The following is a 114,848-nucleotide window of genomic DNA, read 5'->3' as shown; positions in this document are numbered from 1 at the left end:
CGATCCAACGGCCACTGTCTCATGAATCCAGGCTGAGCCGCCGCGCCCAGCCTGCTCACGCTTCACCGCGATGGTGTAGCGGCTCAGATCCATCGGGTCGCCGCAAAGCGAATACTGGCGCACTTTCCCATCGGGCAAATGAACATCGACGTGGGAGCCCGGTTCGAAGGGTGGCAGCAGAGATTTGCGCGGGTGCTTCACATCGATGACCAGAACGTCGCCTGGCTCCTTGCGAGCGGCGACTACAGTCAGTTTCATGATGATACGGGGCGATGCCATGCCGGTTCACTCGTCAATTGGAAGAATCGGATCACCGGGGCGGATCGTGCCGCCGACCTCGATCGCGCAGTTCAGCCCAGAGCGGTTCAAAAGCCCTTCGTAGAGACCTGGAATGCCGAGCAATTGCTCGATGTACTTGCAGGGATAATTCATCCGCGCCGCCCGCAGAATGGTCTCCCCGACCCGGAAACGTTTGCCGACGAGATGGCCGAGCGGAGCCCCTCGCGTGGTCAGGTTGCGTCGGTGATCCTCCGGTTCGAGCTTTGCCTTGAGGCCCGGAATCCTAGGTTCGCCACGCGCGATAGCCTCCAGGACCTCGACTTCGATCAGCGTCACCTCGCGAACGTCTGGTTTGGGAGAATATGTCCCCGTTCCCAGATAGTACCGGTCCCCGATGATGCCGCTTCCGGCAATGAGCTGGGCCTCCGCCAGTTCCTCCATTTCGTAGGATGCGGCGGGCGCGACGTGAATGTGCAATAGCCTTCCCTGCCAGATCATGTATCGCTCTCGAAAATTGTGGCTTCACCATCAAGTGAGCACTGGAATCTCGCCGAAGGAACGGCTTCGCGTTTTCCATCCGCCTTTCAGCGAAGCCACACCTCGATCCTGTGAAGAACCTGCCATGAGACTGGTGTGATCAACAGCACCAGTTGCGTTACGTTCAGCCAGTCCAGTGCTGCTTTGTCGTGCTGGCGGCGCACGCCTCAATCATCGACCGATCTCCGGGCCGAACGATATTGCTGCCCCGGCAGCGATCGGAAAGCTCACTGTTGTAGCTGTTTTACGGCCTTCCGCAGTATCCGAACACCATTGTCGATCTGCCGTGTGCTCAAGGCCGAATAGCCCATGACCAACCCGACTCGATCGGCGCGCCTTTGGTTTTCTTGCCGATTGTAAAGCGGCGAAACCGGATGCAACCCCAAGCCTGCGAGTCGCCCTGCTGCGATCAGTGGCGCTTCCAGGGTTTGCGGAAGGTCGTTGAACCACACGACAACATGTAATCCGGCGTCGACGCCTTCGATTGCGATTCGGTTCCCGAAGTTTCGCTGCAATGCGCTCAGCAGTGTCTTGCGGCGCTCGCCGTTCAGCCTGCGCACACGGCGCACATGGCTTTCATACGAACCGCTCTCGATCAGAGAGGCCAGGGCCTCCTGCTCGGCTACAGGAGAGTGCCGGTCCACCAATTGTTTGGCCGTAGCGAAGGCCTCCCGCAGATCGAGGGGGACCACGAGATACCCGATGCGTAGCATCGGCGAGAGCGTCTTGGAAATCGTCCCGAGGTAGATGACGTTGCTGCCGCCATCCAACCGGTGCAGCGGAGGTGCCGGATTGATGTCGTAGCGATACTCGCTGTCATAGTCGTCCTCGATCACATAGGCGTCCTCGTGACGCGCCCACTCCAGAAGCTGATGCCGGCGCGCGATTGGCATGACACCGCCCAGGGGAAACTGATGCGAGGGCGTGACGTATGCCAGCCGTGCGTCGACTTCTGCCAGCAACGCCGTCTTCATCCCATCTGCGTCGACATCGACCGGCACGGGCGTCGCACCTGTGCTGGCAAAGACCTGACGCGCCATTCTGTAGCATGGGTCCTCTATTACGAAGCGATCGGCGGGATCGAGCAGCAGGCGCGCAGCTAGATCCAGGCCCTGCTGCGAACCATTGACGACAATGATCTGCTCAATGTTGCAGCTGACGGTTCGGGCGCGCCAGAGATAGCCCTGCAGGGCCTGGCGCAAGCGGCGTGATCCGCGAGGATCGTCATAGGCAAGCCGCGCAGGGCGTTGCGCCATCGCGGCGTTCATGGCGCGTTTCCAGATCAGTGTCGGAAAATCGGACGGCGCCAGGTCACCATATCGGAAATCAACCTTCAACGCGTTCGGCAAATAATCCGGCCAGGGTGTGCTGGTTCGCAGCCGTTCGCCATAGGCGGACAGGCGAACCGAGACGACCCGTTTCGGCGAGGCGCTGCTGGAGTTGTGGTCGAGCACGGATGATGCAACGCGGGGACGTGCGCCTTGCTGAACTTCGATGAAGCCTTCCGCGGCCAGTTGCTCATAGGCAATAGTCACTGTCGTTCGCGAAACGCCAACTTCGTTTGCAAGACCTCGTGAGGACGGCAACTGACTGCCGGTCTCATAGACACCACCAAGGATCTGGTCTCGAAGCTCTTCGTAGATCTGGCGCGAGCCCATGCCGTGCGAACGACCCGCTGAGCCGGAATTGGGGGACTGGACCATTTCTTTCATCGCCAACTGGACATTCCATATACGCCACTTTGAGCACATTCTGCCTGAAATCCAAGAGGACCTTCAAGGCCGATGACCCGCACCACAGAACAAGCAAAAATGGATGCTGGCGGGCAGTCGTCGCACAATGCCGGTCTCGGTTTCGCCACCAGGTCGATCCATCACGGCTATGACCCAGCCTGTTTCTCCAATGCTGTTCAGACGCCGGTCTTCCTGAACTCCACCTACGGCTTCGAGAGTGTGGCGGCGAACGAGGCGGCCGCAGCACTTGGCGGCAGGCTTTACGCCCGCGAATACAATCCGACGACGGAAATTCTCGAGACAAGGCTCGCCAATCTGGAAGGGGCCCAGGCGGGCCTGGTCGTGGCCTCCGGGATGGCGGCTTTTAGCGCGTTGACCCTGTCGCTCCTGTCGCAAGGCGATGAGCTTGTCGTCCATAAGACCCTCTATGCAAACACGCTTGCCATGGTCGAGCAGGCGTTCCCCCGGTTCGGCATCAAGGTTGTTGCGGTCGATCTGGCTGATCCCAGCGGCATGGATGAAGCAATCACTGACAGGACCCGTCTTGTCTTCTTTGAGACCCCGGTGAACCCGCTGAGCCGCATCCTCGACATCGGTTCAATCGCCGAGCGCGCCCATGCGCGTGGCGTGAAGGTCGCGGTCGACAGCACCTTCGCCTCGCCCGCGCTCCAACGACCGCTTGAACACGGAGCCGACATCGTGCTCCACTCGCTGACCAAGTACATCAATGGTCATGGGGATGCCCTCGGTGGCGCGATCCTTGGTGATACGGAGACACTTCATACGCTGCACGAAACCGGCCTGCGCTACATCACGGGGGCTGCGCTGTCACCAATGTCGGCGTTCCTGATCCTGCGTGGTCTCAAGACGCTCACGCTCAGAATGGAGCGGCACAGCGCTACCGCGCTTGCGGTCGCGCAGGCGCTTCAGGCGCATCCCGCGGTGGCCTGGGTGAGCTACCCCTTTCTCGACTCGCACCCTGATCAGGCGATTGCTCGAAGGCAAATGTCACAGGGATCAGGTATGATGGCTTTTGGCCTCCATGCGGGGTTCGAAGGCGCGCGCCTGATGATGGACGGGCTTGGCCTGATCACCCGGGCTGTGAGTCTCGGTGATGCTGACAGCCTCATCTATCACCCGGCAAGCCTGACACGTGCTCGCAAGAGACTACGCAAGGACGCGCATCTTGCCGATGGCGTTGGAGAGGACCTCATGCGCCTTTCGGTCGGCCTGGAAGATGCCAACGACTTGATTGCCGATCTGAGGCAGGCGCTGGACGTGCTCTGACGAGCCCAGTTCCGCATCGATTTCAACACTGACACGGTCATGCAGAAATCTGGAGCAATGCAAATGGCAATCCTGAGCGGGCTTTCCGCTTTCCCTATCACGCCAACTGACCGGGACGGTCGTGTCGATGCCACGGCGCTGCGCAAGTTGGTTGCCAGGCTTTGCGCAGCGCAAGTCGATTCCATCGGCCTTCTCGGCAGCACCGGCAGCTACATGTTCCTGACGCGCGAGGAACGACGTCGGGCCATCACCGAGACGCTCGGCGAAACCGGAGGGCAAACGCCCGTCGTCGTCGGCGTGGGCGCGCTGCGCACCGATGAGGCAGTGAAGTTCGCGCAGGACGCCAAGGCTATCGGCGCTACAGCGGGATTGCTTGCGGCCGTCTCTTACGCGCCACTCACCGACGACGAGGTGTTCGAACATTTCTCGATCGTGGCGCGCGAAAGCGGACTGCCGATTGTCATTTACGACAATCCAGGCACCACGCATTTCCACTTCACCCCGGCACTTGTCGGTCGTCTCGCGGAGGTGCCGGGGATCGTCGCGATCAAGAATCCAACCGATGGCACCGACACGATCAACAGTCATCTGGCTGAGCACAGACGCATCGTTCCGGAGGAATTCTCGATCGGCTACAGTGGCGACCGGAACTGTTGCGAGGCCATGATCGCCGGAGCCGACACATGGTACAGCGTCCTCGGTGGCATCTTGCCGGAACCCTGTCTGAAAATCGTCAGGGCAGCGCAGCGCGGGGACGCCGAGGAAGCACGCAGACTGGACCGCAAACTGATGCCTCTGTGGGATCTCTTCAAGAAATTCTCCAGCCTTCGCGTCGTCTATGCGCTCGCCGAATTGCTGGACATTTGTTCCACCGAACCCCCACGCCCAATCCTGCCGGTCTCTGCTGCGGCAAAGCGCGAGATCGCCGAGGTATTGCAAAATCTACCCTCAGGCTCTGGTTGGTGAACCGTGTGACGCTTGATCAACGAAAGGATCAGTCATGTATATCCCTGCGCATTTCAATGAGCCAAACCGAGACGTTCTTTACGATCTGATCGAGAACAACGCGCTTGGCGTTTTGATCACTCACGGAGCAAGCGGCCTCGACGCCAATCACATCCCTTTCGAATTCGACCGATCGCAGGGAGAGTGCGGGACGCTTCGTTGCCACGTCGCACGTAACAATCCAGTCTGGCAGGATGTGGCGACAGGCGATGACGTGCTCGTGGTGTTCCGCGCGGCCGACGCCTACATCTCGCCGCAGTGGTATCCGAGCAAGCAGGAGTTCCACAAGCAGGTGCCGACCTGGAACTACCTGGTGGCGCATGCACACGGGCGGATCACAATCCACGATGACGAGCGTTATGTCCGTCGCAATGTCGCCAAGCTGACCCATAGACACGAGGGGAGGCAGCCTGTCCCATGGAAGATGGGTGATGCGCCCCGGGAATTCATTGATGCGATGGTCAAGGCGATCGTTGGGCTGGAGATCGAAGTGACCCGCCTTGTCGGCAAGGTCAAGCTCAGCCAGAACAAGGAACTCCGCGACATCCGAAACGCTGGCGAAATTCTGAACGCCCAAGGCGACCACCAGATCGGTGAGGCGATGCTTGCAGCCGCCGCCCGAAAGTCGGAACAAGGCTGAAGGCCACGCCCAGTTCACAACGAATATTGACGAGGCATACCAATTCCAAACCCGGTCGACGCCGACGGGACACTGAACTCGCAATCCAGCCTCCGCAAAGGTGACGCGCCATGCCTCGCAAAGCTTACAACGTAAACGGTGCCGCCACTGTCGGCCCGTATTCCCATGCTGTTGAAGCCAACGGTTTCATCCATCTTTCCGGGCAGACGCCGCTTGACACTACAACTGGAAAATTGATCGAAGGTGATATTAGCGCGCAGACCGCCCAGTGTTTCGGTAATCTATTTGCTGTGCTGGCTGAAACCGGACTCACTGCTGATGATGTCGTTACATGCTCGGTCTATTTGACCGACATGAAGGATTTCCCGGCGATGAATGCAGTCTACGAACGCCAATTCTCGAAGCCTTTTCCGGCTCGGACAACCATCGGAGTGGCTTCCCTTCCACTTGGAGCCAAGGTCGAAATCGGCTTGATTGCTGCCCGCCGCTAAGAGCACGGCCCGGCTGTCGTTGGCAGGTCGTAGCCAGCCTGCGATCGTCATTGCACGCGAGGTGGTTGGTCACTCCTCTTCAGACCGAGGCCCTCGGGATCCAGCCGGATTTTATTACCGCACCACGGGCACGGAGTTGACCTAAGTCGATTTGGGGCGAAGGTGATCGGAAATCGGCGGTTCGATCATCTTCTTCGGCTCATTGCCGCCGGGCAGGCCGCTGTCGTCGACGATCCAGCGGCCCCTACGGCCACGACCTCGACAAGCAGCAAAATCGAATCGAACGCTTCTTCAGCAGGCGCGAAACCGAAGAAGCCTGCCATCGATTGCTGACGCCTCAGCGCTTGCTCCGTTTCTGCCGATGCTGGTCGGGTCATAGCTATCCATCTGCAGTCAGAATGCGCGTCGGAGCGCTTCCACGTGCCAATGGCGATGAGGCGCTGCGTCCCCCCAGAGTTTTTCGGATGGGTTGGAACCGGTTCCGCAGACAGCGCGAACCGGGAAGGGCGGAGCGCGGCCGGGAGGGAGAGGGGGGAGGAACGTTTGCAGCGGGTTTGGAGGTTGGGAGAGAGGCTCCGGCCGGCCCGCCACGGAGAAACGACATGCCAAAGGCCATTCAGAAGATCCCCCTCGACCGATCGGAGGACATTTTCTTCGACAAGCTCGAACTCTCGCAGAAGAACGTTCGCAACATCAAGGCGGGCGTCTCGATTGAGGATCTCGCCAACCACATCGCCCGTCGGGGACTTCTCATGAGCCTGAATGCAGGCCGATCCTTGGCGAGAACGCCCGGCAGCGAGGAACCACCGATGCGACGAGCCACATCAAGTGTCTGTTGGCGCCGTTGTCGCGGGACTGCGGGATCGTCTCGGTGATTGACTTGCAACACTCGCCTGGATCGGTGGCGTCTATGAGCACCGCGTCAAAGGCGTTGGGGTTGAGCATTTCGGGCAGAGGGGGACGATCGCGGACCTGTAACGGCATCCTGAACTTGATACCAATGCGATCATCCATGCAGCTCAAGCTGTCAGCATAGGGCGCGATATTCGCTATTTGAGAGCGCTTGCTTAGAGCAGGACAACCACTCGCCGGATCGCCGCATTTTCCAAAAAACATGGCGATCCGGCCAGTACACATCCTTGCCCTGCTGCAAACAGCCTGTCTCCGTTGCTCAAGGTTTACTGGCCAACTCCCATTGAGCGACACATTCCTTCACCAGCCACTGTCCGGCTGGACCGAGCGCCTTTTCCTTCCTGTAGGCAATGACCAGTGGGAACGATGGCATCCAATCCGACCCTTCCCAACTTTCCGGTTTCAGTTCGACGAGGCGCCCGATCGAAAGATCTTTCTCCACGCGCGAGCGGGGCATTGAACCCCAGCCGACACCAGCAAGAATGAGGTCGTATTTGGTCTGGAGATCGTTGACGCGCCATCGGTTGGCGGCAAGCACACCATAGTCCCGCCCACTGTCCATAGAGGGAGCGGGGCTGATAACCAATTGGGTGTGGTCCCGCAGTCGTGCAGCGCTGAATGGTCCTTCGATCCGGCCGAGCGCATGCGTGGGGGCTGCGACAGGTACGAGATCGATCCGTCCGCACACGCGGCGCTCGAACTCCTCCGGCTGACGTTCGGCAAGCAGTGCGAGATCGACCGTTCCATCACGCAGCACTTTCGCCGCGGCATCGAAGGTTTCGGTCAGAAGACGGATTTCGACAAAGGGAAACTCCGCATTGAACGCGCCTAGGACGCGGCTTAAGAGATCCGGCGGCGCGTAGCTTACGACAGCCAGAGTAAGTTCTGCCTCCAGCCCCTTTGAAATCCCCTGGGCCTGGTGCCGCCAGTCCGCAACGTCGTCAAGGATGCGTCGCGCCCGCGGCAGCAGCGCCTTTCCCGCCTCGGTAGGCATCGGACGATAGGCGGAGCGGTCGAAGAGGGGGAGCCCGCTCTGCTCCTCCAGTTTCTGAATAGTGTAGGTGATCGCCGATTGCGCTCTGTTCATACGCCGCGCAGCCGCAGCAAAACTGCCTTCCTCAACCGTAGTGACGAATACCAGAAACTGGTCAAGGGTCAGCGCATCCATAGCAATTCCAAGCGATTGAGCGGTTCCGCGACCCGCGACATCAGCTCCAAATGACGACAACAATATCAGTTTTCTTGAACGAGATAAGCGAAATTATATCACTTTCTTTGGTCATCTCCGTTTGTAAGATCAACAGCAAGCCACCTCATCGATGGCATGCCGCTTCCTGCCGGGCATCCGAAGGGGCTCTGGCTGCGCATACCTACGGGTGCTCGTTCACGACCTCTTCCGGAGACATCAGATGTCACACAGCTCAACTCTTCTTTCAGCACCACCGGCCGCAAAATCTCTGCAGATCGGGCTTTGGATCGCTCAAGTGCTTATTTTTGTCGCCTTTACCGTATTCGGCTACATGAAGTTCTTCATGCCGATCGATCAGTTGGCGGCTATGTGGGTCTGGCCCGGAGAGGTCCCGCCCTGGTTCCTGCGGCTGATGGGTCTTATCGATATTGCGGGCGGCATCGGCATTCTCCTGCCTGCCCTCACCCGCGTCCTGCCCCGACTCACGGTTCTGGCCGCCCTGGGGTGCGTACTGCTGCAGATCGCGGCCGTCATTTTCCATACCTCACGTGGTGAACTGTCGGCCTTGCCGCTGAACGCCGTCCTGCTCCCCATCTGCCTGTTCATTCTATGGGGACGCGGAAAAAGGGCTCCCATCGCGCCGCGCGGATGACGACGACAGCCGGGCGGGCACTGTGGTCCGGCCGGGCAAGGTGCTAGTTTCGTCCACACTTAGGGCAGGAGTATTCACGGCATGATGTCAGTCCTCGGCATGTCACCCTCGGCGCTTGCGGTTAATGATTTTTCCGGGCGCGACAAGTTGACGGCCCATTCGGATGAGTTTCGGAAGCGCGTCGTCGAAGTCATCGATGGGGTCTATGCGGCTATCGGATATTCGGCCAGCAACGTTACCCTGATCAAAGGCGACGGCGGCTCCATCATCGTTGACACGTCCGCCAACCCCGTCGACGCAAAGGCAATCATGGATGCGTTCGGTGACCGACTGAACCATCCAGTGAAGGCCATTATCTATACTCATAACCACCCCGACCATACGGGTGGGGCGACGGTGTTCGCAGGCAACGATGAGCCTGAAATCTATAGCCACAAGCTTCTTATGACAGCGAAGCCTGATACAGGTCGCGGCCGACGCGATGGGGGAGACGCCTTCGGTACTCTCTTGCCCGACGAGGACTTCATCAACGCAGGCACGCAGTTGGAGTACGGCCGGGTAACGCCTCATACGCGCGAGGGCTTCATCCCCCCGACCAAGACGTTTGACGGCGATGAAGAAGACCTGACGATTGCGGGCGTGCCGCTCAAGTTGATCTTCACGCCGGGCGAAGCTGACGAGAACATCTCGGTCTGGCTACCTGATCGCAAGGTGCTCATCGCTGGTGATGTCTTCTTGAAGACCTTCCCCAACATCGCTCCGCTGCGGGGCTTGCCAACTCGCCCGGTGGAGAAGTGGATTTCGAGCCTGAACAAGCTGATCGCCCTTAATCCGGATTTCGTGGTTCCCGGACATATGGGCACTATCCAGAATGCCGCTGAAGCGAAAGACGCACTTATGGCTTCTCGCGACAGCATCAAATTCGTCTATGACAGGACGATGGAGGGCATTGCCAAAGGGAAGACACCCGACGAGCTGGTCCAGGAAATTAAACTGCCGGAAAAGCTCGCGAAGCATCCTTATCTGCAAGAATTCTACGGTACTGTCGCATGGTCGGTGCGCGGTATCTACTCTCAGAATGCGGGCTGGTTTGACGGTAACCCAACCAAAATCTTTCCGATGACCGATAAGGATCGGGCGGAAAAGCTGGTCGCTATGATCGGTGGTCGAGAGAAAATGTTGGAGAGTGCGGAAGCAGCGCTTGAGGTCGAAGAGTTCCAGTGGGCCGCAGAACAGTCTGATTACCTGCTCGCGCTCGATCCGAACGATAGTCTGGCGACCGAGGTAAAGGTACGGGCCCTCCGAGAGTTGGGTGAGCGCCAGATGAATGCGACGGCCCGAAACTACTATCTCACCGTGGCCAACAGCTTGAAAGAGTCCCAAAAGCGCAAAGCCAGGTAAGCAAGTGCCGCGGTAATCGATCAGACGCGTATCAGGTTCACGGCTTGGTTGAGCAAGTAGATGCCACGCTCGATCCGTCGGGTGTCTAACGCAGCGTAGCCCATGACCAGACCGACGCGGTCGGGCCGACAGGCAGGCAGTGTGAGATCGTAGAGCGATGAAACCGCGTAGACTCCAACACCCAGGGCGAGCGCTCCCTCGACCAATTCCATTTCCACGCGAGCCGGCAAGTCACGGAACCACACCAAGATGTGCAGGCCCGCGTCAGCACCCTTTATTGCACTGACCCGGTAACACAGGATATTTCCATCGAGAATTGACCCATGTTTGAACCTTGCCCCGCGTGTTTCGCTCCTGATTGAGCTTGGCGAGATCATAGGCATTGTCAATTTTTGCGCGTGGGCCGTCGGTCGTGCATGCCCGATGGTGCAGACACATTTCAGCGCTGGCCTGGTTAGGCCCAGCCTAAGCAGAATTATCGAAAATCATTATTTGTGCATCGCACACAGCGTGCTTTGCTCCATCCACCGGCTGAAAGAGAACAAAAAGAACGTCAGGCGGCAGCCTTAGGCGATGCGTCCGATGCGGGTTGTTTTGGCGCGGACAGCGCCTGACCTCAGAAAAAGACAGGGGAACGTGATGACGACAATAATCTCGAAGTTTCGCCGCGCCGCACTGGCGGCCGGCATCGCCCTGAGCGCCCTTTCGGTGAGCCTCCACGCCGAAGCCGGTAGCTTGAAGCTGGGCATGACGACCTGGGTCGGATACGGCCCGCTCTTCATTGCGCGTGACATGGGCTACTTCAAGGAAGGGGGCCTTGATGTCTCGCTTGAAATCATCGAGGAAGCATCGATTACTAAATGGCAGCTACAATCTAAAGTTGCATAATTGGCAGTCTGGAGCTGCTTGCATATCGGTAACGGCACCTTGTCCCACCTAAACCACCAAGAGCGGTCCGACTGCTTTCATCCGAAGCCGGGAACTCAAATGGCTTTTTTTCGTGAAGAGGGCGGGAAGTCGGCTCTGCAACGGGTGTCACCTAAACACCTCTGAGAGCGGAAGCACTTGTCTCGAGGTTGGCTTCAGGCTTGGACCGCAGCTCGAAGCTGTGCGTTCGGCGCCGCTATTGCTGTTTGGCCAAGCGCACGCCAGCGCCACGGCCGTTCTCCGGAATGAATTCTATACCGGCAGCTTCGAGTGCTTCCCGAATGGCACCGAGGTTGTTGCGATGTGGGATGCGCAATCCTCGTTCGAAATCCACAACGGTAGCGCGCGAAACACTTGCGGCTTCTGCCAGTTCAGCTTGGCTCCAGCCGAGCATCGCTCTGGCGCCTCTGCATTGCTCCACGGAAATTTGGCTCATCAGTTAAAATCAGTCTTTTTGGTTGACTTTGAAACGAGAGTCAGCTTAAATGACTGACGTTAGACAAATTGCGATCTAGTTGACGGGCGGATGGCGCAGTATCTGCACAGGCTTGACCACAACCAAGTTTCGGCGAACTCGGATCATGGCTGATTCCGACAATACCACGACTTTGCGTCGCGTCACCCGCAGGAGGGTACTTTGGGCAATCGCAATTGCGAGAACCTATCTTTCAGCCAAAGGGACATTCAAATCAGAGGATCCAAGAGCCGGACACCTTCCCCCTTTTGACCAGCGGACAGGAATTCGACACCCGCTTTTATCAGAGCCGCCTCGATGGCCTGCAGAGTGCTGATCCGGGAATCTACCTTGCCGTTTTCCAACCGGGCCAGCGCATTCAGCGACACAATTGCCTTGTCAGCAAGCTCCTGCTGCGACCAACCAAGCAAAGCCCGTGCGGCTCGAATCTGTCGTGGACTGACCATGAGTCCACAATCGGCAGGCCGATATTGTTTGCCACCTATAGGGTTATTTTGCACCCTATAAGGTATATTAAATGGCGATTCGACTGCAGATAACGTCGACGCGAAGGACCCGGCGCGTAGCGACAGACTCTCTATCCGGCTGATTAGTGGAGGATCGAAAGGCCTTGTTGAAACCGCAACGCATCGTCCTCCTTCGGACGGGGCCGAAGCCAAAGATAGAGAGTGAACCGCATCTTGCCGATCGGCATGTCGGCAGACAGATCGCGGCCGTTCGTGTCCAGTCGGACGTGTCCCAAGCCCAGCTTGCTCGATCCATCGGCATCAGTTTCCAGCAGCTTCAGAAATACGAGAACGCGCGGAATCGCGTGAGCGCGTCGATGCTCTACGAGATCGCCAGCTCGCTCGGTGTTCCTGTCGGCCGCTTCTTCGAAGGTCTGCCGGGAAACGATGAAGCCAGCGTCGAGGCGCGGCCCCTCCCGGTCGATGAGCGCCTGGATTTCATTGCCAGCGCGGAGGGTCGGCGCCTGATTGAGGGGCTAGTGAAACTTCCGCCGCGTGTGCGCGGTCGCGTCTCGTCCCTGATCGCAGCATTAGGAGAAGAACTGGCCCTGCCAGACACAAAGGCGGATAGCGAGGCGGCCGGCGAACCCGCGCCGGCCGAATGCAAGACCGACTGACGGCAGGTCGGGCCCGTCAGCCGAATTTTCGTGCAGCGGGCACGGCGATGCGGCCGCAAGCCGAGGACACTTCGATTTCGACGCCGAACGCCCGAGAGCGGGTCGCGAAGCCCTCGAGTATCTCTCTCGCCGCGCTTCCGGTCGCGGCAACGGGCACCAATCTTCCCGTTGCTGATCCGAGAGACTGGGCTTCCGCCCCGATCACGACGGGCAGGAGATCTATTTCTGCGAGTTTTCCGCCCGCATCATAGCGGCAGGCGGCGACGATGCTTTGCCAGACTTCCGGTGGATCCCATTCGTTTTCGTCGGGATGGACGTGGAAGAGGAAGTTTCCGAGGCCGTAGAAGATCGGCGAGCCATTGTGGATTTCCACCGCCTGCAGCACCGGAGCGCCGTGGCTGACGAAGAGGTTCGCACCGGCTTCGATGCAGGTCCGGGCGAAGGTCTGCACCCAGCGCGGTACGTCCTGCCAACCTGGTTCCCAATGATGGTGGTGCAGATAGGCGATGACGAAATCGCCTTGTGCCGCCGCGTGCCGGATGGCGGACAGATGGATGGCTGCGCTTCGCTGATCGACTTCGATCAGACGGCCGAAATCGGCGGCTTGCGTGAACACGGTGCCGTAGAAATTGATCTCCTTGCCGGCCGACACCTCTACCGGATCCTCCGGTTGCGCATAATTGGCCAGCTCAAATGGGGAGCTTTGCAAATGGGCGCCAAGCTTTGCCAGTCTGCGGAAATGTCCGTCCGGCACCCCCATCTTGCGAACGGTGTTCAGACGATTAACGCCGGGCCGGGCCGGCCGGAAGGCCGTGCGGTCTTGGGCATACATGTTGGTCGGGCCGGGGCCCGCATCCATGGCAAGAAGCGCGACCTCGCGCGTGCCCAGCCGGTGGCGGCCCGGTTTCCTCGCGTCAATCTCGTTGGCCCCGATGCCTGCATGGAGGAAGCCGCGCGCTTCCACCTCCTCCAGTGTCGAGAGGATGCCGCCAGCTCCGAGATCGAAGGCGTGGTTGTTCGCGAGCGCAAGCGCGTTGAAACCGATGGCCTGCAATGCGTCGAGCACTTCAGCCCTGGAATATCCGAAGTATTTGCCCTTGGTCGGCCACCCGCCGTGCTGGCCCAGGATTGTCGACTCGAAGTTGGTGAAGACGACGTCGCCTTGGCGAAGGAAGTCCGTAACCGCGATGAAGCGTTCGTCTTTGATGTCACGGATGTCGTGCTTGATCAGGGATTGGCCGGTAATGACCGCGCAGAACTGGTCTTTCATGGGGCTCGCCTTGAAGGAGGGGAGGGCGCCAGCGTTCCGGCTGGCGCCACGTCAATGTCGAAGTCGGTTGCCGCCTATTGCGAGATGGCCGGTGAGATATCGCTCTTGAACCATTTCAGGCTCAGCGCCTTGATCGTCCCATCCTTGGTGGCGGCGTCGATGGCCGCGTTGAACTTGGTGAGCAACTCGGCATCGTCCTTGCGCATGCCGGCGCCGACGCCCGGGCCCCAGAGCCCGCCCTTCAATTCTGGCCCGAAAAACACCACATCCGAGCCGGAAGGCGTCTCCAGAAAATCCCGCCAGGTGAAATAGTCGGCGAGGCCGCCGTCGATGCGACCCGCGGCAAGATCGAGCTTCATGTTGTCCTGGCTGTCATAACTGCGGATGGTCACGACATCCCCCAGGATTTCCTTCACGACCGCTTCCGAATTTGACGAGCGCAGGGCCCCGATCGCCTTGCCGGCGAGTGTCGATCTGAGGCGTTCAATGGTCGCCTTCTCCTTGTCCCCGATGGTCGAGAGGTTGACCTTCTCCTTGGTGTCGCCGGCGTCGAGACCAAGGTCCTTGCGCACAACGAACTGGTTGAAGCCGGTGGCGTAGGGAACGGAGAACGCGATCTTCTGCTTGCGCTTTTCCGTGATCGCCATGCCGGACATGATCACGTCGAACTTGCCGACAAGCAGTGCCGGAATGATCCCGTCCCAATCCTGCGGGACGAAGGTACATTTGATCTGGATGCGGCGGCACAACTCCTGTCCGACATCGATATCGTAGCCGTAGAGTTGACCGTTCGCGTCGGTGCTGTCCCAGGGCGGCGAGGCGCCTTCGGAGGCGATCGAAATGACGCGCACGCTTTGCGCGCTCGCCGGGAATGCCGAGATCAGGGATGCGATAGAAACGGCAATAGCTAGGGGTATGCGCATGATGCACCTCTTCGTTGGTTTGGATGGATAGGGGAGCCGAAAAGTCCGCGGTCAGGGCAGGGGCGTCGTGATCTCGGGGTCAGGCAAGGGCGGACGCAATCGGGCTTTGCGTCGATGCACACGATTGCCGTCGGTCGAAAGCCATCGCTCCAACAACTGGATCGCTTTTACGGCAATCGACGTCAGCGATAGATAGATCGCTCCGGCGACGATGAATATCTCGTAGGGCGCGAACGTCGTCGACACCATCTGCCTCGCCATGCCGGTGATCTCGAGCAGCGTCACGGTGCTCGCCAGGGACGACCCCTTGATCATCCCCACGACCTCGTTCCCGTAGGCCGGAAGCGATATCCTGAAAGCGATCGGGAAGGTGACCAGGCGAGCGATCTGGAAGCGTTTCAAGCCGAGAGACGTGGCCGCCTCGGTGACACCCTTCGGCACCGACTGGAGACCGCGGCACAGGATCTCGGTGGTGTGTGCCGCGCTGTTCAGCGAAAATGTCAGAAGGGCGCACCAGAAAGGATCTCGCAGGATGACCCAGAAGATGCTGGCTCGCACCGCCTGGATCTGGCCGAGGCCATAATAGAGCAGGAAGAGCTGAACAAGCATCGGCGTTCCGCGAATGACGTAGGTGTATGAAAGCACCGCGAGCGAGAGGCCAGGACGTCCAAACGCGCGCATGAAGGCCAGCGGCACGGACACAAGAAATCCGGCCGTCAGCGACAAGACCGTCAGGGTCAATGTGAGACCAACGCCCGAAGGCAGGACAACCATTGCGTCAAGCATCAAGCCGAGGTTCATGGGTCGCTCCCTCCTACCGGCCGAGTGCCGGATAGCGCCGCTCAGCCAGCCGGATCGACAGCAGCGTGACGGTGGTCAGCGAGAGATAGAGAGCGGAGGCCGCAAGGTAGAAGGTCAACGGTGCGCGCAAGGATCCGGCCCCCACATACGCAACGCGCATGATGTCGGTCAGGCCGACGATCGAGACCAGCGCGGTATCCTTGAAGAGCGAAATCCAGAGATTGCCATAGGCAGGCAGCGCCAACCGCAGCATCTGCGGTCCGATGACGAACATCCAGCGCTGCCAGGCGTTTAGCCCAAGCGACTTTGCCGCCTCGGTTTGACCGGCTGGCACTGCCGCAATCGCGCCGCGAAACACTTCGGTAGCATAACCGCTGAAAACGACCGAGAGCGCGATAACCCCTGCGGTGAACGCGTTCACCTCCACATAGCGGCCGGCGATCGTGCTGGCGAGCGTCGTTCCGCCGAAGTAGATGAGCAGGATAATGAGAAGTTCTGGTACACCACGGACAACCGTGGTGTAGGCCGTCACGACACGGTTGAGGCGCGGTTGTGCCGTGCCCTTCGAAATAGCCAAGAACAACCCAAATGCCGTACCCAGGCAGCCGCTGACAAGGGCCAGGCTTATGGTCACGGTGAGGGCGACAACAAACTGAGTAGTAAAACCACCCATGGGGCGCTTTCCTCGACTCGCAATGCCGCAAGATACGTCGGCCTTTTCCACTCAGACCAAGTCGTATGACCCAAGGTTGCGAATTGTTGTATTTGGAATTTGGGGTTAATTTGAGATATAGGCCAATTCTAGCGCTTGAAATTACACACTCAATCTATAATTTTTATTATTTTATCTATAACGCACCGTTATATACTGAGGCGGTTCGTTGCTCCCCAGGTTGGCGGTATCTGCTTCCCGGGTGGGCGTTATCAGGCAAAGGAGCGCGGGGAATGGAGTTGCTGCAGAGCGACCTGAAGCTCCGTCAACTGAAGGTCTTCCGAGAAGTGTTGCGGGCCGGTTCGACAAGGCGAGCGGCGGCAGCACTCGGGATAAGCCAGCCGGCCGTCAGTCAACATGTGAAGCAACTCGAGACCACGCTCGGCATCACTCTCTTCAAGAGATCAGCCAACCGCATCGTCCCCTTGCAGGAAGCCTGGGAACTTCTGCGAAACGTAGAACTTGCCCTGACGTCTCTGGATCGCCTGGAGGCGTCGATCTTCGCGATGAAGAATGACGAAAAGCAGCGGGTTGCGATTGCCGCGCCTTCTGTTTTCGGTTTCGTGACCTTGCCCAAGGTCGTGGCGATCATCCACTCAAAGACCGCTTCGAATGTCCGGTCGATTTCTGGAAGCTACGAGCAGATCGGCGAGCACATCCTGGCTGGGCGGGCGGATCTTGGAATATCGAGATTGCCCCTGGACCCAAGTCTGTTTGGATGGGCGCCCCTTGGGTCAGCCCGTAACGTATGCATCTTTCATCCCGACCACCGCTTTTCAAAACAGACCTGTATCGAGGCGCAAGACCTGGCAGGCGAAACGATCGTCGATATCGATCCCCAGTTCGCCGCCCACCAAATGAACTTCAATGCTTTGCGCTTCGCCGGCGTTGAGCCAGACATACTGGTGGAATTCGATTGTAACGGTCACGAAGCCGGATACGTTTCGGCTGGCCTAGGCATTTCGATAACCAATGAGATCATTGCGCGTGAATACGCGGCGTTTCACTTGGGAATAAGGCCAGTGGAGCCGTCCGCGCTCTACCACTACGTTGCGATCTGGCAGAAGGGCAGGACCTTTTCCAACGCGTTGAACGTCTCGCTCGAGGCGATCATCGCCTCGTTTTCGCAGATGCCATCTGCGAGAGGGTGATCATCCCTTTTGGGATGGTGCCCTCGACAGCGGCTCCTTTGAACAGGAGGTAAGGGTTCATCCTATCAGAAAACGATCAGCCCGCGCCCCATGCAACAGAAGGCGGGCCGTTCGAGCAGAATAGCCTCGATGTCAAGTCGTCTTGATGCCGATCTTGCGGCGTCTCAATGGCGTTGACGTCGGACGGATCGGAGTTTTCCGCCTTAGAGCGAAGCGGATGAGGTCACCTGTTCACGCTGCGTCAGTGATCGGGTGGCCTCGAGGACCTTCTGGCGGAGCCAGATCAGCCCCAGGTCCTTGTCATTCTTCTGGTGCCAAATGATGCGATAGACCAGTTCCGGTACGGGAAACGGAACCGGAAAGAAGACCAGCCCCTCGTCACCAAAAGCGTTGGCCAGCCTCGATGGCACCGTCATGATCAGAGTCGAGCTCCTGATGATGGAAAGCGTTGCTGCGATGTAGGGCGTCTCGAACGCGATTGAGCGTCGTTCGGCGATGGATGCCAATGCGTTGTCGATCAAGCTCGGCGCCGTGGTCGTGAAGTTCACCCTGAGATGCGGAAAGGCAAGATAGTCCTCAAGACTGATCGTCCGACGGTCCTTGTCCGCCGCCAGCGGGTGTTGCGCTCCTACAAGGACCAGATGGCTTTCCCGAAACAGCTCGGCGCTGAGGATAAGGTCGCCAGGTGGCTCGGTGGCCCAGAAAACCAGATCGAGCTGGTCCTCGGTCAGAAGATCGAGCACGGCGCTGTCAATCATGCGAAGTCTGAGGGCCGCATGCGGGGCATCCCTGTGCAATGCCAGACCAAGCAGGGGAAGCAGCGTAATCGATGTGAACTCGCTTCCGCCAAGCGTGAAGGTCCGTGTCGTCTTTTGAGGATCGAAGCGGGGAGGCCCGACCGCTTTCTCCACCGCGCGAAGAACATCTTTAACGGCCGCGGCCAGCTCGACAGCTCGCGCGGTCGGCATCAACTCTCCCTGTCCTCGGATGAAAAGAGGATCACCAAGAAGTACCCGCAGACGGCCGAGTGCATGGCTGACCGCAGGTTGCGTCAAATGGAGCCGGACGCCGGCCTTGGTGACCGAGCGCACGTCCCAGACAGCGTCGAAGACGACCAGCAGGTTGATGTCGAACTTGTTCAAGTCAAAGTCGCTCATGAGGCTGCCCGGCTCGATGTGAATGACGTCAGCAGAAGCTACTTGCGTAAAAAGGATACATGAATTGGCGCTCGCCTTTCGTCGGCGAGAGCCGGATAGCGCCCAGCCGCCAGCTTGAGCCACCACAGATAGCGTCGATGCTCATCATATGGAATGCAGGAAATTCATGTTTCGGATAAAAATATATCATTTTCTTATTTGCGATTGAACAGATATCTCAACGAGCGGGAACAGGGTTGGACGCAAAATATCTGGCCAACCTCTGAGTATTTTTTGTTATCTCTGGGAGGAGAAGCGATGAATATACGTTCGGGAAGCGACTACAAGGTCATAATTCTTCTTAGTCTTGGCTTCGGACTCGTTGGTCTGGATCGCTTCATGATCCTTCCAATGTTCCCAGTTTTGAGGGAGAGCCTTGGAATAGGCTACCAGGATATTGGGCTGATCACAGGAATACTTTCGATCGCCTGGGGGATCTCGTCCGTCCTGATGGGCAATGCTGCCGACTGGCTCGGGCGCCGCGTCATCGTGGTCGCGTCCCTCATCGCCTTTTCGCTCGCTGTCGGCCTGAGCGGCTTCGCGGTCGGGCTGCTTTCGCTTCTCTTCCTGCGAGCCTTGATCGGACTTCTGGAAGGCGCCTTCGCCCCAGCCGCGCTTATGCTCAACTTCGAGCACTCGGAGCCTGAGCATGTCGGTCGAAACATCGGTATGATGCAGGCGGCTCTTCCTTTCTTCGGTCTCGCTCTTGCACCCATCATCGTCACGCAGCTTCTCACGGTGGTGGCGTGGCACTACGTCTTCGCATTCCTGGCGATACCGGGCTTCCTCACTGCGCTTCTCCTCTGGCGCTCGCTGAAGCGGGGTGGGGCGGACCCGGCGGAACTGCAGGCGTTCCGCGATGAGACGACGGTCGCGAGATGGCGCGAGGCCCTTTCCTATCGCAACGTCAAGGTCAACCTCTTCTGCATCTGCTGCTGGATGGCTTGCCTGATCGTCACGAGCGCCCTTATGCCGAGCTACCTTATGGACTACCTCCACCTCGATCTCGCCAGGATGGGATACGTATTGTCCGCCACCGGCTTTGGCGCCACCTTGGGTGGATTCGTAATGCCCTGGCTGTCGGACCGGATCGGCCGGAAGACGGTGGCATCGATCAATGCCTTGGGCACCGCCACCTTCATCATCCTTCTGTCCGTGCTGGGTCCTGAGCCATTTCCGCTGTTCTGCGCGCTCTTCGGCATAGCCTTCTTCCTCTACAACCTCATGGGAATGACACTCGGAACGATGACCGCAGAGTCGGTTCCGGCTCATATCGGCGCCACGGCCTCCGGACTGGTGATCGGGGTCGGCGAGATTTTCGGAAGCGGCGTTATCCCGATCGTCGCGGGCTTCGCGGCACAGCACTACGGCATACGTTCTATCCTCTTCATCGGCCTTGGCGCGACGCTGATCGGACTGGTCGCCCTTCTCGGGTATCGGTCCAACACGGTCGGGCAATATTCGGCCGAAGGCCGGTCCGCCACGGTAGCAGGATAGGTGGAATGATGTCGCTTCAGCTGGACTACGACGTCGTCATCGTCGGCTACGGGCCTTGCGGACAGATCCTGGCAGCGCTCCTCGGCGCCAAAGGCTGGAAGGTCGGCGTCTTCGAGCGGCATGAGGGCCCTTACGGACTTCCTCGGGCGGCGCATATCGATCATGAGATCATGCGCCTTCTGCAATCATTCGGTACGGCGGATGCCTTCCTCGCCAGCGCCGTGCCTTTCACGAAATACGTCCTCCGCAACCGTGGCGGAGAGATACTCCTTTCCCTTGATTGGGATGGCGAGGGAATTTCAGGCTGGGGAACGGACTACCTGTTCTACCAACCCGACCTTGAAGCACTGCTTGACAAGGTCGTCGTCAGTCATCCCACTGTGTCGGTCCACCAGGGCTGGGAGGCTGCTGTCGTCTCCAGCGAGGCGTCGTCTGTGCGACTGACGGTCAAGCGCAGCCGACCCGATAAAGCCGAGGCGGAGGCTCCCGAGACGAAGACGGTTCGGGCCCGCTACCTGATCGGTGCAGACGGTGCCAACAGCTTCGTGCGCGAGACGATGGGAGTGCACTACGAGGATCTGGGATTCAACGCGAGCTGGCTCGTCGTCGATCTGAAGATGAAGAAACCGGTCGCCCTCGCGTTCGACAATGGCAGCGTGTGCGATCCGGCACGGCCCAGCTCTATGTTCCAACTCGGGAGGCAGCATCGCAGGTTCGAGTTCATGCTGCTTCCCGGCGACATCAAGGCATCGATGGAGACGCGCGAGGCGGCATGGAACCTCATCGGACCTCTCATAGGCCCCGATGATGCCGAGATCGTCAGAAGCGTGGTCTATACATTCCGCTCAGCGCTTGTCTCCTCCTGGGGCGCCGATCGTATTTTCCTGATCGGCGACGCGGCCCATCTCATGCCACCCTTCATGGGACAAGGTATGTGCTCCGGCTTCCGAGATGCGACGAACCTTGCCTGGAAGCTCGATCTCGTGCTTCGCGGCGAGAGCGATCGCACACTGCTCGACACCTATGCCGAGGAGCGCGCGCCACATGTGCGGACCGTCATCGACCTCTCCGTCGAGATCGGCCGGCTTACCTGCACGACCGATCCGCGGGAGGCGGAAGATCGCGACGCGCATTTCCGGGAGGGTCACGCCGAGCCGCCTGCGCCGTTCCCGTGGTTGACGACTGGCGTCGTGTCCGACGAAGAAAGCGGGAGGCGTGTTGCCGGGCGGCTCGGTCCCCAGGGTCGCATCGCGTCCGGGACCGGGACCGGGACCGGGACGGCTCTTGCCGACGACGTGGTCGGCGGCCGCCGATGGCAGCTCATTTGTCGAACCGATCCGTCGGCCATCCTGTCCTACGAGTCGATAGCGTTTTTAGATCAGCTCGATACCGCCGTTCTGACGATGGCGGAAAGCGGTGAATGTGGGTCCGGCGTTTGCGACGCTGACGGCACATATGAGCGTTACTTTGTCGAAAACAGCATCGAGGCGATCATCGTCCGACCGGACTTCTACGTCTTCGGGGCGGCGATGACGATCGAGGGGCTGGAAGATCTCGTCTCGGAACTCCGCTACAAGCTTCGATGGCGATGTCCGTCGACGATGACGCGGCAGGTCGCAGGCGCTGGCCGATAGGCCGAGCCCTCATCAATTCTCACCACAAGAACGAACCAACGGCCGGACGATCGCCGCGCCGCAAGGTCATGCATTGCCAATCGGCAGTCCAATGGGACGAAACCATGCTCGACGCCTTCAACCACTACCTGCCGCGTCCGGTCCTCGATCGGATTGAGTCGCTCGCCCCAACCTTTCCGATCCTCCCCTTCTTCGAGCGGCTCCCTGCGCTTTGGAACCTCGACGTTCGCCTGCCTATGATGGACGAGGTCGAAGGATACCGGCAGATCATCTGCCTTTCGAACCCGCCGCTGGAGCTCATCGGCAGCCGGCAGGACGGGATTGACCTGGCCAGTTTCGTCAATGACGAACTTGCGGAAACCTGCCGGCGCAATCCGCATCATTTCCCGGCCTTCGTCGCCTCGGTGTCGATGGCCGACCCCGAGGCCGCGGTGGCGGAGGCCGGACGCGCCGTCCGCGATCTCGGTGCCGTCGGCATCCAGGTCTTCACCAATGTCGCAGGACGCCCGTTGAGCGATGCCGCATACCTGCCGCTCTTCGAAGCCATGGCGGCGCACGACCTGCCGATCCTGATACACCCGATGCGCAGCGCCGCCTTTTCCGACTACGCCTCGGAGGATGCTTCGCAGAATGAAGTCTGGTTCACGTTCGGTTGGCCCTACGAGACCAGTGCTTGCGTCACTCGACTGATCTACTCCGGCCTGTTCGACAAGCTTCCTGGCCTCAAGATTGTCACCCATCACATGGGCGGCATGATCCCGTACTTCGCGGAAAAGATCGCACTCGGCTTTTCGCAGATCTTCCTCGGGACGCTGGAACGCAATCCAGTGGGTGAGCGGGCCGGCCTCAAGCGGCCGCCCATCGACTATTTCCGCATGCTGTATGCCGACACCGCCGTGAACGGCTCTGCGGCTGCGGCAGCCTGCGGTCATGCGTTTTTCGGCACGGACCGATGCCTCTTCGCGACCGACGCCCCGTTTGATCCCGTCGACGGCCGGCATCTCCTGTCGGGTACGATTGCCGCGATCCGGGGGCTCGATCTCGACGAGGCCGCCAGGGCCAAGATCTTCGAGGGCAATGCTCGAGCGCTGTTCCGCCTGGAGGTCGGACGATGACCGCCGACAAGCGGACGGAGTCCGCTCCGCGCTCGCTCGAAGGTATCCGGGTGCTCGATATGTCGCGGATACTTGCCGGCCCTTGGGTCGGGCAGACCCTCGGCGATCTTGGTGCCGAGGTGGTCAAAATCGAACGTCCCCAAGCAGGCGACGACACGAGAGGATGGGGCCCTCCGTTTCTTCAGGACGAGCAGGGCCAGGATACGGACGTCGCGTCCTACTTCCTCTGCGCGAACCGCAACAAGAAGTCGGTGACGATCGATATCGCGAAGCCGCGAGGGCAGGCACTCGTGCGCGCGCTCGCCGAGCATGCGGACGTCTTGATAGAGAACTTCAAGGTCGGCGGCCTGGCCCAGTATGGGCTCGACTACGCCTCGCTGCGCGCGGTCAATTCCCGTCTCATCTACTGCTCCATCACGGGGTTCGGGCAAACCGGTCCCTATGCGGATCGCGCCGGCTACGACTTCCTGATCCAGGCCATGGGTGGTCTCATGAGCATCACCGGCGAACCGAACGGCGAACCGCAAAAGACCGGCGTCGCCATCACCGATATCGTGACCGGGCTTTACGCGACCGTTGGGGTGCTTGCGGCACTAACGGCTCGCACCCGAACGGGCGAGGGCCAGCATCTCGACATCGCGCTCCTCGATGCGCAGGTGGCGAGCCTGGCCAACCAGTCGATGAATTTTCTCACAACTGGAAAACCACCGATCAGGCTTGGCAATTCGCACCCTAACATCGTTCCCTACCAGGACTTTCCGACCTCGGATGGTGCAGTGATCGTCGCGGTCGGAAACGACGCGCAGTTCTCCCGGCTTTGCGAGATCATGGGATCGCCGGAATGGGCGACCGATCCGCTGTACTCGACGAATCGCGGCCGTGTGGAGAACCGAGCGCGTCTGGTTCCAATGTTGGCGCAGGCGACAAGAGCGCGGGCGACGGCCGACTGGATCGTTGCACTTGAAGCGGTCGACGTCCCCTGCGGACCCGTCAACACCATCGCCGAGGTCTTCGCTGATCCGCATGTCCAGGCTCGCGGTATCAAAGTGGAACTGCCGCACCCAAAGGCCGGTCGCGTCCCGCTCGTCGCCAGTCCCGTGCGACTGTCGCAGACGCCGGTCGTCTACGACACGCCGCCGCCGGCGCTCGGAGAGCATACCGCCGAGGTTCTGGCGGGTTGGCTGAGTCTTGGGCCAGTCGACATCGAGACCCTTCAAACGGAAAGAATCATCTGATGGCCGAAGCAAAGATCTTCATCGATGTATCTATCGAGGACGGCGTCGCGCTAGCGACGCTCAACTCACCTGAAACCCGTAACGCCCTCGGCGACGCCTCTCATTTCCAAGAGATGGACGCACTCTGCGCCCATATCGCCGCTGACCGCTCGATCCGCGTGCTGGTGCTGACCGGGGCCGGCAAGGCGTTCTGCGCAGGCGGCGATATCAAGCAGATGTACAGCCGCATCACGGCACCCGGCGCGCAGGTGATCGACGAGCGCTACGGATACAAGTCGGGCTTCCACCGTCTGCCGAAAGCGCTTTACGAACTCGAGGTGCCGACGATCGCCGCGGTGAACGGACCGGCAATCGGCGCCGGGCTTGATCTCGCCTGCATGTGTGATCTGCGCATCGCCTCGGAGGAGGCCGTCTTCGCGGAGAGCTTTGTCAAACTCGGCATCGTCCCTGGAGATGGCGGCGCGTGGCTCCTGCAGCGCATCATCGGCCCCCAGAAAGCAGCCGAAATGACCTTCACCGGCGATTTGATCGGTGCCGCGGAAGCCCTGGCCTGCGGGCTTGTTCTGAAGGTCGTACCGCATGCCGAGGTCGTCGGCGAGGCCATGGCCATGGCAAGGCGCATCGCCGCCAATCCGGGCGATGCCTTGCGCATGACCAAGCGGCTGATGCGCGAGGCGCTCCACACTCGGCTGGATACGCTGCTGGAGCTTTCTGCTGCCTTCCAGGCGCTGGCTCACTTCACCCCAGATCACCGGACGCGTCTCGACGCCGCCGTCGGCCGCATTTCTCACAACACCAAGACCAAGGGTTGAGATCATGATCGAACACGACATCGAGATTCCGATGAGGGACGGCACAATGGGCGCGTTTCTGGCGCTGCCGGAGGGCAAGCCTGCCGGCGCGATCATAGCGATCATGGAAATCTGGGGCGTCAATCAAACGATGCGCTATCACGCGCGCGAATTCGCCGCCGCCGGTTATGTCTGCCTCGTCCCGGATCTTTTCTGGCGTCAGGAAGCCGGCGTTCAACTTTCCGACGGCAATTCTGACGACATCGCGAAGGCTTTCGACCTCTACTACGATTTCGACTACGACCGGGCCGTCGCCGACATGGAAGAGGTCGGCGCCTATCTGAAGACCCTGCCCGAGTGCAACGGGCAAGTCGGCGCAGTTGGCTACTGCCTCGGCGGCAAGCTCTGCTATCTCATGTGCTGCAATTGCGAGATCGACTGTGCTGTCGCTTACTACGGGACTTACATCGAGCACCGTATACGCGAAGTGGAAAAGCTGCATCGGCCCTTTATGCTGCATATGGCCATGAAGGACCGATGGGTGCAGGCAGAGGTCAACGACCTTCTGATGCGTCGCCTCTCGCCCAATCCGCTCGTCACCATCCACCAGTATCCCAATGCCGACCACGCCTTCGCGCGCCATGGCGGCCGCACCTACAGCCGTCCCGAAGCGGAACGGGCGCTGGCGCTTTCGCTCGCTTTTTTCGGTCAGCATCTTGAGACAGCAGGCGCCTAAAGCGCGTCACCACCTGAGGACACCATCCATGATCCGAATCAACCGCCTCGCTTATGCAACCATCGAAACGCCCGACCTCGATCGGCAGAGCGACTACTATCGAGAGGTCCTCGGCTTGACCGCGGGATACAGCGATCGCAAGACAATCTTCCTGCACGCGGCCCTCGACCGGCATTCAGTCATCCTGCGCAGCGGCGATCGTGCGGCCTGCACAGAGCTCGGCCTGCACATAGCCCATCACGAGAATCTTTCGGCCCTGCAGACACAGCTCGCAAGCAATGGCGTCGTCGTCGAGCGACGGAGCGACTCGCAGCCAGGTGTCGCGGACAGCCTCGTCTTCACCGATCCGAAGGGCACGATGATCACGGTTTTCAACGAGCCGGAGCAGCCGGTGCCTACCACCGGGGGCGTCGGAGCCGCACCGACGACGATCGGTCATGTCGCCTTCAACGTCGAGGACGTGGCTGCGACCGTCGACTTCTACTGCAACGTTCTCGGCTTTCGCTTCTCGGACGCGATAGAGGACTTCTTCGTCTGGCTTCGCTGCAATCCGAACCATCACAGCGTAAACTTTGTGCGCGGCAAGCGCATCAAGATGCATCATCTCGCCTTCGAGGTGCGGGACTGGAACCATCTGCAGACCTCGTGCGACTTCCTCAGCAAGGCAGGCTATCCGACGATCTGGGGCCCGGGGCGCCACGGCTGCGGCCACAACATATTCACTTATCACCGGGATCCTGACGGCAACATCATCGAACTCTTCGCAGAGCTCGACCAGATGCGCGAGGAACTCGGCTATTTCGAGCCAAGGCCCTGGCATCGGCAGCGCCCGCAGCAGCCAAAGGTCTGGCCGTCAAATCCCGCCGCCTCGAACCTCTGGGGTCCGATGCCGCCTCCGGACTTCCTCGACTGAGCCATTCGCGACTGGCGTCCTAAACAATCAGCGGAAAGACCAATGACCGACATCACATTCAAGATCGGAACGTTTTCCACCGGCGGCAGACGACCCTTCGCAGGCCTCGTTATCGGCGACCTTGTTGTCGACGTCGCTGAGGCCCTCGCTTCCGCCCGCCGGCATACAGGCTGGGAGCCGCCTGCAACACCAGACCTCGGTAGCATGGACGCGATCCTTGGCGACTGGGAGCGCCATTTCGAGATACTGCAGACACTGGCGGGCAAGATCGCCGCCGAAGGTCGTGGTGGCTTTCAGGACGCGGCCCACGCGTGGGCAGACCTGCGCGTTCTGCCGCCCGTGCCGCACCCTTCGAAGATCCTCAACTCGGCGGCCAACTACAGCGGGCATGTCAAGGAGATGCGCAGCTACACGACGACCAACAATCTCGATCCGGCCAAGGCCTTCAGCGGCAAGAAAGATGGTGCGGAACCCTATCTGTTTCTTAAGGCGCCTAGCGCGCTCTGCGGGGCTTTCGACGACATCGTGCTGCCCAGCGAAGACGACCAGATCGACTGGGAGGCCGAACTCGCTGTTGTAATCGGGACGACTGGCAAAGGCATTCGAGCAGACCGAGCCATGAACCATGTCGCCGGGTTCATGGTTTTCAACGACGTCTCCTGCCGCAATCGCCTGTTCCGGAAGGACCGTGAGAATTTCCGGACGGACTGGCTGTCTTCCAAGTCCTTCGACACATTCGCGCCGACCGGCCCCTACCTCGTGCCGAAGGCGTTCCTGCCCGATCACAGCGCGCTTCGGATCACGCTCAAGGTCAACGGCGAGTTGAAGCAAGACGGGCTCGCCGGAGAGATGATCTTTGGGACGGAGGAGCAGATCGAGTTCGCATCGGCCAGGATGACTCTTCACCCCGGCGACATTTTCGCAACCGGCACGATCGGCGGTGTCGGCCAGGGCAGTTCAACATACCTGAAGGTTGGAGACGTGATCGAGACGGAGATCGACGGGCTTGGGTGCCAGCGCAATCCAGTTGTCGGGCCACGGTCCTGAACGATCCAATGCACTCGGCGATCCTGCAGCAGGCGGGACTGCCCTTTGGGAGGGAAAATCAATGACACATGTGGCACCGAAGCTGGACATTGAGCTCTATGACGAAACGTTGCTAATCGACCCCTTCGAGGCCTTTCGCCGGATCCGGGACGCTGGGCCAGCAGTGCACCTGACGCGCTATGGGGACGTCTACGCGATCGGCCGTTATCAGGACGTACGCGCCGCCCTCGCCAATCCCACCGTCTTCTCGTCGGCTCGCGGCGTTTCGCTGAACCCCGGGACCAACGAACGCCTGGCCGGTACGACACTCGGCAGCGACGATCCGGGTCACGCGCGCCTGCGCAGCATCGTTTCGCGACCGCTGGCTCCCGACAGGCTAGCCGAACTCCGGTCGTCGATGGCGGCCTCGGCAGAGGCATTGGTCGTTCGGCTCGTCGAGCAGGGAACGTTCGACGCGGTGGCCGACATGGCGACCCACCTGCCTCTGACCGTGGTGGCCGAACTTGTCGGCATGCCGGTGGAAGGCAGAGACCGCATGCTCGACTGGGCTGCTGCCGCCTTCAACTCGATGGGTCCGGCCGATTCAAGACTGACGATCGACGCGCTGCCGATTGCCGCGGAGATGGCCCACTACGCCTTCGACCCGGCGCTAGCGGCCAAGGTGGCGCCCGGAAGCTGGGCGGACCAGCTTTTCGCGGCGGAAGCCAGGGGCGAGATCACCCGTGCCGAATGCGGGTCCCTCCTGACGGACTATATGGCTCCGGCGCTGGATACGACGATCTTTGCCGGATCGAGTGCGATCTGGCTTTTCGCCAACCATCCCGACCAGTGGGCCTGGCTGCGGCAGAACCCGGAAAAACTGCCTCAGGCGCTGAACGAGATCCTGCGTCTGGAAGGGCCGGTTCAGCAGTTCTCCCGATATGTCACCCGTGAAGTGGATGTCGGGGGTGTCACGATCCCGGAGGGCGCACGTGCCTTGATGATGTTCGCTTCCGCCAATCGCGACGAACGCAAATGGGAGACCCCGGAGAAGTTCGACCTGCAGCGTCGCGCTGGCGATCACCTCGCCTTCGGCCATGCCGTCCATACCTGCATGGGGATGAACCTTGCCAAGCTGGAGGTCACGGCGCTGCTTACCGCGCTGCTGCCGCGGGTCGAGCGGTTCGAACTCGCCGGCGAGCCCCGCCGCGTTCCAAACAACAGCCTGCGCGGCTTCGCCCACCTTCCGGTGCGTGTCCAGTGACGGACGGCCGGGTAGGACAGATCAAAAGGAACAGCCATGGGCACGATGATCCTGAAGGTGCTCAGCCTTCGTGACGAGGCCGACGGAATTCGCGCCTTCGAACTGGCAGATCCGGCCGGCGGAGAGCTGCCGGCCTTTACGGCCGGCGACCACATCGACGTGCACACCGGCACGGGGCTCGTACGCCAGTACTCGCTCTGCAACGGCCCGCTCGACCGCAGGGCATACGTCATCGCCGTCAAGCGGGAGCCCATGTCGCGCGGCGGATCGCACTGGATGCACGATCATCTGCGCCAGGGTGACCTCGTGACAATCGGTGGCCCGCGCAACAGCTTCCCCTTGGAGGGCGATGCCGAGTCGGCGCTTCTGATCGGTGCCGGCATCGGACTGACGCCCGTCCTGAGCATGGCACGCACACTTGCCCACACCGGACGAACCTACACGCTTCACTGCTTCAGTCGATCCGCCGCGCACACACCGTTTCGAGAGGAACTCAGCGCCGCGGACAAGGGTGGCCAGATCTTTCTCCACGAGGGCCTGGAGATCGACCGGCAAAAATCGCTGCTCCGCGACATCCTCGCGGAGCCGGGCAAGCGCGCCCTTTACATGTGCGGACCGATGCCTTTCATGGAACAGGTCGAACAGATTGCAGCCTTGGCCGGCTGGCCTACCGGTTCCATCCGGAGCGAAAACTTCGGGGCAGCTGAGACGGCAAAATGCGGCGATCGACATATCGAAGTGGTCCTCGCTTCATCCGGCCGAACGATTATCGTTCCCGCCGACAGCAGTATTGCACGGACCCTGATAGAGGCAGGCGTAAACATCGAGGTGTCCTGCGAGCAAGGACTCTGCGGGAGCTGCCTGACCAGGGTACTCGAAGGCACACCGGAACATCGCGACACTTTCCTTACCGAGGCTGAGAAGGCGGACGGCACCTTGATCCTCCCTTGCGTCTCGCGTGCCCGAACAGAGAGCCTGGTCCTCGACCGCTAGGCATGGCGCTGAGTGTCCGTCGTCAGCGTTTTGAGACAAGTGGCGGAAGAAGTCGCCGAGGATGGTGGAAGGGTAGAACTAGCCCCGACGCGGGCGTCTTGTCCTTGAACTCATCGGCCGGCCTTGATTGCTCGACGATTCGGATGATCTCAAGCGTCGCCGACGCAGGGTATCCCATTCTTCACCGCCCCCATCCGCGATCATCAGGCGAGGAGCATCGGCAATTGCCTGCCGCTCGCGCCACGGGGCCTCGTAGGTCGGCCTCCGATAGTATCGGCCACGATGTCGAGGTCGCGCCTCTCGGCCGGCGAACCGCCTCGATAGTGCGTTGGATGTCCATGAGCGGGGGTAGGGAAGTCATGAGAGACACGCCGGCGCGCTCGTAATGCTGCTGCAATGGTACTCCTGCAGGTTCCGTCGGATGGTTTCGTCCAGGTGCCTTCAGAGACTTTCGGAATATTTCTGGGTTCCGCGATGAAATTGGATCGTAAGCAGGAGATATCAGTGAAAACGACAAGCAAAAATACCATCGTAGCAGGCATCATTATTGCATTTCTCAGCACGCCTGCGCTTGCATTCGACCATCAATATTATCGCGAGCGCGCTCGCGCCGATGCAGAAAAGCAAGTATCGCAGGATATTGCCAGAGCAAAAGGCGATCTTACACAAGCTCGAGATCGTGCGAGGAATGACGCTTCGCGGGCCAGAGATCGTGCAAGAAGCGATGCTTCGCAGGCTGGTGATCGTGCGAGGAATGAAGCTTCGCAGGCCAGAGATCGTGCAAGAAGCGATGCTTCGCAGGCTGGAGGTCGAGCAAGGAGTGGTGTTTCAGGCGGCAACGGTCACAGCAGCACTGGATCGCGAGGGGGATCTCGTCGATAGGAACTTATCGAGAGGGCCGATGGATATAGTTCACGGTCGATCGATGTAGTCGTTCCAGCTGCGATGGTTTTTAAGAGCAGTGACGTGCGCATGTTCCGTGGCCTATACGGCAGCTCCAAGTTCACCGAAATTTTTCGGTGAACTTGGAGTTTGTATACGATGAACCGATTGGGCTGCTTGCAATCACTACGCGCAATCCTTTCAAGATTCCATATTGGCTGAAGACTGGCGTGATGGCTGTGCGCTCGTGCGACAAAATTGACGGGCACCGTTCGCCGCCATGCAATGACCATACCTTGTCGCCTCAGCATGCAAGTCGATTTGCTTGCCTTTCGCCGCCACCCAAGAACTTTGTAATGCTGCTGCAATTCTTCACTCACACCGCAAGCGGCGGCGATGGGCACCAACGTTAATGCCGGCAAGCTGAAAATCGCTTTCTGAGCCTGTAGAAAAGTAGCCGACACCCAAGTGAACCTCATCCGCCGCGCTTTAAGAAGCCGGATTTCGCGAGCGGCGCGGTCACGTGCCCCATGGTCGCCCTCATGTCTTTGGATTCAGCCTCAACCTTGCCCGAGCAATGGACGCCTTCTTGTCGTGCCATTTCGCGCTAAAGGATAGGCAGCGACCATTGCGACAGCATTACCGGCAGACCGGCGTGGCTTCGGCAATGCTGCTGCAATTGTTCTCGTTGAGAACGAGAACATGAAAGGGCAGAGACCATGAGAATCTTGCTGATAGAAGACGAAAAAGAGATGGCTGAGGCGCTTTCAGCAGCGCTGAGCAAACAGGGTATCGTCATCGACCACATCATGTTCCTGGATGACGCGCTCGAGCTGGTACGTCAGCACACATACGATGCAATCCTGCTCGATCGTCGCTTGCCCGACGGTGAGGGACTGAAATTCATTCCAAGGCTGAGAAGAGCAGGCGTAGACACGCCGATCATCGTTCTAACAGCACGCAATGAGCCGATGGAACGGATTGAAGGTCTCGATATCGGGGCTGATGACTATCTGGGAAAACCCTTTTTGGTTGAGGAATTGATGGCTCGGGTCCGCGCTGTTCTGCGACGACCCGCAAATCTGGCGGAACCGCAGATCACGGTGGGCCAAATGATCATCGATCCACTGCATTTGAGCGTAAACATCGCTTCGAATCCGATCGATGTGCCCAGGAGAGAACTCTCGATCCTCGTGGCCCTAGCAAAGCGGCAAGGCAAAACCGTTCTTCGCTCTATCCTGGAAGCGGCTGTCTACAACTACGAAGAAGAAATCCAGTCGAATGCGATCGATGCGCATATTTCACGATTGCGGAAGCGACTGCAGGATGCCAGCGCTGGTGTATTGATTCATAACATCAGAGGCGTCGGCTATCTTCTGAGGGAAGAATGATGAACAAAAAAAGAGCGTCACTCAGATGGCGTCTTACTCGGCAATTTAGTTTCATCTTCGCAGCTGTCGTCGCCACGGTTATCATTGGTCTTTGCATCTATGGTGCGATGACCTTATCTCCGAACGTCGCAATGGCTAGAACTATTGGCCCGATAATGGCGGAGGCAGTCGCCCAGGATGCTCATGGCCGGCTTGAGATAACAGAGACGCCGAGGCTCATGGCCCTGAAACAGAAGAACCCGAACCTTTGGTATGTGGTCGCGACCACCGACGGCACGTACCGAACCTACGGTGGCGTGCCTGTATCCTATGTCCAGCTTGTGCCGCTCGTGCATCTTTTCCGAGAGGCGGACATTCGCGGGTCTGCTGATACGGCCGAGATTGCATCAATCTACACCGCTCAGACCACGGCCGGTGAGGTGAGGATCCTATTTGGCGGGGGTTCAGGCGAGTACTGGCCCTTCCTCACCATTCTCCTGGCCACCAATCCGATCTACGTGCCGCTGCTCGCTCTTGCGCTGCCCGCGATCTTCTTTGCCGTTCCCCGAATTGTTCGGAGTGCTCTTGCCGGGGTGAGCGAGGTCGCCCGCAAGGCGTCCGAGATTGAACCGCGCCGACATGGGGCACGTCTTCCCACCGAAGGAATCCCGAGCGAGGTCGCTCCGCTGGTGGTAGCGTTCAACGGGGTGCTCGATCGGCTCGAGCACGAATTCCAGAAACGCCAGCGATTCCTGATCGACGCAGCGCATGAACTCAGAACGCCCATCGCCATCATGCAGACCCGAATTGAGGGCATGTCTGGCGGGCAGGACCGCAGGCGGCTGTTGGACGACGTCGCGCGTCTGGGTGAGACAGCCGAACAACTTCTCGATTTCGAGCGCAACGACCAGGCCTCTGACCTCCATGAGACGGTAGACCTGGTCGACATTGCAAGAACCGTGGTGGCCGACTTGGCACCGCTCGCGATCGCCGAAGGCTACGAGATATCGTTTGAGAGCGAGGTGGACAAGTTCGAGCGGCTGGGCAGTCCTTCAGCTTTGCCGAGAGCGGTCAGCAATCTGGTGCGAAATGCAATCGATCATGGCGAAAATGCTGGCATGATCTCGGTCTCGGTCTCGGAGAGCGGGCAGGTCGTCGTTGCGGATCAGGGGCACGGGATACCTCATGATCAACAAGAACTCGTGTTCGAGCCGTTCTACCGTGTGACGCCCCGAAGCAAGGGTGCGGGCCTCGGTTTGAGTCTGGTCAAGCAGATCGTCACAAATCACCGCGGTCAGGTCACAATCGAGAGCAACTCGACCGGGACCAGAGTTACAATCCAGATCTAACCGACACTTGGTGGCCTCGGAAAACGCTCGTGAGAGCCGTTACGAGACGAGCAAATTGGCCTGTCGTCGCGATGTCTCTATTGTTCTGAATTGAGCTCCACCTTCGGTGGCACCGCGGGCATGACGAGGCTCTCGGCCGCTGCGTCGCAAATGCCTCCTCCGGAGGCGCTGACGAATGCTCCCGGGGGCCAACCCCTCGGGAGCGAGCTGCTCACATATCTGTCGGCTGAGGTCCGTCATATCCTTCAACAACGACGATATCGGCCGTTGATACATTCTCGCGCAAAGCTATTGCCGCGATATACTCGGGCGAATTCCAGCAATCGAGGGCGGTTTGGTAGTTGCTAAACTCTATAACTACGGTGCGAGCCCTGGGTTTTCCTTCAACCTTATTCGCTTGACCGCCGCGAATCAAAAACCGTGCACCATACTTATTAAACGCCAAAGCGTTTTCACGGACGTACGCTTTGTATGCTTCGGGGTCGTCGACGTCGACGAGACCGACCCAGTATCCTTTTGCCATTTCTTTCTCCTCTGAATACACGGTTGACTACGACTGCACTCTACGTGGGATAGACAAAAGACCGCATCACGGCACAAGCACGAGGCAGCCGGTGCTGCGCCGGCTCTCCAGGTGTTGATGTGCGTCTGAGGCGTCTTGCAGTGCGAACTGCTGGATCGGTGGGGCTTTCACGCTGCCGTTCTGCAGAGTTGCGAAGAATTCATCTGCCATCGCGATGCGTTTAGCTCGGGTCGATGCGTAGTGAGGCATCATCGGCCGGGTCGCAAACAAGGAGCCGCGTTTCGCCAGTTCGAGCATACTGAAACTATCGACGGGACCAGAAGCGTTTCCGTAGCTGACAAACATGCCGCGCGGCCGCAGGCAATCCAGCGAGCCCATCGCAGTCACCTTACCGACTCCATCGAAGACGACGTCGCAGAGCTCGCCTTTTGTCAGTTCCTTTACCCGCTCGGCAAAATTCTCGCGGGAGTAGACAATGACCTCGTGGCAACCATTTTCCCGTGCAGTTGAGGCTTTTTCATCCGAGCCCACCGTGCCGATAACAGTAGCGCCAAGATGTGCGCCCCACTGGGACAGAATTGTTCCGACGCCGCCGGCAGCGGCGTGAACCAGCATGATGGTGCCCGGTCGAACGTTGAAGGTCTGGCGGAGCAGCATCTGCGCCGTAAGCCCCTTCATGGTCAAAGCCGCGGCCATTTCCTCGCTGACCCCATCCGGGATCTTGAACGCCAGTTCAGCGTCGACAAGACGCTCGGAGGAATAGCCACCGCCAGCCATTGTGGAATAGGCAACACGATCGCCAACCACGAAATCGGTAACGCCCGATCCGATCGCGGTGATCTTGCCGGTTCCTTCTTGTCCCAAGACAAAGGGCAACTGGACTGGATAAAGTCCGGAGCGAAAATATGTGTCGATAAAGTTCACGCCACAGTGCGACTGGCGAATACGGACTTCATTGGCCTTTGGGGCGCCGACGTCCTGCTCCTCATACTTCAGAACCTCTGGGCCACCATGTCTGTGGATGCTGACAACTTGGGCCATCTCTTTTGCTCCGTTCTCTGCTCAAAGGGGTGTAGATGCGCGGCCGCCAGGGTCTCGCCGGGAATAGGTGTGCCTATGCAAAACCGGGACACGATGTTTGAGCTTCGACTTGCGCAGGTCATGCCGACATTGCTTCGGTGGCTCTGCCTTGAGAGTCAGTTTGGACAGACGGCTCCTGAAAGTTTTTCAAAAGCTTGGGCCATTCGTTCGCAAACGCTTCAAGACTTTGCTCTTTGATCGGTCCGAATCCGCGTATCTTTCCCACGGACTCCGCCAGCTTCACCGCCGGTTCATGGTTTGCGGTCCGCAGGCCGGCCGCGATGACGTCGATCATGTCCTCGTAGCGGGTAATCAGTCCGCGCTCATGCTTTCGTTCAAGCGTGTATCCGAAGATATCCAATGGCGTTCCACGAAGAGGCTTGCCCATCGCCAACAATCTGAACAATGAAAGCGCCCATTTCCCGAAGGCCATCTTTCTGGGCCGCCCGGTGCTGTGGTCCATGCGGGCGAGGATCGGCGGCGAGAGATGGAACTTCAGCGATGGATTGCCGTCAAAGGACTGCTCCAACTCGCGACGGAATTCCGGGGCCGAATAGAGACGCGCCACCTCGTACTCATCCTTGTAGGCGAGGACGTTCGCGTAGTTGACGGCTACCGCCTTCGTGAGGCTGTCTGAGCCCGAGACGGCTTGCTCAGCTTTGCGTATCCGCTCGACCCTTTCCTGATATCGGGCCGCAAGCTTCGCGTTCTGATAGCTTGTCAGATGTCGTACGCGGTGCCCCACGATCTCATCCAGGCCCATGTCGCTCAAGGGCTTGCGTCGATCCTGGTTGATCGTCTGCTCTACGCGCTCAGGGTATGCGGCGGCGAAACGTCCCCATTCGAACGCGGCCAGGTTGAAGTCAACCGATACGCCGTTCAGCGTGATCGCATTGCGCAACGACCCCTCGGTAATCGGTATGAGCCCCTTTTGCCAGGCATACCCAACCATCATCATGTTGACCGCGATCGCATTGCCGAGGGTCTTCAGGGCAAGGCGCTGGAAATCGAGAAAGGCGGGTGATCGGAGCCGCTCGATGAGGCGCTTCTTCATCGACGACTGTCGAAAATCGAAATCGCGATTCCCGATGAAGCCGGCAACCGGCGTGATATGCGAGTTCACCACACCGCTCGACCGGTCTGCGTCGAAGAGATCGACGGAGGTCGATGAGACCGCGACAACGAGATCGGGTGCAATCAGCAGATCCGCCTCGCCGGTCGCGACGCGAGGCGAACGAACAGCCTCGACATCCGACGAAATCCGCACGTGGTTCGTGACCGCCCCGCCCTTTTGCGCCAGCCCTGCCATATCCAGAACCATTGAGGCGGAGCCGTCGATGTGAGCGGCCATGCCTAGAATGTGACCTACCGTGAGAACGCCGGTGCCACCCACACCAGTCACCACGATGTTGTAGGGCTCGCGCGCAACCGCCTTGAGCGTAGGGTCCGGCAAGATCGCGTCAGGACGCTTGACCTCGGTCTGCTTCTTCGGACGTGCCCCCGCAACGGTAACGAAGGACGGGCAGAATCCCTTGAGGCAGGAAAGATCGACATTGCAGACCGACTGGTTGATCTCGCGCTTGCGGCCCATTTCAGTTTCGAGTGGTTCGATCGCAACGCAATTGCTTTGCACTGAACAATCGCCGCATCCCTCGCATACCGCGGAGTTGATGAAGGCGAGTTCCTTGGGCTTGGGCAGCTTGCCGCGCGCGCGCTTGCGACGCACTTCCGTTGCGCAACCCTGATCGTAGATGATTACGCTGCAACCCTCGACTTCGCGCAGGTGCTTCATCACCTCGTCGAGTTTGTCGCGATGTTTGACGACTGTGCCGGGCGCGAGGGTATTTCGGTCAAAGGCTTCCGGCGCATTCGACACGAGATAGATGTGCTTCACGCCTTCCGCCGCCACTTGGTGCGATAGCGTCGGCACGTTCAGGGTGCCGTCGAAAGACTGTCCACCCGTCATTGCAACGGCGTCGTTGAAGAGGATCTTGTAGGTAATGTTTGCGTTCGCGGATACGGCCTGGCGAATTGCCAAGATGCCACTGTGGAAATAGGTGCCATCCCCAAGATTGACGAAGATGTGTCTTTCGTCGGTGAACGGTGACGTACCGACCCACGTCACGCCTTCCGAACCCATATGGGTGAAGGTCTCGGTCTTGCGGTCCATCCACTGGACCATGAAGTGGCAACCAATACCCGCCAGGGCACGGCTTCCTTCCGGAACCTTGGTCGAGGTGTTGTGAGGACAGCCGGCACAAAAGTAGGGAGTTCGCGTAACGGGCGTCTCGTATTGAGCGAGATTCTTCCGGCGGCCCGCAAGCATCTCCGCCCTGTTGCGGATCCGCCCGATGACGTCTTCCGGCAGGTCCATCCTTTCCAAACGTCCCGCGATCGTCCTGGCGATGAGTTCGACCGACAGGTCGCCGTATCGCGGCAGCAGCAGCTGGCCGTCCTCATCGGTCTTGCCCACGATCCGTGGCCAGGAATCACGCCGCTGGTTAAAGAGCTGCTGCTTGATCTGGTGTTCGATAATCTCGCGCCGCTCTTCAACCACAAGGACTTCATCCAACCCTGCCGTGAACCTTTGCATGGGGACGGGATCGATAGGCCACGCCATGCCGATCTTCAGGACGGATATGCCGATCTCTTGAGCGAGCTTGCGGTCAATGCCGAGGAGCGATAGTGCGTCCAGAGCCTCTTCATGGGCCTTCCCAGACGCGACGATCCCGAACCGGCTGCGCGGCGAAGCCAGGGTCACACGGTCGACGCCATTGGCCCGCCCATACGCGATCGCTGCATCCATCTTGTAGAGGTGCAGTCGCTGGTCCTGGCTGAAGCGATCGTCCGGCCAGCGAAGGTTCAGGCCGTCGTGCGGCATGTCAAAATCCGAGGGCAGCACCAGCTGGCGCCGCTCTGCGGATAGATCGACGACCGCGTTCGCTTCGACTGTGTCGGCGATCACCTTCATGCTGACCCACGCGCCCGAGTACCGCGACATGGCAATACCCAGGAGACCCATGCTGACGATCTCATGGGGGCCGGAAGGAACCAGCACCGGCATCATGGCCGCAATGAATGCCTGGTCGCTTTGATGCGGAAGAGGCGAGGACTTTCCGCCGTGGTCATCGCCGGCCAGGCAAAGAATGCCGCCATGTTTGGCAGTCCCGGCCGCATTGCCGTGTTTGAATGCGTCGGCGCAGCGATCCACCCCAGGACCCTTCCCGTACCAGATGCCGAACACGCCATCCTTTCTTGCGCCAGGTGATAAATGCAGTTGTTGCGTGCCCCAAACGGCGGTCGCACCAAGTTCCTCGTTAACCGCCGGGCGTACGACGATCTCGTAGGGGTCAAGGAATTTTTTGGCCTTCATCAGCGCGGAGTCATAAGATCCGAGCGGTGACCCGCGATATCCCGAAATAAAGCCCGTGGTATTCAGCCCCTTCGCGCGGTCGTTCTGAACCTGGATGATCGGCAAACGAACCAGAGCCTGAATGCCGCCCAGAAAGATGCGCCCCTCTGTGCGGGTATAGACATCATCCAGCGACCGTTCGATCTTCTGTTTCACGACGTTCTCGCCTGACGTTGAAGTCTGCGCCATGGGTCCTCCATTTAGCTGGTTTGGCACTTTGACGCTGGTCTGAGATTTTCAACGCCACGACGTGACGGAGCACGAGGCATTCATTCTTCTTCGTTTGATCGACGAGTTTAGAAAAGCCGGTCGAGCCAGCTGTGCTGATCGGGTGCGCGGCCGAACTGGATGTCGGTCAGCGCCGCCTTGAGGCGGCCAGCGATCAGACCGGCATTGCCATCGCCGATGGTGAAGCTATGTTGGCGTCCCTTCACCTTGCCGATCGGGGCCACTACCGCCGCCGTGCCACAGGCAAAGGCCTCGCGCAGGCGACCGCTCTCCGCATCTTTTTGCCACTGATCCATCCCGTAAGGTTCCTCCCGGACGGTCAGCCCCATGTCCCGTCCGAGCGTGATAAGGGAATCGCGCGTAATGCCCGGAAGGATAGTGCCAGTGAGCGGTGGCGTCTGAAGCGAGCCGTCATCGAAGACGAAGAAGATGTTCATGCCACCCAGCTCTTCCACCCAACGGCGCTCGACGGCATCAAGGAAGACCACCTGGTCGCAGCCCTCCCGCAGGCCCTCAGCCTGTGCCGCCAGGCTTGCGGCGTAGTTGCCGCCGCACTTTGCGGCGCCCGTGCCGCCAGGCGCGGCCCGCGTGAAATTTTCTGAAGCCCACAGCGTCAAAGCCGATGCGCCGCCTTTGAAGTAGGAGGCGACGGGTGAGGCAATGGCGCAGAAGATAAATTCGGATGAAGGTTTCATTCCGAGCGCCACCTCCGATCCGATCATGAAGGGGCGAAGATAAAGCGATGCACCTTCGCTCGATGGGATCCAGTCGCGATCGAATCTCACAAGTGCCCTGCAGGATTCGACAAAGAGATCTTCAGGCATTTGCGCCATTCCGAGGCGCTCAGCGGAGTTACGGAATCGACGTGCATTGGCATCTGGTCGAAAAAGCGTGGCGCCACCGTCGGGGAGCCGATAGGCCTTCATCCCCTCGAAGATTTCCAGAGCGTAGTGGAAGACCAGGGTCGCCGGATCGAGGGCGAGTGGCCGCCTCGGCTCAATTTTCCAGCCGTGCCAACCCGTGTTTTCGGAATACCGGATGGTCACCATATGATCGGTGAACACCTTCCCAAACCCGGGGTTTTGAAGCAGCGCCTCTCTTTCAGTCGCAGGGACGGCATTTGGATTTTTTTCTACATCAAACGTCAACGCACCATTGCTGCCCACGACGGATCCCTTCCTGCTGCACGCATCGCCTTTGATGATATTGCTACGTCAGTTCGCTTGGCATTTGGCGGCGAATATGCTCGATTGAGAACACAATTTGGCATCGCCACCGCAGAAATTCGAAAATTGCGCAATTCTATGCTGCTCTCAAATAGGAGACTTTCGCATTGAGCAAGCTGGACGACATAGACCGTCGGATTCTCAGGGCCTTGCAAAAGGACGGACGTGTCCAGAACACCGAGCTGGCGGAGCAGGTCGGGCTATCGCCGTCGCCCTGTCTGCGCCGGGTGAAACTGCTTGAGGAGGCCGGCGTCATCGAACGCTACGTTGCCCTGGTCGATGCGAGCAAGATCGGTATGGGCCTCACAGTATTCGCGCGAATATGGCTGACCGGGCAGGACGTGGAGACGGTTGACCACTTCACCGAACAAGTGAAGCGCCTTCCACAAATCGTCGAGTGCCATCTGATGGCCGGCGATTGCGATTTCCTGCTCCGCATCGTTGCCGCGGATCTCGACGACTATCGCCGGTTCCAGATCAATCACCTGACTAGAATAAAGGGCGTCCAGAACGTAAAGACGGATATTCCGATGCAGAGGATAAAGTTGACGTCGGAGCTGCCTGTATGAACTCCAAGTTGCCATCGTTTGCTTTTCGGTCGGCAGAGGGCGGCATGGCGGCGCCGGTCGCCCTTGACAGCGTGGATCGCGGTATCCTCAAGGTTCTTCAGCTTGAAAGCCGTATCGCTTACAGCGATCTGGCAAAGCAGGTCGGATTGTCGACCTCGCCATGCCATCGGCGAGTTCAACTCCTCGAGAATGCCGGGGTGATCGAACGCTATGCGGCGCTGCTAGACCCTGAAAAAGTAGATCTTGGCCTGACCGTGTTCGTCCGTGTCTGGCTAGAAAATCAGTCCGCCGCAATGGTCGACCGCTTTGCCAACGATATTCAGGGCTTTCCGCAAGTCGTAGAATGCCATCTGATGGCCGGGGACGCCGATTTTCTCGTCCGGGTCGTTGTCGCTGACTTGAAGGCTTATCGTAAGTTCCAAACAGAGGATTTGGCCCGGATGGCGGGCGTCCTGCGGGTGAAGGCTGACATCCCTCTGCAGGAGATCAAACGCACCTGGGAACTGCCTGTTTGACGGGACCGGGGGTCATTCTTGCCCCCAATGCCGCTGAACCGCCTTGCCGCTCCGACGGTCCGCCGCGTTTTCGACTTCCCGACAAACCCCGCGATCGCTCTATTTAGGATCGTGGGAGATGTTCCGCGCGGAAAGAAACATGCGATAAGCCGGGTTGTCAGTCTCATCCCAATAGGGATAGCCGAGCGAGTCGAGGGCGCTCACGAAGCGGGATCGCGCGTCGGGGCTTACTTCCACTCCAGCAAGGATACGACCGTAGTCCGCCCCATGGTTACGATAGTGGAACAGCGATATGTTCCACTCAGGAGCGAGACTCTCCAGAAACCGCAACAACGCACCGGGACGTTCGGGAAACTCGAAACGGTAGATGAGCTCGTTCTCCAGATGTGGTGCGCGACCCCCAACCATATAGCGCACATGCGCCTTGGCCAATTCGTTGTCGCTCAGATCCAGGATCGGATAGCCCTCTCCCTCGAGATAATCGATCACTTCCTTCTTCTCGGCCTCTCCGCCTGAAAGCGCGATGCCGACGAAAAGCTGCGCGGGCATTGAGCCATCCGCGAATCGATAGTTGAACTCCGTGACAGCCCTCGAACCAAGAATGCGGATGAAGCGACGATAGCTGCCGGGCTTCTCTGGAACGGTCACCGCGAGGAGCGCTTCGCGATGCTCTCCGACCTCGGCCCGATCGGCGATAGTGCGTAGCCGGTCGAAGTTCAGATTTGCCCCGCTGTTGACCGCGATCAGACTGCCGACGCGCGTTGTCTGCCGCTCCGCATAGACCTTCAGTCCGGCCAGAGCCAACGCTCCAGAGGGTTCCGCGATCGATCGCGTATCATCATAGATGTCCTTGATGGACGCACACATGGCATCGACGTCGACTGTAATGATCTCGTCGAGCAAGTCCCGGCATAGACGAAAAGTCTCCAAGCCCACTTTTCGCACCGCAACGCCATCTGCAAAAAGCCCCACCTGGTCGAGCGCCACGACCTCCCCGTGGGCGATCGCGGCTGCCATTGAGGCAGCGTCGGAAGGCTCTACTCCGATGATTTTGATGGACGGACGGAGAAACTTGACGAACGCCGCCACGCCGGCAGCAAGGCCGCCACCGCCGATGGGAACGAATACCGCTTCGATCGGATCGGGATGTTGCCGCAGAATCTCCAGGCCGATCGTTCCCTGACCGGCAATAACATCTGGATCATCGAAAGGATGAACGAAGGTCAGATGGTGCTCGTTTTCGAGCTCGCGAGCTCTGGACTGCGCGTCATCGAACGTATCACCATCAAGGATGACGTTGCCGCCAAGCCGTTTTACAGCACCGATCTTGATGGCAGGCGTTGTTCGCGGCATCACGATGGTTGCCTGAATACCAAGCTTTTGTGCCGCCAACGCGACCCCTTGAGCGTGATTGCCCGCGGAAGCGCAAATGACGCCTCGCGCACGAGAGGCCGGTTCGAGACTGACGATTTTGTTGTAGGCGCCGCGCAGCTTGAAGGAAAATACAGACTGCAAATCCTCACGCTTCAGGAAAACAGGCCTGCCGATTCGGTTCGAAAGGCTAGACATGGGGTCAAGAGGCGACTCGATCGCGACATCGTAGACCCGCGCGGTAAGGATACGTTGAGCGTAGTCACTTAGCGATAGCAAACTGGCGGTCATGGTCTCTCGTTTCTTCCTGGTCCCATTGCATCCGACTTACCTGCTTGTTGGAACGACCTTCTTCGCCGGGCACCAAGCGTCGGGGGGCTATACCACTATTCGAAAGATTGGCACTGGAAACTACAAAGTTCCATGTTCACGCATTTCGACGCCAAAAATCGTCGAATGTCAGCGAAGTTCGCAGCCGCGTTTCACGACCTTCGCAATAAGATCGTGGCAATGGGAGCGAGGCCGTCTTTTTCGGCGTAGTGAAACAGATCAGCGTCCGGAGTCGATTGCCGCCCAGGCGAGCTTCCCGCTCTTTCTGAGACGGCAAATGCGGCTCATTTCCCGAGAAGTTAAAAGCTTTCCGCCAAGGGCGGGCCTTCGCGCACGAGAGAATTATGGCCAAAGACTATCGATCGACCGTTTTCCTTCCCACCACAGAATTTCCAATGAAGGCGGGGTTGCCTGCCAGGGAGCCTGAAATACTGCGCCGCTGGGAGGAGATCGGTCTCTACGAAAAGCTGCGAGCGGACTCCAAGGGCCGCGAACAGTTCATACTCCACGATGGACCGCCTTATGCAAACGGCCAAATCCACATCGGGCATGCGCTGAACAAAATTCTCAAAGATGTCAGCAACCGCTCAAAGCAGATGATGGGTTATGATGCCAACTTCGTCCCCGGCTGGGACTGCCATGGCCTTCCGATTGAGTGGAAGATCGAGGAAAGGTATCGGGCCGCGGGAAAGAGCAAGGACGACCTGCCGGTCGCAGAATTTCGCAACGAATGCAGGCAGTTTGCGCAGCACTGGATCGACGTCCAGCGTGAGGAGTTCAAACGCCTGGGGGTGATTGGAGATTGGGCCAATCCCTATCTGACCATGGCGTTTGCGGCCGAGGCGCAGATTGCCGGCGAGCTTCACAAATTCCTGATGAATGGTGGGCTGTACAAGGGATCAAAGCCGGTGCTCTGGTCGACCGTCGAACGAACGGCGTTAGCCGAAGCGGAGGTCGAGTATCAAGAACACACATCCCACGCGCTGTTCGTGAAATTTCCAGTTGTCAAACCCTCGGTGCCGTTACTCGACGGCGCGACGATCCTGATCTGGACGACCACGGCCTGGACCCTTCCCGCCAATCGCGCGCTCGCGCTGTCCCAGCGCGAGGAATATTGCCGCCTGCGTGTGGAAGCCATTGGCGAGAACAGCCTGGCAAGGGTCGGCGAGGAGATCGTCGTTGCCTCTGTCTTGGCTGAAAGCGTCGCGCGATCGTGCGGCATTGAAGCATTCTCGACGCTCGGCACGGTCAAGGGCGCGGATGTTCTCGGGACGATCTGCGCTCATCCGTTGCGCGGTAAAGGCTACGACTACGACGTGCCGGTGCTCCATGCTGATTTTGTCGACATGGAGACGGGATCCGGATTCGTCCATACGGCGCCGGGGCATGGGGCTGATGACTATATCCTGCTGACCGCGCATGGCTTTGACGTCCCGCAGACGATTGACGAGGATGGCCGCTACTTCAGCCACATACCGATCTTCGGTGGCGACAATCCCGCGCGGATCTTCGATGATAACGGGAAAGAAGCAGACGCCAATCTTCGCGTCATCGAGGTGATGACGGAGGCGGGGGCTTTGCTCGGCCGTAGCCGGCTGCGTCACCAATACCCCCACTCATGGCGCTCGAAGGCCCCGCTGATCTTCCGCAACACGCCACAATGGTTCATTTCGATGGCAAGCAACGCGCTGCGTGAGAAAGCGCTCGCTGCCATCGATGCAACTTCTTTCTATCCGCCGCGCGGCCGCAATCGCTTGCGTGCCATGATCGAGCAAAGGCCGGACTGGGTCGTCAGCCGGCAGAGAGCATGGGGTGTTCCCATCGCCATTTTCGAGCATCGCGAAACCGGCGAATTGCTCCGCGACGATTCTGTCAACCAACGCATCCTCACGGCTTTCAGAGAGAAGGGCGCTGATGCCTGGTTTACAGCAGCGCCCGACGATTTTCTCGGAGACGCGTACAACAAGGCCGATTGGACGATGGTCACCGACATCCTCGATGTCTGGTTCGACTCCGGTTCGAGCCACGCCTTTGTGCTCGAACAGCGGCCTGACCTGAAATGGCCCGCTTCGCTCTATCTGGAAGGCTCGGATCAGCACCGAGGCTGGTTCCACTCCTCGCTGCTGGAGAGCGCTGGCACGCGGGGAACAGCACCCTACGAGGCCGTGCTGACACACGGGTTCACCCTCGACGAGAAGGGCCGCAAGATGTCCAAATCGCTGGGGAATACCATCGAGCCGCAGGAGGTCATCAAGCAAACGGGAGCCGACATCCTTCGCCTCTGGGTGGTTTCCTCCGATTACTCGGAAGATTTGACCGTCGGGAAGACCGTTATCCAGTCCCAATCGGATGCCTACCGGCGCCTGCGCAACACACTACGATACCTCCTGGGAAATCTCGCCGGCTTCACGGAGGCAGAGAAACTTCCCTATGACCAGATGCCCGAACTCGAACGCTGGATCTTGCACCGGCTGGCCGAGCTTGGACGTATCGTAACGGAGAGTTGCGAGAGATATGACTTTCACCGCCTCTACGTGGCGCTTCACAATTTCTGCGCCATCGAGCTTTCCAGCTTCTATTTCGACATTCGCAAGGACGCACTCTATTGCGATGCGCCAGAAAGCTTGCGCCGGCGGGCTACCCGCACGGTTCTGGACCACCTGTTCGGATGCCTCGTCAAATGGCTGGCGCCAGTTATCTGCTTTACGGCCGAAGAGGCCTGGCTGACCCGCTTTCCGAGCAGCGACGGATCAGTTCATAGGCAGCAGTTCCCCGCTATCCCAGAAGAGTGGCTTGATCTGGAACTTGCTGCGAAATGGGAAAAGATTAGGCGAATCCGTCGAGCCGTGACCGCTGGGCTGGAGCGCGAACGGGTCGAGAAGCGCATCGGTTCGAGCCTTCAGGCCCATCCGACGGTCCATGCCGCCGCTGACGACCTCGCAGTCTTGGAGACGATCGATTTCGCGGAAATCTGCATTACCTCGGCGGTAACGCTACAGCCCGGCGATAGTCCCAGCGATGCGTTTCGAATTGAAGATGTTCCGAATGTTGCTGTCACCACGCGACTGGCGGACGGATCGAAATGCGAGCGTTGCTGGAAGATTGCACCCGAAGTCGGACAACTCGCCGGAAGCGAGGAACTTTGCCAACGCTGCGCAGGCGCTATCGTTTGCGTTGCAGCCTGAGGAGGTCGAGGTGAGTAAGCCCACTAGCCACAACAGAATAAGCGCTCCAGAAATCCGGGCACGCAAAGGCACGGACCCGATCGTTGCGCTCACCGCCTACAGTGCGCTAACCGCGCGCTTGGTGGATGCACATGCAGACATCATCCTCGTGGGTGACAGTCTCGCCATGGTGGAACACGGCATGAGCTCGACACTCGGCGCCACACTCGACCTGATGATCCTTCACGGCAAGAGCGTGATGCGAGCCTCGACCCGTGCGCTCGTGGTCGTTGACCTGCCGTTCGGTTCCTATGAGGCCGGCCCGAAAGAGGCTTTCGAAAGCGCAGCGCGTGTCCTTCAGGAGACTGGCTGTTCGGCCGTCAAGATCGAAGGCGGCGCCAGGATGGCGGAAACCATCGATTTTCTGACGGGGCGAGGCATTCCCGTCATGGCCCATGTCGGGCTCACGCCCCAGGCGGTCATGACGCTGGGAGGTTTCAAGATTCAGGGGCGGAACGAAAGTGACTGGCCACGGATAGAAGCCGATGCGGCTGCCGTAGCCGACGCCGGCGCCTTCGCCGTTGTCCTGGAGGGCACGCTGGAGCCGCTCGCGGAGCGGATCACCAACGTGCTGTCCGTTCCCACAATCGGGATTGGTGCTTCTTCGAAATGCGACGGCCAGGTCCTGGTGCTGGAAGACATGCTGGGGTTTTCGGAGCGTGTCCCGCGCTTTGTGCGTCGTTTCGGTGACTTAGGCCAGGCCGCCGACGAGGCGATCAGATCCTACGCCGCTGCGGTGAAGGACCGCAGCTTTCCGGGCGAGGCGGAGGTCTATCGGTCAAAAGTCAAGAACGCGGCGGGCTGAAGTTCTCAGCCCCCGTTTCTTTTCGGCAAGCCGGATTTGGGGAGTTCGACCGTCGCGAGGTCCTTTTGCAGCGCATTGAGGTAGTGGACGAGGGCGACGCGGTCGTCGAATGAGAAGTGGCAGGTGGCCTGGTCATAGAATTGATAAATGCGCTCAAGCGTTTCTTTCCAGTACGTCCGTCCACGCGGCGTCAACTGAACGACACGGGAACGCTTGTCGCCATCGCCGGTCACCCGCTGCACGAGGCCGTCGCGCTCAAGGCGCTTGAGTACCCCATCCAGGTTCTGCCGCGTGACCACAAGATAGTCGCCAAGGTTGCCCAGCGGGATACCGGACGAAAAACGTTCCTGTGAAAGCGCACCGAGCACTGCCCATTGCACGGTGGTGATGCCCAATTGCTGGACAGCCTGCCTTTGCAACTCGTTGCCAAGCTGGAAAAGACGGAAGAACATTCGGTTGTTGAGCTGATCGGTGCCGGCATTGCGCGCCGGCGGCGGCAGTTCGGTGGAGAGATCATGGCTGGCATCGTCATTACCGCGTGACGAATGGCGATGATGGGAAGATGTGCGACGCAGCCCAGCCATTTCGCTATTCGAACCCCCGTCAATATCTCGCCGATGAAGGGCGGCTGCAGTTTCGATTTCCTTATCGGCCTTCATCTATCACCAATTACACTCCGCCATTTCAAATTTGTACCAAATACCCGACCCGCCTGCGCGCTTGGCGACAAAACGCGAAGCCTGCAATGTTCCGCACGGATAGGCAGAACCTTGCATAAAAGCGCACAAACCGACGTTTGTTACCGGAATTTGGGAGGGCGCTTCTCGAGAAAAGCCTTCACGCCCTCTTTCGATTCCTCGGTCTGATAAAACAGGCTGAGCGCCTGCATGCCGATGCCGGAAATCCCTCGGATCGATTCGGAGTCGAGATTGAAGGACTTCTTCGCGATCGCGATCGCGGTCGGGCTGAGGGCAGCGATTTCCGCGCACCAGCGATCGACTTCGCTATCGAGATCTTCCGGTGAAACGACCGTGTTGATCAGACCCATCTGCAAAGCTTGCTCGGCCGAGTAACGTCGGCAGAGCATCCAGATTTCACGCGCCTTCTTTTCACCGACCACACGGGCAAGCAAGGCAGTTCCAAAACCGGGATCGACGGAGCCAACCTTCGGGCCGACCTGACCGAAGACCGCAGTCGACGAGGCGATTGCCAGGTCGCAGCATGTCACCAGCACATTGCCGCCGCCGATGGCGAAACCGTTGACACGGGCGATGACCGGCTTCGGCACATCGCGGATGAGGCTCTGTAGTTCCTCGACTGGAAGACCAATCGTGCCGCGTCCGTCATAGGCGCCGTCATGCGCCGACTGGTCTCCGCCGGTACAGAACGCCTTCGGGCCGGCGCCTGTCAAAACGATCGCGGCGATGGCCTTGTCCCATCCCGCCTTGTTGATGGCGTGGATGAGCTCTTCGCAGGTCTGCCCGCGGAACGCGTTGTATTTTTCCGGCCGGTTGATGGTGATCCAGGCGGCGGCCTCGCGAACTTCGTATGTGATGTCTTGGTAGTCCATCTCTTGATCCTTATCCGTGCATCGTCAGGCCGCCGGAGACGCTGATAACCTGGCCAGTGATGAAATCGGCGTCATTGCTGGCAAAGAAGGCGATCATGCCGGGCAGGTCGTCTGGCTGTCCCAAGCGTTTCAGCGGGATCGCCTTTTGAAGCTTATCGTAGATCTTCTGGCCGTACTCGCCTTCGCCGACGAAGGAGCGCAGCAGGGCAGTGTCGGTCGGGCCGGGGCAGACGACGTTGACCCGGACATTGTCGCGCGCGCATTCCCGCGCCAGGGTCTTGGAGAACGCGATCAGCCCGCCCTTGCACGCCGAATAGACGGATTCGCCTGAGGAGCCGACTCGACCAGCATCCGACGCGATGTTGATGACCTTGCCCCCGCCACCAGAGACAAGGTGAGGCAGGACGGCCTTGTGCAGGTTGAGAGGCCCATGCAGGTTGATCGCGATGATCTTTTCCCAAAGGTCCGGGTCGGTATCCAGAAACGGCTTGGCGATATCCCAACCCGCGTTATTGACGAGGATGTCTATTTTTCCGAAATGCGCCACGGCACGGGCGACTGCTGCCGCGACGTCGTCGAAGCGGGTGATGTCGAAGGCCAGCGGGAGTACGTCGCCGCCGCGGCCGCGAAGCCGGTCGGCGAGCTCGGTCAACCCTTTCTCATCGATGTCGGCGGCGACGAGCCTAACGCCCTCGTCCACGAACCGCTCGCAGATCGCTCGACCGATGCCGCCCGCGGCGCCGGTGACAATGGCGACGCGCTCATTGAGTCCTCGCATAGACTTCTCCATTTCCGCGCGTCATGCGCCCTGTACGCTTTCCTGAATGAGATGGCGCAGCCTGAATTTCTGCACCTTCCCTGTGGCCGTTCGTTCGATCGGCCCCAAAACCACACGATCGGGGACTTTGTACTTGGCCAGCCGCGCGCGACAAAAATCGAGCAGCTCCTGCTCTGCGAATTCACTTGAGGAGCCTGGTTTGAGCTCAACAAAGGCGCACGGCCGTTCGCCCCATCGATCGCTCTTCATGGCGACAACAGCCGCGTACGAAACAGCCGGGTGCTTGAAGAGGACGTCCTCGATTTCGATAGAGGAGATGTTTTCGCCCCCCGAGATGATGATGTCCTTCGTCCTGTCCTTGATCTCGACGTAGCCGTCCTCGTGAACCACCGCGAGATCGCCGGTGTGGTACCAACCACCCTTGAAGGCCTCTTCCGTGGCCTCCGGGTTTTTCAGATAACCCTTCATGCCGATGCTGCCGCGAAACAAAATCTCGCCCATGGCCGAGCCGTTGTGTGGAACCGGCTCCAGCGTCACTGGATCCGCGACCAGCATGGCGTCGGTCACGGCGGTCCGAACACCCTGGCGCGCCATCTTCCTTGATCGCTCGTCGGGGTCGAGATTGTCCCATTCTCGGTGCCAGTCACAAAGCGTCGTCACGCTGTGGAGCTCTGTCGAGCCGTAGACATGACGGACAACGAAGCCAAGCGCTTCCGTCTCCTTCAGCACCGCCGCGGGAGGAGCCGCACCAGCGGTCATCACGGCCACGGGCCGCTCCAGCTTTCGGCCGGCGGCTTTGCCGCTGTCAATCGCATTCCGGCCTGTTCCGTCGCGGGAATTGCGGCGCGAGGGTTGGTTTCCAAGGGGTGCGGGGAGCGAGGGCAAGATAAAGGGCCGCGATGTGCGGCTCGGTCGGGTTACGGGATTTCAAGGGCTTACACTTCACATCCGCGATGTGCGTGGCAAATCCGCGATGTGCGCGGTCAGCAATTTGTCAAATTTTTCAAGGAAAGCGGCACCTCGCAGAATCTGCGCCCATGAAAAGTGATGACGATTTCCGGGTCCGTCCTGGCCGCATCCGTTCCCGGGCCGGCCAGCGTGCGCGCCCCTTCATCTTCCAGGCGCTGGCCGCGGCACAACGGGCAGGGGGACGTATCTCACGCGAGGGAAAGATCGTTTCTCCACGCGCCTCGACGTTTGGCCGCGGCCGGTCGGCGAGCGTCCGCGCCAACCGCCTTATCACCAGCCGCTCGCGTGGCGCGGTCGTCAAGGCACGCGTCGTCCGGCAGTTCAGGGGATCGACGCCGCTTGCCGCGCATCTCAGCTATCTTCGTCGCGAGGGTGTGACGCGAGACGGCAAGAACGCGAAGATGTTTGGGCCGGATAGGAATGAGGCTGATCATGATGCCTTCTCCGTCCGCTGCAAGGACGATCGGCATCATTTCCGTTTCATCGTCTCACCGGAGGACGCCCACGAACTGGGCGACCTCAAAAGCTTCACGCGCGACCTGTTGGTCGAGATGGAGCGCGATCTCGGCACGAAACTCGATTGGATTGGCATCGACCATTGGAACACCGAACATCCTCACGTCCATATTCTCGTGCGCGGTGTAGCCGATGACGGCGAGAACCTTGTCATCTCGCGCGACTACATCCGTCAGGGGATGCGCGATCGAGCAAGCGATATCCTTACCCAGTCGCTAGGGCCACGGACCGATCACGACATCCGCCGAACGATCGAACGACAGATCGACACCGAGCGCTGGACACAGCTCGACCGCCAGCTTGTTCGCGATGCCGATCGCCTTGGCGTCATCGATCTCGCGCCGCCTAGCAGCCACCAGCCCGACGAGTTCCTGACGGTGAAGATCGGGCGGCTGCGTAAGTTGGAACGTCTTGGCCTCGCCAACGAGATTCGTCCTGGCCAGTGGATGCTGGGCGAAGAGGTTGAGCCGACCTTGCGCGCACTCGGCGAGCGCGGCGACATTATCAAGCGCATGCATCGCAGTCTCGCCGGGAAAGGCATCGACAAAGGCGCGGCCGACTATGTGCTCGCGGCTGAACAGATCGACAAACCAGTCATTGGTCGGCTGCTCGAGCGTGGCCTGGATGACGAACTGCGCGGCTCGGCCTATGCCATCGTCGATGGTGTCGACGGACGGGTCCATCACATTCGCTGCAATGATCTCGACGCCACCGGAGATTCCGCGCCCGGCTCGATCGTTGAACTGCGCCGCTACGAGGATGCAAGGGGCCGTGGTCGTGTCGCGCTCGCCGTCCGTTCAGACCTTTCTGTCGAAGAGCAGGTCCGCGCCGATGGCGCGACTTGGCTCGACCGGCAGCTTTTGGCGCGCGAGTCCGCCGAACTCGGTGAAACTGGCTTCGGTAGGGAGATCAGGCAGGCCTTGGAGGATCGCGCCGGTTATCTGATCGAGCAGGGGCTCGCCCGGCGCGAGGGTCAGCGTGTCATCCTTGCGCGCAACCTTATCGATACGCCGCGTAGCCGGGAGATCGCCACTGTCGGCGCGCAGGTGGCAACAGAGACCGGACTTCCTTTCACAACCGCTGCGGACGGCGACAATGTAACCGGTATCTACCGGCGACGCTTCTCGCTGGCCTCTGGCCGCTTTGCCATGATCGACGATGGGGTCGGGTTCACCCTGGTGCCGTGGTCGCCGTCGCTCGACAAGAAAATTGGCAGTCACCTCTCCGGCGTCACTCGCGCGGACGGTGGCATCGATTGGAGTTTCGGAAGGAAGCGAGGACTGGGGCTTTGAACGGCCTCGACCGTCGCCTAAGCTTGACTGGACGCGAAGTCACGGTCATTCGGCTACGTTCCTTTGAAGCTTCTCGAACACAAAGAGCTTGCCCTGGCGCACGGCATCCTCGATCGATCGCGCATTCGCCAGTTGCCCAGCGATCGCACTGGCCAGCATGCAGCCCGTCCCGCGCATCGATGCGGCAAGGCGTGGCGTGTCGAAGCGGATTGGCTCTTGATCGGAGCGCAACAGAATATCGGTCGATCGGGGTCCCGATGCATGGCCGCCTTTGATCAGAATGGCCTGCGTATCCGCGGCCAGCAGTTCCTGGCCCTGCCCGACTGCGCCATCCTCGTCGACGCAGAGTTCTGTGTCGACAAGGAGCGCCAGCTCGATGAGATTGGGTGTGACGAGACGGCAAAGTGGCATCAGATCACGTTTCATGGCGGCGATGGCGCCTGCTTCCAGAAGCGGCCGGCCTGAGGTCGAGGCCAGCACCGGGTCGAGTACTGCCAGCACTTGCAGATTTTCGCGCAGCACGCCTGCAACGGCAACGATGATCTCTGCGGTTGCGAGCATGCCGATCTTGATGGCCGCCACCTTATTGGCCTGCAGCGCTGCGCGCATCTGATCGGCTACCAGACCTGGTTGAACAGGGTGGATTTCCAGGACAGCTTCGTGTGTCTGCACCGTCAGCGCGGTGACGGCAAGGCAGGTGCGCACGCCAATGGAAGAGATCGTCTCGATGTCGCGCGCGATACCGGCGCCCCCGCTGGAGTCCGATCCGCCGACGACAAGCACATGCGGTTCTCGCCTCAGCGCCATCGGTCTATCTTTTCGATCCATTCTCGCGTGCGCGCTTCGGGGTCGTCGTTCAGCGTGATGTCGGTGACCACTGCCGCGCAGTCCGCGCCAGCCGCAAAGACACCGTCGAGCCGGTCGGGGTTGAGGCCACCAATGGCGACCAATGGAACCGGTGCGACCCGGCGCTTCCACTCGCTGATCCGCTCCAGCCCTTGCGGCGCCCATTTCATCTTCTTCAGAATGGTGGGGTAAATGGGGCCGAGCGCGATGTAGTCGGGCGCGGCAGCCATCGCCGTTTCCAGCTCGATATCATCATGTGTGCTCAGTCCGAGTCTCACGCCGGCTACCCGAATCCGCGAACGGTCGGCGGTCTGCAAATCCTCCTGGCCAAGGTGGACGAAGTCGCAGCCTTCCTCGATTGCCAGGCGCCAATGGTCGTTGACGATGAGCTGGCAGTGGTGCTGGGCGCATAAAGCCTTCGCCTTGCGGATCTCCGCGCGCAACCCGGCCTCATCCATGGTCTTTATGCGAAGCTGAACCAGCTTGACGCCAAGCGGCACCAACCGTTCGATCCAGGCAGCGCTGTCGACGATCAGGTAGAAGGCATCGAGCTTCATGAAAAAACTGCCCTGCCGATCGTCGGTGTCGATGGCACGGCGACGTCGCGCGGTTCGAGCATTCCCGAACTGAAAGCTTCACGACCGGCCTCGACCGCCTTGCCGAAAGCACGCGCCATGCTGACCGGATCAGCCGCCTTGGCGACCGCCGTGTTCAGGAGCACGGCGTCAAAGCCGAGTTCCATGACGGTGGCCGCGTGCGACGGCCGTCCGAGCCCTGCATCCACAATCAGCGGGACGCCAGGGAAATGTCCGCGCATCGAGCGAAGTGCCATGATGTTGACCGGGCCGAGGGCGGAACCGATCGGCGCGCACCACGGCATCAGGACCTTGCAGCCCGCCTCCAGCAGCCGCTCAGCGACGACAAGGTCGTCGGTGGTATAGGGGAAGACCGAAAAGCCGTCCTCGCACAGGATGCGGGCGGCTTCGACCAGGCCGAACACATCCGGCTGCAGCGTGTCGTGGTTGCCAATGACTTCGAGCTTGATCCAGGTCGTATCGAAGACATCGCGCGCCATTTTCGCGGTCGTAACCGCTTCCTTGACGGAGTGGCAGCCGGCGGTATTGGGCAGGATTCTTGTGCCGAGCGCGCGGATCAGCGACCAGAATTTTTCGCCAGCCCTGCCGCCTGCCATCTCACGCCGCAACGAGACCGTCACCACCGACGTGCCCGACGCCTCGACCGCATCGGCAAGGATGGCAGGCGAAGGATATTGAGCCGTGCCGAGAAGCAGGCGGGAGGGAAGCTTCGTTCCGAGCAGATCGAACATGCTAACCTCCCTGCATGGGCGAGAGGATTTCGATCCGGTCGCCGTCGCTCAACTGGAATTCCGCCCGGTTGGCTTTGTGCACGAGGTCGCTGTTGACGGCCGTTGCCAGCCAATCGCCCTCGTAGTCGAGCGCGGCAAGCAGCTCGGCCAGCGTGGTGGCGGCAACCTCATGCGCTTCGCCGTTGACCATCAGTTTCATGCCACCTCCTTGGTTTCGTCTTGATTGAAAGCCAGGTCGGCCGCCTGGCGCGCCATGGCGGGGGCGAGAAGAAAGCCATGGCGATAGAGTCCATTGATCGCGACGGTAGTTCCACGTGCCTCGACACGCGGCAGATTGTCAGAAAAGGCCGGACGAACACCGGCGCCGGTCTCAATGATGCCAGCCTCGCTGAAGGCCGGATGGAGAGCATAAGCCGCGCCCAAAAGCTCCATCATCGAACGCGCCGTGACCGGTCCTGTGGACTGGCTTTCGATCATCGTCGCGCCAACCATGAAACGGTGATCGGTACGCGGCACCACGTAGAGCGGGAGGCGCGGATGAAGCAGCCGGACCGGGCGTGACAGCGAAATGTCCGGCATGCGCAGGATCAGCATCTCGCCGCGAACGCCGCGCAGCCCGCAGTCTTCTGCCGCCATCCCCGTGCAATCGATCTGACGATCGAAACCGGAAATGTGCTGGGCATCGGCGCCGAAGCGGAATTCGACACCCATGGCAGCGAGCTTGTCATGAAGTGCCGCCATCGCCTGGCGCGGGTCGAGATGAGCCTCATCGGGAAACAGCAGTCCGCGACGGAAGCGGCCGGCGAGGTCGGGTTCCAGGAGCGCAATTTCGTCTTCATCGACACGCCGATGGCCCGACGTACGGCTGGCAAACCGGTCGAGCTCGCCCGCATCGCGCGGCGCAGCCACGACCAGTGTTCCGGCCCGCGTCGCCTGGCCGGGTGTTACCGTGTCCCACCAGTCGGCGGCATCGCGTCCGAGATCCAACACTAGCTGCTCGGCGCTTTCACGCTCGCACCATGGCGCCAGCATGCCGCCGGCGAACCACGACGCATTGCCACCAAGGCCATACCGGATCTCGGCGACTGTGACCGTCGCGCCGCGGGCGGCGAGTTCGAAGGCCGCTGTGAGGCCGGCGACGCCGGCCCCTTTGACCAGGACCTTCATGATCGCTCACGCGCCCGTGGCATGAGTGGTGCGCCGGTCTCGCCCGCCGGCACGTAGAGATCGCCGCCCTCGCGGTATTTCGCCGCCATCGCCGCCATGCCTTCTTTCTGGGCCTCCGCCCGGATGTCGTGGGAAATACGCATGGAGCAGAATTTCGGCCCGCACATCGAGCAGAAATGCGCCAGCTTGTGCGCTTCCTTGGGCAAGGTCTGATCGTGGAAGGACCGCGCGGTTTCGGGGTCGAGCGAAAGGTTGAACTGGTCTTCCCAGCGGAACTCGAAGCGCGCGCGGGAAAGGGCATTATCCCTGACTTTCGCCGCCGGATGGCCCTTCGCCAGATCGGCGGCATGGGCGGCGATCTTGTAGGTGATCACGCCGATCTTGACGTCGTCGCGATCGGGAAGGCCGAGATGTTCCTTCGGCGTGACGTAGCAGAGCATGGCGGTGCCGAACCAGCCGATCATCGCGGCGCCGATGCCGGAGGTGATGTGGTCGTAGCCCGGCGCGATGTCGGTCGTCAGCGGTCCAAGCGTATAGAACGGTGCCTCGCTGCAGACGGCGAGTTGCTTGTCCATGTTCTCCTTGATCTTGTGCATCGGCACGTGGCCGGGCCCCTCGATCATCACCTGGCAATCCCTGGCCCAGGCAATCTGCGTCAGTTCGCCGAGCGTTTCCAACTCGGCGAATTGCGCCGCGTCGTTGGCATCGGCGATCGAGCCGGGACGAAGGCCGTCGCCGAGCGAAAAGGACACATCATAGGCGCGGCAGATGTCGCAGATCTCCGCGAAATGCTCGTAGAGGAAGCTCTCCCGGTGATGATGCAGGCACCATTTGGCCATGATCGAGCCGCCGCGAGAAACGATACCCGTGACCCGGTCAACGGTCAGCGGGATGTAGTGCAGCCGCACGCCGGCATGGATGGTGAAATAGTCGACGCCCTGTTCGGCCTGTTCGATCAGCGTGTCGCGGTAGACCTCCCAGGTCAGGTCCTCGGCGATGCCGCCGACCTTCTCGAGCGCCTGGTAAAGCGGCACCGTGCCGATCGGCACTGGCGCATTGCGCACGATCCATTCGCGGATGTTGTGGATGTTGCGTCCCGTCGACAGATCCATCACCGTGTCGGCGCCCCAGCGGATCGCCCACACCATCTTTTCCACTTCCTCGGCCATCGAAGAGGTGACTGCCGAATTGCCGATATTGGCGTTGATCTTCACCAGGAAATTGCGGCCGATGATCATCGGCTCGCTCTCGGGATGATTGATGTTGGCGGGAATGATCGCCCGCCCGCGTGCCACCTCGTCGCGCACGAATTCGGGTGTGACGAAATCGGGGATCGCCGCGCCGAAGGCTTCGCCATCGCGCTCGAGCTTGCCATGCAGAATCGCCCGTCCAAGGTTCTCGCGGATGGCGACGAACTCCATTTCGGGCGTGATGATGCCGGCGCGCGCATAGGCAAGCTGGGTCACCGCCTTGCCGGCCTTGGCTCTGAGCGGGCGGTTGCGAACGGGAAACTCCGGCGTCAGGCGCTCGCCCGCCGCGAATCCGTTGTCTTCCGGCCGGACATGGCGGCCGTCATAGGCTTCGACGTCGCCGCGCGCCGTAATCCATTCGTGCCGACGCCGTGCGAGACCCTTTTCGATGCTGGTTTCGACAGTCGGGTCTGTATAGGGCCCCGACGGATCGTAGACGGTGACGGGCGGTTCGCCAGCCGTCGGATGGACGGCGATTTCGCGCATTGGCACCTTGATGTGCGGGTGGAGGACGCCGGACTTGTGGATTTTCCGTGAGGCGGGCAGCGGTCCCGTCGAGACGGCGGGGGTGAGGGCATTCATCTTGAGGCTCCTTGCTCATGCATTGGAGACCCAGTTCTGTGCCGGAAGGATGAAAAGACGCTTTGGCCGCCCTGCTTTAACAGGACCTCGGGCGTAAACTCCCGCAAAGCGCTTGCACCGTCCCTACGCCAGTATGAACTGGATCAGGTTCAACGGGTCACTGCGCCGCGAAAGCCAGCAGTATCTCAGCCCCTTGCCGGGACTCCCCTGGTGAATGCCTAGAATTGAGCGGGCCGTCGCCGCTTTGTCAAGCGGGTTCGGGCGCCTTGGGCCGGTGGTTAGTCAAACCGGGTGGGAGTTCGCGCATGCGTCGGGACAAAATCACGCCCCGGATACCAGGGCAGGAATGGCCAAAGCCGCATTCGCCTCGTCAAGGATGGAGAAACTGTATCGCCCGTGCGCGTCAAGTCCGACCGAGTAGCTCAGGCGGTCGCGTATGTGGTTGTCCTGGTCGAAGGTGACAATCCGCGGCTTCAGCGAGGTGACTTGCGCTTCTTCCAGATAGATGGAGCTGCAGACAATGATCTGGTCGCCGGGCTGGCAGGTGCGGGCCGCAGCTCCGTTGAGGATGCAGCACCGTGAGCCGCGCTCGCCAAAAATGACATAGGTCGAAATCCGCGCACCGGAATTCTTGTTCCATATTTCCACGAATTCCATGGGCAGGATTCCTGCTGCCTCGCAGTGGTCAGGGTCCAGCGTTATCGAACCATGGTAATTGAGGTTCGCTTCGGTGACGTGGATGCCGTGCAGCTTGCCGGCGACTATTTTTCGCATGGTGCCCTTGTCCTATTGCCATTCATGTCCTGCGCGCATGCGTCGCCCGGCTAGATCCCGACGACAAGCGCCCCGCCGCTGAGTCCCGCCCCCGCGGCTGCCAGCAGGATTTTCTCGTCCTGCCGGAATGGCTGCGTCTGATGGGCCAGCGACAGGGAAAGCGGGATCGTCGCTGCGGAAGAGTTGCCGTATTCGGCGATCGTCTTGACGATCGCATGATCCGCAATGCCGAGGTTCCTCCCAACCGCGTCGAAAATGCGAGCATTGGCCTGGTGCGGCACGAACCGATCGATGTCTTGGGGCTGCATCTGGGCTGCTGCGAGCGCGTCCTGCGAGCAGGCAGTCATCATCTCGACGGCCTTGGCGAACACTTCGCGGCCATCGGTGATCGTCATTCGAGTTTGCGCGAGGTCGAGGTCGCCGTGGAACGGCGTGTTGCCTCCTCCAGCAGGGATCTGGATCAACCCGTAGCGCGAGCCGTCCGAATCCACCGAGGCGCCGAGAATGCCTCGGTCCGGATCATCGCATGGACCGATCACCATGGCGCCGGCGGCATCGGCAAACAGCACGGCGCTGGCGCGCTCGGCCGGATTGATGCGGCGGCTGAGGATATTGGCGGCTACGACGAGGCTCGCTTTGCCGTGAAGTCGGGTGAATCCGTCGGCGAACATCAGCGCATAGATGAAGCCGGCGCAGGCGCCGGTCAGATCGACCGCGCCGGCGCGGACGAGCCCCAGCCGATGCGCGACCAGCGGCGCGCTGGGCGGCAGGAGGTGATCGGGCGTCGAGGTGGCAAGCAACAAAAGACCGATGTCGCTGCGGTCAATGCCGGCATTCGTCAGCGCCATGTCGCCGGCATGCGCGGCAAGGCCGGACAGCGTGTCTTCGTCGGTTGCCCAGAAGCGTGACCGTATCCCGGTGCGCCGCTCGATCCAGCCGGGCTCGAGCCCGAGACGGTTTTCGACTTCCGGGTTCTCCACCTTGCGCGACGGCGCATGATGACCAAACCCAAGAATGCGCGACGATCGGCTCATGGCCTCGGACCGAAGCGTTCGCCGGCCTCCTCAATGGCATCATAGAGCCCGTCCAGTTCGTCGCCGGTGATGCAATAGGGCGGCAGAAGATAGAGGACATTGCCGAGCGGGCGCACGAGCAGGCCGCGCTCAAGGAAAAAAGCGCGCAGTTTTGGCCCGATCTCGGCCAGATAGCCGGCTGAGCCTGTGCGCAGATCGATGGCCGCGATCGTGCCGGTCACCCGGCTGTCGGTGAAGCAGGAATTGTCGCGAAAGCGTTGAAGCCCGGCGGCCTGCCTCGCGCTCAAGGCCGCGATCCGGTCAGTCACCGGCTCGTCCTGCCAGATCTCGACATTGGCGAGTGCGGCCGCGCAGGCAATCGGATTGGCGGTGTAGGAGCTCGAATGAAAAAAGGTCTTCTTCCGGTCCTCGGAATAGTGAGCCTGGAATATGGCGTCGGTGGCAAGCGTTGCCGCCAGCGGGATGGCACCGCCTGTCAAGCCTTTCGAGGTGCACAGGATATCCGGTGAGATGGACGCCTGCTCGCAGGCGAACATGGTCCCGGTGCGCCCCCAGCCGGTCATCACCTCGTCGGCGATCAGGAGCGTGCCGGAGGCTTCGGCAATCTTCTTCAATTCGGCCAGAACCCAGGCCGGATACATCAGCATGCCGCCGGCGCCAAGCACCAGCGGCTCGACAATCAGCGCGGCGGCGCGCCGGTCGCGGCTGACAGCCTCAAACCGATCGAGCGTCTCCTGCTCGCGTCCCGTGGCCGGGAAGGGGATGGTGTCGACCTCGAACAGCAGGGGCTCGTAGGCGGCGTTGAACACACCGCGGGCACCGACGCTCATCGTGCCGATCGTGTCGCCATGATAGCTGTGCTCCATGACGACGATGCGCGAGCGCGGCGGGCCGGTGTTGCGGAAATAGCCGAGCGCCATCTTCAGCGCGACTTCGACGCAGGTCGAGCCGCTGTCGGAATAGAACACCCAGTCGAGTCCAGAGGGAGCGAGGCCGACAAGCGCCTTGGCCAGGCTTTCGGCCGGCTCGTGCGTGAAGCCCGCGAAGATGATCTGGTCGAGGTTCGCCGTGGTCGTCTCGATGGCCTTCATTATGCGGGGATGGCGGTGGCCATGGGTGACGACCCACCAGGAAGAGATGGCGTCCAGGATGCGCGTGCCGTCGGCCTTATTGAGGTAGGCGCCTTCCGTCCGGACGATTTCGGGGATCGCCGGCTCGAGCGCATGCTGTGTGAACGGATGCCAGACTTGAGACTGCGACATCATCCGCCTCCGGCAATCGAGGCAAGGTCAAAGCCGGCAACCATCGCGTCCCTCAGCGTTTCGTTCGTCAGCGGATCGAGGAGTGGGAGCCTGCCGAGCTGCGGCACGCCGCTGAATTCCACGATTGTCCTTTGCGTATCGGCCACCTCGTCGCCAATGAAGGCGAGGCCGATGAGCGGAATTGAGCGGGCCCGCAGGGCCTCGATCGACAGCAGGGTGTGGTTGATCGTGCCGAGCGCGGTGCGAGCGCACAGGATGACCGGCAGCTGCCATTGCGCGAATATGTCGATGAACTTTGTCTGCCGGTTGAGCGGCACCATCAGGCCGCCGGCGCCTTCGATGACGAGCGGACCCGGCAAGACTGGAAGCGAGAGCCTTGCCTCGTCTATCGCAACGCCATCGAGTTCGGCCGAACGATGCGGCGACAGCGGCTCGTTCAAGCGGTAGACTTCCGGCAGCACGCGCCCCGGCGGTAGGCCGGCAAGCCGCTCAACGACCTCGCTGTCGGTCTCGCCATCGAGGCCCGACTGCACCGGCTTCCAGTAGAAGCCGTCGAGGAGGCCGGCGAGCCCGGCTGAAAACACCGTCTTGCCGATGCCGGTGTCCGTTCCGGTGATGACGATGCGCTTGGTCATGCCGTGCCCAACACTTCGACGAGGGCCTCGACCATGGCCGAAATGTCAGCTTCGTCGACGTTGAGCGTCAGCGAAATGCGCAGGCGCGATGTGCCCTCGGGCACGGTCGGCGGGCGAATGCCGCGAATGTCGAAGCCGCGCGCCTGCAGCGCTGCCGCCAGCGTCATGGTGCGCCTGTTATCGCCGATGACGAAGGGCTGGATCTGCGAGCCGCTCGGCGTCACGCCGCAGCGCTCGGCCAATTGGCGACCCGCGAAGGCAACGCGTTCATGCAGCTGAACGCGGCGCAGCGGCTCGTCGGACAGCATGGCAATCGCCTCGCGCGCCGCGACGGCCATCAGCGGCGATGGCGCGGTTGCGTAGATGAATGGCCGGCAGCGGTTGACGAGATAGTCGCACACCGTTCGTGGAGCGGTGATCAGCGCGCCCGACGCGCCGAGCGCCTTGCCGCATGTGTGAAGCGCGACAATGTTGTCGCGACCCTCGAAAGCAGCTGCAAGGCCGCGGCCGTCCGGTCCCCAGACGCCGGTGGCATGCGCCTCGTCGACGACGATGAATGCCTCGTGCCGATCGGCAAGCGCGACCAGGCTCTCCATCGGCGCGCGGTCGCCATCCATGCTGTAGAGGCTTTCGACCACGATCCAGACGCGCCCGGTGCCGCCTTCGGCGCGCCAGCGCGTGATCGCATCCTCGAAAGCATCGGCGTCGTTGTGCGCTACCAGCTTGAACTCGGCTCGTCCTGCCCGCGCACCCTCATGCATGCTGGCATGGGCGAGTTCGTCGAGGATCAATAGGTCGCCCTTCTGCGGCAGCGCGGTCAGAAGGGCGAAGTTGGCGATGTAGCCGCTACCGAAGAACAGTGCGCATTCCGCTCCGAAGAACGTCGCCGCGTCTGCCTCCAGTTGCTCATGCTCCGGTGCGTTGCCGCGCAACAGCCTCGACCCGGTGGCGCCGACCGGTGTGCCGCGCGCAATCGCCGCCGCAACCGCGTCGCCAAGTCTTTTGGAGGCGGCAAGCCCGAGATAATCGTTCGACGAGAAGTCGAGCCCGGCGCGCGGTGACAGCGTCCGTAGCCGGTCCCTGCGCGCCAGCCCCTGCAAGGTCGCGTCATAGCGGGCAAGCGGTGCCCCGTTCATTGCACCTCGAGTTCCATCGGCTCGATGCCGAGACGCCGGAACAGCAGAGTATCCTTGTCCTCGCCGGGATTATCCGCCGTCAGCAGCGTATCGCCGACGAAGATCGAATTGGCGCCGGCAAAGAAGCACAGCGCCTGCATCTCGTCGGTCATGGCGGTGCGGCCGGCGGATAGACGGACATGTGATTTCGGCATCATGATCCGCGCCAACGCGATCACGCGCACGAATTCGATCGGCTCGATCGGCTTGGCGTCGGCAAGCGGGGTGCCGGCGATCGGGATAAGCATGTTGATTGGAACGCTTTCAGGATGCTCCGGCAGATTGGCTAATGTCACCAGCATGTCGATCCGGTCCACCGGCTCTTCGCTCATGCCGACAATGCCGCCGCAGCAGACCTTGATGCCGCTGTCGCGGACATTGGCCAGCGTATCCAGCCGGTCGGCAAACGTCCGGGTCGAGATGATCTCGTTGTAGTAGCGCTCCGAGGTGTCGATGTTGTGGTTGTAGTAGTCGAGGCCTGCCTGCTTCAGAAGAGCGGCCTGCTCGAGATCGAGCATGCCGAGTGTCATGCAGGTCTCCATGCCCAGCGCCTTGACGCCTTCGACCATCGCCACCACCGCATCCATGTCGCGCGCCTTTGGGTTCTTCCAGGCCGCGCCCATGCAATAGCGGGTCGCGCCCGCATCACGCGCCTTGGTCGCCTCGGCAATGACGCGCCGGACCTCCATCAGCTTCGACGCCTTCAGGTCCGTGTCGTGATGCGCCGACTGGCTGCAATAGCCGCAATCCTCCGGGCAACCACCTGTCTTGATGCTGAGAAGGCGGCTGAGCTGGACCTTGTTGGGATCGAAATTCTGGCGGTGAATGGTTTGCGCCTGAAACAGCAGGTCGTTGAACGGCGCGTCGTGGAGCGCCTGGGCTTCTTCCAATGTCCACACCCGATGGTGGTCGAAGGATTGAGCTTCAGGCGGGGTTTTTTCCGAAATCGCTGTGTGCATTTCCATCCTGTTCCTTGCGTTGCGGCGACACAGGCGCCTTGAAATGGCGGATCACGGTCGAGAGAAGCTGGGTAGGCTAGATGGTCAGCCTCGACGATCAAGGCTCACGATAATCGAGGCCGATATCGAGGATCGGCGCGCTGTGAGTCAACCAGCCGATGGAAATCAGATCGATACCGGTTGCGGCAACGGCTGGCGCAATCGCGGCGGTGATCCTGCCAGACGCCTCGGTTGTGGCTCGGCCGGCAACCATGGCTACCGCCTGGCGAAGCTCGTCGACCGACATATTGTCAAGCAGGACAGCGTCGGGGGCCAGAGCAAGCACCTCTTCCAGTTGGGCCAGCGTATCGACCTCGACCTCGATCTTGACGAGATGGCCGATGCTGCTTCGCGCTCGCTCGATGGCCGGGCGAACCCCGCCGGCGATGGCGATATGGTTGTCCTTGATCAGGATGGCGTCATCGAGGCCGAAGCGGTGATTGGAACCGCCACCGGCGCGTACGGCGTATTTTTCGACTGCTCGCAATCCGGGTGTCGTCTTGCGCGTACAGACGACCTTCGCACCATGGCCGCGCACCGCCGCGACGACCGATGCCGTCGCCGTGGCAATGCCGCTCAGATGACAGAGAAAATTGAGCGCCGTCCGTTCCGCCGTGAGTATGGCCCGGGCCGGGCCGCTCACCGACGCAATGATCTCTCCTTGCGCGACGTCGCTGCCGTCCGCTCGCTCCACCGTCATCTCGACGTCCTGGTCGACGAGCCGGAAGGCGAGCATCGCCAGGTCGAGCCCGGCGACAATTCCGGCCTGGCGCGCCGCCAACACGGTTGTCGCGTGATGGTCCTTCGGCACGATGGCATCGGTGGTCAAGTCGCCGGCTCTGCCCAGGTCTTCGAGAAGCGCTGCCCGTACCAGAGGCTCGAGCATGATTGCAGGAAGTGGCGAGAGGTTCATCACAGGACGCTTTCCAGCACTGGCGAGTGTGCGAGGTCCCGACCTGCGGCAATGGCCGCATCGAGCGTAGTCTGGGAACGGCGGGCGACGGCCGCCTGATGGGGAAAGTCCGTCCGGAAATGAGCACCGCGGCTTTCCCGGCGAAGCAAGGCGGCAACTGCGATCATCAGCCCGACGACGGCGGGATCGGATGCCGCGTCGTGCTGCTGCAACAAGGGCAGCAAGGCCCGAGCAGCCTCTTTCAACCCTTCGCCATCCCGCGTGACGCCGAGGGCAAGTGACAGGAGAGGCCGCACAGGCCTTGGATCCGGCGCGGGCAGGTCAGGTGCCATCGCTCGCTTTCCACCGCCCTCGGACGACCCGGCGACGCTTTCGGCAACCCCGCGCGCACAAACGACGGCCTCGGTCAGCGAGTTGCTGGCAAGCCGGTTGGCGCCGTGCAGTCCGGTCGAGGCGACTTCGCCGCACGCCCAAAGCCCGGGAATCGATGTGCGCCCGGCCAGATCCACGGCGACACCACCCATGTGGTAATGCTGCGCCGGGCGGATGGGAATGAGATCACGCGCCGGATTAATGCCGGCCTTGCTGCAGGCTGAGGCGATCGTCGGAAACTGCAGTGCGAATGTCGCGCCTGGCTTTTCGCGTACGTCGAGGAAAACGCGGTGGCCGTCCGCAAGATGTCGCCAGACGGCGCGCGCGACGACGTCGCGCGGTGCGAGTTCCGCACCTCGCACGCCGTCGAGGAAACGTCGACCCGTCTCGTCGACGATCACAGCGCCTTCACCACGAACAGCCTCGCTGATGAGCGGCATCGGACGGCCCGGCCCGTCAAGCGCGGTCGGATGGAACTGGATGAACTCCAGGTCGGCAAGCACAGCACCCGCGCGCGCTGCGAGCGCCAGGCCCTGTCCGCAGCTTCCGAGTGGATTTGTCGTGTCGTGGAACAGGCCGCCGATCCCGCCAGTGGCGAGGACGACCCGTCCGGTGGCGAAAAACACAGGACCTGTCGAACTGCTCGCCAGCACGCCGGTGACCCTGCCGTCCTCCACGGTCAGCCGCCGCGCTTCGATGCCCTCGACGACCTCTATCGTCGGCATAGAGCGAACGGCTGCGACAAGGGCGCGCATGACCTCCCGTCCGCTCCCGTCGCCCCCGGCATGAACGATGCGCCGCCGGCTGTGCGCTGCTTCCAGCCCGAGACGAAGAGCGCCTGCCGGCGTCCGATCGAAGCGGACCCCAAGGCGCGCCAGATCGGCGATCGCGGCGGGCGCGGCGTACACGATGCGCCTTGCTGCTTGCGCATCGCAAAGACCGTCACCCGCGGCGAGCGTGTCGGCAAGATGGAGCGCCGGTTCATCATCGCCGCCCAGGCTGGCGGCAAGCCCGCCCTGTGCCCACGCACTCGATGCGTCCGCGCCGAGCTGCGATCTCGACAGGAGAAGCACCGGCTCAGGCGCCAGCTGCAGCGCGGTCATCAGTCCGGCTATGCCGCCGCCGATGATGACCGGCCGGCCGCCGAGATCGCGGACGTCCACGCTCACTGGTGCACCTTTGGGCTGGCGGGTGCGAAGCGATCAAGTGGCGTAGCATCTGCCAGCCCGAGCATCCGCTCGACGGCCAGCCGCGCGCGCCCGGCGATCTGCGGATCGATGGTGACGACATGGCGGTTCTGTTCAAGTGCTGCGCGGATGTTGGCGAGCGTTATCCGCTTCATATGCGGGCACAGATTGCAGGGCCGGATGAACTCGACCTCGGGGTGCTCGACCGCGACATTGTCGCTCATCGAGCACTCCGTCATCAGCACGACCCGCGCCGGCTTTTGCCTTCCGACATAGTCGGACATGGCAGCGGTCGAACCAGAAAAGTCCGCTTCCGCGACCACTTCCGGCGGACATTCGGGATGGGCAAGCACGGTCACACCCGGATGGTTTTCACGCAGTTGGCGGATGTCGGTGGGCGTGAACCGCTCGTGCACCTCGCAGTGACCCTTCCAGGCAATGATCTGCACATCGGTCTGGGCGGCGATGTTCTGGGCCAGATATTCGTCCGGCAGCATGATCACACGGGGAACACCCAGCGACTCCACGACGGCCTTGGCATTGCCGGAGGTACAGCAAATATCGGACTCTGCCTTCACCTCGGCCGATGTGTTGACATAGGTGACGATAGGCACGCCCGGATAGCGTTGCCGCAGCAGCCGGATGTCCTCGGCGGTAATCGAGTCGGCCAGCGAACAGCCTGCGCGCAAATCAGGAATGAGCACCGTCTTTTGCGGATTGAGCAGCTTTGCCGTCTCGGCCATAAAATGCACGCCTGCCAGCACAATGACATCGGCTTCGGCCGTCATCGCCTTGCGCGCAAGCGCCAGGCTGTCGCCGACGATGTCGGCGACACAATGGAAGATCTCCGGCGTCTGATAGTTGTGCGCCAGGATGACGGCATTTCGCTGCCGCTTCAGATCGAGGATGGCCTCGATATCATCGGCGAACGCTGGCCACTCGATGGACGGGATGACCCGCCGCACGCGGTCGTAGAGCGCGGCTGTGCGCGTGGAGGCGTTGAGCATGCCTTGCCCTCATTATGCTCTTGTTGAGTATAATTGAGGTATATGCTTAACTTGAGCATATTGAATGTCAAGCGCGTGAAAGTGGCAATTTCGTCCCTGCGACAGTTCGTTCCGCCAGAACCGTCTGGCGGAAGCGGAAACGTTTGGCCGGAGGTCCTCGTGTTTCCGAAACCGTCTCGCCTGTTTCCTCGACCAGGTCCTGCTGTTCGATGAGACGGCGGAAATTCTGCTTGTGCACGAGTTGGCCGGCGAGCGCTTCGACGGTGCGCTGCAACTGCAGCAGCGTGAATGCCGGCGGCATCAGTTCGAAGACGACGGGGCGGTATTTGATCTTGGTTCGAAGCCTGGCAATTCCGGTCGCCAGAATTCGGCGGTGGTCGCCAATCATCGGCCGACCGGGAATAGCCGGTGTATGCCCGTTGTGCTGGCCTCGCATGGCCTCCGCTACCAGCGCGGCCTCGTAAAGCAGTTCGTATCGCTGGAGGACGAGTTCCTCGTTCCAGCCGCGATCATCCAGGCCAAAGGCAAATTCTACGCGTTGCCGGCGATCGCCGCGCATGTTTGGAGCCCCTGCTTCATCAGCCCAGGCCTGAAGTCTGGGCACGAGGATGTCAGGCAGGATGGGAGGCACGCCCGCACGGTGATCCTCCCACGGAAAATAGTCGTACCAGCCATGCCAACCATGGGTTGGCGAACGTTCTGGTTGCTCTTCCCTCGTCAGGCCGAGATAGCTGATCGAAATCACGCGCCGCACGTGCTCGTCATCGATCCGGTCGGCATCGGCGAAGGTATAGAGTTGCTCGATATAGCCCAGCGGATGATTGGTCTGTCGCTCTACCCAGGCTCTTAGCCCCGATTGCAAGGAGCGATGGTCGAGTTCAAAGGGACCCGACGGCAAAGCGCCGGCGGCCTGTCCGATGGTCAGCACGCGTGGCTCACCATTTGTCACGGCGATCACAACGGCGATCAGATCCGCGCTGACGGCCTGGCCCCGGTTGGATGTCGCGGCGCGCTTTGTCGCCAGAGTTGTCTTGTCTTGCATAGGGATCTGATGGAATTCCAATTATAAAGTCACCCCGAAGGGACCAATGTGAGCGAAAGGTGAACTGCTGTCTGCTGGCCGTCAACGTCGTCCAGGACAGCGCATTTCGACCACGTCTTGGTCTTTGCCCCTCGCGTCGGCGCATTTCTACACCAAATGCGACAGCCAGATCTCTCACACGTAGAGGTTGCTGCCTGTTCAAAGGCAAACGCACCTCTGAATGCGTGAGCCTCGCACCGTAGCCAGCAAGTTTTTCCACGTCGGTCCGCGCCATGTTGTCCTGGCCGGCCCTTTGTTCTTGCGCGTCCGAAACCTCGACACTTTCTATCTGCTCACGCTTGTTCATCCCGAGGAGAGAGAAGTGCCGGCGACCAAGATATTGTGGGGCCAGGTTCTCACCGTGCTCCTGATCGTGCTCGGCACCACCTGGTGCGCGACACAGTGGACGGCATGGCGACTGGGCTTCCAACCACAGCTCGGTTCGCCCTGGTTCGATTTCGCGGGTCAGTCCGTCTACCCACCTCCTGCATTTTTCTGGTGGTGGTTCTTCTATGACGCCTATGCGCCGGCGGTTTTTCTCGAAGGGGCACTGATCGCGGCGAGCGGAAGCTTCGTTGCAATCGCGGTCGCCATCGGCATGTCGGTGTGGCGTGCGCGCGAGGCGAAGACCGCGGCCACCTACGGGTCGGCGCGCTGGGCGACGCAGGAGGAAGTCTTGGCCGAAGGCATGATCGGCCCCGATGGTGTCGTGCTAGGTAAGCTCGATGAGGATTATCTGCGCCACGATGGCCCGGAGCATATTCTGTGCTTCGCGCCGACACGAAGTGGCAAGGGCGTCGGCCTCGTGGTACCGTCGCTGCTGACCTGGCCCGGTTCGGCGATCGTCCATGACATCAAGGGAGAGAACTGGGAACTGACGGCCGGGTGGCGGTCGCGTTTTGGCCACGTCCTTCTGTTCGATCCGACCAATGCGGCCTCGGCCGCCTACAATCCACTACTCGAGGTGCGGCGCGGCGAATGGGAAGTCCGCGACGTCCAGAACGTCGCCGATGTGCTGGTCGATCCGGAAGGATCGTTGGAACGCAGGAACCATTGGGAGAAAACCAGCCACGGGTTGCTGGTCGGCGCTATCCTGCATGTTCTCTATGCCGAGAACGACAAGACGCTCGCCGGCGTCGCCAACTTCCTATCCGACCCGCAACGGCCCATCGAAACGACATTGCGCACCATGATGCTGACGCGCCATCTGGGTGAGGGCGGCGCGCATCCGGTCGTCGCAAGACCGGTGACTTGCTCGACTACCCCTGGATCGCGCCACCGCCCGGCAGTCCGCTGCTCGAGGATCTGCGTAGCCTGCTTTTGTCGCTTGGCGCCACCGAAATAAAGATACGCTATTCCGGGGGATCGCTGACCAGCGCCATCAACTACATGAAAGAAACCGACGCGCTAACCGTGCTGCCGCACAGCGTCGTCTTCACCTTCCGCAAAGAGAAGTTCATTACAGCGCTTCCGGTGGCCATTCCACATCCCGAGCGAGCACTCGGTCTGCTCAGGCTTGCCGATACCCCGCGCGCGCCGGCCGTCGACGCTTTCGCTCAGCACATCCGCCAGAGCTTCGACAACCTCAAGCACCTGATCAAGCGCCATGAGCAAGCGGTGGTCTGGGGCATGTGATCGCATGCCAGCCTCTGGTGGGAGTGCGCACGGCGGGCCGAACGACCAGACGCCTTTCTCCCGTTGTGACGTTAGGCCTGACAACTATGCGGTGCGGCTAGAGGCGAAACGCATCGCCAGATTCTGCTGGGGGTTCGGCGACCCCATGAACTGCGGAAATTTCCCCCGGCCAACGATAGTCGAAAGAGGTAGATGGGGTATTCGGCTTGCGCCCCTTCTTCAACGGTGATGCAGGAAGGTGCTGCGCTTCGAGCTGATGATAGAACGTGGTCTGTCCAAACAGCCACAGGCATCAGGAAAGGAAGCGCAGAACGGGTCGGTCTCGAGGCCGGGCCCTTGTCGCAATGGCTTTTCGAGGGGCTGGCGTGCGCCGGGTTGCCGGTCATCTGCATCGAGACGCGTCATGTGAAAGCGTTCCTGAAGGCGCAGCCGAACAAGACGGATCGCAATGACGCGCGCGGCATCGCGCAGATGATGCGGGTCAACCTGTACCGCCCGGTGCATGTGAAGACGCTCACGAGCCAGAAGCGGCGGGCACTCTTGACGGCCCGCAAGCTGCTGCAGGGAAAGGCGATCGCCATCGAGAACGACATCCGCGGTCTTCTGCGCAACTTCGGCCTCAAGGTCGGTGTTGTGGGAACGGTGAAGTTCGAGGAGCGGATTTGCGAGCTCGTCGAAGGCATACCCGATCTCGAAGAGATCATGGAGCCGCTGCTGGCCGCCCGGCGGAAGCTGCGTGCCGAATTTGCTCGCCTGCACAAAAAAGTGCTCACGATCGCCAGGAGTGATGCGACCTGCCGGCGCTTGATGACGGTTCCCGGTGTCGGCCCCGTGGTGGCGCTCGCCTATGCCGCGACAATCGACATTCCGCAGCGGTTCAGAAGCTCCAAGGCGGTGGGACCCATCCTGGGACTGACGCCGAAGCTCAACGAGTCCGGGGAAAGCAAGCGCGTTGGATGCATATCCCTGTGCGGGGACGGCATGATGCGGACGTTGCTCTATGAGGCAGCACAAACGCTGATGACTCGCGTGACGAAATGGTCGTGGCTCAAGGCCTGGGCGATGAACGTCGCCAAGCGGCAAAGCAATTGTCGCGCTCGCACGTCGCCTGGCAGTCGTCATGCATCGCATGTGGCTGGACGGCACCGAGTTCCGCTGGATGAGGGAAACCATGGCGTCAGCCATCTGATCCAGAAGGCCGGAAAGGAGAGAGACAGAGTTCCGCTCGCTGGCGGACGGACGTCCTTCGCAGGACGATGGATGAGGCGAGTTCGCTGAGACACTCGTACCGATTGCAACACGCGATCAAGACGCTTGGTAGATTGTGCCGCCTCATTCTCCTGACCCCATACTGGGAGGGCGAAACGCCGATCCCGAAGAGAAGCAAGGCCCTGCGAAAGACGTCAAAACGCCGGAGACACGCAAAAGCTCGATAGCGATTGACCTCAACACGCCGAATAGAGAAGTGTCTCAGTTTGAAATTTGCGGAATGATCAGCACGACGACGACTTCGATGAGGGGGATTACCACGTAGATGACAAGGAAGCTGGCAATCCACATCCCGATTTTGACCAGCCAGGACGAATGAGGGGTCGCCCTCCAAGCGAAAAATGCGCTCGCGACGCCCAAACCCAATGCGACAATGCCAATGACCGGAGACCGCGTCATTGGCAGCATTAGATCATCAAAAACTAGAAAGATCGCGCTAATGAAGATTAGCTGGGCCGCGAGCCCAAATAGAAACGCGCGTTTCACGCGGCCCTCCCGGTGCTATCTTTTATCGGCATCAGGCGACGGCTTTCGTTTTGTACGGCCCGCGCTTGCCCGGCTTCGGGGCAACAGCATCCATCTTGTCGCAAAGGTCGCACATTGACTATAGCGTTTGCGAAACGCCAGCGGCCATCGCCAGGGACATTTTCAGCGTCTTGTGAATGCGAATTAAGTTGTACCAGACGGTGTAGATGGCGATCATATGCACGTGGGTTTCGAACTTCTTTGAGAACGCATTGGTGAGGCGCGTGAAACGGCGGTTTGCCATGCGCATGGTGAGATTGGCGCGTTCGATTTCAAACTGAGACACTATCCGAAAGAGTCGTCGATCGCTCCGACAATCCGAAGACCACAATCTGAGGCTTGCCGACGGTTGCACCGGCAAATTCACCGCAAGGCGCTCTGCTAGTCATCACGGCCACGCAGGAGTCGAGCAAAGGCAGTCCGCAGGCGCTCGATGTCTGGACAGGCTGCCGGGCGACGCCCACGCCAATCAGAACGGATAGTGCTGGTTCGGGTCTTCGATCGTCAACCAGCGCAAATCGGTGAACTCGGCGATCGAGGCCTTGCCGCCGAAACGGCCATAGCCTGAGCCCTTGACGCCGCCGAACGGCATCTGCGCCTCGTCGCCGACGGTCGGCCCGTTGATGTGGCAGATGCCGGCCTGGATGCGCGCCGCGACCGCCATGGCGCGTTTGATGTCGCGGCTGAACACGGCCGACGACAGACCGTATTCGGTGTCGTTGGCGACGCGCACGGCCTCGTCCTCGCCCTTGACGCGGATCACCGGCTTTACCGGCCCGAAGGATTCTTCGGCATAGACGCGCATTTCTGGCGTGACGTGGTCGAGGAGCGTCGCCTCCACCACCGTGCCCGTCCGCTTGCCGCCGGCGACAAGCTTGGCGCCCTTGGCGAGCGCATCCGCAACAAGTTCCTCCATCTTGTCGGCGGCCTGGCTGCTGATCAGCGAACCCAGCACGACATGGCCACGTGGGTCGCCGGCCGGCAGTTTCGAGGCGCGGGCCGCAAGTTTCGAGACGAACTCGTCGGCAACTTTTTCATCGACGATCAGGCGCTCGGTCGACATGCAGATCTGTCCCTGGTGCATGAAGGCGCCGAAGGTCGCGGCATTCACTGCCGCATCGATGTCGGCATCGTCCAGCACCAGCAGCGGCGCCTTGCCGCCGAGCTCGAGCAGCGCCGGCTTGAGATGGCGTCCGGAGAGTTCGGCGATGATCCGGCCGACCTTAGTCGAGCCGGTGAAGTTGACGCGCTTGACCGACGGATGGGCGACCAGCGCCTCGACAATTTCTGCCGCGTCCTTCGGGTCGTTGGTGACGACATTGATGACGCCCTTCGGCAGGCCGGCCTCGACCAGCACCTGGCCGATCAGCCGATGCGTGCCTGGGCACATTTCGGAGGCCTTCAGCACCACCGTGTTGCCGCAGGCGAGCGGCATCGCCACGGCGCGGGTGCCAAGGATGACCGGCGCATTCCACGGCGCGATGCCGAGGCAGACGCCGGCCGGCTGGCGGATCGCCATGGCAAGCGTGCCCGGCTTGTCCGACGGGATGATCTCGCCGGAGATCTGCGTTGTGATGGCGGCGGCTTCGCGCAGCATGTTGGCCGCCAGCATGACGTTGAAGCCGGCCCACGGGCCGGTCGCGCCGGTTTCCTCCATCATCAGCTTCGTAAATTCGTCGACCTTCGAAGCCATGACGTCGGCCGCCTTCGACAGCAAAGCGCGGCGTTCGCCGGGGCCGGTCTTCGACCACGCCGGAAAGGCAGTGGCTGCAGCTTCTACCGCAGCATTGGCATCGGGGACGCTGGCCGCGGCGGCGCGCGTCGCCAGCTTGCCGGTGAACGGGTCCATGCGCTCGTAGGAGGCCGCACCCGTTGCCGCCCGTTCATCGCCGTCGATCAGAAGTCCGATGTCCATTGTTCTCTCTCCCTCGCTCCCGATGGAACGTCGCAAAAATCAGAAGCCGAGCACTTCGGCATTGATCGAGGCCTCGAGGCAGCCGTTGACACGCGTTGTCGCCGGTGATCCATGCAAACCTTAGGCCGAGACGCCAAATTGCATTAAGCGTTTGGTTCGGTAAAATGATATTTTGCCATGTTTCATTAACCTGAGGGTTATCGAAATTTGCCATTGACTCCGGGCCTGACATGCTGCCCCCCTCAGGACATCGGTGTGCAGCTAGTTGGCGTCAGCAACTGAATGCCTGGCCGATCCGTCAGGTCGCTTGGGGAATGGCATGCCGGCGCTGTGGGCGACCGCGCCGCCATCGACAGGGATGACGGCGCCGGAGACATAGGAGGCCTCGGGCGAGACCAGGAAGGCGATGAGGTTCGCCGCCCGCTCTTGGCCCCCTAAGCGCCCGACGAGCGGTGCCCGGTTTTGTGAAGCGCCGCTAACCGACCGAGCTCTGCTTGGCGAGCGGAACGATCGCGATGTTGCGATCGATCGCGTCGATGACGTCGCGCCCCCGCTTCTACCGGGGTAGGTGCTCTCTCTTTCCGGGGCTTTGACGCATCGTGTCGATCCTGCCCGGCGTGCGCGTGCTCGGAGGCAGTCATCAGCCCTCGCGAAATCGCGCACTTGCGTGACATCCCCGTTACCGTGGGGCACTCTACAACTGACATCGGGTCGGTCTAGGCAGGGAGCCGCTCATTGTACAAACCTGAAATGCGCGAGCTTATTGCCTTCGTAGAGGTCGCACGCCAGCTCAACTTCACCCGAGCCGCCGCCAATGTCGGCGTCTCGGTTCCAACGTTCAGCCAGACCCTTCGCGGCTTGGAGGAGAAGCTCGGTGTGCGCCTTTTAACGCGTACGACCCGCAGCGTCTCCCTTACTGACGCAGGGACGGATTTCCTAGCTTCCTTGGAGCCGCTGCTGGCGGGCCTTGATGTAGCGCTTGACGGACTAAACAGATTTCGCAGTGAGACCGGTGGTCGCCTACGGATTCTTGGCTCCAGGACCGCTTCGACGCTCATTGTCGGCCCCTTGATTGGACGCTTTCTTTCTACTCATCCCGACATCGAGCTGGAGATGTTGGTCGACGATCTTCACCTTGACTTGGTCGAAAGTCGGATCGACGCCGGTATCCAGGTCGGTGAGCGGATCGAGAAGGATATGGTCGCTGTGCGCCTCGTCGATCCATTCGAAGAAGTGCTTATGGCTTCGTCTGAGTACCTGCAGAAGCAAGGAGAACCAGATACCCCTGCTAGCCTCAGCGAACATTGGTGCATCCGATTGCGGTCCTCTTGGAACGGCACTGTCCGTCCGTGGGTGCTCACAAAAGGTGAGGAAAAGATCGAACCTTCGAAAAGTGCGCGCTTTGTCGCCAACGATTTGCGGGTTCTAGCTTCGGTCGTTCGGGGCGGAGGGGGGATCGGATTGCTTCCCAAAGTCCTTGTCAAAGATGCGTTGGCGTCGGGAGAACTTGTCCAGGTCCTCGACGGCTGGAGTTCCTGGGTATCAGGCATCTATCTTTTTTATCCGAGCAGACGGCAGATGCCTGCCGCCCTTGGCGCGTTCATTAAGTTCATGCGAGAGAACAAGCCCGGTCCAGGTTGGCTATCGGCCCTGTGAAGGATTGAGGGCAAGGTGCTTCTCCATGCTCAATGCGACAAAGAAGATGACCAGTGCGAGTGCCGCCATCACAACGCCGACCAGTCCCGTTGATGCCGGACTGAGGTGAGCCGCGATAACGGCTCCGCCAAGGGCAGCACCAAGCGCATTGGCAACATTGATCGCGCAACCGTTTAGCATGGCGCCCAACGCCTGTGCGTGTCCAGCGACGTCCATAAGACGGGCCTGCAACGGCGGCACGAGAGCGAGCGCCGCCAATCCAGCAAGGAAGACGCTGACGGAGATCGCAATCGTGTTGTGAACACTAAAGAAGAAGATCGCGAAGGCCACGAGGTTCAAGACCAGCAGTATGCCTGTCGCCCGCATTATGCCTCGATCCGCGAGCCAACCACCTAAGAAGTTTCCAACGAACATACCAAGCCCGATCACGACCAAAACGAGCGGGGCGTCACTTTCGGATATTCCAGTGACGGAGATCAGGGTTGGCACCAAATAGGTATATACCGCGAAGAGGCCGCCGAGGCCGACTGAACCTATCCCGAAAGCCAGCCAAACCTGTGGTTTTGCCAAAGCGCTCAATTCTTTGAGAGGACCGGAGCCGTGCGCAGCCTGCATTGCCGGAACGCTGGCCCGACAGATGATAGCCGCAAGGGCCGCCAGCACTGCCAACAGGAAGTACGTTAGACGCCACGTCGTATGCTCTCCGATAAAAGTCCCGAGCGGAGCCCCTATAAGGTTGGCAAGGCCTAGCCCCATCATAACTCGGGCAACGGCTTGCGCTCGCCTACCCGGATGAGCCAACGTTGCTGCAATGAGGGATGCGATCCCGAAATATGCTCCATGAGGAAGGCCGGACATGAAACGTGCTGCGATCAGTGTCGAAAAGCTACCACTAAGTGCCGACAATGCATTTCCGGCCGCGCAGAAGAGAAGGAGAAAGACCAGCAGCATGTGACGTGACGTTTTAGCCGCCATTGTTGCGATCAACGGAGCGCCGATGACGACGCCAAGAGCGTAGGCAGTGACAGAGGTTCCGGCAACATCAATCGTGACGTGGCTATCGCGGGCCATTTCGGGTAGCAGGCCCATGGCGGCGAATTCGGACGTGCCGAGGAGAAATGCTCCCAGGATCATCGCCGATTCCGCCGCGAGCGTTTGCAAGCGTGTGTGTGGTTGGTGTGTCATGAGATACTCGGATTGAAACCGTAGCGGAACCGTTGAGGGACAAAGCAATCGCAGGCCGAAGCCAAGAGAGGCTGCGGCCTGCGACACTCGTGGTAACAACCGGCCTGTGGCGGGAATTGGCTGTCCCGCTGATTGCCACCACGGCGGGGGGATTACGGCGCGGGCACGAAGATGTCGCGGGAGTAAACCGGCAGCGAGACAACGGAAACGAGGCTTTGCGAGCCGTCGAAGACAGCGGCAAGTTTTCCGCCTTCTGCCTTGAGCGAAAACGAGCGGAGACGTTCCGACTTCGCACCTTCAGCCCGAACGACGTCAGCTGCTTCGTTGTACCGGTAGATGCGGGAGAAGCTTGGCTTCAACTGCGAATATACATGGCTCTCAGCCTTCTCTGTTTTGAGAGGACCGCGCTCAAACTCTGCTTGCAGAGAAACCTTCTCTCCGCCTCCTTCGAATGTCCACGATTCAGTGACCACCGATGGATTCAAGCTGTACTTCACCGAACGTGTAACGTCGTCAGTAGCTTTTTCCGCGATTTCGTATGGGCCTGCGCCGCCCCGCGACAAGCCGTCGAACAGCATCAGGACATCTTCGCTACTGCCCTTTTTGTGGACGGGAATCCCAAACAGCACATATCGGTATGGCGCACCGACTTTCCCGTCAGTCCCAACTGCAAACAGCTGATCTACGAACTCGACCTGCAGATTCGCACCCGCAGAGGGTCCTTCCGTGATCGGGCTAAGCTCCCAGCCCTCAGGCAGAAACTTCTCCAAAGCAGCGGTGGAAGCTTTGTAAGCCAGAACGGTGCGAACGTCAGTGTTGCTGCCACTGAAGTTTTCAGCGGCCTCAGCGGGGGTTGGCATTGGGGTCATTGCCATGATCGGAGTCGCGATCAGTGCGACGGTCAACGCAATATCGACAGGATTGAATTTGAACATGATCCTATTCCCTTGAAAGCGGAGCGCATTCTCGCGCCCTATGACCGTTAGAGAGCGGCTAGGCCAGCTTTGGCGCAAACGTCGTCTTGATCTCCTGAACCACCGCTGGCTGCGAGAGCGCCGATGATCTTACCGTCCTTGATCACCGGCCACGCGCCAGGAGCAGCAAGGACGCCAGGCATGGTCAGCATGAACGGACCGGCTTTCGCAGTTACGTCGTAGAATGCGCGTGTCGGGCGCTTGTAGAGGGCTGCTGCGGCTGCCTTTTCAACGGCGGCCTGAGCGCTGCCGAGTTCGGTGTCATCCATCTTTTCGTAGTATACAAGGGCACCGTGTGTGTCGGTTACTGCAACAGCCATTGGCCAGCTGTGAGCAGCGCATTCCTTGATTGCTGCAGCGGCTATGACCTTGGCGGTACCCACGGGGATGTCCGCGCCGTATTTAGGCTCATCGTCGGCGTGCGCCAGCGACGTCATGCACAGAAGGCTGACGGCGGCCATTGTGCTCCATTTGGAAATAGACATAGGCATTTCCTTTCGTTCACCATTCTGATCGGCTCGCTTTGCACTCGCTATCGATCCGGCTTTTGAGAAGGCCGGACGGTTGACGAGGTTCTCACGTCATCCGCCGGTCTTGATGAATGAATATGCCCCGCGACCTCAGTACTGAATGACGGAGTTCGAAATGGACTATTAGGCTTCGCCAAATAATATTGACGAATTCGATGCAGCCAACTCGAAACATGCAAGCACTTCGGGATGGGGCAGCGATAGTGAGCGGATTGGTTGAAACGCCTCCGCTCTGGCGCCGCAATAGACCATCAGCGGCTTCGAGGCGTCATCCCAACGCCGATAACAATCGCAACATCAGACTGCTGCGCCGTCACCTCTACGCGGCGACCCGCGCGAAGGCTGACGCCGATTTTGCGGCGCATCAGGCGTGCTGGGATGCCGCCGACGGGGAGATTGGCTATCCCGCGACGTTGCGGACCGACGTGAGTTTGCCGACCGATCAGAGGACCTGCTCACGGTACTGTCCGAAACCCCCGCTGCTTCTCTTCTCCGTCGAAGGGGCCTCCGGAGATTTCCGTGACCGATTCTCTCTCAAACATCTAAATCGGCGGCAACCCGTTGAAGTACTTTGCGCGGTTCATCGGCAATGACATCGCCGTGGCTGACAACGATTCGCTTGAGGTCTTGTTCATCTGCCCATTTTCGGAACGCCGTGGCCAACGCCTTTTTGTCTTTGACAAACATCCATTTGCCGACGCGCGGTATCTGGGGATGCGACACGCCAAAGCCAAGCAGGCGCGCCATTATGTGAGCGCCGATCCCATGAGGGTGGCGTACGTTTGCGATAAGGTCGTTGATCACAAGGGTCGTACCACCCTCGCGCCGGATGAGAAGGGCAGCTTCCTTGCCGGCTATGCCCGGCACGGTCTCTAGCTGGACGGACGGATCCGCCCAGATATCGCTCGTTGCATCGACTTTAACAGCTTTCTCCACCGCACCCCGCGCACCTGGCGCACAGATAACCTTCGCCATTGGATAGCGAGCCGTCCATGGCCTTATATCGAGGCGGTAACCGGGACCAGGGACTATGAGGAAGCTGGGGACGCCGAGGGCCTCGATTTCTCGCATTTGAGGCTCCGCCAACGGGATGGAACTCCAGATCGCCGTTCGTTGAGCGGTCAATCCGACCACGGTCATTCGCCGAGGAAAGTTGCCGAGCGGCATACGGATTTCGCCCTCGACAGTCAGCAGACCCTCGTCCAACTTTTCTAGCTGACCGTGGGGCCCAACCTTCCATTTATCATTGAACTTTGGCATGCGACCGTCCTCGGCTAGCTCGCATCCATCAATTGTTTAGCGACAAATTCGTTCCTAACCACGGACCACCGTGCCCCTTGACGGCTTTTTTGACCCGAAGCAGACCGTGGCCCCCGAACTGCATCAGCGTCGTCAGACGGGTGGCAACTGGACATTCGAAGTCGCGCGGTGCCAAGGAATCCCCGGTTCCGTGGTCATGCCGTCGCTGAGCCTATTTGCGCAGCACTCGGCGCAGCCCGCGCGCAAATTCATGTCAGTTTCATAAATCCGTTGCGACGGTTTCGTACATGAAGGAGACGGCTTTGTTATGCCGCCGCCCCTGGAAAAAAGGATGCAAAAATGTCCAAGATCACCGGCAAGACCGAAACGATCGAAAACGTCGAATTCCCTACCTTCGACCCGTCCAAGGCTGCCGAGCAAGTCCGCGCTGTCGCCGATCAGAGCATTGAGCAGTCGAAGGAAGTCTTTTCCAAATTGAGCTCGGGCGCCGAAACGACTCAAAAGGCTTTCGAGTCGACCTTTGAAATGGCCAAGACCACCGGCAATGAGGTGTCCCTGAAGACGATTGCCGCTCTGCGAGCCAATGCCGAAGCCGGCTTCACGCACCTCGAAGCACTGGTTGCCGTGAAGTCATTGTCCGAGTTCTTCGAACTGCAGACGGCTTTCCTGAGCAAACAGATCGAGAATTCCGCCGAGCAGGCCAAGACCTTACAGGCCGTGATGATGAGAGCTACTGAGGACGTGTCCAAGCCGATCAAGGATGCCCTTGAGAAGGCTTTGAAGGAACGCAAGGCCGCCTGATTGCCTAGGCAATCGGGACTGAAGGTGGTCAGTCCCTCGTCCACTGTGTCACCTGGCGCCGGTCTTCCATTGGTCGGACGGCTTAGTCTGCCCGACCGCTTCGGAGTAACATCGTCCTCACGGTTTCTAGGAAGCACTCAGCGAGCAGGCGGATGAGCAGCCGGATCCGCTGGCGGAAGAGTTCGCGGCGATCGGTGCGGTGCTCGAATACGCCGCCCAGATGCTAGACGGTGGAGCAGGGCCCAAGGACGTCACGCACCGCCGGCTCCTGCTCGGCTTCGAGCATCTCGAAAAGGACCCGCATCGCATCCCGCACGGCATTGGGCGGTAGAGGCGCATGCATGGAATTGCGGATGAACACACGCTCGCTGCGGTAGCCGCGAGGTCGCCGGGCTTGACGATACTGGCGGTGACGCTGGTGCGATAGTTCGTGGCACCTCCCTCCATGACGATTCGGTAACTGCTCAAGTTTCAATTTCCCGACCGGTGCAGCGTCGCAGGCCGAGCCTTGTGCCAAGGGCGCTTCGGAATAGCTAGGTTGAGCATAGCATTGTTTGGTGGGTCCAAAGGGTCCATTCCGTAATCGATAATTCTCATTGCTCATATGGTCAGTTACCTCCCGTTGCGAGCTCCGGCGACTCCAGGTCGGCGCCTAACCGCAACCAAGGAGCTTCCGATGAAGTCGAAATTGCTGGTTTCCGCTGCGATGATCAGTCTGGCACTCAATCTCGCACCAGCGTTCGCCCAGGAGGGCACGTGGCAGATGGGAACGCCGATGCCAGAGCCTCAGAGCGAGAATTCCAGCGCTGTGGTGGGCAATCAGTGGTTCGTCATTGGCGGCATCGACGTGCCGGAGGTTATGCCCGTTGGCACGGTCGTGATGTATGACGAAAATACGAAGACCTGGTCGAAGAGAGCGGCAATGCCTGAGCCGGCCCATCATACTGCAACTGTGGCTTACGACGGCAAAGTGTACGTGTTCGGTGGTTTCGTCGGAAAGCCGGGCACCAAAGAATGGCAACCGACCGCTGATGCTTTTGTCTACGATCCGAAGACCGACGGCTGGTCCAAGCTTCTACCTATGCCAACTGCCCGCGGAGCGGCAGCGGCTGTGGTGCTCGACGGAAAAATCTACGTCGTCGGCGGCGCGCATGCCCATGAGCATGGCCGCGACATGAAGGAGCCCCTTTGGGCCGACGTTCCCAACATCGTCGGCAGGACTGTTGAGGTCTACGACCCCGCATCCAACACTTGGACAATGCGGGCTCCCATGCAGACCGGCCGCAATCACTTTCTCGCCGCTGCTGTTGGTGGAAAGATCTATGCGATTGACGGTCGAATTGGTCTGCCCTTCGTGACCAAGAGCGACGTCACCGATCTGGTCGAGGAATACGATCCCAAATCCGATTCCTGGACCTACAAGGGCCGTTCCCCCACACCGCGGGGTGGGGTGTCGGGCAGTGCCTATGGTGGAAAGATCTATGTGACGGGTGGCGAGTACCAGGACCCGGCGGGCAAGCGCACATTCTGGGCCCTTGAGGCCTACGATCCCGCTGCTGACACCTGGCAGACCCTACCGCATATGCAGATTGCCCGGCACGGCTTCGTAGCCGGTTTCATTGGCAGCGAGTTCCATGTCGCCGGTGGCTCCTTCCAGTCCGACGGCATGCCGGGGATCAATGCTCAGATGAACACCCACGAGTTCTACACCGTACCCAGGTAGTTCAATTTAATGCCGATCCCGATCGTGTTCGGGACTGGTTTACGCTTTTGGTACCGGCAGGCAGGAGGTCAGCGATGGCACTTGTTTTTGTGGCTACCTGGCCTTCCGCTTCAAGGAGCCCGAGCAGGCCGAAGCGATGGCGGCTGAGTTCGGCAGCGAGACGTACTATGCGCTCGACCGTGGGCCGGTAGCGGCTGGGAGAAGCGGCGAAAGAAGGCTACCAGGAAGGCTCCCTAGCAGGAGAATTGCTTTGGCACCGGCACCTGAGAATTTCCGCGACCGCCTTGACCGCGTGACTACCTTGCTCCACCTGGAAGACGAACGAGGGCTGGTGCTCGCTGCCTCGGCGTTTGCTGAAGATCTGCTGGGCCGTCTCATCCGGGCCTTTCTCGTGGATGTGAAGGCATCGGGCGAGCTGCTGGATGGGTTCACGCTCCATTGGGAACATTATCATCCCGCATCAAGGCCGCACATGCGCTGGGCCTGCTGACGAACGAGCAATTTGCGGACCTGGAACACCTCAGGAACGGCGCCGCAGCGAGGACTGCCTGACGCTAAATGTCTAGACACCGGCATGCGATGAAAAGCGAAGGCCGGTGTTCATATGGATACACGGCGGCGCGAACTATCTCGAAAGCAGCCGGCTGCCTGACTATCATGGTGACGAGCTTGCCGGCAAAGGCGACATCGTCGTCGCTTCACTGAACTACAGGCTGGGCCTGTTTGGGTTCCTTGACGTCAGCGTGCTCGGCGGCGAGACCTATGCCGGAGAGGCTGCCGTGAAGGGAGCGATAACGAAGAGCTGGACGCGCGAGGTGTCGGCGAGCAGCCCGCTGGCACGCGCCCCCGCGAGAGCCTTGTTCATTCTCCAACTTGTACCGATCTAGACTTAAGGCCTTTGTGTCATTGATCAGTCCCCCCTACTGCCAGCGAGCGGGTGAGTGCGCAACGCCGCTGTCAACCGCCAAGGCCGTCGCGGATGGCCGAGAAATAGCGGTCGGTTCCGACCTGTCCGCCCTTCAGCGCGACCTCCAACCCATCGATCGTCGTGATGCTCGAATGAGCAACGCAGAGCGGCGAGCCTGGCGAGGCTGGCAGCGGCATCCGTACCGTCAGCGCATCGACGCTCATCTGGCCGAGCGCATGGCTCGACGTGTCGCCGCCGGCGATGGCAACACGTTTCAATTTCTGTTCGATTGTCAGTTCGCGAAGCAGCGCGCCGAGGCCGCGGCCGAGCTTGTGGCGGGCGCCTTCCTGGCGGTCGATCTCGGCGCCCCGGTCGGCGGTGGGGCCAAGCGCGGTGTAGAAGATGACGCTTCGCCCGGCCTGCAGGCTGGCGCGGCCGATTGCCGTCGCACGCGCGATCGCCTGTTCGAAACTCTCCGAAACCAGCTCAACCGGGTCGACCTCGATCCCGTCGAAGCCATCGGTCATTGCATGCCGGATTTGCCGTTCCGTCGTCGGCGAGCAACTGCCGGACACCACAGCGATGCGGTCGGCCACGCCCGGCGGCGAAAAGCTGGGCTCGGCGTGCACAATCGCGGTCTCCGCCCATGCAGCGAGCAGCGCATATTCGATACCCGAGGAGCCGACGACGAAGTAACCGCCCGGCTTGCGTGTGCGCCATAGCTCCTTGCCGGCAAGCGCCTGGGTTTCTCTGCTGTCAACATCGACGAGCACGATAGCCGCACCATTTTCCACAAGGCGGTCGAACGCTTCCGACCGCGCGGCGGACTGCAGCGTCGCCAGGTCAAGCAGTCCCGAGGCAAGCCCGGTCTGCCGCGACAGATGGATCAGAAGGTCCGCTTCATCCATCGGGGTGATGGGGTGGCGGCTCATCACCGGATGACGGTCGATGCGGTGATATTGGTCGCGATAGGCGGCGAACAGATGGCCGAAGGCGGTGTAGCGCTTGAGCTGCGGCGCGCCGACCACCAGCGGCACGCTGTCCTGCCCGAACACCGAGCGGCCGATCTCGATCGCCCGGCCGATGCTGCCGATCGTCGGGCTGGAATCGAAGGTCGAGCAGACTTTGTAGTGACAGATCTCGGCCTCAAGCGTCTTCAGCCAGGCGAAGGCGTCCTTGAGATGCGTGTCCATCCACTGCGACGTCTCGCTGCGACTGGTGCCGGCGAGGCCGACGGCGCGGCAATGGGCGAAGCGCGCGAGCTGCGCATCGTCCGGCTGGCGCATGAATAGCACGGTCGGCACGCCGCCGAGCTCAAGCGCCTCCATCACATCGGTCGAGCCGGTGAGGTCGTCGCCATAGTAGCTGAGGAGAAGGTCCTGCATGGTTCAGGCCGCCTTGCCGTCGCCGAATTTCTCGATCGACCGCGCCAGTTCGTGGTGGGCGCGGGCGAATTCCGCCAGCGGAATGCCATCGACCGCGGCTTGCCAGGCCTGCTGCACGGCGCGCACGCCGGCGCCCGGCCCATCCGGATGGCTGACGATGCCGCCACCGCAGAGATAGAGGAGATCGACCGTGCGGCCGGTACGCGCGTAGGTTTCCGGCGCCTGCCCGCCCCACTGGCCGGAGCCCGCCACCGGCAGCGCGCAATCATCAGGCGAAAACAGCGGCGTCGTCACCGCCTCGAAGGAGCGAATGAAGGACCAGTCCGGCTCCCAGTATTTCGAGGCGATGCCGTTGATCTGGAACTGGTCGACGCCGAGCAGCCGCCAGAACTGCTGCCAGACCTTGAAATCCATGCCGAGGCCGGGATGGCGAGTGAGGATGTCCCAGCCGTTGCGGTGGGCGTGCAGCACCAGCCCGGAGCGCTTCCTCAGGAAAGCCATGCCGCCGAAGCCGATGGAGTTGATGTTGACCACCGCGCAATTGCCGCCGGCTTCGAGCACCAGATCGTGATTGCGCATCATCTCGTCGGGGTCGGCATGCGAGATGCCAAAGGCATACATCACCTTCTTGCCGGTCTTCTGCTCATGGCCGAGGATCAACGGCATGATCGCCTTCACCCGCTCCGCCAGCGGCGAATAGGCGGGGCTCATGAGCTTCTCGTCGTCCTTGATGAAATCGACACCGGCCCCGATCAATTCACCCACCATCGCGGCGGTCTCATGCGGCCTTAGCCCCAGCGCCGGCTTGACGATGGTGCCGATGATCGGACGGCCCTCGACGCCAGTCAACCTGCGGCTGCCGGCGACGCCGAATTGCGGACCCGGATGGGCGCCGCGATATTGCTCCGGTAGCTTCATATCGACGATGCGGATGCCGGTGAGACCCCGGATCGAATAGGTGCCACCGATGGCGATGGTCATCAGTGCCGCAAGGTCGGTGCCGATGGCATCGAAGGGAAAGGCGATGTCGATATCGGCGCGCCTGAACGGCCCGTCGCCCACTTCAGGAATGGATGGCCGCTCCGCATCGGGCAGGGGACGGATCGCCAGCACGCGCGCCGCGACGCGCGCCTTCAACTCCGCGGTCTCGCCGGGCAGCGCAACGAAGGTGCCGGTCGACTGATCGCTGGCGATCTTGGCCGCCAGCGCTTCGATGCTGCCTGATGTCTCGATACGATAGGTGAGGGTGATCATGGTCCGCTGTCTCAGGCCGAAGCGTTCGAAAAAAGTTCACCGGCCCTCGAAATCTGGTATAATGAGTACATAAGTATTGCAAGCAATATCCGGCTGGACGTTTCAGCTCGGGTCGAGCGACAGCAATTCCGGGAATTGCGTCGGCAGTGTTAGATAGGGCCGGGTCAAGGGAGTGATTCGCGACGATGAACCGTTCGGAACCGATCGTCCGGCGCAAGCTTTCCGACGAAGTCTTCTTGCGGCTGAAGCGGCTGATCACCAGCGGCGAGCTGATGCCGGGTGACGACATGCCCTCGGAGCGCGAACTGATGGAGCGCTTCGAGGTCGGCCGTCCCGCGATCCGCGAGGCGATGCAGGCGCTGAGCAATATGGGGCTGGTGGCGATCTCGCATGGCGAGCGCGCCAAGGTGCTGCAGTTGACCGCCAAGTCGATCATCAAGCAGGTCGACGGCGCAGCCAAGATCATCCTGTCGTCGTCGAAGGACACGCTGGAGCATCTGAAGAGCGCGCGCATCTTCTTTGAGCGCGGCATGGTCAAGGAGGCCGCAGAGAAGGCCACGGCCGAGGACGTGCAGCGTCTGAAGGCAACCGTCGCCGAGCAGCGCGCCGCGCGTGGCGATTCCGAAGCCTTCATCACCGCCGACATGAAGTTCCACACCCAGATCGCGGCGATCTCCGGCAACCCGATCTATGTCGCCGTCAGCGAGGCGATGCTGGGCTGGCTGAAGGAATATCACACCGAGATGCTGATCTGGACCGGCAAGGAAAAGTTCACGCTGACCGAGCATGAAGAGATCATCGGCCGCATCGAGAAGAAGGATGCCGAAGGCGCGGAGAAGGCGATGATCAAGCATCTCGAGCGCTCACGCGCGCTTTACGTGATGAACACCGACAAGTGACTTCGCCGCCTCAGATCCGGGCGATGGCGTAAGGCGTCATCACAAGCTGGCTTCGGCCAAGTGCTGAAATGTCGACCGGCACGTCGTCCGCCGTCAGGTTGGCCAGCCATAGAATGGTCTCGCCCGAAGCGGTGCGCCCGGCCAGCGCCAGCACCTTGGTCTCATCGCTTGTCCTTGCCACAACATGTGCAAGGCCAGCCAGTTCACAGAGCCCCTCGATGGCCTGGAAGATCGGCCGCGGCGATCCTTCTGCGACCGGTTCTCCGGATGCCGCCAGCAGACCAAACGGCCCGGCGAAACTGGAAAGCGTCAGCATCTCCAACCCGGCTGATGCCACTCGCGCGGCATAGCTGATCGTCCATGCCGCCGCGAACTGGCCGGCATGGCGCGGGTCGCGATTGGCCATGGCGATGCGCTGACCATCAAAATTATCCTTGGTCGCGCCGCCATAAGGGTTTTGGCGCATGGCGATCGTCGACGGCCCGATCCGGTAGGGTCTTTCTCCGAAGATCGCCCGCGCCGATTGGGTAATGAAGGGCAGCGCCTCCAGCGACTGCATGACGCTGAGATCGTCCGCCGCATGCACGATCGGACAGGTGCAGTGGGTGATGAAATCGAGCAGGCTGGCGGGAACGCGCTTGCGGTTCAGCTCGGTGAAATAGCTGAACATGCCGCCGCCAAGGCGAATGTCCGGGAAGGCACGGCGCGTCGCCGCATAGACGTCCCCGAGCGGCGGGCAGGGCGGCCACGCGCTGCCCGGCGGCGTCGACTGCCGGTCGACCGAAGGCGAGACGGCAATGGCATCGAGCCGCAGACCTGCCCGGCGCACCATCTGGGCAACACCGGAGAGTTCGGCGTCGAGATCGCCCGCGCAGGCGACCACGCATTCGAGCGTTGCCCGGGCCGGATAGGCAGCAGTGAGCCGCGCATGGGCACGCAAGGCTTCCAGGCCATGGCCGCGTGTCGGGTCGTAATGGAGGAGGAGTTGCTGCGGGCCGAGCCTTAACAGCATCGGCAGATGCGCCAGCGCCGATTCGACATCCTCCGGATAGATGACCACGCCGACATCAGGGAGCCTTGGTCCGGCCTCGCCAAGTTCGATTCGGACCGGTCCGGCGTTCGCTGTCGCGGCAGCCACCTTGGTGTCGTCGGTGATGCGCAGGCTGATCGACTGGCGCATCGGCTCGCCAGCGGGCAGCACATAGGGCCATGGCAATGCCAGCGGCCGCATAGGTCTTGTAGGAAGCATCCGACCAGTTGCGCTGGTCCTCCATCTCGAAGGTGTCGCCTTCCATCCGGCATTCGGCCCTGACGCCGGGCCGAACCTGGTGGGTGATGGCGCGTATGTCCTTGAAGGGCTGCCAGGGATCGATCAGCAACGGCAGCTTGGTATCCACCACGCTGCCGTCCGTATGTTCGACCGTCACAGGGCTGCCAGCGAGGTCGGCAATCGGATGCAGGATGCAGAAACCGCAGCGATTGGTCTCGAAGTCGCTTTCGGGGAGCGCGTCAACGTCGAACACCAGCTTGCCGTTGGCTGAGCCCTTGATGGTGGCGCGGAAGCCGAGCCGGCTTGCGCCCGGTCCAACGCAGCTTGCCGAATAGCTGACGGAGAAAGCGTCGGGGCCCTGGTCGATGACAAGATCGGTCAGTTCGGGCTCGTAGGTACCCCAGTCGCGGTCGCGCACGATATAGGCGATTGCGCGTAGCACTTCGGTGCCGCCATGGCGGATCGTGCGCAAATTGCCGTTGACGAAGTCGGCAGTGAGCGCGCCCGCACTCAGCCTGACCGGCTCGGCCTCGACCGCATGCGTGCCATAGAGGAGGAAGGCGTCGGCAGTCATTTCAGCAAGGCGTCGATCTGCACTGGTTGTCGGCTTGCAGCACCAGCATAGGCTGCCTCGACCAGAGCGAATGTCTTCAGATTGTCGGCGCCCGAGGTCGCCGGCTCTGTCCCCTTCGCGAGGCACTCGACCCAGTGCTTCTGGATCGCGACGACGCTTTCCTGGATGTTATGCCATGGCCGCGATGCCCATGGCAGCAGCGGCGGCGACACGTCGCTGACCGCCGTGCCGCTCTTGCCGGTGACGGTGAGCCGGTAGCCTTGCGCCAGCCGCACCGTGCCGGCGTCGCCGTCGATCTCGATCAGTGTTTCCGGAAACGGCTCGGTAGCAAGCTTCGTCGCGTAACTGCAGTCGACAACAGAAGTGGCGCCGCTGTCGTGATCCATCAGCATGGTCGCGACATCCTCGCCGGCAATGGCAGGATTGATCCGCGCGGTTCGCGTGGTGATCGTCGAAACATCGCCCAGGAGGAAGCGGGCGATGTCGAGGACGTGGATGCCGAGATCCTCGATGATGAAGCGCTTTCCGGTCGCCAGATATGGCTGCCCGGAAAACACGTCATAGGCCGAGCGGAAGGAAATCCGTCCAAAGAACGGCGTGCCGATCTCGCCGCTGTCGAGCACAGCACGCACCGCCTGGATCGGCGACTGCCAGCGGAAATTCTCATGCACCATCAGCGGCACGCCGGCCTCAATGCAGGCCTCCACCATGGCTTTGGCGTCGGCGAGCGTCGGCGCAAACGGCTTTTGGCAGATCGCCGGAACGCGGTTGGCGGTGGCCAACTCAACCAGCGGCCGGTGGCTGACGACGGTGGTGGCGATGTCGACGAAGTCGAGTTTTTCGCTGGCGAACATCTCCGCCGCGTCGGTGTAGCGTTTCGCAATGCCGAACTGGTCACCGACGATCTTCAGCCGCTCCGGATCGCGGTCGCAGATGGCGACGATCGACGCGCCCACGATGTCGCGCCAGCCATGCATCTGGTTGACGGCGAAGAAGCCGCAACCAATCAGCGCTCCGCTCAAGGTCGCCATGCTCAGCCCACCTTTGCCATCTGCATGAGCGTCACGCGGCTTTGCAGCCGGCGCTGCGCCTGGTCGACGACCACGGCGACGATGATGACGAGACCCTTGATCACCATCTGCCAGAACGAGCTGACCCCCATCATCACCAGCCCGTCGGACAGGATGCCGATGACGAAGGCGCCGACGATGGTGCCGCCGATCGTGCCGCGTCCGCCTGACATCGAAGTGCCGCCGAGTACCGCCGCCGCGATGGCATTGAGCTCGAAGCTCTCTCCTGTCGCCGGATGCGATGCCATCAGCTCGGATGAGATGATCAGGCCGACGATCGCCGCGCAGAAGCCGGAGAACATGTAGACGAACATCTTCACCATGTTGACGCGCACGCCCGAGATCCGCGCCGCCCGCTCATTGCCGCCGACGGCGAAGATGTGGCGGCCGAGCGGCGTGTACTTGGCGAGATATGCCGCGCCCAGCGCCACGACGATCAGGATCCAGATCGAGACCGGCAGGCCAAGCAGCTTGCCGGCGCCGAGATAGCCGAAGCCGGTGGTGCCGAGCTCCGGTTTGCCGACCAGATTGGGAAAGGTGCGGCCGTCGGACGACAGCAGCGCCAGGCCGCGCGAGACATAGAGCACGCCGAGCGTGGCGATGAACGGCGCGACGTTGAGCCTTGTGATCAGCAGCCCGTTGACGGCTCCGATCAGTATGCCGACGGCAAGCGTGATCAAGGCGATCTCGACGACGTTGAAATAGATCGTGTAGCCGATTTGCAGGTCGATGCCGTTCAGTACCAGGTAGCCGGCAACCATGCCGCACAGGCCGACGATCGAGCCGACCGAGAGGTCGATGCCGCCGGTGATGATGACGAAGGTCATGCCCATCGCCAGGAAGGCATTGAGCGCCACATGCTTCGCCATCAGGATTAAATTGGCGGCCGACAGGAAGTTCGGCGCCGCGATCGAGAAGAACACCAGAACCGCGATCAACGCGATGAAGGTCCTGAGCTTCATCAGCGTCAGCAGCACAGAGCCGTTGGACGCGGAAGGGGCAGCCGCCTTGGCTGGAATGTCAGTCATGGACGTTTGTCTCCGTATGCCCTGCGGGTCCGTGGCCAAGCGCCGATGCGGCGACGATCGCCGCTTCCGTCGCCTCGGCGCGATCGAACATGCCGGTCAGTTTTCCGTTGCTCATCACCGCGATGCGGTCGGACAGCGCCATAACCTCGTCGAGGTCGGAGGTGGCGAAGAGGATGCCGAGCCCGTCGCGTGACAATTTGCGCATGGTGCGGAAGACGTCGGCCTTGGCGCCGACGTCGATGCCGCGGCTGGGCTCGTCCATCAAAAGCACTTTCGGTCCGGTGAGCAGCGCCTTGCCGATCACCACCTTCTGCTGGTTGCCGCCCGACAGCGAGGAGACCTCCTGCGCCGGGTCGGCGACCTTGATCGCCAGTTCGCGCACCATGCCGGTCACCGCCTGTCTTTCCTCGGCGCCACGGATATGGAACAGGCGGGCGAAGCGCGACAGGCTGGCCAGCGTCAGGTTGCTGGCGACCGAAAGGATCGACACCAGCCCCTCGCGCTGGCGGTCTTCAGGGATCAGCGCCAGGCCGCGCCGGATGCGCCGCGTCGTGTCACGCTCGCGCACCTTCTTGCCGGCGATGAAGATCGAACCGGTGGCATGCACGTGGCGGCCCATGATGCAGTCGAACAGTTCACTGCGTCCTGCGCCCATCAGGCCGTAGATGCCCAAGATCTCGCCGGCGCGCAGCGACAGCGAGACATGGTCGACGGCAAGCCCGCCGGTCGCGCGCGGCAAGCAGATCTCCTCGGCACGAAAGATCTCCTCGCCAGGCAGATGGCCGTCGGCCTTGGCGAAATCCTTGGCGTCGGAGCCGATCATCTGCCGCACGATCCACTGCGTGTCGACGTTTTTCATCTTCTCTTGGCCGGTGATGCGGCCGTCGCGCAGCACGGTGATGTAGTCGCCGATGCGGATCAGCTCTTCCAGCCGGTGCGAGATGTAGACGATGGCGACGCCGCGCGCCTTGAGGTCGGCGATCACCTTGAAGAGGATCTCGACTTCCGCCGCGCTCAGCGCCGAGGTCGGCTCGTCCATGATCAGGATGCGCGCGTCGAGCGAGACCGCCTTGGCGATCTCGACCAACTGCTGCTGGCCGATACGCAAATCCTCGACCAGCACGTCCGGGCGGATTCCGGCCTGTAGCCGTTCGAGGAATTCGGCCGCGCGGCGCTCCTGCTCCTTGCGATCGATCTTACGGAACCGGTTAGTGATCTCGCGGGTGGCGAAGATGTTCTCGGCGACGCTCAAATTGCCAAACAGGTTAAGTTCCTGGAACACCATGCCGATGCCGCGGTCCACCGCATCGCCGGACGAGGCGAACGAAACTTCTTCGCCTTCGAGCAGGATGCGCCCGGCCGTCGGCCGCTCGACGCCGGCGATGATCTTCATCAGCGTCGACTTGCCGGCGCCATTCTCGCCGACCAGCACATTGACCGCGCCCCTGCGCACCTCGAAATTAGCATGCTTGACCGCGACGGTGCCCGAATAGACCTTTGACACATCCTCCAGTTTGAGGATGATTTCGCGTTCGGTTTCCGCGCTCATGGCTTCGGCCCGATCTCTGCCTCCGCCGGCGTCACCAGCGGCAGGTCCTGGCCGCTGCTCAGCGTGTAGGCACCGAGCACCTTGGCACTGCTGCCTTCGAGGGACTCGCGCGGCAGCTTGGACAGCACCATCTTGTCGGCATAGGTGTTGAACGCCTTGCCGAACTGGGCGAAGTCGATCTGATTGGTGAAGTCGTTGAACTGGATGAAGTCCAGGCTGTCGCGCAGCGCGGTACCGCGCACCGCTGGGCCGATCTGCACCCGCGCATCCGCCTTGCCGTCGCCGTCGACATCGACATCGATGGTCGCCGCGCGGGATTGCGTATTTGCCGCAACGATCTTGCCCTCCACCCGCACCGCGAAGGTCCATGGCGAATTCGCCTGCTTCTTCGGGTTGCCGTATTTGGCGCCGGCTGCGGCCGGATCGGCGGTGGCCAAAGCGTGCACTTCGGGGAACGGCCCACTTTTCTGCTGCAGATAGGGGATCACCTTCGCCGCCCAGATATCTTCGACCATCTTGTCGGGGTTGAAGGCCGGCGCTGTACCGCCGTTTTGCGCCGACGGCGTCGGCAGAATCTTGCAGGCGGTGAGCCCGAGACCGGCCATTCCGGCAAGAATTGGCACGGCTAAGCTCAACCAGGTCAGCTTGTTCGGCATGGCGGTCAGGAAGCACCCACGAAAAATGGAGGCAAGGGACGAACCGGAGGTCCGTCCCTTGCGATTGATGTGACGCCGGCTCAGTTGGTGAGCGCGAAGGTCTCCAGCTTCTTGGCATTGTCGCCATTGACCAGCACGCAGTCCATCAGCTGCTTTTCCTGGGCGGGAGACTTCTTGTTCTTGATGAAGTCGTCGGCCTGCACGACGGCCATTTGCGCCTGCGCGAAAGCTGGCTGCAGGACGGTCGCTTTGATGCCGCCGGAGGTGATGGAGTCGCGCACGTCGTTCGACCCGTCGAAGCCGACGACGATGACGTCCTTGCGGCCGGCGGCGGCAAGGGCTGCATAGGCGCCCATCGCCATCGTGTCGTTGCCGGAGATCACGCCCTTGATGTCGGGATTGGCCTGCAGGATCGATTCCATCTTGGAATAGGCTTCCGTCTGGCTCCAGTTGGCCGACTGCTGGGCGACCATCTTCAGGTCCGGATAGTCATCGATGACGTCGTGATAGCCCTTGGAGCGGATGCCGGCATTGGTGTCGGATTCCTTGCCGACGAGCTCGACGAAATTGCCCTTCTCGCCCATCAGCTTGACGAACTCCTGCGCGCCGAGCTGGGCGCCCTGGTAATTGTTGGAGACGATCTGCGCCACGGCAACGCCGGTGGCGTTGATCTCGCGGTCAATCAGGAAGGAGGGGATGCCGGCGTCCTTGGCCTTCTGCACGGCGGCGACGGTGGCATCGGCGCCGGCATTGTCGAGGATGATCGCCTTGGCACCTCGGCCGATCGCCGTGTCGATCAGTTCGGACTGCTTGTTGGCGTCGTCGTCATGGACCAGCACCAGCGCCTCGTAGCCGAGCTCCTTGGCCTTGGCTTCGGCGCCGACGGCTTCCGCCTTAAAGAATGGATTGTCGTGCGAGGGCGTGATGATGGCGATGAGATCCGCCGCATAGGCAGGCATCGCCGTGCCGAGCGCCAGCACGCCGGCAAAAGCCGCAAGCGTCATTCTGCGAGTGAGTTTCATGAAGTCCTCCCGTTGAAAAAACCGTGCCTCGATCGACCAAGGCCCTTGTCTGCTTTGAATTTCGTCAGGCAGTGCAGGCAGCGCGTCGCTCGGGTTTGAAAAGCCGTTCGCCGGCTTTCATCCGAACCGATCTCGCTCCCATTCCCCGCCGTCCTCCACTCGTCCCGGCTTCGAGCTCCCTGCGAAGCGTGATCGATCCGTTATTAGCTAATGCTAACTGGTATGATGAGTCAACCACTAATTCATATGATGTGTATCTGAGCGACTTCGATTGGTGTGCTTCTGACTGGCGAGAATTGGCGCAGCGCCGAGATCGACCATTTGACCCACCTCAAGTAATCCGCCGGATGCTGGCCGCGATCTCTTCCGGCTCGAAGACGCGCTTCCAGTCGTCGCGCATCAGCACCGGCTTGCCGAACTCGATAGCCTTGTTGCAGCCATCCGAGAACACGCCCTTGGTCTCGCCGAAGATGACGGCGCCGAGCACGTTCATGTGGCCGAGCAGGAAGTCGAGCGCCGCTTGCCTGTCGACGCCGCGTGCCACGACTTCGTCGAGGGCTTCCTTCATGACGACCAGCAGCGAGGCGCACACCGTCTCAGACAGACCGGGCTCCAGCAGCGCCATCTGCTCGACCGTCACGCGGTGCGAGCGCATCACCGGCGCCCAGATGATCCTGGCGATCTCCTCGCCCTTGGCGTAGTGCTCCTCCGGCCCCTGCATCAGCGCGCTGACGAAATGTTGCTTGGCTTTGACGCCGCCGAAAAAGTCCTTCTTCGCCGCCATGTCGGTCTCGTCATTGAAGATCGGCGGATGGCAGGGATGGGTGACGAAATAGGTGAGGTCCGGCCGCTTCGGCAGATGACCGGCGAATGGGGCGGCGGCATCGAGCACCACCACCATCGTGCCCGGCGCAAGCTTGCTTTCGATGCTCTCCGCCACCTTGCCGATATGCGTGTCGGGAACGGCAAGGATCACCACATCGGCGTCCTTGAGCGCCTCGTCCGCGCTGACCGCATCGAAGCCCAGTCCGGTCTTCAGCCGCTCACGGCCGGCTTCGCTGACCTCGACATGACGTATCGTGTAGGGCGAGCTGCGAAAATTGGTCGACAGGCGGTAACCCATTTTGCCGCCGGCACCGAACAGCGCAATCGTTGTCATCTGGTCACTACTCCTGATCTCTCCGGCGCTCTCGCCAATCGTCAACTTATCAACTGGTATAATCACACTACCAGATTTTGGCAATCGGATAGTGGTGAATGCGGTGCACTCATGACGGCCGCCCGGCCGTTGAGGTGGCGGCACCATCGTTGCCGGCTGGATCGGCAGCCGAGCGCCTCACAATTGCCTGCCGGCCGGCCAGCGCGAGCACGAAGATGACGACGATGCCTTGCACGATGTCTTGGGCGCCGGGAGGCAGGCCGATGATCTGCATGGTGGTGACGATCAGGATCAGCAGGATGCTGGCGAACAAGGTTCCGACAGCGGTTGCCGAACCGCCGAAGATCAGCGTCCCGCCGAGCACCACCGCGGCGATCGACTGAAGCAGATAGGGCTGCCCCATCTCCAGGAAAGCGCCGCCAATATAGGCGCCGAGCAGCAGCCCGTCGAGCGAGGCCAGCACCGAGGAGATGATGAAGGCCGACGCGATCACCGGTCCGTTCCGGATGCCAGCGAGCCTTGCCGCGGCACGGTTCTGGCCGACCGCCGACAGCAACTGTCCGAACACGGTATAGCGCAGCACGAAGGAGGTTGCTGCTACGCCGAGGATCGCGATGATGGCCATGATCGGCACGCCGGAAACACGGCCCGTCGCCAGATCCTTCAGCGCCGGGCTGACGGCGAAGCCGGGTATCGCCTTGTTCGACAGCAGCGTCGCGGTGGCCAGCACATAGCCGGTCGCCAGCGTCGCGATGATCGCCGGAATGCCGAGCCCGACGACGAGCAGTGAATTCAGCGCGCCGACGGCAAGGCCGAGCAGGACTGCTGCGACAAGGCCGATGGCAAGGTTGGCATCCTGCCCCCTGATGGTGAGCAGCGCGACAAAGGCGCTGAGCGTGATCACCGAGGCGACCGAGAGGTCGATGTTGCCGCGCCCGGTCGTCACCACGAACATCTGGCCGACGCCGACGACCGTCAGGAAAGACGCCGACAGCACGATGCCCGACAGGCTGGACAGGCTGAAGCGGTTGGTGACGACCGAAAGCACGAGCCACAGAAGCAGCACGCCGATCGCCGCCCAGACCCAGCGGTTCCTCTGCGCCCAGAGGCTGAAGGTGGCGAGCGCGTTCATTGTTCGCTCCTGCGGTCGGCGGTCAGGCTGCGCAGCGTCAAGAGCGCGACCAGGATCAGGCCTTGCGTGGCGGCGTTATAGTCGCTGCTGACGTTGAGCGTACCGAGCAGCGCACCGATTAGCGAAAGCGTCACAGCGCCGGCGACCGCGCCGATCGGCGAGATGACGCCGCCAAGAAGCGAGCAGCCGCCCATCACCACGGCTGCGACGCCGAGCAGCGTGAACGAATTGCCGGAATTGATGTCGCTCGCCGTGTTGATCGCCGTCAGCGATAGGCCGGCTGCACCCGCAAACAGCCCGGCGATCAGGTAGCGCACCAGAGCATAGCGCGTCGATGACCATCCCGAGCGGATCATCGCCGTCGGGTTGTTACCGAAGCCGCGCAGCACCACGCCGAGCGGCAGCCGGTCGATGACCAAGCTTATCAGCGCGACGGCGGCGATGAGGATGATCGACGTGGGAACGAAGCCGAGCGACCAGTTGAAGAGCGCCGACAGCCATTCCGGGCTGGCGCCGCCGGGCGTCGGCTGCAGCGCATAGCCGAGCCCGACCCAGATGAAGGAGGCGCCGAGCGTGACGACGATGGCCGGGATCTTGCGCGCCTGGATCACGCCGCCAAGCCCGGCATAGGCGGCGAGCGCTGCCACCAGTGCCAGTGCGCCGAGCCATGGCTGGTCGTAGAGCAGCGTAGCGCTGAGCACGCTGACCAGGCCGGCGAAGGCACCGACGCCGAGGTCGATCTCGCTGCCGCCGACGATGAACATCTGCGCCGCCGTCACCAGCACCAGCGACAGCGCCGGCATCAAGAGCAGGTCGAGCCCGAAGCTCGAGGCGACCGCCGGATTGGCCGCGATCATCACCGCCAGCACGGTGGCCAGCCCGATGAAGGGCGCGGCGTTCACCAGCCGTCGGGCAAGTCCGGTCTTGGCCGCGTCCTTGCGCCCGGCGCCGGCATGCTTGTGCGCCGGCTGGGTGAAGGAGGCACCGACGATGGCTGATTCCGTGATCGCCTCGCCCGAAAGTTCCCGAACGATCCGGCCGCCGGAGAAGACCAGAACGCGGTCGCAGGCGAGCAGCTCGGCATCTTCCGTCGTATGCCAGATCAGGCTGCGGCCGCCGCGCGCGATCTCGTTGCAGAGCCGGTAGAAATCCTGCTTGGTGGCGATGTCGACGCCGCGCGTCGGGTCGTCGAGCAGGATGATCGGCGTGTCTGCGACCAGCGCCCGGGCGACGAGCGCCTTCTGCTGGTTGCCGCCGCTGAGCTCGGTGATGTTGGACTGAAAGCGCTTGTCGTCGAGCCGCAGCCGGTCGGCGGCATCGGCGGCCGTGTCGCGGTTGGCGCGATCGGAAACCAACCCGAGCGCCGGGCGGCGGGCAACGGCGCCGATGCTGATGTTCCCGAGCACGCTCCACAGCGGGAACACGCCTTCCTTCTGCCTGTCGCCGGCGATGAAGCCGGCCTCCGCATGTCTTATCACCGAAGCACTCTGTCTGCGGTCGGGGCTGAAGATCGCATGCAGCAGTTCCTTCTGGCCGCTGCCTTCGAGGCCAGCCAGCCCAACGATTTCGCCGCGCACGATGTCGATGTCGCGGCCGAGCTCCGCCGTCAGCGGGCCGGCGAGCCGCACCAATATGTCCCGGGAGGAGGCGGCCGAGACTGTGTGCTGATGGACGGGATTGGCATCGCCGCCCATCAGTTGCACAAGCTTGCCGATCGAGGCATCCGCGACTTTGCCCTGCCATGCGGTGCGGCCATTGCGCAGCACCACGATTTCGGTGGCGATGTCGATGATCTCCTGCAGCTTGTGGCTGATGAAGATGAAGGCGAGGCCGGCCTTCGCCCGCTCGCGGATGAAGGTTCTCAGTTGTTTCGAACGGTCGAGGTCGAGCGAAGAGGTCGGCTCATCGAGCACGATCAGCTTGACCCCAGGCGTCGCCGCGGCGCGCGCGATCTCCACCATCTGGCGTTCGGCGATGGAGAGATGGCCGACCTCGGCGTCGGCATCGACGCCGTTGCCTGGGAAGACCGCATCGAGCGCCGAGCGGGCACGGGTGCGATAGAGCGAGCGCCAACCGGGCCGGCTTGCCGAGTCGCCGGGAGTCTCGAGAAAGAAATTCTCGGCGACGGACAGATTGGCGCAGAGCGACAGCTCCTGATGCACCATGCGGATGCCGCGCTTCTGCGCTTCGGCCGTGCCGTAGTCGGCAAAATTCACCTCTTCGCCGGCAAAAGAGATTGAGCCGAGCGTCGGCCACATCGAGCCGCACAGGATGCGCATCAGCGTCGATTTGCCAGCACCGTTGCCACCGACCAGCCCGATGATATCGCCGGCGCCGACAGAGAGGTCGATCCCCGTATTGGCGAGCGTCGGTCCGAAGCTCTTGGTGATCTGGCCGAGCGCGACGACGCTTTGCCGGATCGGAGCGATCGGCGCAGCCGCGCTCTCCTGATCGGCAACGGCAAGATGGGACATTCGTCCTCCGTTTCTTCGCAAGCGAGGATTGGGCGCGGCCATCGGCAGCGCCCGATCCATAGTCTCGTCGCGCTACTTGCTGAGCAGGTTCTGCTTCACCCAGTCCAGCGAATAGCTCGGGCTGATGATCTGGCCGCCGGGCAGCTTGGCGTATTCCTTGAGGTTGCCGGCGTCGACCGTCGCCACCGGCATGATCATCAGCTTGGGCGCCGTGGCGCCTTTCAGCAGCGACAGGCCGAGCCAGAAGGCGGCGCCGCCGATGCCGGGCGTCGTGTTCATCGACACCGTCTGGTAGCCGTTCTTGGCGTTCTCGTCGGCCCACCATTTGACGAAGTCGGTGCCGCCGCCACCCTCGATGATCGGCATCTTGCCGGCGTAGTCGCCGCCGTACTGGACAAAGGCCTGCGCGATGCCGACATCGTCACTGCCGCCCTGGCCGAGCACGGCGTCGACATGCAGCACATTGGCGATCGCCGCCTGTGCCACCGAGGCGGTCGCCTGGCCATAGACGGTCGCCACCACCTTGATGTCGGGGTATTTGGCCAACACCGACTTCTGTGCGTTGAACATGTCGTTGTCGGGTGCCGAGCCCTTGACGCCGCGCACCTGAATGACGTTGCCCTTGCCGCCGAGCATCTTGAAGACGGCCTCGGCCTGGGTTGCCTTGTAGCCCTTGAAGTCGAAATTGAGCTGGTAGTTGCAGGGCGCCGAAGCAACCGAATCGAAGGAGATGACGATGATGCCGGCTTTGCAGGCCTTTTCGATGATGCCGTTGACAGCGGTTTCCGAGGCGGCGTCGACGGCGAGCACGTCGACCTTCTTGAGGATCAGTTCGGCGATCTGGCTATTCTGCTGCGCGACCGAGCCGTCGCCGTTCATGACGATGTAGTCGGCGATTTGTCCGGCCGCCTTGGCTTCCTTGGCCGAGGCCTCGAACGCCTCCACCATCTGGTGCCGCCAGGTGTTGCCGTAGTAGGCGTTAGCCAGCGCGATGACCGGCGCGTCCGGAGACGCCATTGCCGGCAGCACGGAAACGCTTGCCAGCGCGGCGCTAGCAAGCGCCGCCACGATTGAAAGTCTCATGTTTTCCTCCCAAAAGATAGCCGAGCATGGCCTATGCTGAGAATGACGCCATGTCAGGTACACATTATACCAGCATACCAAATAGGCAAGCGTTTGCTGTTTAATCGGGTAGCCGGCTGAACAAGCGCTCTACGAGAAGCGCGTCTTCATCGCCGACGATGCCGAGCTTCTACCGCGCTACCTGCGGTTTGTGAGGGGCCTGGTCGACACCGCCGACCTTCCGCTCAACCTGTCGCGCGAGATTGTCCCAGACCGGCTTACAGGGCGGTGCGCACCTTCTGCGTGCTCCCCAATTCGGCCTGTTGCCAGCCTGCCAGTCGCCCACAAGCGGTCATTCGGACAAGTGAAATGATTTTCCCGCAAAGGAAGCATGGAGTGCGGATGGTCGGCAGTTATTTCTTTAAGCGGCGCGGCTGAAGCGATCGACCCTGAAATCATCGAGCGGCGTTTCACAGCGGTCGGTCGTGATGAGCTCGGCCATGGCGTCGCCCACGCCTGGGCCGAGCTGGAAGCCGTGTCCGCTAAAGCCGAAGGCGTGGAACAGCCCCTCCGTCGTCGCCGAGCGACCCATGACCGGCAGCATGTCCCGCATATAGCCCTCGCAGCCGCACCAGGTGCGGATGATCGCAACCTGTGCGATCGCCGGCAGGAGGCGCGCCACCGCGCGCAACTGCAACGGAAGGCGCGTGGGATCGGCGGCCGCGTGGCCGGGATCGAGGTCCACCGGCACCCTTTCGGCCGCGCCGCCGAAGACGATGTTGCCCCGTTCGACCTGGCGCAGATAGGCGCCATGGTCCTTGTCGCGCGTCCAGATGCCGACCACCGGCAGGATCCGATGCGGCAGTGGCTCGGTCACGCCCATCTGCGGGCCGCGGGCGTCGAGCGGAATTTCTTCGCCGAACTGCGCGGCGATGCGCGCGCCCCAAGCGCCGGCGGTATTGAGCAGGCACTCGGCAGCGAACGTGCCCTCTGATGTGGCGACAAGGAAACCGGAGTCGGTCCGCTCGATCCTTTCGATCTTGGCATCCTCGACGATCGCCGCGCCAAGCTTGAGGGCGGCTTCGGCGAAGGCCGGCGCGATCAGCCGTGGGTTGCCGCTGCCGTCGTGCGGCGAGAATGACGCCGCGATCGCGTCGGGACCGAGGCCGGGAAAACGGGCGCGTATCTCGCTCTGTCCGAGTTCCTCCAGTTCGAGCCCCCAGGGCCGCGCCGCCTCGGCATAAGCCCGCATGTCGGTAAGACTACCTTCATCGAAGATCAGCCGGATATGACCGCTGGCGCGGAATTCCACGTCACGGCCCAGCATCTTATCAGCCTCGCCCCACAGCTTGAGCGAGCGGTGGGCGAGCGGAAGCTGGGACAGATGACGCCCCGTGCGCCGGATGTTGCCGAAGGAGGCGACGGTGGCTCCGGTGCCGATCCGATTGCGCTCGATCAGCGTCACGCGAGCGCCGCGCCTGGCAAGGAAATAGGCCGAAGCCGTCCCCATCAATCCGCCGCCCAGCACGATCACATCCATAGTCATTCCTTGTGCACAGCGGATGATCCTTGAACGCCAATCTTGTCCGCGCCGCCGCATTGCGTCAAAGATGGGTTTGAACAAGAGCCATAAGCTTTACCTATGGAGTGGCAATGCGGGCGCGTCAGCTCGAAGTGTTCATCGCCGTCATGCGCGCGGGCACCGTGACCGCCGCGGCGCGGATGCTGAACATTTCCCAGCCTGCGCTCAGTCAGATCCTGCTTCACACAGAGGACGAACTCGGCTTCGCATTGTTCGAGCGGGTGAAGGGCCGGCTACGCCCGACTCCGGACGCTTTGGAAATATTCCCCGATGCCGAGAGGCTGTCGGCAGGGCTCGATGGGCTGCGCCGCAAGACCACGGATCTGCGACTGGGGCGCGCCGGGCTGGTGCGGGTTGCGGCGTCCCCGCCGCCGGCCATGGCGATATTGCCGCGCGCATTCACCAAATTTCGGGCACAGCATCCTGATGTTCTGCTGCGTTCCCATAGCGCCCCGATCGCCGCGATCGTCGACATGCTGCGCGCCGGCGATGCCAGCCTCGGCGTGGCCATGGACGATCGCCTACCTCCCGACATCGCGGCCGAGGTAATCGGGAGCATCGGCTTCGTGTGCCTGTTGCCCGCCGGGCACGCGTTGCAGAAGAAGACCGAGTTGACGCTAGCCGATCTCGTCGGGCAGGAGTTGATATCCTATCGCGGAAACACCCGCCCTGCCGACGAACTGGCTCATGCAGCCCGCGCGCACGGTGTCACGCTTTCGCCGTCGCTCGAGATTGACGTATCCATCTCCGCGGTCGGTTTCGTCCAGGCCGGTCTGGGCATCGCCCTTGTCGACGGGCTGCTGCCGTGGCACCAGTTCGCAGGGCTCGCCGTGAGGCCGCTTGCGGCGGGACCGGAATTTCCGATCTCGCTGCTTACCTCGCGTGCACGAGGGCTTTCACGGGCCGATGAGATGATGCGCGATGAAATCCGCGCAGCCTGTTTTGCCGTCCTGGATGAAGATCCCGCAAAAGCATAAGCAAGACTTATATCCTTGCTCATCATACATCTTGGACCCGGACCATCCAGTCGTGCCAGCTTTGGTTGGCAGACAGGAAGGGACGCATGATGAACGGTGCAATCGCTCGCGCGGCGGATGAGGTGCGGAACGAGGCCGATTGGAAGGTCGGCGTCGATATCGGCGGGACATTCATCGATTTCTGCGCACTGGAAGCCCATTCCGGGCGGGTCGCCTCGCTAAAGGTGCTGACCACGCCGGAAGACCCGGGCGCAGAATTGATGACGGGCCTCACCCTTCTCGCCGAACGCGAAGGCTTTGATCCTACCCATATGACGCGCTTCGTGCACGGCACGACCGTTGGCATCAACACGATCATCCAGCGCAAGGGCGCGCCGCTCGCGCTGTTCACCAATGCCGGCTTCGAGGACGTGATCGAACTGGCGCGGCTTCGAATGCCGGACATGTATTCGTTGTTCTGCTCGCGGCCTGACCCGCTGATCTCGCGCGACATGGTTTTCGGCATTCCGGCTCGCATGCGTGCCGATGGAAGTGAATCCCGGGCGCCGGACATGGTGGCCGTGGAGAGGGCGGTCGCGGTAGCCAAAGCGAACGGGGCGCAGGGGATCATCGTGTCCTTCCTCCATTCCTGGCGCAACGTCGCCCAGGAGGCCTCGGTGAAGGCGGCGATCACGCGTCTTGCGCCCGACCTCTTCGTCTTCTCCTCGGCCGAGGTGTGGCCGGTCATCCGCGAATACGAGCGCAGCTCGACCGCCATTCTCAATGGCTATGTCCATCCGCGCGTCTCAGGCTATCTGACGGCGCTGGAAGAGCGGCTGAAGGGCCGCGGCGTGCCGGCCCGTCCCATGCTGACGAAGTCGAACGGCGGCCTGATGAACGCCGCCGAAGGCAAACGCGCCTGCGTGAACATGTTGCTGTCGGGAACGGCCTCCGGGGTCATCGGCGCCTCGTGGCTGGCGCGTCAGGCCGGGGAGGACAAAGTCCTTACCCTCGACATCGGTGGGACCTCGGCCGACTTCGCGCTCATCATCGGTGGCGAGCCGCAGTTCGGGACCGGCGAGCTGATTGGCGAATTTCCGCTCCATATCCCTTCCGTCTCGGTGAGCTCGATCGGCGTCGGCGGCGGCTCGATCGCCAGTGTCGACGCTCAAGGGGTACTACGCGTCGGGCCGGAGTCGGCCGGTTCGACGCCAGGACCGGCATGCTACGGCCGTGGCGGCGAGCAGGCGACGGTGACGGACGCCATGGTGGTTTGCGGATGGCTCGGTCACAGCGAGATGGCCTACGGCCAGTTGCGGATCGATACTGGACTGGCGCATCGCGCGGTCGGTGACCTTGCCGCCCGGCTCGGCCGCCCGGTCGAGCAGACCGCGCAGGCGATCCTCGACATCGCGGTGTCGGAAATGTTCGTCGAGGTCGAGAAACTCGCCTCGCGGGCCGGCGTAGACCTGCGCGATTTCACGCTGATGCCGTTCGGCGGCGGCGGCCCGATGCTCGGCGCTTTCCTTGCCCGCGAGCTCGGCATGAAGCGCGTCATGGCGCCCCGCCGCCCCGGCGTAGTCTCGGCGCTGGGCGGACTGGTGGCGGATTTGCGCGGCGACTTCATTCGCACTGTCTTTACCCCGCTGTCGGCTGCGTCGCTCCCCGGGATCCGCGAGGCCTTCGAGGCACTCGCGCGTGAGGGCCGTGATTGGCTCGTGGCGCAGGGGCACGACACAGCGGCGGAACTCAATCTCTCCTGCGACATGCGCTATATCGGGCAGAGCTATGAAATCGAGGTTGTCCTTTTGCCACAATGGCTGGCGGACGGCGACATGGCCGCCATCGAGCAGGCCTTCCACCTCAGCCATGAGCGGCTCTACGATTTCCACGACCCGGACGGCGAGATCGAACTTGTGAATGTCCGGCTGTCCGCCGTAGGCGCGGGGCCGAAACTCTTCTTCCCGGAGATCGACGCGATCGAGGCTCCGGCCATTCCGGCGCGTCGGCTGCCGGTCTACACGGGCCTGAGCGTCGAGACCATCGACCTCCACGACCGGCAAGTCCTCGTGCCGGGCAGCACGTTCCACGGGCCTGCCGTGGTCGTTCAGGAAGACACCACCTTTGCCATTCCCGCGGGAACCCAGGCACGGGTCGACCGTCACCTCAACCTTCTTCTGACTTTTTCGGAGTGACGCCTTGTTTGACCGGACAAACCTTCAGGTTCTGGCGAATCATGCCCGCGCGGCCGCCGAGAACATGGCCCACACGCTGCACCGCACCGCGCACTCCGCCTTCGTCAAGGAGACGCAGGACTTCACGGTGATGCTGATGGACCGTTCAGGCGCGACCTTCGCCGTGCCGATGGAGCTCGGCGCCACCTGGTATCCGGGACTTACGTATCACCGTGCGATCGCGATGGTCGACGACTACCGGCCGGGGGACGTTGCGTTCACCAACGATCCCTATTCCGGCCACGTCGCCACGCACGCACCCGACACGCATCTGTGGAAGCCGGTTTTCGTCGATGGCGAGATCGTCGCCTGGACTGGTGGGCACATTCACAACACCGACATGGGCGGGGCAGTGCCGGCTTCGCTCAGCCGGGCGCTGACCGACATCCATCAGGAAGGGATTCGATTTCCTCCCATGAAGCTGGTGAGGGAGGGCGTCTTCGACGAGACGATCCTGCGGATCATGAGCACCAATGTGCGCAAGCCCGACCTCAACATCGGCGACATCAAGGCGCTGGTCGGCGCGCTCAACACCGGCGAGCGCAAGATCCAGGCGATGGTGAGGAAGTTCGGCAAGGCCGGTTTCGTCGAAGGCGTTTCCGCTCTTCTCGACCATGCGGAAGCGCAGGCGCGTGACGTGCTGCGCTCCATGCCTGACGGCACATGGGAGTTCGCTGACTATGCCGACGAGGATTCGGTCGAGGCCAATCCCTGTCGGCTTAAGCTGACGCTGACGATCAGGGGCGACGAGGCCGTGCTCGACTTCACCGGCTCCGATCCGCAGCTCGGCTCCTCGCTCAACGTGCCTTCGGGCGGCGACCCGCGCCACACCATGCTGCTAGTTGGCGTCTACTACGTGCTCTACACGCTCAACCCGAAGATCCTGCTCAACACGGGTCTCACCCGGCCCTTCACCTGCATCACGCCTCAAGGCTCCGTGCTGAATCCGGTCCACCCCGCTGCCGTGGGCATGCGCTCGCTCACCTGCGCCCGGCTGCGGTCGGTTATCTTCGGCGCCTTCTCGCAAGCGGTGTCGGAGCGCCTGCCTGCCGCTCCGGCCGGCAACAACTGCATCGTCAATGTCATGACCACGGACGAACGGACCAGCCGAACCGTCATCGCGGCGGTGAACCCCGTGGTGGGCGGCGGCGGCGCGATGCCGCATCGGGATGGGACCAACGGATCGGGCGCCGACGCGGCCTATCTGAAGAACACGCCGATCGAGATCACCGAGACCGAGACCCCGGTCGAATTCGTGAAATACGGGCTCGCTCAGGACAGCGGTGGCGCGGGCCGCTGGCGCGGCGGGCTGGCGACCGAGATGGCCTTCCGCGTCTTTGCCCCCGATTCCAGGATCACGGCGCGCAACCGGGACCGCAGCTTCTTCCGTCCCTGGGGCGTGTTGGGCGGCAAGGCGGCCGGCCTGTCGGACATGGTCGTCAATCCGGGGACCGAGCACGAGCGGCGGCTGGGCAACATCGACACGGCGGTCCTGCAGCCCGGCGACGTGCTCGAGATCCGCTCCGCCGGAGGCGGCGGGCGCGGCGATCCGCATCTGCGCGAGCCCTGGCGGGTCGTGCAGGATGTGCGGCGCGGCTATGTCACCGTGGCAGCGGCCGAGCGCGACTATGGCGTCGTCATGCGCGGCGGCGAGGTCGACGAGCAGGCCACGGAGCAACTGCGCGCGCGGCATAAGCCATCCGCCAGCCATTTCCATTTCGGCCCGGAGCGCGAAGGCTACGAAGCGCAGTGGACTCCGGCGGCCTATGATCGGCTCCACGCCGTGCTGGACGCCTTGCCGATCCACTGGCGGTTCTTCGCCAAGACGGAGATCTTTCGTCGAATGAAGGAGCGCTCCGGACCGGAGGGCGTCCAGGCCGCTTTCGATGCGGTATGCGAACGCTTCCCCGAGCTGCCTCGTCCAGACCCGGTGCGAGAAGCCGCGGAATGATCACCGCTGGCCGCATCGTCCGGCTGGCCGAGCGCGACCGGGCAGAGATGCCGTTTGTTCTCGACGGACAGATGCGAAGCGCGCTTGCCGGCGACACCGTGCTGACCGCCATGCTGGCGTCAGGCTACGCCTTACGAAGCTCCGAGTTCGGGCCCGAGCCGCGAGTCGGCTTTTGCCTGATGGGAGCGTGCCAGGATTGTTGGGTGTGGCAGGACGAGGGACCGCGTCTGCGCGCGTGCACAACACTTGTCGTCGAGGGCATGCGGCTGCGCACGACGCCGCCGGAGACCTGGCCGTGATCGAGACGCGAGCGCCGCGGATCGCGATCGTGGGTGCCGGTCCCGCCGGCATAAGGGCCGCCGCGACGCTGGTCGACGCTGGGCTCCACCCGGTGGTGATCGACGAAGGGCATAGCGCGGGCGGGCAGATCTACCGCCGCCCGCCTGCCGGGTTTACCCGCACGCCCGAACAGCTCTACGGACCGGAGGCGACGAAGGCGCGCGCGCTGCACGTGCTCTTCGACAAGTTGGCCGAAGAGGGACGGCTCACCCATTGCACACGTAGCTCCGTCATCGCAACGCATAAGGATCGACTGCACGTGCTGGGGGAGGGCGGCGTGCAGGTGATCAGCTATGACCGCCTGATCCTTGCTACCGGCGCATCCGACCGCGTCGCGCCTGTCCCCGGCTGGCAAAGTGCCGGCGTCTATAGCCTTGGCGCAGCGCAGATCGCACTCAAGGCGCAGGGCGTGGCCCTCGGGCGGCGTATCGTCCTGATCGGATCGGGGCCTTTGCTGACCCTGGTCGGTGCCCAACTCGTCAAGGCTGGAGCCGATGTCGCGGCAGTGCTCGACACCTCCTCCTGGCGCCAGCAACTGCAAGCATTCTGGCAGCTTGCCTCCCGGCCGGTCGTCGCGTTGCGCGGCCTGGTCCTGCGGGCGAGGCTGGGCGATCGCTATCATGCGGGTGTGACGCTGGAGCGGATCGAGGCCAACACCTCGGGCGTGGCAGCGCTGCGCTGGCGCGATGCCGGCGGCCGGGAACGTCTCACGCCTTGCGACATGATCGGCATGGGCTGGCACCTGCGGGCGGAGACGCATTTGGCCGATCTGACAGGATGCGCCTTCATCTATGACGAGCAGTGGCGGCAATGGCTGCCGAAGACGGATGAGATGGGTCGGGCCGGCAACGGCGTGTACCTTGCCGGCGACGGGGTCCGTCTGCTTGGAGCGGACGGCGCGGAGATCGCGGGACGCCTTGCCGCGGTGGCGTGCCTTTCCGATCTCGGACGTCCGGCGCCTCCCGTCAGCGCCGATCTGCGCAAGCTCGCGCGGCTCGAGCGCTTTGCCCGCGGTCTGGCTTGCGCCTTCCCCTGGCCGGACGAAATGGTGCGGGCTCTGCCCGACGACGCGATCGTCTGCCGCTGCGAAAACGTGAGTGCCAAAGCCGTGCGCGAGAGCGCGGATTTCGGCGGCGGCGAGGCGAACAGGATGAAATCCCTCTCACGCGTCGGCATGGGGCGTTGCCAGGGGCGCTATTGCCAGTTGGCTGCCGTCGAACTCGTCGCGGCGCAGGCTGGCTGCGCGCCCGATGCTGTAGGCCGGTTTCGCGGGCAGGCTCCAGTCCGGCCGGCACCAATCGCTGCTTTTCTTCGAGATGGCTGATGCGAACATCACATCGCTAACGGAGCTGGGATTCTGTCGCTCTCTAGAAGTCGGCGACCTTGCCCCAGGCCGACGCCTCGAAGCGCCGTGGATCATAGGACTTCGCATCGACGATCGGTTCCGATCCGGTCACCAGATCGGCGACGAGATGCCCGGCGCCGGGCCCGATGCCGAAGCCGTGTCCCGAAAATCCGGCAGCCAGGAAGAACCCCGGAACGGTGTGGATCTCACCGATGGCAGGCACGCCGTCCGGCGTGCTGTCGATGTAACCGGCCCATGCCGCGCTGATCCTGGTCTGGCGCAGAGCCGGCAGCAGTTCGAGCGCTCGGGCGTGGGTCAGGCGGATGGTCGCCTGATCCGGGACCGGATCGAGGATGCGCACCCGCTCCATCGGTGTCGGCCGGTCGAGCCGCCAGCGTTGGAGTGTTTCGTGGCCCGAACGCATGCCTTGCAGGCCGCCAGGCGCGAGGCTTCGCCACCGCTTCAGGAACATGGGCAGGAACTGCGACGAGAAGCGCAGCTGCTGCGGTGTCACGTCCACGCGGCCGCGTCCGCTTATGGCGAGCGTGTAGCCGCCGTCGCCGCGACGCGTGACCGAAATCCGTGCCGTGTGCAGCGCCGCCGGCAGGCCCTCCGCGCCGGGCGAGACCGACAGGATGGAGGAGCGGACCGACGCCTGCGGAAAACGAAAGCCGAACTGATGGCAGAAGGATGACGCCCAGGCGCCGCCGGCCAGGATTGCCGCCTTCGTGCGGATCGTTCCGCTCTCCGTGACCACACCGCTCAGGCTTCCGCCCTCGGTCTCGATGCCGCGCGCGGCGCAATTCTGGTGTACGGTGCCGCCAAGCTCGAGGATGGCGCGGGCGACCGCAGGTGCGGCCCGCGACGGATCGGCGGTGCCGTCGGTCGGCGAGAAGACGCCGCCCCGCCAGGTCCGCCCGGTGGTTCGGCCCCGCTCGCTGGCCTCGACGCTGTCGAGCATATGCGTAGTGATGCCGGCCGTTTTGGCGAAGTCACGCCAGCGCGCCCAACCGGCCAGTTCCGCCTCGTCGTTGCTGAGATAAAGCAGGCCGCAGCGGCGAAAGCCGGTATCCTCGCCGGTTTCCGCCGCAAAGCGCTGCCAAAGGTCGAGGCTGCAGGTTGCCATCGGCAACTCGCGGGCGTCGCGGTTCTGCTGGCGGCACCACCCCCAGTTCCTGCTGGACTGCTCGGCGCCGATGCGCCCCTTTTCGACAAGTGCGACCTTCATGCCGCGCCGTGCCAGATAGTAGGCCGCAAAGACACCTACGATGCCACCGCCGATCACCACTGCGTCCGCGGATTGCGGCAGTTCGCCGGACGTCTCGATTTGCTGCAGCGGCGCGCGCATGGTCCTCTTAGCCTTAAAGCGTCAGTCTACCGCGTTGCCGACGCAGCCGCTGCTGCAGTTAAGATCGGGGCAGAATTTTATTTCGACCGTCCTGTTGAAATCGGGAGTCCCTGCGTTTCAAAGCAGTGTTCGCTCGCATGGACAGGCCACAGGGCTGTGGTAGTGTCGACGGCGATTGGCAACGCGGCATTTTGTGCTGTGGCGTGCGTTCTGTGGAGATGGCCGTGAAACTGGATCGGATCGACATCAAGATTCTGCACGAACTGCAGAAGAACGGCCGCATCACCAATGTGGAACTGGCCGATTTGGTGCATCTGTCGCCGAGTCCATGCCTGATGCGGGTGAAGAAGCTCCAGTCGGAAGGCTATATCGAAGGCTATTCGGCGCAGGTCAACATCGGCAAGCTTGGCCAGACGCTGACCGTGTTCACCGAAATCACCTTGAAGAACCACCGTCAGATCGACTTTGCCCGTTTTCTCGCCGTCGTCGAGAAGATCGACCAGGTCATCGAATGCCACCTCGTGTCGGGCGGCTACGACTACTTGATGAAATTCATGACCGCTGGCATCGGTGAGTACCAGACGATCATGGAGCGGCTGACCGACATGGATATCGGCATCGACAAATATTTCAGCTTCGTGGTGCTGAAGTCGCCCATAGTCAAGGCGCACATGCCGCTGCCCAGCTTGTTTCCGATGTAGTCAGCGGTGGCCGTACTGGCTGACGAGCTCGGCGTCGCGCACGAGGCCGTCGAGCCAGGTCGGATCGAGCTTCGGCACCGAGGAGAATAGAAGCTTGGAATAGGGGTGGGTGGGCGCCTTCAGCTTGTCGGGCGTGATCTGCTCCACCCGCTCCCCATTGTACATGACCATGATCTCGTCGCAGATGGCCTCGACGACGGAGAGGTCGTGGCTGATGAAGATGTAGGAGAGTCCCAGCTCGCGCTGCAGCTCCTTGAGCAGGTCGATCACGGCGGATGCCACCACCGTGTCGAGGGCCGAGGTGATTTCGTCGCAGATGATGAGCTTGGGGGCGGCCGCCAGAGCGCGCGCGAAGTTCACGCGCTGCTTCTGGCCACCCGAGAGCTCCGATGGGTGTCGGTAGCGCAGCGTTCTCGGCAGGCGCACCATATCCAGCAACTCGTCGACGCGCTTCGAGCGCGCCTGCCTGTCGAGCCGGTGATAGAAGGCCAGCGGACGGGAGATGATGTCTTCCACCGGCTTGGCCGGATTGAGCGCGGTATCGGCATACTGGAACACGATCTGCATCTCGCGCAGCTGGTCCTGGCTGCGTTTCCTGGCGGCGCGCTGCAGTTCCTTGCCGTCGAAGACGATGTCGCCGGCCGCCGCCGGATGGATGCCGGCGATGACGCGCGCCAGTGTCGATTTTCCGCAGCCGGATTCGCCGATGACGCCGAGATTGCGGCCCTTCTCGACGACCAGGCTGACGGAATCGACCGCGCGGATAAGTGGCAGGCCGTCAGCTCGCACCGCGCCATAGCCGGCCGTCACATTGTCGATGCGCAGCAGTTGCTTTGTCCCGGCATCTGCGTCCGCGCGCGCTTGCCGCGGCTTCGGTTCGAAGGCGGCCAGCAGTTCGCGCGTGTAGGGATGTTGGGCAGCCGAAAGGATTGCCGCCGTAGTGCCGGTCTCCTGCACTTCGCCGCCCTTCAGAACCACGATGCGGTCGGCGATCTGGGCGACGACCGCGAGGTCGTGGGAAACATAGACACCCGCTACCCCGCCCGCCCGCATGACCGACTTGAAGGCCTTCAGCACGTCGATCTGCGTCGTCACATCGAGTGCCGTCGTCGGCTCGTCGAAGATGACCAGCTTGGGATCGCTGATGAGCGCCATGGCCGCCGACAGCCGCTGCAATTGCCCGCCCGAAACCTGGTGCGGATAGCGGGCGCCGATTCCTTCCGGATCCGGCAGCGACAAGGCCCTGAACAGTTCGACTGCGCGCTTTTGCGCCCGTTCAGGAGGCATCAGCTTGTGGATCCGTGTGACTTCGATCACCTGCTCCATGATCGTGGACGAGGGGTTGAAGGAGGCGGCGGCACTTTGCGGAACATAGGCGATATCGGTGCCGCGCAGCCTGGCACGTTCCTTTTCGGAAAGTGCTGCCATGTTCTTGCCGTTCACGTTGATCTCGCCGCCGGTTATCCGGCAGCCGGGGCGCGCATAGCCCATGAGTGAAAGCGCCACCGTGGTCTTGCCGGAGCCGCTTTCGCCGATCAGGGCGACGATCTCGCCGTCGGCGATGTCGAGGCTGATGCCCTTAATAATTTCGACAAGCCGTCCGGAGTCGGTCTTCGCCTCGATCTTCAGGTTCCTGACCTCGACGAGATTGCTCATGCGTCCCGGTCCCTGATCTTCTGCGGCAGGTTGTCGATCAGCAGGTTGACGCTGATGGTGAGGCTGGCGATGGCCAGCGAGGGCACGATGACGGCGGGGGCCGCGAAGGGCAGGCCGCCGATGTTCTCGCGCACCAGCGCGCCCCAGTCGGCGAGCGGCGGCTGCAGACCGAGCCCCAGGAAGGACAGGCCGGAGAGCAAAAGCACGATGAAGACGAAGCGCAGGCCGAAGTCGGCCAGCACCGGGCGGATGATGTTGGGCAGGATCTCGGACCCGATGAGATAGACTGTGCTCTCGCCACGGACGCGCGCGACGGTGATGAAGTCCATGGTGTTGATGTTGACGGCGAGGGCGCGCGCGAAGCGGTAGGCGCCGGGGATGTAGATGACGGCGAGCGTCAGGATCAGCACCGGGATCGACGAGCCGACCGCGGCGACGACCACGAGGCCGAACAGCTTGCTGGGGATGGAGTTCATGGCGTCCAGGAAGCGGCTGAGGCAGGTGTCGAGCCAGCCGCCGGTGACGGCCGCTATCATCCCGAGCACCACGCCCGAAAAGCAGGCGATGGAGACGGCCGCAAGCGATATGCCGACGGTGTAGCGTGCGCCCATCAGAACCCGCGAGAGCATATCTCGGCCCAGATAGTCTGAGCCGAGCCACAGTCCCTGGCGCATCGGCCCGAAATAGTCGTCGTCGATGATGTCGCCGATCGGATGGGGAATGATGTAGGGCGCGAAGATCGCGACGAGCGTCCACGCCAGGATAACCAGCGAGGCCACGACGCCGACCAGGTTGTAGCTGTGGCCAAGCAAGGACCGTCGGGAGGATGCCGCGCGCGCCATTGTCATCTGAGCCTCGGATTGGACATGATGGCGATGACGTCGGCGGCCGTGATGAGCAAGAGATAGCCGAGGCAGAAGATCATCGCGCAGCTCTGGATCAGCGGCAGGTCGCGGGTTGCGACCGCATCGACCATCAACTTGGCGATGCCGGGATAATTGAAGATCGTCTCCACGATGATGACGCCGCCGACCAGATAGGACAGCGAGAGCGCGATCGCGTTGACGATCGGCCCAAGCGCGTTTGGAAGCGCGTGCCTTAGCACCATGCGGCTACGAGAGGCGCCCTTGAGAAGCGCCATCTCGACATAGGGCGTGGAGAGGGTTTCTATCACCGCGGCGCGGGTCATGCGGATCATCTGGGCGGAGATGACGAAGGTGAGCGTGATCACGGGCATCGCATAGATGCGCACAAGATCGGTCAGCGAATGCGCCTCGTTGACCGAGGACAGCGCCGGCAGCCATTTGAGGTAGACGGCGAAGACCAGGACCGCGAGGGTCGCGACCATGAACTCCGGGACGGAGATGACCCCGATCGAAAGCACGGTGACGGTGCGGTCGTAGACGGAACCGCGCAACGTCGCGGCAGTGATGCCGAGCGTCAGCGCCAGCGGCACTGAGATCAGCGTGGTGATGCCGGCGAGCTTCATGGTGTTTATAAAGCGGCCGCCGATCAGCGCCGCGACCGGCATGTCGTTGGCATAGGAGGTGCCGAGGTCGCCGTGCAGCAGGCCCACGAGCCAGCGCAGGAAGCGCAGGATCGCCGGATCGTTGAGATGCATGGCCTCGCGCAGGCCGGCGACCGCCTCGGGAGTCGCGGCTTGGCCGAGCAGAATCGAGGCGGTGTCGCCAGGCAGCATGCTGGTGGCGAAAAACACGGCGAACAGGACGATCAAAAGGGTGACGACCGCGACCGCCAGCCGCTTCAGCACGAGGTTTAGAACCCCAGACGTCATGGAAGCGCTCCCTGCGGTTGCGTTCGGCCGAACAATCTTGCGCGATGCAGTGCCGGGGCCGGTTGACCGGCCCCGGCTGGCGCCCCTTAGGCTTCGAGCCAAAGGTATTCCGCCATCGCGTAGCCCATCATGCCACCGAGCGGGTTCGCTTCCAAACCCTTCACCTTGCTGGAGAGGGCATCCACATTGGAAATATAGGCCGGGATGATGGTGCCGGCCTCCTCGGAGATCATCGTCTGCATCTGGCCGTAGATTTCCTTGCGCTTGGCCTGGTCGAGCGAGCCGCGCGCTTCGATCATCAACTTGTCGAACTTCTCGGACTTGTACTGGCTTTCGTTCCAGGGCGCGTTGGAAGCGTAAAGGAGCGAAAACAGGATGTCAGGCGTCGGGCGCGGATTGATGTTGCCGAAGTGGACCGGCGCCTTGAGCCAGTAATTGTCCCAGTAGCCGTCGGAGGGGACGCGCTGGACGTCAAGCTTCATGCCGATATCGGCGCCGGCCGCCTGGATGATCACTGCCATGTCGATCGACGAGGTCGCGGCGTCGGAGGCAATCACGGGGATGGACTGACCAAGCAGGCCCGCTTTCTGGAAATGGAACTTCGCCTTGTCCGGATCAAAAGCCTTAGGCTTGAGATCGGCATTGTGGAAGATGTTCGCTGGCGAGACGGGCTGGTCATTGCCGATTTCGCCGAGGCCGCGCAATGCCGATTTGACGATCTGCTCGCGGTTGACGAGATATTTCATGCCGGCCACGAAGTCGGCCTTGCTGCCTGGATCCATGTCGAGCCGGATGTTGAGGTCCGTGTAGTTGCCCGAGGTCGTCTTCGACAGTTCGAAGCCCTGCTGGCCTCCGATCAGCTTCATCGCCCGCGGATTGATGGCAGCGGCGAAATTGATGTCGCCGGACAGCAGCGCATTGACGCGGGCGCTGTCGTCGCTGATGGCGATGAATTCGAAAGAGTCGAGATAGGGCTTGCCCGACTTCCAGTAGTTCTTGTTCTTGGTGACCACCGAACGCACGCCCGGATCGAACGTTTGCAGCACGAAGGCGCCGGTGCCGTTGCCCTTGGAGAAGTCGGTGGTGCCGTCCGCCACGATCATGAAGTGGTGCAGCGCCAGGATGGTCGGAAGGTCTGCATTCGGATCGGCCAGGGTGATTTCGACTGTCGACTTGTCGACCGCCTTGAAGCCGGTCATCTGCGCGGCGATCTTGGCGACCTTGGAGCCGACCGATTTGTCGAGATGGCGCTTCAGCGAGTAGATAACGTCTTCTGCAGTGAGGTCCTTGCCGTCGTGGAACGTGACGCCCTTGCGCAGCTTCACGGTCCAGGTCTTGGCGTCCTTGCTGTCGAAGCTCTCGGCCAGTTCCATCTGCGTGACGCCGTCCTTGTCGAGGAACGTCAGGCGATTGTAGAGCGAGCAACAGCGCACATAGTCGGTGGAAAGCGACGCCTTTGCCGGATCGAGCGTGTCGGCGGTCGAGGACGACCAGCCGGCCGCCTTGAAATTTCCACCGGACACCGGCGTGGCGGCGAGGGCTTGAGTGGCACGACCAAGCACCATGCTGCCCGCGGCAACCGCGGCGCCGCCGGCCAGCAGCATCTTGAGGAGTTCGCGGCGGCTGGCGCCACGTCGAATCGCGTTCTCGACCATCGCATCGTCTGCTCCGGTCCAGTTGGTGATCTTGTCGGTCATGTCATTCCCCTTTCTGTTGGTTTGGTCGGGATGCTCGTCTTGCTGCGGCTTTCCGGGCTTGGGTTCAGGTTCGTTCCTTCAGGCTTTCCCGCACGGCCGCGGCAAAGGCGGCCATCGAGGTGAAGTGGTAGTCCGGCACGGTGAAGCGCTCGGGCTCGATCGTGCCGCCATAGCCCTTCTGGGCATGCCGGCGCTCGATCCAGCAATTGGTCAGGCCGAGCGCCCGCGATATTCCGATGTCGTGATACTGGCTTTGCGCGACGTGCAGGATGTCGTCCTTGCTGTCGCCCCGGGAGGCCACGAAATCGAAGACTGCCTGGAAGAAGGCCGGGTCCGGCTTTTCCGTGCCGGTGTCGTCGGCTGTGAAGGTGGCGAAGAAGGGCGAACCGAGTTGCTTCTCGAAATGGTCGAGCGCCCAGCGCCGGGCATTGGTCATGGCAATCAGCTTGTGGGATCTTGCAAGGTCAGCCAATGCCGCTGCGCTGTCGGGGAAACCTTGCCAGGCGCTGGCGGAATCGCGCAGGCGGGCACCATATTTTTCCTCGGCCGGCAGGCCGAGCTGCGGCGCGATGACCATGTAGACACGTACGAGATCGTCGGGAAACAGGCCCGCGTCGGGCATATAGCGGGCTTGCCGGTACAGGGCCAGCGCTGCTTCGCCGTCGATGGCAAGACCGGCGTCGGCGGCGATCCCTGCCAGGCTGGCCGTGATGCCGCCTTCGAAGTCGATCAGCGTGCCGACGACATCGAAGGTCATGTATTTGAATTCGCTAAAGCCCCTGGCCAAATCTAGATCTCCTGTG

At 61.6% G+C, this 114,848-nt stretch carries 100 protein-coding genes, 9 pseudogenes and 1 riboswitch (1 of these 110 running past the window's edge); of the genes and pseudogenes, 46 read left to right on the top strand and 63 right to left on the bottom strand.

The window, feature by feature from the left end; genetic code table 11:
* From D3227_RS06770 to pdxR, 3 genes are all read right to left on the bottom strand, one after another.
* Nucleotides 1-279, bottom strand: the 5' portion of a protein-coding gene (locus D3227_RS06770; RefSeq protein ID WP_120013328.1) for a PDR/VanB family oxidoreductase. Its footprint begins 672 nt before the window's first position; 279 of the gene's 951 nt are visible here — the first part of the coding sequence; the start codon lies at nt 277-279; its stop codon lies beyond the left edge, outside the window.
* Between the two features lie 6 nt (nt 280-285).
* Nucleotides 286-777: an MOSC domain-containing protein gene (locus tag D3227_RS06765; protein WP_120013327.1), complete on the bottom strand. Its 492-nt coding sequence runs from the start codon at nt 775-777 to the stop codon at nt 286-288.
* 266 nt (nt 778-1,043) lie between these two features.
* Nucleotides 1,044-2,528 carry a MocR-like pyridoxine biosynthesis transcription factor PdxR gene (pdxR, locus tag D3227_RS06760; RefSeq protein WP_120013326.1) on the bottom strand — a complete coding sequence of 495 codons (1,485 nt, stop codon included), beginning with the start codon at nt 2,526-2,528 and terminating at the stop codon, nt 1,044-1,046.
* 72 nt (nt 2,529-2,600) lie between these two features.
* Here pdxR and D3227_RS06755 point away from each other — a divergent pair, with 72 nt between their 5' ends.
* The 5 genes and pseudogenes from D3227_RS06755 to D3227_RS44260 all read left to right on the top strand — a co-directional run bounded on the left by D3227_RS06755 (nt 2,601) and on the right by D3227_RS44260 (nt 7,043).
* A complete protein-coding gene (locus D3227_RS06755) occupies nt 2,601-3,836 on the top strand; it encodes a trans-sulfuration enzyme family protein (protein WP_120013325.1) in 1,236 nt (411 codons plus the stop codon).
* Between the two features lie 63 nt (nt 3,837-3,899).
* The gene (locus D3227_RS06750; RefSeq protein ID WP_120013371.1) at nt 3,900-4,802 is read left to right on the top strand and encodes a dihydrodipicolinate synthase family protein; all 903 of its coding nucleotides are present in this window, start codon (nt 3,900-3,902) and stop codon (nt 4,800-4,802) included.
* A 34-nt stretch (nt 4,803-4,836) separates the two neighbouring features.
* Nucleotides 4,837-5,481, top strand: coding sequence for an FMN-binding negative transcriptional regulator (locus tag D3227_RS06745; protein WP_120013324.1), 645 nt, complete (start codon nt 4,837-4,839; stop codon nt 5,479-5,481).
* A gap of 110 nt (nt 5,482-5,591) precedes the next feature.
* On the top strand, nt 5,592-5,972 hold the full coding sequence (locus D3227_RS06740; RefSeq protein WP_120013323.1) for a RidA family protein: 381 nt from the start codon (nt 5,592-5,594) through the stop codon (nt 5,970-5,972).
* A gap of 602 nt (nt 5,973-6,574) precedes the next feature.
* Nucleotides 6,575-7,043, top strand: a pseudogene (locus D3227_RS44260) (hypothetical protein).
* Nucleotides 7,044-7,143: 100 nt separating this feature from the next.
* On the opposite strand, the gene D3227_RS06725 reads toward D3227_RS44260, so the two are convergent.
* Complete coding sequence (locus tag D3227_RS06725) at nt 7,144-8,052, bottom strand: LysR family transcriptional regulator (RefSeq protein ID WP_120013321.1); 909 nt, start codon at nt 8,050-8,052, stop codon at nt 7,144-7,146.
* 241 nt (nt 8,053-8,293) lie between these two features.
* Here D3227_RS06725 and D3227_RS06720 point away from each other — a divergent pair, with 241 nt between their 5' ends.
* From D3227_RS06720 to D3227_RS06705, 3 genes are all read left to right on the top strand, one after another.
* The gene (locus D3227_RS06720) at nt 8,294-8,725 is read left to right on the top strand and encodes a DoxX family protein (RefSeq protein WP_120013370.1); all 432 of its coding nucleotides are present in this window, start codon (nt 8,294-8,296) and stop codon (nt 8,723-8,725) included.
* Nucleotides 8,726-8,806: 81 nt separating this feature from the next.
* Nucleotides 8,807-10,126: an alkyl/aryl-sulfatase gene (locus D3227_RS06715; RefSeq protein ID WP_120013320.1), complete on the top strand. Its 1,320-nt coding sequence runs from the start codon at nt 8,807-8,809 to the stop codon at nt 10,124-10,126.
* Between the two features lie 639 nt (nt 10,127-10,765).
* Entirely contained in the window at nt 10,766-11,014 is a 249-nt protein-coding gene (locus D3227_RS06705) for a hypothetical protein (RefSeq protein ID WP_245451674.1), read from the top strand.
* A gap of 235 nt (nt 11,015-11,249) precedes the next feature.
* Here D3227_RS06705 and D3227_RS06700 read toward each other — a convergent pair whose 3' ends face one another.
* Both D3227_RS06700 and D3227_RS06695 read right to left on the bottom strand, forming a co-directional pair.
* Nucleotides 11,250-11,489: a helix-turn-helix transcriptional regulator gene (locus D3227_RS06700; protein WP_245451673.1), complete on the bottom strand. Its 240-nt coding sequence runs from the start codon at nt 11,487-11,489 to the stop codon at nt 11,250-11,252.
* Between the two features lie 248 nt (nt 11,490-11,737).
* On the bottom strand, nt 11,738-11,974 hold the full coding sequence (locus D3227_RS06695) for a helix-turn-helix domain-containing protein (protein ID WP_120013317.1): 237 nt from the start codon (nt 11,972-11,974) through the stop codon (nt 11,738-11,740).
* Between the two features lie 164 nt (nt 11,975-12,138).
* Here D3227_RS06695 and D3227_RS06690 point away from each other — a divergent pair, with 164 nt between their 5' ends.
* Nucleotides 12,139-12,651, top strand: coding sequence for a helix-turn-helix domain-containing protein (locus D3227_RS06690; protein WP_245451672.1), 513 nt, complete (start codon nt 12,139-12,141; stop codon nt 12,649-12,651).
* Between the two features lie 16 nt (nt 12,652-12,667).
* On the opposite strand, the gene D3227_RS06685 is transcribed toward D3227_RS06690, so the two are convergent.
* The 4 genes from D3227_RS06685 to D3227_RS06670 form a co-directional block, all read right to left on the bottom strand.
* Nucleotides 12,668-13,921: a CapA family protein gene (locus tag D3227_RS06685; RefSeq protein ID WP_120013316.1), complete on the bottom strand. Its 1,254-nt coding sequence runs from the start codon at nt 13,919-13,921 to the stop codon at nt 12,668-12,670.
* Between the two features lie 74 nt (nt 13,922-13,995).
* Nucleotides 13,996-14,844 (bottom strand): transporter substrate-binding domain-containing protein, encoded by an 849-nt coding sequence (locus D3227_RS06680; protein WP_120013315.1) that lies wholly within the window; start codon nt 14,842-14,844, stop codon nt 13,996-13,998.
* Between the two features lie 51 nt (nt 14,845-14,895).
* Nucleotides 14,896-15,645: an ABC transporter permease gene (locus D3227_RS06675; RefSeq protein WP_120013314.1), complete on the bottom strand. Its 750-nt coding sequence runs from the start codon at nt 15,643-15,645 to the stop codon at nt 14,896-14,898.
* A gap of 13 nt (nt 15,646-15,658) precedes the next feature.
* Nucleotides 15,659-16,318: an ABC transporter permease gene (locus D3227_RS06670; RefSeq protein WP_120013313.1), complete on the bottom strand. Its 660-nt coding sequence runs from the start codon at nt 16,316-16,318 to the stop codon at nt 15,659-15,661.
* Nucleotides 16,319-16,590: 272 nt separating this feature from the next.
* Here D3227_RS06670 and D3227_RS06665 point away from each other — a divergent pair, with 272 nt between their 5' ends.
* Nucleotides 16,591-17,508, top strand: coding sequence for a LysR family transcriptional regulator (locus tag D3227_RS06665; RefSeq protein WP_120013312.1), 918 nt, complete (start codon nt 16,591-16,593; stop codon nt 17,506-17,508).
* 203 nt (nt 17,509-17,711) lie between these two features.
* Here D3227_RS06665 and D3227_RS06660 read toward each other — a convergent pair whose 3' ends face one another.
* Entirely contained in the window at nt 17,712-18,650 is a 939-nt protein-coding gene (locus D3227_RS06660; protein ID WP_167480619.1) for a LysR family transcriptional regulator, read from the bottom strand.
* Between the two features lie 168 nt (nt 18,651-18,818).
* Between D3227_RS06660 and D3227_RS06655 the strand changes: the two genes are divergently transcribed.
* The 13 genes from D3227_RS06655 (at nt 18,819) to D3227_RS06595 (ending at nt 33,509) form a co-directional block, all read left to right on the top strand.
* Complete coding sequence (locus D3227_RS06655; protein WP_120013310.1) at nt 18,819-20,201, top strand: MFS transporter; 1,383 nt, start codon at nt 18,819-18,821, stop codon at nt 20,199-20,201.
* Between the two features lie 5 nt (nt 20,202-20,206).
* The gene (gene mhpA / locus D3227_RS06650) at nt 20,207-21,835 is read left to right on the top strand and encodes a bifunctional 3-(3-hydroxy-phenyl)propionate/3-hydroxycinnamic acid hydroxylase MhpA (RefSeq protein WP_120013309.1); all 1,629 of its coding nucleotides are present in this window, start codon (nt 20,207-20,209) and stop codon (nt 21,833-21,835) included.
* 104 nt (nt 21,836-21,939) lie between these two features.
* A complete protein-coding gene (locus D3227_RS06645; RefSeq protein ID WP_167480618.1) occupies nt 21,940-22,950 on the top strand; it encodes an amidohydrolase family protein in 1,011 nt (336 codons plus the stop codon).
* Entirely contained in the window at nt 22,947-24,185 is a 1,239-nt protein-coding gene (locus D3227_RS06640) for a CaiB/BaiF CoA transferase family protein (protein WP_120013307.1), read from the top strand. Before D3227_RS06645 ends, D3227_RS06640 begins: the two co-directional genes overlap by 4 nt.
* The gene (locus D3227_RS06635; protein ID WP_120013306.1) at nt 24,185-24,997 is read left to right on the top strand and encodes a crotonase/enoyl-CoA hydratase family protein; all 813 of its coding nucleotides are present in this window, start codon (nt 24,185-24,187) and stop codon (nt 24,995-24,997) included. The genes D3227_RS06640 and D3227_RS06635 overlap by 1 nt, the downstream gene beginning before the upstream one ends.
* A gap of 4 nt (nt 24,998-25,001) precedes the next feature.
* Nucleotides 25,002-25,712 carry a dienelactone hydrolase family protein gene (locus D3227_RS06630; RefSeq protein ID WP_120013305.1) on the top strand — a complete coding sequence of 237 codons (711 nt, stop codon included), beginning with the start codon at nt 25,002-25,004 and terminating at the stop codon, nt 25,710-25,712.
* Between the two features lie 28 nt (nt 25,713-25,740).
* Entirely contained in the window at nt 25,741-26,625 is an 885-nt protein-coding gene (locus tag D3227_RS06625; RefSeq protein ID WP_120013304.1) for a VOC family protein, read from the top strand.
* A gap of 42 nt (nt 26,626-26,667) precedes the next feature.
* Nucleotides 26,668-27,672, top strand: coding sequence for a fumarylacetoacetate hydrolase family protein (locus tag D3227_RS06620; protein ID WP_120013303.1), 1,005 nt, complete (start codon nt 26,668-26,670; stop codon nt 27,670-27,672).
* A gap of 61 nt (nt 27,673-27,733) precedes the next feature.
* On the top strand, nt 27,734-28,915 hold the full coding sequence (locus D3227_RS06615) for a cytochrome P450 (protein WP_120013302.1): 1,182 nt from the start codon (nt 27,734-27,736) through the stop codon (nt 28,913-28,915).
* A 36-nt stretch (nt 28,916-28,951) separates the two neighbouring features.
* Nucleotides 28,952-29,908, top strand: a complete 957-nt coding sequence (locus D3227_RS06610) for a PDR/VanB family oxidoreductase (RefSeq protein ID WP_120013301.1) — start codon at nt 28,952-28,954, stop codon at nt 29,906-29,908.
* A 571-nt stretch (nt 29,909-30,479) separates the two neighbouring features.
* Complete coding sequence (locus tag D3227_RS06605) at nt 30,480-30,839, top strand: hypothetical protein (RefSeq protein ID WP_120013300.1); 360 nt, start codon at nt 30,480-30,482, stop codon at nt 30,837-30,839.
* 670 nt (nt 30,840-31,509) lie between these two features.
* Entirely contained in the window at nt 31,510-32,181 is a 672-nt protein-coding gene (locus tag D3227_RS06600) for a response regulator transcription factor (RefSeq protein ID WP_120013299.1), read from the top strand.
* On the top strand, nt 32,178-33,509 hold the full coding sequence (locus tag D3227_RS06595; RefSeq protein ID WP_208646344.1) for a sensor histidine kinase: 1,332 nt from the start codon (nt 32,178-32,180) through the stop codon (nt 33,507-33,509). The genes D3227_RS06600 and D3227_RS06595 overlap by 4 nt, the downstream gene beginning before the upstream one ends.
* Nucleotides 33,510-33,720: 211 nt before the next feature.
* Here the strand turns inward: D3227_RS06595 and D3227_RS06590 are convergent, their stop codons facing one another.
* The 4 genes from D3227_RS06590 to D3227_RS06575 all read right to left on the bottom strand — a co-directional run bounded on the left by D3227_RS06590 (nt 33,721) and on the right by D3227_RS06575 (nt 39,918).
* The gene (locus D3227_RS06590; protein ID WP_120013367.1) at nt 33,721-34,032 is read right to left on the bottom strand and encodes a DUF1330 domain-containing protein; all 312 of its coding nucleotides are present in this window, start codon (nt 34,030-34,032) and stop codon (nt 33,721-33,723) included.
* A gap of 66 nt (nt 34,033-34,098) precedes the next feature.
* A complete protein-coding gene (locus D3227_RS06585; protein WP_120013298.1) occupies nt 34,099-35,073 on the bottom strand; it encodes a quinone oxidoreductase family protein in 975 nt (324 codons plus the stop codon).
* Nucleotides 35,074-35,191: 118 nt separating this feature from the next.
* Complete coding sequence (locus D3227_RS06580; protein ID WP_120013297.1) at nt 35,192-38,713, bottom strand: indolepyruvate ferredoxin oxidoreductase family protein; 3,522 nt, start codon at nt 38,711-38,713, stop codon at nt 35,192-35,194.
* 107 nt (nt 38,714-38,820) lie between these two features.
* Nucleotides 38,821-39,918 carry a branched-chain amino acid aminotransferase gene (locus D3227_RS06575; protein ID WP_120013296.1) on the bottom strand — a complete coding sequence of 366 codons (1,098 nt, stop codon included), beginning with the start codon at nt 39,916-39,918 and terminating at the stop codon, nt 38,821-38,823.
* Between D3227_RS06575 and D3227_RS41485 the strand changes: the two genes are divergently transcribed.
* The 3 genes from D3227_RS41485 to D3227_RS06565 are packed head-to-tail and all read left to right on the top strand — an operon-like array spanning nt 39,802 to nt 41,062.
* A complete protein-coding gene (locus D3227_RS41485) occupies nt 39,802-40,089 on the top strand; it encodes a hypothetical protein (protein ID WP_167480606.1) in 288 nt (95 codons plus the stop codon). The two genes, D3227_RS06575 and D3227_RS41485, sit on opposite strands and share 117 nt — an antisense overlap.
* A complete protein-coding gene (locus tag D3227_RS06570) occupies nt 40,086-40,547 on the top strand; it encodes an Lrp/AsnC family transcriptional regulator (protein WP_120013295.1) in 462 nt (153 codons plus the stop codon). The genes D3227_RS41485 and D3227_RS06570 overlap by 4 nt, the downstream gene beginning before the upstream one ends.
* A complete protein-coding gene (locus D3227_RS06565; RefSeq protein ID WP_245451671.1) occupies nt 40,544-41,062 on the top strand; it encodes an Lrp/AsnC family transcriptional regulator in 519 nt (172 codons plus the stop codon). Before D3227_RS06570 ends, D3227_RS06565 begins: the two co-directional genes overlap by 4 nt.
* 99 nt (nt 41,063-41,161) lie before the next feature.
* Here the strand turns inward: D3227_RS06565 and ilvA are convergent, their stop codons facing one another.
* A complete protein-coding gene (ilvA, locus tag D3227_RS06560) occupies nt 41,162-42,724 on the bottom strand; it encodes a threonine ammonia-lyase, biosynthetic (protein WP_120013293.1) in 1,563 nt (520 codons plus the stop codon).
* A gap of 383 nt (nt 42,725-43,107) precedes the next feature.
* Between ilvA and ileS the strand changes: the two genes are divergently transcribed.
* Nucleotides 43,108-45,948: an isoleucine--tRNA ligase gene (gene ileS, locus D3227_RS06555; RefSeq protein ID WP_120013292.1), complete on the top strand. Its 2,841-nt coding sequence runs from the start codon at nt 43,108-43,110 to the stop codon at nt 45,946-45,948.
* A 10-nt stretch (nt 45,949-45,958) separates the two neighbouring features.
* A complete protein-coding gene (gene panB, locus D3227_RS06550) occupies nt 45,959-46,792 on the top strand; it encodes a 3-methyl-2-oxobutanoate hydroxymethyltransferase (RefSeq protein ID WP_120013366.1) in 834 nt (277 codons plus the stop codon).
* Between the two features lie 5 nt (nt 46,793-46,797).
* Here the strand turns inward: panB and D3227_RS06545 are convergent, their stop codons facing one another.
* From D3227_RS06545 to D3227_RS06530, 4 genes are all read right to left on the bottom strand, one after another.
* Nucleotides 46,798-47,451, bottom strand: a complete 654-nt coding sequence (locus D3227_RS06545) for a MarR family winged helix-turn-helix transcriptional regulator (protein ID WP_245451670.1) — start codon at nt 47,449-47,451, stop codon at nt 46,798-46,800.
* Nucleotides 47,452-47,591: 140 nt separating this feature from the next.
* Nucleotides 47,592-48,362, bottom strand: a complete 771-nt coding sequence (locus tag D3227_RS06540; protein WP_120013291.1) for an enoyl-CoA hydratase-related protein — start codon at nt 48,360-48,362, stop codon at nt 47,592-47,594.
* A 10-nt stretch (nt 48,363-48,372) separates the two neighbouring features.
* Complete coding sequence (locus D3227_RS06535; protein ID WP_120013364.1) at nt 48,373-49,140, bottom strand: glucose 1-dehydrogenase; 768 nt, start codon at nt 49,138-49,140, stop codon at nt 48,373-48,375.
* 21 nt (nt 49,141-49,161) lie between these two features.
* Nucleotides 49,162-50,025, bottom strand: a complete 864-nt coding sequence (locus D3227_RS06530) for an AMP-binding enzyme (RefSeq protein WP_281034901.1) — start codon at nt 50,023-50,025, stop codon at nt 49,162-49,164.
* A gap of 152 nt (nt 50,026-50,177) precedes the next feature.
* Here D3227_RS06530 and D3227_RS06525 point away from each other — a divergent pair, with 152 nt between their 5' ends.
* Nucleotides 50,178-51,917, top strand: a complete 1,740-nt coding sequence (locus D3227_RS06525; RefSeq protein WP_120013290.1) for a relaxase/mobilization nuclease domain-containing protein — start codon at nt 50,178-50,180, stop codon at nt 51,915-51,917.
* A gap of 45 nt (nt 51,918-51,962) precedes the next feature.
* Here the strand turns inward: D3227_RS06525 and D3227_RS06520 are convergent, their stop codons facing one another.
* The 16 genes and pseudogenes from D3227_RS06520 to D3227_RS06445 form a co-directional block, all read right to left on the bottom strand.
* Entirely contained in the window at nt 51,963-52,724 is a 762-nt protein-coding gene (locus D3227_RS06520) for a hydroxymethylpyrimidine/phosphomethylpyrimidine kinase (protein ID WP_120013289.1), read from the bottom strand.
* Complete coding sequence (locus tag D3227_RS06515) at nt 52,715-53,320, bottom strand: thiamine phosphate synthase (RefSeq protein WP_120013288.1); 606 nt, start codon at nt 53,318-53,320, stop codon at nt 52,715-52,717. Before D3227_RS06515 ends, D3227_RS06520 begins: the two co-directional genes overlap by 10 nt.
* Nucleotides 53,317-54,090, bottom strand: a complete 774-nt coding sequence (locus D3227_RS06510; protein WP_120013287.1) for a thiazole synthase — start codon at nt 54,088-54,090, stop codon at nt 53,317-53,319. Before D3227_RS06510 ends, D3227_RS06515 begins: the two co-directional genes overlap by 4 nt.
* A gap of 1 nt (nt 54,091) precedes the next feature.
* Nucleotides 54,092-54,280, bottom strand: a complete 189-nt coding sequence (gene thiS, locus D3227_RS06505) for a sulfur carrier protein ThiS (protein WP_245451679.1) — start codon at nt 54,278-54,280, stop codon at nt 54,092-54,094.
* Nucleotides 54,258-55,257, bottom strand: a pseudogene (gene thiO, locus D3227_RS06500) (glycine oxidase ThiO). The gene thiS and the pseudogene thiO overlap by 23 nt, the downstream one beginning before the upstream one ends.
* The gene (gene thiC, locus D3227_RS06495; protein WP_120013285.1) at nt 55,254-57,089 is read right to left on the bottom strand and encodes a phosphomethylpyrimidine synthase ThiC; all 1,836 of its coding nucleotides are present in this window, start codon (nt 57,087-57,089) and stop codon (nt 55,254-55,256) included. Before thiC ends, thiO begins: the two are co-directional and overlap by 4 nt.
* A 102-nt stretch (nt 57,090-57,191) precedes the next feature.
* A riboswitch (TPP riboswitch) is annotated at nt 57,192-57,308 on the bottom strand.
* Between the two features lie 102 nt (nt 57,309-57,410).
* On the bottom strand, nt 57,411-57,863 hold the full coding sequence (gene panD, locus D3227_RS06490) for an aspartate 1-decarboxylase (RefSeq protein ID WP_120013284.1): 453 nt from the start codon (nt 57,861-57,863) through the stop codon (nt 57,411-57,413).
* 50 nt (nt 57,864-57,913) lie between these two features.
* The gene (locus D3227_RS06485) at nt 57,914-58,897 is read right to left on the bottom strand and encodes a beta-ketoacyl-ACP synthase III (protein WP_120013283.1); all 984 of its coding nucleotides are present in this window, start codon (nt 58,895-58,897) and stop codon (nt 57,914-57,916) included.
* Nucleotides 58,894-60,159: an adenosylmethionine--8-amino-7-oxononanoate transaminase gene (locus D3227_RS06480; protein WP_120013363.1), complete on the bottom strand. Its 1,266-nt coding sequence runs from the start codon at nt 60,157-60,159 to the stop codon at nt 58,894-58,896. The genes D3227_RS06485 and D3227_RS06480 overlap by 4 nt, the downstream gene beginning before the upstream one ends.
* Nucleotides 60,159-60,794 (bottom strand): dethiobiotin synthase, encoded by a 636-nt coding sequence (gene bioD / locus D3227_RS06475; RefSeq protein ID WP_120013282.1) that lies wholly within the window; start codon nt 60,792-60,794, stop codon nt 60,159-60,161. The genes D3227_RS06480 and bioD overlap by 1 nt, the downstream gene beginning before the upstream one ends.
* On the bottom strand, nt 60,791-61,930 hold the full coding sequence (locus tag D3227_RS06470) for an 8-amino-7-oxononanoate synthase (RefSeq protein ID WP_120013281.1): 1,140 nt from the start codon (nt 61,928-61,930) through the stop codon (nt 60,791-60,793). The genes bioD and D3227_RS06470 overlap by 4 nt, the downstream gene beginning before the upstream one ends.
* On the bottom strand, nt 61,927-62,928 hold the full coding sequence (gene bioB, locus D3227_RS06465; RefSeq protein ID WP_167480617.1) for a biotin synthase BioB: 1,002 nt from the start codon (nt 62,926-62,928) through the stop codon (nt 61,927-61,929). The genes D3227_RS06470 and bioB overlap by 4 nt, the downstream gene beginning before the upstream one ends.
* Before the next feature lie 97 nt (nt 62,929-63,025).
* Nucleotides 63,026-63,880: a carboxylating nicotinate-nucleotide diphosphorylase gene (gene nadC, locus D3227_RS06460; RefSeq protein ID WP_120013280.1), complete on the bottom strand. Its 855-nt coding sequence runs from the start codon at nt 63,878-63,880 to the stop codon at nt 63,026-63,028.
* Entirely contained in the window at nt 63,880-65,421 is a 1,542-nt protein-coding gene (locus D3227_RS06455) for an L-aspartate oxidase (protein WP_120013279.1), read from the bottom strand. Before D3227_RS06455 ends, nadC begins: the two co-directional genes overlap by 1 nt.
* Nucleotides 65,418-66,446 (bottom strand): quinolinate synthase NadA, encoded by a 1,029-nt coding sequence (gene nadA, locus D3227_RS06450; RefSeq protein ID WP_120013278.1) that lies wholly within the window; start codon nt 66,444-66,446, stop codon nt 65,418-65,420. The genes D3227_RS06455 and nadA overlap by 4 nt, the downstream gene beginning before the upstream one ends.
* 67 nt (nt 66,447-66,513) lie before the next feature.
* Entirely contained in the window at nt 66,514-67,488 is a 975-nt protein-coding gene (locus D3227_RS06445; RefSeq protein ID WP_120013277.1) for an NUDIX hydrolase, read from the bottom strand.
* Between the two features lie 361 nt (nt 67,489-67,849).
* On the opposite strand from D3227_RS06445, the pseudogene D3227_RS06440 reads away from it, so the two are divergent.
* From D3227_RS06440 to D3227_RS06430, 3 pseudogenes are all read left to right on the top strand, one after another.
* Nucleotides 67,850-68,767: pseudogene (locus tag D3227_RS06440) on the top strand (type IV secretory system conjugative DNA transfer family protein); the annotation flags it as partial.
* Between the two features lie 11 nt (nt 68,768-68,778).
* Nucleotides 68,779-69,162: pseudogene (locus tag D3227_RS06435) on the top strand (LysR substrate-binding domain-containing protein); the annotation flags it as partial.
* Between the two features lie 312 nt (nt 69,163-69,474).
* Nucleotides 69,475-70,351 (top strand): annotated as a pseudogene (locus D3227_RS06430) (IS110 family RNA-guided transposase); the annotation flags it as partial.
* A gap of 281 nt (nt 70,352-70,632) precedes the next feature.
* Here D3227_RS06430 and D3227_RS06425 read toward each other — a convergent pair.
* From D3227_RS06425 to D3227_RS44250, 4 genes and pseudogenes are all read right to left on the bottom strand, one after another.
* Nucleotides 70,633-70,917 (bottom strand): hypothetical protein, encoded by a 285-nt coding sequence (locus tag D3227_RS06425; protein WP_120013275.1) that lies wholly within the window; start codon nt 70,915-70,917, stop codon nt 70,633-70,635.
* A gap of 31 nt (nt 70,918-70,948) precedes the next feature.
* Nucleotides 70,949-71,242, bottom strand: a pseudogene (locus tag D3227_RS44255) (IS1 family transposase); the annotation flags it as partial.
* Nucleotides 71,243-71,425: 183 nt separating this feature from the next.
* Nucleotides 71,426-72,871, bottom strand: a complete 1,446-nt coding sequence (locus D3227_RS06415; protein ID WP_120013273.1) for an aldehyde dehydrogenase — start codon at nt 72,869-72,871, stop codon at nt 71,426-71,428.
* Nucleotides 72,872-73,132: 261 nt separating this feature from the next.
* Nucleotides 73,133-73,534, bottom strand: a complete 402-nt coding sequence (locus D3227_RS44250; RefSeq protein WP_208646343.1) for an SDR family oxidoreductase — start codon at nt 73,532-73,534, stop codon at nt 73,133-73,135.
* 72 nt (nt 73,535-73,606) lie between these two features.
* Between D3227_RS44250 and D3227_RS06405 the strand changes: the two genes are divergently transcribed.
* On the top strand, nt 73,607-74,527 hold the full coding sequence (locus tag D3227_RS06405; RefSeq protein WP_120013271.1) for a LysR family transcriptional regulator: 921 nt from the start codon (nt 73,607-73,609) through the stop codon (nt 74,525-74,527).
* Here D3227_RS06405 and D3227_RS06400 read toward each other — a convergent pair.
* From D3227_RS06400 to D3227_RS06385, 4 genes are all read right to left on the bottom strand, one after another.
* Nucleotides 74,513-75,712, bottom strand: coding sequence for an MFS transporter (locus D3227_RS06400; protein ID WP_120013270.1), 1,200 nt, complete (start codon nt 75,710-75,712; stop codon nt 74,513-74,515). The genes D3227_RS06405 and D3227_RS06400 overlap by 15 nt on opposite strands.
* A 152-nt stretch (nt 75,713-75,864) precedes the next feature.
* Complete coding sequence (locus D3227_RS06395; protein WP_120013269.1) at nt 75,865-76,647, bottom strand: hypothetical protein; 783 nt, start codon at nt 76,645-76,647, stop codon at nt 75,865-75,867.
* A 47-nt stretch (nt 76,648-76,694) separates the two neighbouring features.
* Nucleotides 76,695-77,171, bottom strand: coding sequence for a GlcG/HbpS family heme-binding protein (locus D3227_RS06390; RefSeq protein WP_120013268.1), 477 nt, complete (start codon nt 77,169-77,171; stop codon nt 76,695-76,697).
* A 579-nt stretch (nt 77,172-77,750) separates the two neighbouring features.
* Nucleotides 77,751-78,476 (bottom strand): hypothetical protein, encoded by a 726-nt coding sequence (locus D3227_RS06385; protein ID WP_120013267.1) that lies wholly within the window; start codon nt 78,474-78,476, stop codon nt 77,751-77,753.
* A 339-nt stretch (nt 78,477-78,815) separates the two neighbouring features.
* Between D3227_RS06385 and D3227_RS06380 the strand changes: the two genes are divergently transcribed.
* From D3227_RS06380 to D3227_RS06360, 5 genes and pseudogenes are all read left to right on the top strand, one after another.
* Complete coding sequence (locus tag D3227_RS06380; RefSeq protein WP_120013266.1) at nt 78,816-79,277, top strand: phasin; 462 nt, start codon at nt 78,816-78,818, stop codon at nt 79,275-79,277.
* 199 nt (nt 79,278-79,476) lie between these two features.
* Nucleotides 79,477-79,608 (top strand): hypothetical protein, encoded by a 132-nt coding sequence (locus tag D3227_RS43720; RefSeq protein ID WP_281034900.1) that lies wholly within the window; start codon nt 79,477-79,479, stop codon nt 79,606-79,608.
* A gap of 345 nt (nt 79,609-79,953) precedes the next feature.
* Nucleotides 79,954-81,000 (top strand): Kelch repeat-containing protein, encoded by a 1,047-nt coding sequence (locus D3227_RS06370; RefSeq protein WP_167480615.1) that lies wholly within the window; start codon nt 79,954-79,956, stop codon nt 80,998-81,000.
* 250 nt (nt 81,001-81,250) lie between these two features.
* Complete coding sequence (locus tag D3227_RS06365; RefSeq protein ID WP_120013264.1) at nt 81,251-81,490, top strand: hypothetical protein; 240 nt, start codon at nt 81,251-81,253, stop codon at nt 81,488-81,490.
* A 103-nt stretch (nt 81,491-81,593) separates the two neighbouring features.
* A pseudogene (locus tag D3227_RS06360) lies at nt 81,594-81,887 on the top strand (carboxylesterase family protein); the annotation flags it as partial.
* A gap of 70 nt (nt 81,888-81,957) precedes the next feature.
* Here the strand turns inward: D3227_RS06360 and D3227_RS06355 are convergent.
* Together D3227_RS06355 and oiaX are read right to left on the bottom strand one after the other, a co-directional pair.
* Entirely contained in the window at nt 81,958-83,292 is a 1,335-nt protein-coding gene (locus tag D3227_RS06355; protein WP_120013262.1) for a four-carbon acid sugar kinase family protein, read from the bottom strand.
* A 3-nt stretch (nt 83,293-83,295) separates the two neighbouring features.
* The gene (oiaX, locus tag D3227_RS06350; protein ID WP_120013261.1) at nt 83,296-84,546 is read right to left on the bottom strand and encodes a 3-oxo-isoapionate-4-phosphate decarboxylase OiaX; all 1,251 of its coding nucleotides are present in this window, start codon (nt 84,544-84,546) and stop codon (nt 83,296-83,298) included.
* 185 nt (nt 84,547-84,731) lie between these two features.
* Here oiaX and D3227_RS06345 point away from each other — a divergent pair, with 185 nt between their 5' ends.
* Nucleotides 84,732-85,445 carry a transcriptional regulator NanR gene (locus D3227_RS06345; protein WP_120013260.1) on the top strand — a complete coding sequence of 238 codons (714 nt, stop codon included), beginning with the start codon at nt 84,732-84,734 and terminating at the stop codon, nt 85,443-85,445.
* Between the two features lie 10 nt (nt 85,446-85,455).
* On the opposite strand, the pseudogene apnL reads toward D3227_RS06345, so the two are convergent.
* From apnL to D3227_RS06295, 10 genes and pseudogenes are all read right to left on the bottom strand, one after another.
* Nucleotides 85,456-87,289: pseudogene (gene apnL / locus D3227_RS06340) on the bottom strand (D-apionate lactonase).
* Complete coding sequence (locus D3227_RS06335) at nt 87,286-88,320, bottom strand: Gfo/Idh/MocA family protein (protein WP_120013259.1); 1,035 nt, start codon at nt 88,318-88,320, stop codon at nt 87,286-87,288. Before D3227_RS06335 ends, apnL begins: the two are co-directional and overlap by 4 nt.
* Nucleotides 88,321-88,322: 2 nt before the next feature.
* Nucleotides 88,323-89,387 (bottom strand): ABC transporter permease, encoded by a 1,065-nt coding sequence (locus D3227_RS06330; protein ID WP_120013258.1) that lies wholly within the window; start codon nt 89,385-89,387, stop codon nt 88,323-88,325.
* Nucleotides 89,380-90,936 (bottom strand): sugar ABC transporter ATP-binding protein, encoded by a 1,557-nt coding sequence (locus D3227_RS06325; protein WP_120013257.1) that lies wholly within the window; start codon nt 90,934-90,936, stop codon nt 89,380-89,382. Before D3227_RS06325 ends, D3227_RS06330 begins: the two co-directional genes overlap by 8 nt.
* Nucleotides 90,933-91,592 carry a DUF2291 family protein gene (locus D3227_RS06320; protein WP_120013256.1) on the bottom strand — a complete coding sequence of 220 codons (660 nt, stop codon included), beginning with the start codon at nt 91,590-91,592 and terminating at the stop codon, nt 90,933-90,935. Before D3227_RS06320 ends, D3227_RS06325 begins: the two co-directional genes overlap by 4 nt.
* A gap of 80 nt (nt 91,593-91,672) precedes the next feature.
* Nucleotides 91,673-92,614: a D-ribose ABC transporter substrate-binding protein gene (locus D3227_RS06315; RefSeq protein ID WP_120013255.1), complete on the bottom strand. Its 942-nt coding sequence runs from the start codon at nt 92,612-92,614 to the stop codon at nt 91,673-91,675.
* 331 nt (nt 92,615-92,945) lie between these two features.
* Nucleotides 92,946-93,773: a phosphogluconate dehydrogenase C-terminal domain-containing protein gene (locus tag D3227_RS06310; RefSeq protein WP_120013254.1), complete on the bottom strand. Its 828-nt coding sequence runs from the start codon at nt 93,771-93,773 to the stop codon at nt 92,946-92,948.
* A 109-nt stretch (nt 93,774-93,882) separates the two neighbouring features.
* Entirely contained in the window at nt 93,883-94,905 is a 1,023-nt protein-coding gene (locus tag D3227_RS06305; protein ID WP_120013253.1) for an ABC transporter permease, read from the bottom strand.
* Nucleotides 94,902-97,379 (bottom strand): ATP-binding cassette domain-containing protein, encoded by a 2,478-nt coding sequence (locus tag D3227_RS06300; RefSeq protein ID WP_120013252.1) that lies wholly within the window; start codon nt 97,377-97,379, stop codon nt 94,902-94,904. The genes D3227_RS06305 and D3227_RS06300 overlap by 4 nt, the downstream gene beginning before the upstream one ends.
* A 72-nt stretch (nt 97,380-97,451) precedes the next feature.
* A complete protein-coding gene (locus D3227_RS06295; protein WP_120013251.1) occupies nt 97,452-98,462 on the bottom strand; it encodes an ABC transporter substrate-binding protein in 1,011 nt (336 codons plus the stop codon).
* A 127-nt stretch (nt 98,463-98,589) separates the two neighbouring features.
* On the opposite strand from D3227_RS06295, the pseudogene D3227_RS06290 reads away from it, so the two are divergent.
* Nucleotides 98,590-98,715, top strand: a pseudogene (locus tag D3227_RS06290) (hypothetical protein); the annotation flags it as partial.
* A 147-nt stretch (nt 98,716-98,862) separates the two neighbouring features.
* Here D3227_RS06290 and D3227_RS06285 read toward each other — a convergent pair.
* Nucleotides 98,863-99,981: an NAD(P)/FAD-dependent oxidoreductase gene (locus tag D3227_RS06285; RefSeq protein ID WP_120013361.1), complete on the bottom strand. Its 1,119-nt coding sequence runs from the start codon at nt 99,979-99,981 to the stop codon at nt 98,863-98,865.
* Nucleotides 99,982-100,094: 113 nt separating this feature from the next.
* Between D3227_RS06285 and D3227_RS06280 the strand changes: the two genes are divergently transcribed.
* From D3227_RS06280 to D3227_RS06260, 5 genes are all read left to right on the top strand, one after another.
* Nucleotides 100,095-101,000: a LysR family transcriptional regulator gene (locus tag D3227_RS06280; RefSeq protein ID WP_120013250.1), complete on the top strand. Its 906-nt coding sequence runs from the start codon at nt 100,095-100,097 to the stop codon at nt 100,998-101,000.
* A gap of 89 nt (nt 101,001-101,089) precedes the next feature.
* Entirely contained in the window at nt 101,090-103,174 is a 2,085-nt protein-coding gene (locus D3227_RS06275; RefSeq protein ID WP_120013360.1) for a hydantoinase/oxoprolinase family protein, read from the top strand.
* 4 nt (nt 103,175-103,178) lie between these two features.
* Complete coding sequence (locus tag D3227_RS06270; protein ID WP_120013249.1) at nt 103,179-105,164, top strand: hydantoinase B/oxoprolinase family protein; 1,986 nt, start codon at nt 103,179-103,181, stop codon at nt 105,162-105,164.
* The gene (locus D3227_RS06265; protein ID WP_120013248.1) at nt 105,161-105,463 is read left to right on the top strand and encodes a (2Fe-2S)-binding protein; all 303 of its coding nucleotides are present in this window, start codon (nt 105,161-105,163) and stop codon (nt 105,461-105,463) included. Before D3227_RS06270 ends, D3227_RS06265 begins: the two co-directional genes overlap by 4 nt.
* Nucleotides 105,460-106,827: an FAD/NAD(P)-dependent oxidoreductase gene (locus D3227_RS06260; protein WP_120013247.1), complete on the top strand. Its 1,368-nt coding sequence runs from the start codon at nt 105,460-105,462 to the stop codon at nt 106,825-106,827. Before D3227_RS06265 ends, D3227_RS06260 begins: the two co-directional genes overlap by 4 nt.
* A gap of 43 nt (nt 106,828-106,870) precedes the next feature.
* Here D3227_RS06260 and D3227_RS06255 read toward each other — a convergent pair whose 3' ends face one another.
* On the bottom strand, nt 106,871-108,196 hold the full coding sequence (locus tag D3227_RS06255; protein ID WP_120013246.1) for an NAD(P)/FAD-dependent oxidoreductase: 1,326 nt from the start codon (nt 108,194-108,196) through the stop codon (nt 106,871-106,873).
* A 224-nt stretch (nt 108,197-108,420) separates the two neighbouring features.
* On the opposite strand from D3227_RS06255, the gene D3227_RS06250 reads away from it, so the two are divergent.
* Nucleotides 108,421-108,897 carry an Lrp/AsnC family transcriptional regulator gene (locus D3227_RS06250; RefSeq protein WP_120013359.1) on the top strand — a complete coding sequence of 159 codons (477 nt, stop codon included), beginning with the start codon at nt 108,421-108,423 and terminating at the stop codon, nt 108,895-108,897.
* Here D3227_RS06250 and D3227_RS06245 read toward each other — a convergent pair whose 3' ends face one another.
* From D3227_RS06245 to D3227_RS06225, 5 genes are all read right to left on the bottom strand, one after another.
* Entirely contained in the window at nt 108,898-110,553 is a 1,656-nt protein-coding gene (locus D3227_RS06245) for an ABC transporter ATP-binding protein (RefSeq protein WP_120013245.1), read from the bottom strand. It abuts the gene before it with no gap.
* Nucleotides 110,550-111,401, bottom strand: a complete 852-nt coding sequence (locus D3227_RS06240) for an ABC transporter permease (RefSeq protein WP_120013244.1) — start codon at nt 111,399-111,401, stop codon at nt 110,550-110,552. Before D3227_RS06240 ends, D3227_RS06245 begins: the two co-directional genes overlap by 4 nt.
* Nucleotides 111,398-112,348: an ABC transporter permease gene (locus D3227_RS06235; protein WP_120013243.1), complete on the bottom strand. Its 951-nt coding sequence runs from the start codon at nt 112,346-112,348 to the stop codon at nt 111,398-111,400. The genes D3227_RS06240 and D3227_RS06235 overlap by 4 nt, the downstream gene beginning before the upstream one ends.
* Before the next feature lie 86 nt (nt 112,349-112,434).
* Nucleotides 112,435-114,045, bottom strand: coding sequence for an ABC transporter substrate-binding protein (locus tag D3227_RS06230; RefSeq protein ID WP_120013242.1), 1,611 nt, complete (start codon nt 114,043-114,045; stop codon nt 112,435-112,437).
* Nucleotides 114,046-114,109: 64 nt separating this feature from the next.
* Nucleotides 114,110-114,802 (bottom strand): HAD-IA family hydrolase, encoded by a 693-nt coding sequence (locus D3227_RS06225; protein ID WP_425374480.1) that lies wholly within the window; start codon nt 114,800-114,802, stop codon nt 114,110-114,112.
* Nucleotides 114,803-114,848 lie beyond the last annotated feature (46 nt).

Origin of the sequence: Mesorhizobium waimense, assembly GCF_003601975.1 — a bacterium.
In the GTDB taxonomy this organism is placed as follows: Bacteria; Pseudomonadota; Alphaproteobacteria; order Rhizobiales; family Rhizobiaceae; genus Mesorhizobium; species Mesorhizobium waimense.
This window is presented reverse-complemented; position numbering and strand designations above follow the sequence as displayed.

What these genes read in the sequence shown, in the direction of transcription:
- D3227_RS06765 (WP_120013327.1), bottom strand. Translation starts at nt 777, where the DNA reads ATGATCTGGCAGGGAAGGCTATTGCACATTCACGTCGCGCCCGCCGCA.
- pdxR (WP_120013326.1), bottom strand. Translation starts at nt 2,528, where the DNA reads ATGAAAGAAATGGTCCAGTCCCCCAATTCCGGCTCAGCGGGTCGTTCG.
- D3227_RS06755 (WP_120013325.1), top strand. Translation starts at nt 2,601, where the DNA reads ATGACCCGCACCACAGAACAAGCAAAAATGGATGCTGGCGGGCAGTCG.
- D3227_RS06750 (WP_120013371.1), top strand. Translation starts at nt 3,900, where the DNA reads ATGGCAATCCTGAGCGGGCTTTCCGCTTTCCCTATCACGCCAACTGAC.
- D3227_RS06745 (WP_120013324.1), top strand. Translation starts at nt 4,837, where the DNA reads ATGTATATCCCTGCGCATTTCAATGAGCCAAACCGAGACGTTCTTTAC.
- D3227_RS06740 (WP_120013323.1), top strand. Translation starts at nt 5,592, where the DNA reads ATGCCTCGCAAAGCTTACAACGTAAACGGTGCCGCCACTGTCGGCCCG.
- D3227_RS06725 (WP_120013321.1), bottom strand. Translation starts at nt 8,052, where the DNA reads ATGGATGCGCTGACCCTTGACCAGTTTCTGGTATTCGTCACTACGGTT.
- D3227_RS06720 (WP_120013370.1), top strand. Translation starts at nt 8,294, where the DNA reads ATGTCACACAGCTCAACTCTTCTTTCAGCACCACCGGCCGCAAAATCT.
- D3227_RS06715 (WP_120013320.1), top strand. Translation starts at nt 8,807, where the DNA reads ATGATGTCAGTCCTCGGCATGTCACCCTCGGCGCTTGCGGTTAATGAT.
- D3227_RS06705 (WP_245451674.1), top strand. Translation starts at nt 10,766, where the DNA reads ATGACGACAATAATCTCGAAGTTTCGCCGCGCCGCACTGGCGGCCGGC.
- D3227_RS06700 (WP_245451673.1), bottom strand. Translation starts at nt 11,489, where the DNA reads ATGAGCCAAATTTCCGTGGAGCAATGCAGAGGCGCCAGAGCGATGCTC.
- D3227_RS06695 (WP_120013317.1), bottom strand. Translation starts at nt 11,974, where the DNA reads ATGGTCAGTCCACGACAGATTCGAGCCGCACGGGCTTTGCTTGGTTGG.
- D3227_RS06685 (WP_120013316.1), bottom strand. Translation starts at nt 13,921, where the DNA reads ATGAAAGACCAGTTCTGCGCGGTCATTACCGGCCAATCCCTGATCAAG.
- D3227_RS06680 (WP_120013315.1), bottom strand. Translation starts at nt 14,844, where the DNA reads ATGCGCATACCCCTAGCTATTGCCGTTTCTATCGCATCCCTGATCTCG.
- D3227_RS06675 (WP_120013314.1), bottom strand. Translation starts at nt 15,645, where the DNA reads ATGAACCTCGGCTTGATGCTTGACGCAATGGTTGTCCTGCCTTCGGGC.
- D3227_RS06670 (WP_120013313.1), bottom strand. Translation starts at nt 16,318, where the DNA reads ATGGGTGGTTTTACTACTCAGTTTGTTGTCGCCCTCACCGTGACCATA.
- D3227_RS06665 (WP_120013312.1), top strand. Translation starts at nt 16,591, where the DNA reads ATGGAGTTGCTGCAGAGCGACCTGAAGCTCCGTCAACTGAAGGTCTTC.
- D3227_RS06655 (WP_120013310.1), top strand. Translation starts at nt 18,819, where the DNA reads ATGCAGGAAATTCATGTTTCGGATAAAAATATATCATTTTCTTATTTG.
- mhpA (WP_120013309.1), top strand. Translation starts at nt 20,207, where the DNA reads ATGATGTCGCTTCAGCTGGACTACGACGTCGTCATCGTCGGCTACGGG.
- D3227_RS06645 (WP_167480618.1), top strand. Translation starts at nt 21,940, where the DNA reads ATGCTCGACGCCTTCAACCACTACCTGCCGCGTCCGGTCCTCGATCGG.
- D3227_RS06640 (WP_120013307.1), top strand. Translation starts at nt 22,947, where the DNA reads ATGACCGCCGACAAGCGGACGGAGTCCGCTCCGCGCTCGCTCGAAGGT.
- D3227_RS06635 (WP_120013306.1), top strand. Translation starts at nt 24,185, where the DNA reads ATGGCCGAAGCAAAGATCTTCATCGATGTATCTATCGAGGACGGCGTC.
- D3227_RS06630 (WP_120013305.1), top strand. Translation starts at nt 25,002, where the DNA reads ATGATCGAACACGACATCGAGATTCCGATGAGGGACGGCACAATGGGC.
- D3227_RS06625 (WP_120013304.1), top strand. Translation starts at nt 25,741, where the DNA reads ATGATCCGAATCAACCGCCTCGCTTATGCAACCATCGAAACGCCCGAC.
- D3227_RS06620 (WP_120013303.1), top strand. Translation starts at nt 26,668, where the DNA reads ATGACCGACATCACATTCAAGATCGGAACGTTTTCCACCGGCGGCAGA.
- D3227_RS06615 (WP_120013302.1), top strand. Translation starts at nt 27,734, where the DNA reads ATGACACATGTGGCACCGAAGCTGGACATTGAGCTCTATGACGAAACG.
- D3227_RS06610 (WP_120013301.1), top strand. Translation starts at nt 28,952, where the DNA reads ATGGGCACGATGATCCTGAAGGTGCTCAGCCTTCGTGACGAGGCCGAC.
- D3227_RS06600 (WP_120013299.1), top strand. Translation starts at nt 31,510, where the DNA reads ATGAGAATCTTGCTGATAGAAGACGAAAAAGAGATGGCTGAGGCGCTT.
- D3227_RS06595 (WP_208646344.1), top strand. Translation starts at nt 32,178, where the DNA reads ATGATGAACAAAAAAAGAGCGTCACTCAGATGGCGTCTTACTCGGCAA.
- D3227_RS06590 (WP_120013367.1), bottom strand. Translation starts at nt 34,032, where the DNA reads ATGGCAAAAGGATACTGGGTCGGTCTCGTCGACGTCGACGACCCCGAA.
- D3227_RS06585 (WP_120013298.1), bottom strand. Translation starts at nt 35,073, where the DNA reads ATGGCCCAAGTTGTCAGCATCCACAGACATGGTGGCCCAGAGGTTCTG.
- D3227_RS06580 (WP_120013297.1), bottom strand. Translation starts at nt 38,713, where the DNA reads ATGGCGCAGACTTCAACGTCAGGCGAGAACGTCGTGAAACAGAAGATC.
- D3227_RS41485 (WP_167480606.1), top strand. Translation starts at nt 39,802, where the DNA reads ATGATCGGTGAACACCTTCCCAAACCCGGGGTTTTGAAGCAGCGCCTC.
- D3227_RS06565 (WP_245451671.1), top strand. Translation starts at nt 40,544, where the DNA reads ATGAACTCCAAGTTGCCATCGTTTGCTTTTCGGTCGGCAGAGGGCGGC.
- ilvA (WP_120013293.1), bottom strand. Translation starts at nt 42,724, where the DNA reads ATGACCGCCAGTTTGCTATCGCTAAGTGACTACGCTCAACGTATCCTT.
- ileS (WP_120013292.1), top strand. Translation starts at nt 43,108, where the DNA reads ATGGCCAAAGACTATCGATCGACCGTTTTCCTTCCCACCACAGAATTT.
- D3227_RS06545 (WP_245451670.1), bottom strand. Translation starts at nt 47,451, where the DNA reads ATGAAGGCCGATAAGGAAATCGAAACTGCAGCCGCCCTTCATCGGCGA.
- D3227_RS06540 (WP_120013291.1), bottom strand. Translation starts at nt 48,362, where the DNA reads ATGGACTACCAAGACATCACATACGAAGTTCGCGAGGCCGCCGCCTGG.
- D3227_RS06535 (WP_120013364.1), bottom strand. Translation starts at nt 49,140, where the DNA reads ATGCGAGGACTCAATGAGCGCGTCGCCATTGTCACCGGCGCCGCGGGC.
- D3227_RS06525 (WP_120013290.1), top strand. Translation starts at nt 50,178, where the DNA reads ATGAAAAGTGATGACGATTTCCGGGTCCGTCCTGGCCGCATCCGTTCC.
- D3227_RS06520 (WP_120013289.1), bottom strand. Translation starts at nt 52,724, where the DNA reads ATGGCGCTGAGGCGAGAACCGCATGTGCTTGTCGTCGGCGGATCGGAC.
- D3227_RS06515 (WP_120013288.1), bottom strand. Translation starts at nt 53,320, where the DNA reads ATGAAGCTCGATGCCTTCTACCTGATCGTCGACAGCGCTGCCTGGATC.
- D3227_RS06510 (WP_120013287.1), bottom strand. Translation starts at nt 54,090, where the DNA reads ATGTTCGATCTGCTCGGAACGAAGCTTCCCTCCCGCCTGCTTCTCGGC.
- thiS (WP_245451679.1), bottom strand. Translation starts at nt 54,280, where the DNA reads ATGGTCAACGGCGAAGCGCATGAGGTTGCCGCCACCACGCTGGCCGAG.
- thiC (WP_120013285.1), bottom strand. Translation starts at nt 57,089, where the DNA reads ATGAATGCCCTCACCCCCGCCGTCTCGACGGGACCGCTGCCCGCCTCA.
- panD (WP_120013284.1), bottom strand. Translation starts at nt 57,863, where the DNA reads ATGCGAAAAATAGTCGCCGGCAAGCTGCACGGCATCCACGTCACCGAA.
- D3227_RS06485 (WP_120013283.1), bottom strand. Translation starts at nt 58,897, where the DNA reads ATGAGCCGATCGTCGCGCATTCTTGGGTTTGGTCATCATGCGCCGTCG.
- D3227_RS06480 (WP_120013363.1), bottom strand. Translation starts at nt 60,159, where the DNA reads ATGTCGCAGTCTCAAGTCTGGCATCCGTTCACACAGCATGCGCTCGAG.
- bioD (WP_120013282.1), bottom strand. Translation starts at nt 60,794, where the DNA reads ATGACCAAGCGCATCGTCATCACCGGAACGGACACCGGCATCGGCAAG.
- D3227_RS06470 (WP_120013281.1), bottom strand. Translation starts at nt 61,930, where the DNA reads ATGAACGGGGCACCGCTTGCCCGCTATGACGCGACCTTGCAGGGGCTG.
- bioB (WP_167480617.1), bottom strand. Translation starts at nt 62,928, where the DNA reads ATGCACACAGCGATTTCGGAAAAAACCCCGCCTGAAGCTCAATCCTTC.
- nadC (WP_120013280.1), bottom strand. Translation starts at nt 63,880, where the DNA reads ATGAACCTCTCGCCACTTCCTGCAATCATGCTCGAGCCTCTGGTACGG.
- nadA (WP_120013278.1), bottom strand. Translation starts at nt 66,446, where the DNA reads ATGCTCAACGCCTCCACGCGCACAGCCGCGCTCTACGACCGCGTGCGG.
- D3227_RS06445 (WP_120013277.1), bottom strand. Translation starts at nt 67,488, where the DNA reads ATGCAAGACAAGACAACTCTGGCGACAAAGCGCGCCGCGACATCCAAC.
- D3227_RS06415 (WP_120013273.1), bottom strand. Translation starts at nt 72,871, where the DNA reads ATGGACATCGGACTTCTGATCGACGGCGATGAACGGGCGGCAACGGGT.
- D3227_RS06400 (WP_120013270.1), bottom strand. Translation starts at nt 75,712, where the DNA reads ATGACACACCAACCACACACACGCTTGCAAACGCTCGCGGCGGAATCG.
- D3227_RS06395 (WP_120013269.1), bottom strand. Translation starts at nt 76,647, where the DNA reads ATGTTCAAATTCAATCCTGTCGATATTGCGTTGACCGTCGCACTGATC.
- D3227_RS06390 (WP_120013268.1), bottom strand. Translation starts at nt 77,171, where the DNA reads ATGTCTATTTCCAAATGGAGCACAATGGCCGCCGTCAGCCTTCTGTGC.
- D3227_RS06385 (WP_120013267.1), bottom strand. Translation starts at nt 78,476, where the DNA reads ATGCCAAAGTTCAATGATAAATGGAAGGTTGGGCCCCACGGTCAGCTA.
- D3227_RS06380 (WP_120013266.1), top strand. Translation starts at nt 78,816, where the DNA reads ATGTCCAAGATCACCGGCAAGACCGAAACGATCGAAAACGTCGAATTC.
- D3227_RS06370 (WP_167480615.1), top strand. Translation starts at nt 79,954, where the DNA reads ATGAAGTCGAAATTGCTGGTTTCCGCTGCGATGATCAGTCTGGCACTC.
- D3227_RS06355 (WP_120013262.1), bottom strand. Translation starts at nt 83,292, where the DNA reads ATGCAGGACCTTCTCCTCAGCTACTATGGCGACGACCTCACCGGCTCG.
- oiaX (WP_120013261.1), bottom strand. Translation starts at nt 84,546, where the DNA reads ATGATCACCCTCACCTATCGTATCGAGACATCAGGCAGCATCGAAGCG.
- D3227_RS06345 (WP_120013260.1), top strand. Translation starts at nt 84,732, where the DNA reads ATGAACCGTTCGGAACCGATCGTCCGGCGCAAGCTTTCCGACGAAGTC.
- D3227_RS06335 (WP_120013259.1), bottom strand. Translation starts at nt 88,320, where the DNA reads ATGGCGACCTTGAGCGGAGCGCTGATTGGTTGCGGCTTCTTCGCCGTC.
- D3227_RS06330 (WP_120013258.1), bottom strand. Translation starts at nt 89,387, where the DNA reads ATGACTGACATTCCAGCCAAGGCGGCTGCCCCTTCCGCGTCCAACGGC.
- D3227_RS06325 (WP_120013257.1), bottom strand. Translation starts at nt 90,936, where the DNA reads ATGAGCGCGGAAACCGAACGCGAAATCATCCTCAAACTGGAGGATGTG.
- D3227_RS06320 (WP_120013256.1), bottom strand. Translation starts at nt 91,592, where the DNA reads ATGCCGAACAAGCTGACCTGGTTGAGCTTAGCCGTGCCAATTCTTGCC.
- D3227_RS06315 (WP_120013255.1), bottom strand. Translation starts at nt 92,614, where the DNA reads ATGAAACTCACTCGCAGAATGACGCTTGCGGCTTTTGCCGGCGTGCTG.
- D3227_RS06310 (WP_120013254.1), bottom strand. Translation starts at nt 93,773, where the DNA reads ATGACAACGATTGCGCTGTTCGGTGCCGGCGGCAAAATGGGTTACCGC.
- D3227_RS06305 (WP_120013253.1), bottom strand. Translation starts at nt 94,905, where the DNA reads ATGAACGCGCTCGCCACCTTCAGCCTCTGGGCGCAGAGGAACCGCTGG.
- D3227_RS06300 (WP_120013252.1), bottom strand. Translation starts at nt 97,379, where the DNA reads ATGTCCCATCTTGCCGTTGCCGATCAGGAGAGCGCGGCTGCGCCGATC.
- D3227_RS06295 (WP_120013251.1), bottom strand. Translation starts at nt 98,462, where the DNA reads ATGAGACTTTCAATCGTGGCGGCGCTTGCTAGCGCCGCGCTGGCAAGC.
- D3227_RS06285 (WP_120013361.1), bottom strand. Translation starts at nt 99,981, where the DNA reads ATGGATGTGATCGTGCTGGGCGGCGGATTGATGGGGACGGCTTCGGCC.
- D3227_RS06280 (WP_120013250.1), top strand. Translation starts at nt 100,095, where the DNA reads ATGCGGGCGCGTCAGCTCGAAGTGTTCATCGCCGTCATGCGCGCGGGC.
- D3227_RS06275 (WP_120013360.1), top strand. Translation starts at nt 101,090, where the DNA reads ATGAACGGTGCAATCGCTCGCGCGGCGGATGAGGTGCGGAACGAGGCC.
- D3227_RS06265 (WP_120013248.1), top strand. Translation starts at nt 105,161, where the DNA reads ATGATCACCGCTGGCCGCATCGTCCGGCTGGCCGAGCGCGACCGGGCA.
- D3227_RS06255 (WP_120013246.1), bottom strand. Translation starts at nt 108,196, where the DNA reads ATGCGCGCGCCGCTGCAGCAAATCGAGACGTCCGGCGAACTGCCGCAA.
- D3227_RS06245 (WP_120013245.1), bottom strand. Translation starts at nt 110,553, where the DNA reads ATGAGCAATCTCGTCGAGGTCAGGAACCTGAAGATCGAGGCGAAGACC.
- D3227_RS06240 (WP_120013244.1), bottom strand. Translation starts at nt 111,401, where the DNA reads ATGACAATGGCGCGCGCGGCATCCTCCCGACGGTCCTTGCTTGGCCAC.
- D3227_RS06235 (WP_120013243.1), bottom strand. Translation starts at nt 112,348, where the DNA reads ATGACGTCTGGGGTTCTAAACCTCGTGCTGAAGCGGCTGGCGGTCGCG.
- D3227_RS06230 (WP_120013242.1), bottom strand. Translation starts at nt 114,045, where the DNA reads ATGACCGACAAGATCACCAACTGGACCGGAGCAGACGATGCGATGGTC.
- D3227_RS06225 (WP_425374480.1), bottom strand. Translation starts at nt 114,802, where the DNA reads ATGACCTTCGATGTCGTCGGCACGCTGATCGACTTCGAAGGCGGCATC.